The organism is Cryocola sp. 340MFSha3.1 (assembly GCF_000383315.1).
Classification (GTDB): domain Bacteria; phylum Actinomycetota; class Actinomycetes; order Actinomycetales; family Microbacteriaceae; genus Leifsonia.
Map to the genome: position 1 here is coordinate 568,781 of NZ_KB911087.1, position 113,459 is coordinate 682,239.

General features: G+C 70.1%; 105 protein-coding genes, 3 tRNA genes, 1 other RNA gene and 1 pseudogene (1 of these 110 cut by a window edge). 56 read left to right on the forward strand and 54 right to left on the reverse strand.

Annotation, left to right across the window (positions count from 1 at the left end; genetic code table 11):
* On the forward strand, nt 1-67 hold the 3' portion of the coding sequence (locus tag H284_RS0102725; RefSeq protein ID WP_020075057.1) for an MMPL family transporter. 2,852 nt of this gene lie to the left of the window's left edge; 67 of the gene's 2,919 nt are visible here — the last part of the coding sequence; its start codon lies beyond the left edge, outside the window; its stop codon occupies nt 65-67.
* Entirely contained in the window at nt 67-2,043 is a 1,977-nt protein-coding gene (locus H284_RS0102730; RefSeq protein WP_020075058.1) for a YhgE/Pip domain-containing protein, read from the forward strand. Before H284_RS0102725 ends, H284_RS0102730 begins: the two co-directional genes overlap by 1 nt.
* Nucleotides 2,044-2,122: 79 nt before the next feature.
* Here H284_RS0102730 and H284_RS0102735 read toward each other — a convergent pair whose 3' ends face one another.
* Nucleotides 2,123-3,277 carry an SLC13 family permease gene (locus H284_RS0102735; protein ID WP_018190569.1) on the reverse strand — a complete coding sequence of 385 codons (1,155 nt, stop codon included), beginning with the start codon at nt 3,275-3,277 and terminating at the stop codon, nt 2,123-2,125.
* 62 nt (nt 3,278-3,339) lie between these two features.
* Between H284_RS0102735 and H284_RS0102740 the strand changes: the two genes are divergently transcribed.
* Both H284_RS0102740 and H284_RS0102745 read left to right on the forward strand, forming a co-directional pair.
* Nucleotides 3,340-3,558, forward strand: a complete 219-nt coding sequence (locus H284_RS0102740; protein WP_018190568.1) for a hypothetical protein — start codon at nt 3,340-3,342, stop codon at nt 3,556-3,558.
* A 129-nt stretch (nt 3,559-3,687) separates the two neighbouring features.
* Nucleotides 3,688-4,149, forward strand: coding sequence for a hypothetical protein (locus tag H284_RS0102745; RefSeq protein ID WP_018190567.1), 462 nt, complete (start codon nt 3,688-3,690; stop codon nt 4,147-4,149).
* Between the two features lie 58 nt (nt 4,150-4,207).
* On the opposite strand, the gene H284_RS0102750 is transcribed toward H284_RS0102745, so the two are convergent.
* Nucleotides 4,208-5,584: a glucose-6-phosphate dehydrogenase gene (locus H284_RS0102750; RefSeq protein WP_196802423.1), complete on the reverse strand. Its 1,377-nt coding sequence runs from the start codon at nt 5,582-5,584 to the stop codon at nt 4,208-4,210.
* A 29-nt stretch (nt 5,585-5,613) separates the two neighbouring features.
* Here H284_RS0102750 and H284_RS0102755 point away from each other — a divergent pair, with 29 nt between their 5' ends.
* Genes H284_RS0102755 through H284_RS0102765 form a run of 3 tightly spaced genes read left to right on the forward strand, consistent with a single transcriptional unit; the run spans nt 5,614 to nt 8,191 of the window.
* Nucleotides 5,614-7,389: a glycoside hydrolase family 15 protein gene (locus tag H284_RS0102755; RefSeq protein ID WP_020075059.1), complete on the forward strand. Its 1,776-nt coding sequence runs from the start codon at nt 5,614-5,616 to the stop codon at nt 7,387-7,389.
* On the forward strand, nt 7,386-7,688 hold the full coding sequence (gene clpS / locus H284_RS0102760; RefSeq protein ID WP_018190564.1) for an ATP-dependent Clp protease adapter ClpS: 303 nt from the start codon (nt 7,386-7,388) through the stop codon (nt 7,686-7,688). The genes H284_RS0102755 and clpS overlap by 4 nt, the downstream gene beginning before the upstream one ends.
* Nucleotides 7,685-8,191 carry a DUF2017 domain-containing protein gene (locus H284_RS0102765; RefSeq protein ID WP_020075060.1) on the forward strand — a complete coding sequence of 169 codons (507 nt, stop codon included), beginning with the start codon at nt 7,685-7,687 and terminating at the stop codon, nt 8,189-8,191. Before clpS ends, H284_RS0102765 begins: the two co-directional genes overlap by 4 nt.
* Nucleotides 8,192-8,427: 236 nt before the next feature.
* Here H284_RS0102765 and H284_RS0102770 read toward each other — a convergent pair whose 3' ends face one another.
* Nucleotides 8,428-9,549, reverse strand: a complete 1,122-nt coding sequence (locus tag H284_RS0102770) for a baeRF11 domain-containing protein (RefSeq protein ID WP_020075061.1) — start codon at nt 9,547-9,549, stop codon at nt 8,428-8,430.
* A gap of 185 nt (nt 9,550-9,734) precedes the next feature.
* Between H284_RS0102770 and H284_RS0102775 the strand changes: the two genes are divergently transcribed.
* The 10 genes from H284_RS0102775 to H284_RS0102820 all read left to right on the forward strand — a co-directional run bounded on the left by H284_RS0102775 (nt 9,735) and on the right by H284_RS0102820 (nt 22,296).
* Complete coding sequence (locus tag H284_RS0102775; protein WP_020075062.1) at nt 9,735-11,822, forward strand: hypothetical protein; 2,088 nt, start codon at nt 9,735-9,737, stop codon at nt 11,820-11,822.
* A gap of 7 nt (nt 11,823-11,829) precedes the next feature.
* Complete coding sequence (locus H284_RS0102780; RefSeq protein ID WP_020075063.1) at nt 11,830-12,852, forward strand: LacI family DNA-binding transcriptional regulator; 1,023 nt, start codon at nt 11,830-11,832, stop codon at nt 12,850-12,852.
* A gap of 37 nt (nt 12,853-12,889) precedes the next feature.
* Complete coding sequence (locus tag H284_RS0102785) at nt 12,890-14,182, forward strand: ABC transporter substrate-binding protein (protein WP_018190559.1); 1,293 nt, start codon at nt 12,890-12,892, stop codon at nt 14,180-14,182.
* A 2-nt stretch (nt 14,183-14,184) separates the two neighbouring features.
* Nucleotides 14,185-15,162 (forward strand): carbohydrate ABC transporter permease, encoded by a 978-nt coding sequence (locus H284_RS0102790; protein ID WP_020075064.1) that lies wholly within the window; start codon nt 14,185-14,187, stop codon nt 15,160-15,162.
* The gene (locus H284_RS0102795; RefSeq protein ID WP_020075065.1) at nt 15,159-16,070 is read left to right on the forward strand and encodes a carbohydrate ABC transporter permease; all 912 of its coding nucleotides are present in this window, start codon (nt 15,159-15,161) and stop codon (nt 16,068-16,070) included. The genes H284_RS0102790 and H284_RS0102795 overlap by 4 nt, the downstream gene beginning before the upstream one ends.
* Before the next feature lie 39 nt (nt 16,071-16,109).
* Nucleotides 16,110-17,135, forward strand: a complete 1,026-nt coding sequence (locus tag H284_RS0102800) for a glycoside hydrolase family 130 protein (RefSeq protein ID WP_020075066.1) — start codon at nt 16,110-16,112, stop codon at nt 17,133-17,135.
* Entirely contained in the window at nt 17,132-18,190 is a 1,059-nt protein-coding gene (locus H284_RS0102805; protein WP_020075067.1) for a glycoside hydrolase family 130 protein, read from the forward strand. Before H284_RS0102800 ends, H284_RS0102805 begins: the two co-directional genes overlap by 4 nt.
* Nucleotides 18,191-18,296: 106 nt before the next feature.
* Nucleotides 18,297-20,387: an acyltransferase family protein gene (locus H284_RS0102810; RefSeq protein WP_020075068.1), complete on the forward strand. Its 2,091-nt coding sequence runs from the start codon at nt 18,297-18,299 to the stop codon at nt 20,385-20,387.
* On the forward strand, nt 20,388-21,035 hold the full coding sequence (locus H284_RS0102815) for an SGNH/GDSL hydrolase family protein (protein ID WP_020075069.1): 648 nt from the start codon (nt 20,388-20,390) through the stop codon (nt 21,033-21,035).
* Nucleotides 21,036-21,150: 115 nt separating this feature from the next.
* Nucleotides 21,151-22,296: a hypothetical protein gene (locus tag H284_RS0102820; protein ID WP_020075070.1), complete on the forward strand. Its 1,146-nt coding sequence runs from the start codon at nt 21,151-21,153 to the stop codon at nt 22,294-22,296.
* Here the strand turns inward: H284_RS0102820 and H284_RS0102825 are convergent.
* Nucleotides 22,205-24,097, reverse strand: a complete 1,893-nt coding sequence (locus H284_RS0102825) for a glycoside hydrolase family 15 protein (protein ID WP_020075071.1) — start codon at nt 24,095-24,097, stop codon at nt 22,205-22,207. The two genes, H284_RS0102820 and H284_RS0102825, sit on opposite strands and share 92 nt — an antisense overlap.
* A gap of 172 nt (nt 24,098-24,269) precedes the next feature.
* Between H284_RS0102825 and H284_RS0102830 the strand changes: the two genes are divergently transcribed.
* The 8 genes and pseudogenes from H284_RS0102830 to H284_RS0102865 all read left to right on the forward strand — a co-directional run bounded on the left by H284_RS0102830 (nt 24,270) and on the right by H284_RS0102865 (nt 31,926).
* Nucleotides 24,270-25,667, forward strand: coding sequence for an MFS transporter (locus H284_RS0102830; RefSeq protein ID WP_020075072.1), 1,398 nt, complete (start codon nt 24,270-24,272; stop codon nt 25,665-25,667).
* A gap of 114 nt (nt 25,668-25,781) precedes the next feature.
* Nucleotides 25,782-26,123 carry a YciI family protein gene (locus H284_RS0102835; RefSeq protein WP_020075073.1) on the forward strand — a complete coding sequence of 114 codons (342 nt, stop codon included), beginning with the start codon at nt 25,782-25,784 and terminating at the stop codon, nt 26,121-26,123.
* Between the two features lie 14 nt (nt 26,124-26,137).
* Complete coding sequence (locus H284_RS0102840) at nt 26,138-27,418, forward strand: RNA polymerase sigma factor (protein WP_020075074.1); 1,281 nt, start codon at nt 26,138-26,140, stop codon at nt 27,416-27,418.
* 44 nt (nt 27,419-27,462) lie between these two features.
* Nucleotides 27,463-28,305: an NAD(P)-dependent oxidoreductase gene (locus tag H284_RS0102845; RefSeq protein ID WP_020075075.1), complete on the forward strand. Its 843-nt coding sequence runs from the start codon at nt 27,463-27,465 to the stop codon at nt 28,303-28,305.
* A 26-nt stretch (nt 28,306-28,331) separates the two neighbouring features.
* A complete protein-coding gene (locus H284_RS0102850) occupies nt 28,332-29,441 on the forward strand; it encodes an acyltransferase family protein (protein ID WP_020075076.1) in 1,110 nt (369 codons plus the stop codon).
* Nucleotides 29,438-29,890: pseudogene (locus H284_RS21305) on the forward strand (WapI family immunity protein); the annotation flags it as partial. The gene H284_RS0102850 and the pseudogene H284_RS21305, both read left to right, overlap by 4 nt.
* Nucleotides 29,891-30,247: 357 nt before the next feature.
* A complete protein-coding gene (locus H284_RS0102860) occupies nt 30,248-31,369 on the forward strand; it encodes a fatty acid desaturase family protein (RefSeq protein WP_020075078.1) in 1,122 nt (373 codons plus the stop codon).
* A gap of 101 nt (nt 31,370-31,470) precedes the next feature.
* Nucleotides 31,471-31,926: a hypothetical protein gene (locus H284_RS0102865; RefSeq protein WP_020075079.1), complete on the forward strand. Its 456-nt coding sequence runs from the start codon at nt 31,471-31,473 to the stop codon at nt 31,924-31,926.
* Here H284_RS0102865 and H284_RS0102870 read toward each other — a convergent pair.
* The 4 genes from H284_RS0102870 to H284_RS20830 all read right to left on the reverse strand — a co-directional run bounded on the left by H284_RS0102870 (nt 31,920) and on the right by H284_RS20830 (nt 34,976).
* A complete protein-coding gene (locus tag H284_RS0102870) occupies nt 31,920-32,561 on the reverse strand; it encodes a hypothetical protein (RefSeq protein ID WP_155885439.1) in 642 nt (213 codons plus the stop codon). The two genes, H284_RS0102865 and H284_RS0102870, sit on opposite strands and share 7 nt — an antisense overlap.
* 82 nt (nt 32,562-32,643) lie before the next feature.
* Nucleotides 32,644-33,030 carry a DUF5063 domain-containing protein gene (locus H284_RS0102875; protein ID WP_020075081.1) on the reverse strand — a complete coding sequence of 129 codons (387 nt, stop codon included), beginning with the start codon at nt 33,028-33,030 and terminating at the stop codon, nt 32,644-32,646.
* Between the two features lie 272 nt (nt 33,031-33,302).
* Entirely contained in the window at nt 33,303-34,373 is a 1,071-nt protein-coding gene (locus H284_RS20640; protein ID WP_196802818.1) for a pentapeptide repeat-containing protein, read from the reverse strand.
* Nucleotides 34,374-34,808: 435 nt separating this feature from the next.
* Nucleotides 34,809-34,976, reverse strand: coding sequence for a hypothetical protein (locus H284_RS20830; RefSeq protein ID WP_020075082.1), 168 nt, complete (start codon nt 34,974-34,976; stop codon nt 34,809-34,811).
* 846 nt (nt 34,977-35,822) lie between these two features.
* Between H284_RS20830 and H284_RS21290 the strand changes: the two genes are divergently transcribed.
* Entirely contained in the window at nt 35,823-36,209 is a 387-nt protein-coding gene (locus H284_RS21290; RefSeq protein WP_020075083.1) for a tyrosine-type recombinase/integrase, read from the forward strand.
* A gap of 69 nt (nt 36,210-36,278) precedes the next feature.
* Here H284_RS21290 and H284_RS0102890 read toward each other — a convergent pair.
* The 3 genes from H284_RS0102890 to H284_RS0102900 form a co-directional block, all read right to left on the reverse strand.
* Nucleotides 36,279-36,354, reverse strand: a tRNA-Lys gene (locus H284_RS0102890).
* Nucleotides 36,355-36,431: 77 nt separating this feature from the next.
* On the reverse strand, nt 36,432-37,535 hold the full coding sequence (locus H284_RS0102895) for an AI-2E family transporter (protein ID WP_018190541.1): 1,104 nt from the start codon (nt 37,533-37,535) through the stop codon (nt 36,432-36,434).
* 106 nt (nt 37,536-37,641) lie between these two features.
* Complete coding sequence (locus tag H284_RS0102900; protein WP_020075084.1) at nt 37,642-37,989, reverse strand: hypothetical protein; 348 nt, start codon at nt 37,987-37,989, stop codon at nt 37,642-37,644.
* A 59-nt stretch (nt 37,990-38,048) separates the two neighbouring features.
* On the opposite strand from H284_RS0102900, the gene H284_RS0102905 reads away from it, so the two are divergent.
* The 4 genes from H284_RS0102905 to H284_RS0102920 are packed head-to-tail and all read left to right on the forward strand — an operon-like array spanning nt 38,049 to nt 42,049.
* Nucleotides 38,049-38,864, forward strand: a complete 816-nt coding sequence (locus H284_RS0102905; protein ID WP_018190539.1) for an inositol monophosphatase family protein — start codon at nt 38,049-38,051, stop codon at nt 38,862-38,864.
* 10 nt (nt 38,865-38,874) lie between these two features.
* Complete coding sequence (locus H284_RS0102910; RefSeq protein WP_020075085.1) at nt 38,875-39,810, forward strand: ABC transporter ATP-binding protein; 936 nt, start codon at nt 38,875-38,877, stop codon at nt 39,808-39,810.
* 2 nt (nt 39,811-39,812) lie between these two features.
* On the forward strand, nt 39,813-41,069 hold the full coding sequence (locus tag H284_RS0102915; protein WP_020075086.1) for an ABC transporter permease: 1,257 nt from the start codon (nt 39,813-39,815) through the stop codon (nt 41,067-41,069).
* On the forward strand, nt 41,069-42,049 hold the full coding sequence (locus H284_RS0102920; RefSeq protein ID WP_020075087.1) for an NAD(P)H-quinone oxidoreductase: 981 nt from the start codon (nt 41,069-41,071) through the stop codon (nt 42,047-42,049). Before H284_RS0102915 ends, H284_RS0102920 begins: the two co-directional genes overlap by 1 nt.
* Here the strand turns inward: H284_RS0102920 and H284_RS20650 are convergent.
* Nucleotides 41,952-42,398: a ribosomal maturation YjgA family protein gene (locus H284_RS20650; RefSeq protein ID WP_081630366.1), complete on the reverse strand. Its 447-nt coding sequence runs from the start codon at nt 42,396-42,398 to the stop codon at nt 41,952-41,954. The genes H284_RS0102920 and H284_RS20650 overlap by 98 nt on opposite strands.
* A gap of 80 nt (nt 42,399-42,478) precedes the next feature.
* Here H284_RS20650 and H284_RS0102925 point away from each other — a divergent pair, with 80 nt between their 5' ends.
* The 5 genes from H284_RS0102925 to H284_RS0102945 all read left to right on the forward strand — a co-directional run bounded on the left by H284_RS0102925 (nt 42,479) and on the right by H284_RS0102945 (nt 46,526).
* Nucleotides 42,479-43,495, forward strand: a complete 1,017-nt coding sequence (locus tag H284_RS0102925) for an adenosine deaminase (protein WP_020075088.1) — start codon at nt 42,479-42,481, stop codon at nt 43,493-43,495.
* On the forward strand, nt 43,492-44,322 hold the full coding sequence (locus H284_RS0102930) for an alpha/beta fold hydrolase (protein WP_020075089.1): 831 nt from the start codon (nt 43,492-43,494) through the stop codon (nt 44,320-44,322). Before H284_RS0102925 ends, H284_RS0102930 begins: the two co-directional genes overlap by 4 nt.
* A gap of 79 nt (nt 44,323-44,401) precedes the next feature.
* Nucleotides 44,402-45,010 carry a hypothetical protein gene (locus H284_RS0102935; protein WP_231371054.1) on the forward strand — a complete coding sequence of 203 codons (609 nt, stop codon included), beginning with the start codon at nt 44,402-44,404 and terminating at the stop codon, nt 45,008-45,010.
* 102 nt (nt 45,011-45,112) lie between these two features.
* Nucleotides 45,113-45,847, forward strand: a complete 735-nt coding sequence (locus tag H284_RS0102940; protein ID WP_020075091.1) for a YcnI family copper-binding membrane protein — start codon at nt 45,113-45,115, stop codon at nt 45,845-45,847.
* A gap of 4 nt (nt 45,848-45,851) precedes the next feature.
* Nucleotides 45,852-46,526, forward strand: coding sequence for a copper resistance CopC family protein (locus H284_RS0102945; protein ID WP_231371055.1), 675 nt, complete (start codon nt 45,852-45,854; stop codon nt 46,524-46,526).
* A 57-nt stretch (nt 46,527-46,583) separates the two neighbouring features.
* On the opposite strand, the gene H284_RS0102950 is transcribed toward H284_RS0102945, so the two are convergent.
* From H284_RS0102950 to ssrA, 5 genes are all read right to left on the reverse strand, one after another.
* Entirely contained in the window at nt 46,584-48,950 is a 2,367-nt protein-coding gene (locus tag H284_RS0102950; RefSeq protein ID WP_020075093.1) for an arylsulfatase, read from the reverse strand.
* A 9-nt stretch (nt 48,951-48,959) separates the two neighbouring features.
* Entirely contained in the window at nt 48,960-49,115 is a 156-nt protein-coding gene (locus tag H284_RS20995) for a hypothetical protein (protein WP_020075094.1), read from the reverse strand.
* A gap of 1 nt (nt 49,116) precedes the next feature.
* Nucleotides 49,117-49,590: a DUF6325 family protein gene (locus H284_RS0102960; RefSeq protein WP_018190528.1), complete on the reverse strand. Its 474-nt coding sequence runs from the start codon at nt 49,588-49,590 to the stop codon at nt 49,117-49,119.
* 167 nt (nt 49,591-49,757) lie between these two features.
* Nucleotides 49,758-50,801, reverse strand: a complete 1,044-nt coding sequence (locus H284_RS20655) for an SLAC1 family transporter (RefSeq protein WP_020075095.1) — start codon at nt 50,799-50,801, stop codon at nt 49,758-49,760.
* 76 nt (nt 50,802-50,877) lie between these two features.
* Nucleotides 50,878-51,272: a transfer-messenger RNA gene (gene ssrA, locus H284_RS20660) on the reverse strand.
* 128 nt (nt 51,273-51,400) lie between these two features.
* Here ssrA and H284_RS0102970 point away from each other — a divergent pair.
* A complete protein-coding gene (locus H284_RS0102970; protein ID WP_020075096.1) occupies nt 51,401-52,069 on the forward strand; it encodes an SIMPL domain-containing protein in 669 nt (222 codons plus the stop codon).
* A 19-nt stretch (nt 52,070-52,088) separates the two neighbouring features.
* On the opposite strand, the gene H284_RS0102975 is transcribed toward H284_RS0102970, so the two are convergent.
* The 6 genes from H284_RS0102975 to prfB form a co-directional block, all read right to left on the reverse strand.
* Complete coding sequence (locus tag H284_RS0102975) at nt 52,089-52,766, reverse strand: DUF5666 domain-containing protein (protein WP_231371056.1); 678 nt, start codon at nt 52,764-52,766, stop codon at nt 52,089-52,091.
* 122 nt (nt 52,767-52,888) lie between these two features.
* Entirely contained in the window at nt 52,889-53,629 is a 741-nt protein-coding gene (locus H284_RS0102980) for a tyrosine-protein phosphatase (protein ID WP_020075098.1), read from the reverse strand.
* 29 nt (nt 53,630-53,658) lie between these two features.
* A complete protein-coding gene (smpB, locus tag H284_RS0102985; protein ID WP_018190524.1) occupies nt 53,659-54,135 on the reverse strand; it encodes an SsrA-binding protein SmpB in 477 nt (158 codons plus the stop codon).
* Between the two features lie 91 nt (nt 54,136-54,226).
* Nucleotides 54,227-55,132, reverse strand: coding sequence for a permease-like cell division protein FtsX (gene ftsX / locus H284_RS0102990; RefSeq protein WP_018190523.1), 906 nt, complete (start codon nt 55,130-55,132; stop codon nt 54,227-54,229).
* Nucleotides 55,129-56,292, reverse strand: a complete 1,164-nt coding sequence (gene ftsE / locus H284_RS0102995) for a cell division ATP-binding protein FtsE (RefSeq protein ID WP_020075099.1) — start codon at nt 56,290-56,292, stop codon at nt 55,129-55,131. The genes ftsX and ftsE overlap by 4 nt, the downstream gene beginning before the upstream one ends.
* Before the next feature lie 87 nt (nt 56,293-56,379).
* Complete coding sequence (gene prfB / locus H284_RS0103000) at nt 56,380-57,492, reverse strand: peptide chain release factor 2 (protein WP_020075100.1); 1,113 nt, start codon at nt 57,490-57,492, stop codon at nt 56,380-56,382.
* A gap of 90 nt (nt 57,493-57,582) precedes the next feature.
* Between prfB and H284_RS0103005 the strand changes: the two genes are divergently transcribed.
* The 4 genes from H284_RS0103005 (at nt 57,583) to H284_RS0103020 (ending at nt 60,892) form a co-directional block, all read left to right on the forward strand.
* The gene (locus H284_RS0103005) at nt 57,583-58,848 is read left to right on the forward strand and encodes an MFS transporter (protein ID WP_020075101.1); all 1,266 of its coding nucleotides are present in this window, start codon (nt 57,583-57,585) and stop codon (nt 58,846-58,848) included.
* 64 nt (nt 58,849-58,912) lie between these two features.
* Nucleotides 58,913-59,950 (forward strand): LLM class flavin-dependent oxidoreductase, encoded by a 1,038-nt coding sequence (locus tag H284_RS0103010; RefSeq protein ID WP_020075102.1) that lies wholly within the window; start codon nt 58,913-58,915, stop codon nt 59,948-59,950.
* Between the two features lie 16 nt (nt 59,951-59,966).
* Nucleotides 59,967-60,046, forward strand: a tRNA-Leu gene (locus H284_RS0103015).
* A 69-nt stretch (nt 60,047-60,115) separates the two neighbouring features.
* Nucleotides 60,116-60,892 carry a DedA family protein gene (locus tag H284_RS0103020; protein WP_231371057.1) on the forward strand — a complete coding sequence of 259 codons (777 nt, stop codon included), beginning with the start codon at nt 60,116-60,118 and terminating at the stop codon, nt 60,890-60,892.
* A gap of 49 nt (nt 60,893-60,941) precedes the next feature.
* On the opposite strand, the gene H284_RS0103025 is transcribed toward H284_RS0103020, so the two are convergent.
* The 4 genes from H284_RS0103025 to murI all read right to left on the reverse strand — a co-directional run bounded on the left by H284_RS0103025 (nt 60,942) and on the right by murI (nt 64,135).
* Nucleotides 60,942-61,844 (reverse strand): cation diffusion facilitator family transporter, encoded by a 903-nt coding sequence (locus tag H284_RS0103025; protein ID WP_020075103.1) that lies wholly within the window; start codon nt 61,842-61,844, stop codon nt 60,942-60,944.
* 72 nt (nt 61,845-61,916) lie between these two features.
* Complete coding sequence (gene rdgB / locus H284_RS0103030; protein ID WP_020075104.1) at nt 61,917-62,510, reverse strand: RdgB/HAM1 family non-canonical purine NTP pyrophosphatase; 594 nt, start codon at nt 62,508-62,510, stop codon at nt 61,917-61,919.
* Nucleotides 62,511-62,512: 2 nt separating this feature from the next.
* Nucleotides 62,513-63,268, reverse strand: a complete 756-nt coding sequence (gene rph / locus H284_RS0103035; protein ID WP_020075105.1) for a ribonuclease PH — start codon at nt 63,266-63,268, stop codon at nt 62,513-62,515.
* Between the two features lie 48 nt (nt 63,269-63,316).
* Nucleotides 63,317-64,135 (reverse strand): glutamate racemase, encoded by an 819-nt coding sequence (murI, locus tag H284_RS0103040; protein WP_018190514.1) that lies wholly within the window; start codon nt 64,133-64,135, stop codon nt 63,317-63,319.
* 72 nt (nt 64,136-64,207) lie between these two features.
* Here murI and H284_RS0103045 point away from each other — a divergent pair, with 72 nt between their 5' ends.
* Complete coding sequence (locus H284_RS0103045; RefSeq protein ID WP_020075106.1) at nt 64,208-65,524, forward strand: nicotinate phosphoribosyltransferase; 1,317 nt, start codon at nt 64,208-64,210, stop codon at nt 65,522-65,524.
* Between the two features lie 27 nt (nt 65,525-65,551).
* Here the strand turns inward: H284_RS0103045 and H284_RS0103050 are convergent, their stop codons facing one another.
* The 3 genes from H284_RS0103050 to H284_RS0103060 are packed head-to-tail and all read right to left on the reverse strand — an operon-like array spanning nt 65,552 to nt 68,440.
* On the reverse strand, nt 65,552-65,830 hold the full coding sequence (locus H284_RS0103050) for a DUF3039 domain-containing protein (RefSeq protein WP_018190512.1): 279 nt from the start codon (nt 65,828-65,830) through the stop codon (nt 65,552-65,554).
* 58 nt (nt 65,831-65,888) lie between these two features.
* Complete coding sequence (locus tag H284_RS0103055) at nt 65,889-67,466, reverse strand: hypothetical protein (RefSeq protein ID WP_231371058.1); 1,578 nt, start codon at nt 67,464-67,466, stop codon at nt 65,889-65,891.
* Nucleotides 67,442-68,440: an ABC transporter ATP-binding protein gene (locus tag H284_RS0103060; RefSeq protein ID WP_020075108.1), complete on the reverse strand. Its 999-nt coding sequence runs from the start codon at nt 68,438-68,440 to the stop codon at nt 67,442-67,444. The genes H284_RS0103055 and H284_RS0103060 overlap by 25 nt, the downstream gene beginning before the upstream one ends.
* 381 nt (nt 68,441-68,821) lie before the next feature.
* On the opposite strand from H284_RS0103060, the gene H284_RS0103065 reads away from it, so the two are divergent.
* The 6 genes from H284_RS0103065 to H284_RS0103090 all read left to right on the forward strand — a co-directional run bounded on the left by H284_RS0103065 (nt 68,822) and on the right by H284_RS0103090 (nt 73,121).
* On the forward strand, nt 68,822-69,514 hold the full coding sequence (locus H284_RS0103065) for a phosphocholine cytidylyltransferase family protein (RefSeq protein WP_029042798.1): 693 nt from the start codon (nt 68,822-68,824) through the stop codon (nt 69,512-69,514).
* A 73-nt stretch (nt 69,515-69,587) separates the two neighbouring features.
* On the forward strand, nt 69,588-70,451 hold the full coding sequence (locus tag H284_RS0103070; RefSeq protein WP_018190508.1) for an ABC transporter permease: 864 nt from the start codon (nt 69,588-69,590) through the stop codon (nt 70,449-70,451).
* Complete coding sequence (locus H284_RS0103075) at nt 70,452-71,186, forward strand: ABC transporter ATP-binding protein (protein WP_018190507.1); 735 nt, start codon at nt 70,452-70,454, stop codon at nt 71,184-71,186.
* 126 nt (nt 71,187-71,312) lie between these two features.
* Nucleotides 71,313-71,630 carry a hypothetical protein gene (locus H284_RS20835; protein WP_155885440.1) on the forward strand — a complete coding sequence of 106 codons (318 nt, stop codon included), beginning with the start codon at nt 71,313-71,315 and terminating at the stop codon, nt 71,628-71,630.
* A 150-nt stretch (nt 71,631-71,780) separates the two neighbouring features.
* Nucleotides 71,781-72,089: a helix-turn-helix domain-containing protein gene (locus tag H284_RS0103085; protein ID WP_020075110.1), complete on the forward strand. Its 309-nt coding sequence runs from the start codon at nt 71,781-71,783 to the stop codon at nt 72,087-72,089.
* A gap of 27 nt (nt 72,090-72,116) precedes the next feature.
* Complete coding sequence (locus H284_RS0103090; protein ID WP_020075111.1) at nt 72,117-73,121, forward strand: hypothetical protein; 1,005 nt, start codon at nt 72,117-72,119, stop codon at nt 73,119-73,121.
* Nucleotides 73,122-73,148: 27 nt separating this feature from the next.
* Here H284_RS0103090 and H284_RS0103095 read toward each other — a convergent pair whose 3' ends face one another.
* From H284_RS0103095 to H284_RS0103110, 4 genes are all read right to left on the reverse strand, one after another.
* Nucleotides 73,149-74,033, reverse strand: coding sequence for a glycosyltransferase family 2 protein (locus H284_RS0103095; RefSeq protein WP_020075112.1), 885 nt, complete (start codon nt 74,031-74,033; stop codon nt 73,149-73,151).
* Nucleotides 74,026-74,844: a CDP-alcohol phosphatidyltransferase family protein gene (locus H284_RS0103100; protein ID WP_018190502.1), complete on the reverse strand. Its 819-nt coding sequence runs from the start codon at nt 74,842-74,844 to the stop codon at nt 74,026-74,028. Before H284_RS0103100 ends, H284_RS0103095 begins: the two co-directional genes overlap by 8 nt.
* A 2-nt stretch (nt 74,845-74,846) precedes the next feature.
* Entirely contained in the window at nt 74,847-75,890 is a 1,044-nt protein-coding gene (locus H284_RS0103105) for a glycosyltransferase family 2 protein (protein ID WP_018190501.1), read from the reverse strand.
* Nucleotides 75,891-76,014: 124 nt separating this feature from the next.
* The gene (locus tag H284_RS0103110; protein ID WP_020075113.1) at nt 76,015-77,808 is read right to left on the reverse strand and encodes a S1C family serine protease; all 1,794 of its coding nucleotides are present in this window, start codon (nt 77,806-77,808) and stop codon (nt 76,015-76,017) included.
* 145 nt (nt 77,809-77,953) lie between these two features.
* On the opposite strand from H284_RS0103110, the gene H284_RS0103115 reads away from it, so the two are divergent.
* Nucleotides 77,954-79,150, forward strand: coding sequence for a pyridoxal phosphate-dependent aminotransferase (locus H284_RS0103115; protein WP_020075114.1), 1,197 nt, complete (start codon nt 77,954-77,956; stop codon nt 79,148-79,150).
* Nucleotides 79,151-79,184: 34 nt separating this feature from the next.
* Here H284_RS0103115 and H284_RS0103120 read toward each other — a convergent pair whose 3' ends face one another.
* Genes H284_RS0103120 through H284_RS0103155 form a run of 8 tightly spaced genes read right to left on the reverse strand, consistent with a single transcriptional unit; the run spans nt 79,185 to nt 85,608 of the window.
* Nucleotides 79,185-79,565 carry a hypothetical protein gene (locus tag H284_RS0103120; RefSeq protein WP_020075115.1) on the reverse strand — a complete coding sequence of 127 codons (381 nt, stop codon included), beginning with the start codon at nt 79,563-79,565 and terminating at the stop codon, nt 79,185-79,187.
* Nucleotides 79,565-80,401: a carbon-nitrogen hydrolase family protein gene (locus H284_RS0103125; protein ID WP_020075116.1), complete on the reverse strand. Its 837-nt coding sequence runs from the start codon at nt 80,399-80,401 to the stop codon at nt 79,565-79,567. Before H284_RS0103125 ends, H284_RS0103120 begins: the two co-directional genes overlap by 1 nt.
* A complete protein-coding gene (locus H284_RS0103130) occupies nt 80,398-82,176 on the reverse strand; it encodes a sensor histidine kinase (RefSeq protein WP_020075117.1) in 1,779 nt (592 codons plus the stop codon). The genes H284_RS0103125 and H284_RS0103130 overlap by 4 nt, the downstream gene beginning before the upstream one ends.
* Complete coding sequence (locus tag H284_RS0103135) at nt 82,173-82,562, reverse strand: response regulator (RefSeq protein ID WP_020075118.1); 390 nt, start codon at nt 82,560-82,562, stop codon at nt 82,173-82,175. Before H284_RS0103135 ends, H284_RS0103130 begins: the two co-directional genes overlap by 4 nt.
* Complete coding sequence (locus H284_RS0103140; protein ID WP_020075119.1) at nt 82,555-82,749, reverse strand: hypothetical protein; 195 nt, start codon at nt 82,747-82,749, stop codon at nt 82,555-82,557. Before H284_RS0103140 ends, H284_RS0103135 begins: the two co-directional genes overlap by 8 nt.
* The gene (locus tag H284_RS0103145; RefSeq protein ID WP_020075120.1) at nt 82,746-83,519 is read right to left on the reverse strand and encodes a PHP domain-containing protein; all 774 of its coding nucleotides are present in this window, start codon (nt 83,517-83,519) and stop codon (nt 82,746-82,748) included. The genes H284_RS0103140 and H284_RS0103145 overlap by 4 nt, the downstream gene beginning before the upstream one ends.
* Nucleotides 83,516-84,529: an ATP-grasp domain-containing protein gene (locus H284_RS0103150; RefSeq protein ID WP_020075121.1), complete on the reverse strand. Its 1,014-nt coding sequence runs from the start codon at nt 84,527-84,529 to the stop codon at nt 83,516-83,518. Before H284_RS0103150 ends, H284_RS0103145 begins: the two co-directional genes overlap by 4 nt.
* Nucleotides 84,526-85,608, reverse strand: a complete 1,083-nt coding sequence (locus H284_RS0103155) for a response regulator (protein WP_020075122.1) — start codon at nt 85,606-85,608, stop codon at nt 84,526-84,528. The genes H284_RS0103150 and H284_RS0103155 overlap by 4 nt, the downstream gene beginning before the upstream one ends.
* A gap of 119 nt (nt 85,609-85,727) precedes the next feature.
* Between H284_RS0103155 and H284_RS0103160 the strand changes: the two genes are divergently transcribed.
* Nucleotides 85,728-85,801: transfer RNA gene (locus H284_RS0103160), tRNA-Met, on the forward strand.
* Between the two features lie 32 nt (nt 85,802-85,833).
* Here the strand turns inward: H284_RS0103160 and H284_RS0103165 are convergent.
* Nucleotides 85,834-88,140 (reverse strand): phospholipase C/P1 nuclease family protein, encoded by a 2,307-nt coding sequence (locus H284_RS0103165; protein ID WP_020075123.1) that lies wholly within the window; start codon nt 88,138-88,140, stop codon nt 85,834-85,836.
* A 127-nt stretch (nt 88,141-88,267) separates the two neighbouring features.
* Between H284_RS0103165 and H284_RS0103170 the strand changes: the two genes are divergently transcribed.
* Nucleotides 88,268-89,407 (forward strand): ROK family transcriptional regulator, encoded by a 1,140-nt coding sequence (locus H284_RS0103170; RefSeq protein WP_020075124.1) that lies wholly within the window; start codon nt 88,268-88,270, stop codon nt 89,405-89,407.
* A gap of 28 nt (nt 89,408-89,435) precedes the next feature.
* Here the strand turns inward: H284_RS0103170 and H284_RS0103175 are convergent, their stop codons facing one another.
* The 4 genes from H284_RS0103175 to H284_RS0103190 all read right to left on the reverse strand — a co-directional run bounded on the left by H284_RS0103175 (nt 89,436) and on the right by H284_RS0103190 (nt 95,413).
* On the reverse strand, nt 89,436-89,912 hold the full coding sequence (locus H284_RS0103175) for a hypothetical protein (protein ID WP_020075125.1): 477 nt from the start codon (nt 89,910-89,912) through the stop codon (nt 89,436-89,438).
* Nucleotides 89,912-91,105 (reverse strand): ROK family transcriptional regulator, encoded by a 1,194-nt coding sequence (locus H284_RS0103180; protein WP_018190487.1) that lies wholly within the window; start codon nt 91,103-91,105, stop codon nt 89,912-89,914. Before H284_RS0103180 ends, H284_RS0103175 begins: the two co-directional genes overlap by 1 nt.
* A 145-nt stretch (nt 91,106-91,250) precedes the next feature.
* Entirely contained in the window at nt 91,251-94,187 is a 2,937-nt protein-coding gene (locus tag H284_RS0103185; protein WP_029042799.1) for a UPF0182 family membrane protein, read from the reverse strand.
* Between the two features lie 86 nt (nt 94,188-94,273).
* On the reverse strand, nt 94,274-95,413 hold the full coding sequence (locus H284_RS0103190) for a YlbL family protein (RefSeq protein WP_018190485.1): 1,140 nt from the start codon (nt 95,411-95,413) through the stop codon (nt 94,274-94,276).
* A 176-nt stretch (nt 95,414-95,589) separates the two neighbouring features.
* Between H284_RS0103190 and H284_RS0103195 the strand changes: the two genes are divergently transcribed.
* Nucleotides 95,590-96,939, forward strand: coding sequence for a zinc-dependent metalloprotease (locus H284_RS0103195; RefSeq protein ID WP_020075127.1), 1,350 nt, complete (start codon nt 95,590-95,592; stop codon nt 96,937-96,939).
* Between the two features lie 78 nt (nt 96,940-97,017).
* Nucleotides 97,018-97,899 carry a hypothetical protein gene (locus tag H284_RS0103200; RefSeq protein ID WP_020075128.1) on the forward strand — a complete coding sequence of 294 codons (882 nt, stop codon included), beginning with the start codon at nt 97,018-97,020 and terminating at the stop codon, nt 97,897-97,899.
* Here H284_RS0103200 and H284_RS0103205 read toward each other — a convergent pair.
* Together H284_RS0103205 and nudC are read right to left on the reverse strand one after the other, a co-directional pair.
* Complete coding sequence (locus H284_RS0103205; RefSeq protein WP_020075129.1) at nt 97,844-99,607, reverse strand: ATP-dependent helicase; 1,764 nt, start codon at nt 99,605-99,607, stop codon at nt 97,844-97,846. The two genes, H284_RS0103200 and H284_RS0103205, sit on opposite strands and share 56 nt — an antisense overlap.
* Nucleotides 99,604-100,623, reverse strand: coding sequence for an NAD(+) diphosphatase (nudC, locus tag H284_RS0103210; RefSeq protein ID WP_020075130.1), 1,020 nt, complete (start codon nt 100,621-100,623; stop codon nt 99,604-99,606). The genes H284_RS0103205 and nudC overlap by 4 nt, the downstream gene beginning before the upstream one ends.
* 60 nt (nt 100,624-100,683) lie before the next feature.
* Between nudC and H284_RS0103215 the strand changes: the two genes are divergently transcribed.
* Entirely contained in the window at nt 100,684-101,763 is a 1,080-nt protein-coding gene (locus tag H284_RS0103215) for a phosphotransferase (RefSeq protein WP_020075131.1), read from the forward strand.
* On the opposite strand, the gene H284_RS0103220 is transcribed toward H284_RS0103215, so the two are convergent.
* Complete coding sequence (locus tag H284_RS0103220; protein WP_020075132.1) at nt 101,694-105,056, reverse strand: ATP-dependent helicase; 3,363 nt, start codon at nt 105,054-105,056, stop codon at nt 101,694-101,696. The two genes, H284_RS0103215 and H284_RS0103220, sit on opposite strands and share 70 nt — an antisense overlap.
* A complete protein-coding gene (locus H284_RS0103225) occupies nt 105,053-108,241 on the reverse strand; it encodes an ATP-dependent helicase (protein ID WP_029042800.1) in 3,189 nt (1,062 codons plus the stop codon). The genes H284_RS0103220 and H284_RS0103225 overlap by 4 nt, the downstream gene beginning before the upstream one ends.
* Before the next feature lie 107 nt (nt 108,242-108,348).
* Here H284_RS0103225 and H284_RS0103230 point away from each other — a divergent pair, with 107 nt between their 5' ends.
* Nucleotides 108,349-108,573 carry a DUF3107 domain-containing protein gene (locus H284_RS0103230; RefSeq protein WP_018190477.1) on the forward strand — a complete coding sequence of 75 codons (225 nt, stop codon included), beginning with the start codon at nt 108,349-108,351 and terminating at the stop codon, nt 108,571-108,573.
* A gap of 10 nt (nt 108,574-108,583) precedes the next feature.
* Nucleotides 108,584-108,886 (forward strand): hypothetical protein, encoded by a 303-nt coding sequence (locus H284_RS0103235; protein ID WP_020075134.1) that lies wholly within the window; start codon nt 108,584-108,586, stop codon nt 108,884-108,886.
* 67 nt (nt 108,887-108,953) lie between these two features.
* On the opposite strand, the gene H284_RS0103240 is transcribed toward H284_RS0103235, so the two are convergent.
* Nucleotides 108,954-109,670, reverse strand: coding sequence for a ferritin-like fold-containing protein (locus tag H284_RS0103240; protein WP_020075135.1), 717 nt, complete (start codon nt 109,668-109,670; stop codon nt 108,954-108,956).
* 125 nt (nt 109,671-109,795) lie between these two features.
* On the opposite strand from H284_RS0103240, the gene H284_RS0103245 reads away from it, so the two are divergent.
* Nucleotides 109,796-111,271, forward strand: coding sequence for a DEAD/DEAH box helicase (locus H284_RS0103245; RefSeq protein WP_018190474.1), 1,476 nt, complete (start codon nt 109,796-109,798; stop codon nt 111,269-111,271).
* Between the two features lie 97 nt (nt 111,272-111,368).
* On the opposite strand, the gene H284_RS0103250 is transcribed toward H284_RS0103245, so the two are convergent.
* Complete coding sequence (locus H284_RS0103250) at nt 111,369-112,496, reverse strand: aggregation-promoting factor C-terminal-like domain-containing protein (RefSeq protein ID WP_018190473.1); 1,128 nt, start codon at nt 112,494-112,496, stop codon at nt 111,369-111,371.
* A 63-nt stretch (nt 112,497-112,559) separates the two neighbouring features.
* Nucleotides 112,560-113,432, reverse strand: a complete 873-nt coding sequence (locus tag H284_RS0103255) for a PHP domain-containing protein (RefSeq protein ID WP_020075136.1) — start codon at nt 113,430-113,432, stop codon at nt 112,560-112,562.
* Nucleotides 113,433-113,459 lie beyond the last annotated feature (27 nt).

Genomic DNA, 113,459 nt, shown 5'->3' on the forward strand with positions numbered 1-113,459 from the left:
GGCTCCCGACCTCACCGACCCCGACCGCGCCGAGCACGGCGCCCACCTCGAGAAGACGAACGCCTGATGACCACCCCCTCCTCCCGCCTCCGCCGCCCGCGCTCGCTGTTCTCGCTGGAGCGCATGCGCTCCGACAAGCGCGTCACCTGGCTGACGATCGTCGGCCTCCTGCTCGTCCCCATCACCATCGGCGGGCTGCTCGTCTGGGCGCTGTGGAACCCGACCGAGCGCCTGCACGACGTCAAGGCGGCCGTGGTGAACCTCGACCAGCCCGTCAAGGTGAACGGGCAGACGGTGCCGCTCGGGCGTCAGCTCTCCGCCGGCCTCCTCGACTCCAAGAACGACAACTTCACCTGGGTGCTGACGGACAAGAAGGATGCCGACAAGGGCATCGACAGCGGCGAGTACGTGTCGGTGGTCACCATCCCGGAGAACTTCTCGAAGGCGGCGACCTCGACGGCGGGAGCCGCGGCCGACGCCACGCAGGCCACCATCGACGTCCGCACCAGCCCGGACTCGAAGCTGGTCGACCCGGCCATCAGCCAGGCGGTCACGACGACGGCGACCTCCGTGCTCAACAAGCAGCTGACCTCCACGTACATCGAGAACGTCTACGTCGGCTTCAACACCCTCGGCGAGCAGCTCGGCAAAGCGGCGACGGGCGCCGACCAGCTCGCCGGCGGGCTGACGCAGCTGGCGAGCGGCACGCACCAGCTCGCGGACGGCGCAGCGCAGCTCTCGACAGGCGCGTCGTCGCTCGCCGACGGAATCTCGCAGCTGTCCGACGGAACATCGGGGCTCGCCGACGGGCTGCAGCAGCTGTCCGGCGGCGCGTCCTCTCTCGCCGGAGGGCTGACCACGCTCCAGCAGAGCACGGAAGGCTTACCGACGCAGACCCAACAGCTCGCCGCGGGCGCCGCCGGGGTCTCCTCCGGTGTCCAGAAGACCGCCGACGGACTCGGCGGCCTCTACACCCAATGCGTCGCTGCCCACACTGCACTGGATGCCACCTGCCAGGGCATCGCCCAGGCACGCGCCGGTTTGACCACACCTCAGGGCGGCAACCCGAGCCTGACCGGCCTCGCCTCGACAATCGCGGGTGGCACGGCGAGCCTGGCATCCGGCATGCCCGCCCTCACGAACGGCATCGCCCAGTCCGCGTCAGGCGCGCAGCAGCTCTCCGGCGGGGTATCGCAGTCGGCGTCCGGCGCGCAGCAGCTGGCGAGCGGCGCATCCCAGTCTGCCGACGGCGCGCAGCAGTTCGCGACCGGCGTGAAGCAGCTCAGCGACGGCATCCCGGCCCTCGCCTCCGGCGCCGACCAGTCCGCCTCCGGCGCGTCGTCGCTCGCCTCCGGTCTGCACACGGCGGTCAAGCAGCTCCCGAGCTACGACAGCGGAGAGCGGACCAGCCTCGCGAAGGTCGCGGCCGAGCCGGTCACGCAGAAGGCCTCCGGCGAGACCGCGTTCGGCACGGCGAGCATCCCGCTGTTCGTCTCCGTCGCACTGTGGCTCGGTGCGCTCGCCACATTCCTCGTGCTCCAGGCGCTCTCGCGCCGCGCGCTGCTGACCTCGCGTGCGGCCGGACGCATCGCGCTCGACGGATTCGTCCCCGCCGCAGCACTCGGCGTCGTGCAGGGCGTGCTGGTCGCTGCCGTGCTGGCACCGGCGCTCGCGGTCGACGCGGGCCACTGGTTCGGCTTCGCCGGACTCGCGGCCGCCGCCGGCATCGCGTTCGCCGCGGTCAACCACGGCCTGGTCGCCCTCCTCGGCGGTGTCGGACGGTTCCTGTCGATGCTGGTCGTCGTGGTGACCCTCGCCTCGGGCATCGTGTCGACCGCTCCCGGTTTCTTCGACGCCGCTCTTCCGTGGCTTCCGACCGCGCCGGCCATCACCGCGCTGCAGGGGGCGATCGACGGCTCGGCGGACGCCTGGCGTGGCCTGGGCGGGCTCCTGCTGTGGGCCGCATTCGGGTTCGCCCTCGCGCTGATCGCCGTCGCCCGACGCCGGGTCGTGCGCGCCGCGCAGCTGCTGCCGGCCGAGTAGCCGCATCCGTGGGGCGCGACACGCCGTTATCGCGGGGCGATAACGGCGTGTTGCGGCCCACAGACCGTCGGGGCCGGGGCTAGACGGTCAGCGAGAGCGCCAGGGTCGCGAGGACGACCGTGACCGGCGCAACGATCAGGCCGAGGAGCATGTACCGGCTCCAGCGGATCTCCACGTCGAACGACGTCAGCCGCTGGTGCCAGAGCAGGGTCGCGAGCGACGCCCACGGCGTGATCAGCGGACCGGCGTTGACGCCGATCAGCAGCGCCGCCAGCCGCGCAGGGGTGTCGGCCACCGGCTCCAGCGCCAGGTACGCGGGCAGGTTGTCGATGGCGTTCGCGCCGACCAGCCCGGTCAGCGACAGGCGCAGCAGGGCCAGCGGCGACTCCCCCGTGCCCGAGACCGTCGCCATGAGCGTGGCGAGGCCGGCCGCGTGGAGCGCCTCGATGAACAGGAAGAGGCCGGAGGCGAGCAGCACCAGCTGCCACGGCACCAGGCCGAACCGCAGCACGCTGCGGCGCCGGACCAGGAACACCACCGCGAGGACGACAGCGGCGATGCTCGTCGGCAGCCACACCGGCAGACCCGAGACGAGAAGCGGGACGAGCGCGACGACCACGGCGCCGGAGATCCAGAACAGCACCGGGTCCTCGATGCCGTCCTCCTCGCCCGTCTCGTAACGGACCAGCAGCGACTTCCGCGCGATCACGAACACGACGACCATCGGCACGATCATCGCCACCAGCGCGGGGGCCAGCATGAGGGCCGCGAAGGCCGCAGGGGTGGGGTCGCCCATGGCGTGCTGGGCCAGCAGGTTGGTGAGGTTGGAGACCGGGAGCAGCAGGGATCCGGCGTTCGCCATCCACACGGTCGTCAACGCGAACGGCAGCGGGTTGAGCCCGGCGTGCCGCGCCATGACGATGACCACGGGCGTGAGCAGCACCGCGGTGGTGTCGAGCGACAGGAAGATCGTGCTGAGCGCGGCGACCACGACGACCAGCAGCCAGAGCACCCAGGCCCGTCCCCGCCCCCAGCGCGCCGTCTGCTGCGCGAGGACGGTGAAGACGCCGGCTTCCGCCGCGAGTTCCGTCACGACCGTGATGGCGACGACGAACAGCAGGATGGGCCACACGCGGTCCCACAGTTCGACGGCCTCGGGGACGGGCAGCAGCCCGGTGGCCACGGCGATTCCGCCGAGCACGAGGAGCACGGCGCCCACGATCGCGGTGCGCATCCTCCTCCTCCCGGTCCCGACTTTGGAAGCGTACGCTACGGGACGACCCCGAAAGGACCGGCATGCGCAAGTACCTCTTCAACGGAGCCGTGATCAGTGCGGCGATCGGCCTGTGGACCACCATCCAGTCGTCCAAGAGCGGACCGCGCGACTGGCGCATCCCGCTGATGTGGATCAACGCGGCGATCTCGCTGACGCTGGCGATCGGAGCGGTGCTGCAGGAGTCGAAGGAGGCGTCCGAGCGCGAATCCACCCCCCTCGGTTCGCGAAAAGGGCGTTGACCCGCTGATTTCCGCCGAAATCCCCGGCGTGTTGCGCCGTGTCGCAACACATGTGTCCAGGACACTTGTATACAACGGTGAACCTGGAAGGGGTGCGCGATGTTTGGTCGGAGGCGACACGCTGCGGCAGTGCCGGCGGCTCCTGTTCCGCAGCTGACGGACGCCCAGATCCTCGAGCTCGTGCACACCAAGGTGGCGGAGCTCATCGGCGAGAAGGGCGAGTGGACCGTGGTCCGCCGCGCTCACGACGACACCGACACCATCTTCCACTCGATCCTCGCCCAGTCGGTCTCGGTCGGCATCGCCGCCGCGATCGCAGAGGCCCGTCGTCGTCTCGAGGCCGGTGAGAGCCTGACCGAGCCGCAGCACCTGGCAGCGGCCGTCGCCGACGAGCCCGTCGTCGTCACGGCCGAGGTCGTCGAGACCGCGCCCGCCGCACCTGTCGTCGAAGCCGCAGCTGCGGAGGGTGCGACGCCGGAGGCCGAGCCCGCCGCCTTCGGCTGGGAGCCCGCGCCGATCACGCAGTGGACGGACCTCCGCAAGCCGGTCACCGGCGAGTTCCCGGTCGTCTCGCACCGCTCCGCGGCCTGAGCCGGCCGGCTCAGCCCACTCCCGGATCCGCCCACTCCCGGCTCAGCCCACTCCCGGATCAACCCAGCGGCGCCCAGTCCTCCGGACCCTCGGACCCCGCCGGATACTCCTCGAGCGGCACGCGATCGTCGTGCCACGCGGTCAGCACCGGCTCCACGATCCGCCAGCACTCCACGGCCGTATCCGCGCGCACCGACAGCGACGGGTCCCCGTCGAGGATGCCCTCCAGCACCTCGCCGTAGGCCAGCAGCGCGCCGGGACCGAAGTCGGCGGTCAGACTGGCACGTTCCAGCTCGTACGGGTTGTCGGTGCCGTTGATGTTGATGTCGAGCGACATCGAGTCCGGGGCGAACATCAGCCGCAGCTGGGCCGGCTCGGTCGCGCCCTTCAGCCCGGTCGGCACGTGCTGGGCCGGCACGAAGGTGATGACCATCTCGCGTCGGCGGCTGCCGAGGGCCTTACCCGACCGGAGGGTGAACGGCACGCCCTTCCACCGCCACGTGTCCACCTGCAGCGTGACCTCGGCCAGGGTCTCCGTCTCCCGCTTGGGGTCGACGCCGCTCTCGTCGGCGTAGGCCGGCAGGGTCTTGCCGTCGATCTCCCCCGCCGCGTAGCGGGCGCGCCTGCTCGCTGTGACCGGGTCGCCGCCCCACACCTTCGTCGCACGCAGCACCAGCTGCTTGGCGTCGCGCAGGTCCGCCTCGCCCAGCGTCGACGGCGGCTCCATGGCCAGGACCGCCATGACCTGCAGCAGGTGGCTCTGGATCATGTCGATGAGGGCGCCGGCACCGTCGTAGTAGCGCGCGCGTCCCTCCAGGGCCAGCGTCTCGTCGTAGACGACGTCGACGCGCTCGATGTGCAGACCGTCCCAGAGCGGCTCCAGGATGCTGTTCGCGAACCGCACGCCGAGGATGTTGAGCACGCTGGAACGCCCGAGGAAATGGTCGACGCGGTGGATCTGGTCCTCCGGGACGAGCTTCGCGAGCTGCGCGTTCAGGCGGATGGCGCTCTCGCGGTCCGTGCCGAACGGCTTCTCGAGCGCCAGCGTGAGACCCTTGGGCAGGTCGAACATGCCGAGCGCGTCGCACGCCTTCGCCGTCACGGCCGGCGGAAGGGCGAAGTACAGCGCCGGGACGCCGTCCACACTCGCGAGAAGCGACTTCAGGTCGTCCGCGCTTGTGGCGTCGCCCTTCACATAGCGGGTGCCGGCGAGCAGGCGTTCCACCGCATCCCCCTTCGCGTCGACCGTCGCGAACGACGTCGTGACGATCTTCCGCCACGCGTCGTCGTCGAGGTCGTCACTGCTCGAACCCACCAGGGCGAACGCGCGATCCGGCTGATCGGTGAGCAACTGTCCGATGGCGGGGAGCAGGAGCCGTGACGTGAGGTCGCCGGATGCTCCGAGAATCACAAGAGTGTCCACGGACTGCGTCATGCCGTTCACAGTACGTCCATACTGGGAATATGTCGCTCCCCATCGAGGATTACGCCCTGATCAGTGACTGCTTCACCGGGGCCCTTGTCGGGAAAGACGGAAGCATCGACTGGCTGTGCCTCCCCCGCTACGACTCGCAGTCCATGTTCGGCGCCCTCCTCGGCACCGAGGACCACGGCCGCTGGCTCGTCGCGCCGGAGGACGCCGCGGCAACCAGCACGCGTCAGTACGAGAAGGACACGATGATCCTCGTCACGCGGTGGCGCACCGCGGACGGCGAGGTCGAGGTCGTTGATGCGATGCCGATGGGCGATCACCGCGCCGACATCATCCGCCGCGTCCGCGGCGTCAGCGGTACGGTGCGTATGCGCCAGGACCTGCGCATCCGGTTCGGGTATGCGACGGCCATCCCCTGGGTCCGCCAGGACAAGTCCGAGCGGCCGCACGCCCTCATCGCGGTCGCCGGGCCTGACGCGATCGTCGTGCGCGGCTCCGAGCTGCACGCGGCGAACCACTCGCATGAAGGGTCGTTCACGGTTCGCGCCGGCCAGACCGTCGACCTCGTGCTCACCTGGTTCCCCTCGCACCGCGACGCCCCGCCCGCGCTCGACGTCGAGAAGGCGCTGCAGCACACCCGAGAGTGGTGGACGGACTGGGCCAGCGGCTGCGCGCACGATGGGCCGTACCGCGACGAGGTCGTGCGGTCGCTGCTCCTCCTCCGCGCGCTCTCGCACCTGGAGACCGGCGGCATCGTCGCCGCTGCCACGACATCCCTCCCCGAGGCGTTCGGCGGTCAGCGCAACTGGGACTACCGCTACGTGTGGCTGCGGGACGCCTCGCTCACCATCGGCGTGCTCCTCGATCACGGCTACAACGACTACGTCGACCACTGGCGCGACTGGCTGCTCCGCGCGATCGCCGGCGACCCGGGCGATGTGCAGATCATGTACGGGCTCGCCGGGGAGCGCGACCTCGCCGAGCGGATCATCGACAGCCTGCCCGGATACCAGGGCGCGCATCCCGTGCGGATCGGCAACGGCGCATCCACTCAGTTCCAGGCGGACGTGATCGGCGAGGTGATGCTCGGCCTCGACCGCGGCCGCCGCGCGGGGAACGCCGAGACCCGCTTCTCGTGGGCACTCCAGCGCGCGCTGATGGGCTACCTGGAGCAGCACTGGCGCGATCCGGACCACGGGATCTGGGAGATCCGCGACAAGCCGCAGCAGTTCACGCACTCGCGCGCGCTCGTCTGGGCGGCGTTCGACTGCGCCATCCGCGGCGTCGAGGAGTACGGCCTCGACGGCCCGGTCGAACGCTGGAAGCGCGAGCGCGACGCCATCCGCGCCGACATCGAGGCGAACGGCTGGGATCCGCACCGCGGCACCTACGTGCAGCACTACGGCACGACCGCCGTGGACGCCTCCCTGCTGCAGCTGGCTCAGGTCGGCTACGTCGACGCGGACGACCCGCGGATGCTCGGCACCGTGCGAGCACTCGAGGAGGATCTGCTGCGCGACGGCCTGCTGCTGCGTTACCGCACGGAATCCGGAGTGGATGGGCTGCCGCCCGGGGAGCATCCCTTCTTGGCCTGCTCGTTCTGGCTGGTCGAGCAGTACGCCCGCTCCGGCCGTGTTCAGGACGCGACTCGGCTCATGGACCGGCTGGTCGGCCTGGCGAACGACGTCGGTATGCTCTCCGAGGAATACGACGTCGACGGCCGCTCCCACGCGGGCAACACGCCGCAGGCACTGACCCACCTGGCGCTGGTGCGGGCGGCGGACGCGATCGCGGAGGCGACCGGATGACGGACGCCGGCACGCTGGAGCAGACCGGAACGCGGGAGCAGACGGATGAGCTTCTCGAACTGGGCTCACCGTGGGTGACGATCGTCTGGAACGACCCCGTCAACCTGATGAGTTACGTGACCTACGTGTTCCAGACCTACTTCGGCTTCCCCAAGGCAGAGGCCGAGCGGCGCATGATGCTGGTGCACACGGAGGGCCGCGCGGTCGTCGCGACGGGCACCCGCGAGGAGATGGAACGGCACGTGGAGGCCATGCACGAGTACGGCCTGTGGGCGACGCTGCAGAAGGCGGACGCGTGATCCCGTTCCACCGGAGGCGGCGCGACGGTCGGGTGGTCGCCTCCTTCACCGCAGACGAAGCGCGGCTGCTGCTGTCGCTCGCCGACGAGGCGGCCGGGCTGGCGCGTGCCGCCGCGACCCCCGACGGACCGCAGACGGACCCCGCGCTCGGGCGCCTGCTGCCCGACGCGTATCCGGACGACCCGGAGGCGTCGGCAGAGTTCCGCCGCTTCACCGCGGAGGGGCTCGCCGACCGCAAGGAGCACAACGCGCGGCTGATGGCGCGGACGCTCGGCGAGCCGGCCGGCAGACGGACCGAGGTGGCGCTCGACGACGCCGAGGCGAGCGCGTGGCTGCGGACGATCACCGACCTCCGGCTGGTCCTCGCGGCGCGGCTCGGCATCCACGAGGACGGCGACGAGGGCGACATCCACGACGAGGAGTCGGCGATGCAGCGCGCGGTCTACGACTGGCTGGCCGCGGTGCAGGAGTTCCTCGTGCTGGCGGTCCGCCCCCGTCGCTGACGCGCGCCGCCGGAAACGGAGGAGGATGCGGGCGAAACCCGGTGCGGGGGCCTCCGTTTCCCTCCTCGCGCCGGCGCGTCGTCTCCCTTCTCCTCCCTTTCCGACGCCGTCGGAAACGGAGGAGAAACGCCCGGCCGATCGGTGTTTTCGCCGGGAACGGAGGGGATGCGGGCGGAGCACGGCCCGATGACCTCCGTTTCCGACGGCGTCGGAAAGGGAGGTGACACGGAGCGACGTCAGACCGGGAAGCGGACCGCGGCAGCGGCAGCGCCGCCGCCCGGCACGTCCTCCGCCCGGAGCGCATAGACCTTCGCCTTCGAGGCGAGCGCGCGGCGGAGGATCTCGTCCACCACGCCGTACTCGCCCGGGGTGTCGTCATCGCCGAACGTGATCGCGCCGGTCTCGTCGTCGACGGTGCCCGGCACCCGGCGGTCGATGTCGATGACGAGCGACTCGACCGCGCCGAAGGTCGCGGCGCGCGCGATGTCGCTGAGATCGACGAGAGCCGTCCCGGCGGCGATGCGCGCCTCGTACGTCTCGCGGAGCGCGGCGACCTTGCTCGCGTACAGCCGGTCGAGCACGCCGCGTGCCGCCGCGGCGAGCTCCTCGTCGGTCTTGTCCTCCGGATTGCCGCCGATCACCTCGGAGACGAGGTGCGGGTGCTCCCCCGCCCCCTTGAAGATGCCCAGCAGCGGCTCCGCGGCGGCGAGGATGAGCGGCTCCGTCGAGTTGGCGAGCAGCGGGTGCAGGGCGCGCTCGATCGCCTGCACGTACTCCAGCATCCGCACCTTGTGCCCTTCGGAGCCCTGGATGCGCCCGTCGGCCTGCCGTCCACTGATCGACGGAAGCCCGACGGCCGAGGCCGCATCCGTCGGCATCCCCGGCACGTCGACCCGCTCGGGCGACTGGTCGGGCGTGATCCGCAGCAGGCGCACCGAGTTGCCTGCGAGGGCGAGGATGAGCGCGGTCTGCGGGAACGTGAGCGCACGCAGCAGCGGCTTCACGTAGAAGCGGTCCGCGATCTCGCACGCGGTGGTCAGCCGGTTCGGGAGGCGGAAGGTCTCGGCCAGCTCCCCGTCGAGGAACACCGCGAGGGACCGGGACTGGTAGCGCCAGAAGTCGCGGTCGTCGAGGATCCGCTCCCCCTCGGCCTGGATGCTCTGCATGCGCGACCGCGGCACCTCGAGCTTCTCGAGTGCCCGCTGGGCCGACGCCAGGTGGTTCTTCAGCTCGATGCGGGCACGGTCGGCCTCGGCCGGGGTCGTCCCGGTCGGCAGGTAGACGCTGACGCAGCCGGGTTGCCGGAAGCCGGCTATCCGTTCGACGTCGGCCTGGGTCGGGATGTCCTTGTACTCCACGGAAGTCCTCCTGCCCCGCCGTCATGGCGTGGTCGATCGCGGTACGGTGCGGCCAGTCTCGTCGCGCGACGGGGGCCTTCACAAGACTCACGTTGACTTTTGCCGTCAGCGCGCCTACCGTCCTTTAAACCGGTTTAGATGATGACCCCCGCCCGGGGGTCGCTCCACCATGAGGGGTCGCGACGATGCGTAACCGAGAACTGAAGACACCGCGGGCTGCGCTCGCTCTCGCGCTCGGCGCGACGCTGGCGGTGACCGCCGTCGCCCTGCCCGCGCAGGCCGCGACCACCGCTCCGGCGACCGTCCCCAGCGCCTCCGCCACCGCGGACGCCGCACCGCCGAAGCTCACCAATCTGGCCCACCTCGACTTCCTGCTCGACGATGTCCCGCTCCTCGCGGGCGTCGCCGGCCACACCACGTACCGTGCCGCGGAGGAGCCGGTCGCCCGCGCCCCCTGGGTGTACGCCGACCGGCAGTCCGACGGCACCTTCCACCGCGTCGGCGGCGGCCCGATCACCGATGCCGCGCGCGGCTGGTACGCCCAGGGCGCGTACGACGCCGACGACATCTCGCGCGCCGCGGTCGTCTACCTCCGCGATTGGAAGCAGAACGGCACGGCATCCAGCCGCACGTCGGCCTACGAACTGCTCCGATCGCTCACCTACCTGCAGACGACGGACGGCCCGAACGCCGGCAACGTGGTGCTCTGGCAGCAGCACGACGGCACGCTCAACCCGTCCGCCATCCCGAAGGAGCTGCCCGACCCGTCCGACTCGGCCGAGTCGTTCTGGCTCGCCCGCACCGTCTGGGCGCTCGGCGAGGGGTACGCGGGCTTCCGCGACGCCGACCCCGCCTTCGCGTCGTTCCTCGGCGACCGGATGCAGCTGGCGCTCGGCGCCCTCGGCCGCCAGTCGCTCGCCCAGTACCCGCAGACGCAGATCGCCAACGGCGTCACCGTCCCCGGCTGGCTGATCGTCGGCAGCGCCGGGGCGACGGCGGAGGCCGTGCTCGGCCTGAGCGCGTACGTCTCGGCCCGTCCGGCGGACACCGCTGCGCGCACCGCCCTCGCCCACTACTCGGAGGGGATCGCGAAGCTGCAGAGCGGCGGCATCGGCCAGTGGCCGTTCGGCGCCCTCCTGCCCGAGGCGAACTCCCCCACCTTCTGGCATGCCTGGGCCGGGATGCAGCCCGCCGCCCTCACCGCGGCGTCCGCGACCCTCGGCGACGCCTCCCTGCAGCGCAGTGCGACCACCGACCTCGCCCAGTTCACCGCCCAGCTGCTCGCGACCGGCGGACCGGACAACGGCTGGACGCCGACGCCCGCCGACCGCACCCAGATCGCCTACGGCGTCGACTCGCGACTCGAGGGCCTCGTCGCCGCGGCCGACGCGACCGGCGCCGGCGGGCTCGCCGCCCTGGCCGGAGCGCAGGCCGCCTGGTACTTCGGGGCCAACCGCGCCGGTGTCCCGGCCTACGATCCGGCGACCGGTGTCTGCGTCGACGGCATCGCGGCCGACGGCACCGTGAACCGCAACTGCGGAGCCGAGTCGGTCATCCACACCCAGCTGAGCATGCTCGCGCTGGATGCGCATCCCGCCATCGCCCGCACCGCCACCGCCCTCACCCGCACGACCGCGACCCAGGGCCTGACGGTGGTCGAGGCGGAGTCCGGCACGACGACCGGCACCGTCACCACCGTCACGCCGCCGTCAGCCTGGACGGGCTCGGCCAACTGGTCGGGCGGCGCCTACCTGCAGGCCTCCGACCGCTCCACCGTCACCGTCACGCTTCCCGCGGGCCACCCGGCGGCGCGCATCCTGCCGATCGCCGACCTCGGTCCGGGCGGAGCGGGCACGACCTCCTGGACCGCCTCCGTCGGCCGCCTGACGCTGCCTCTCGGCCGGACCGACAACGTCCGCTCCGGTGATCAGGGCATCGCGCCCAGCCCGGTGTTCCTGCTGCCGCAGACCCTGCCCATCCCCGTTCCCGCCCAGACCACGACGGTGACCGCGCGCGTCTCCGGGACCGCCCGGCTGGATGCCCTGCTCGTCCAGCCCGTCGTGTCGCACCTCGGACTCGCGGGCAGCAGCAGCCTCGACGTCTACGTCAACGCGACGAAGCTGCCGGTGCCGCAGAAGCTGGATGCGACGGGCCCGGTCGCCGCGACCAGCTACGACTCCTCCGGCCGCCAGGTCGGCCGCACGCAGACCGTCGGAGCCCACGGCATCATCGTGGTCCTCCCCGGCGGCTTCACCACGGTGACCCCGAAGTGAGCCCCGCATGACCCCGGCCAACGTCACGATCAACGACGTCGCCCGCGCCGCGGGCGTCAGCAAGTCGCTCGTGTCGCTGACCCTGAACGCGCGCCCGGGGGTCGCGAGCGAGACGCGGGAGCGCATCCTGCAGACCGCCCGCGACCTCGGCTGGACACCGCATCCCGGGGCCCGCGGTCTGAGCACCCGGCGCGCGTACGCCCTCGGGCTGGTGCTGCGGCGCGAACCCCGGACGATCGAGGTGGACCCGTTCTTCGCCTCGTTCATCGCCGGAGTGGAGACCGTGCTGGCCGAACGCGGCAACGTGCTCGTGCTGACCGTCGTGCCCGACCGCGCCGCCGAGGAGCGTGCGTATGAGCGGCTCATCGCCGACAAGCGCGTCGACGGGTTCCTGCTCACCGACCTCCTCGCCGCGGACGAGCGCATCCCGCTGATCTCGCGGCTCGGCTCCTACGCCGTGTCGCTCGGCGAACCGCCCGGTGGCAGCCCCTTCCCCGTCATCACCCGCGACTACGACTCCGGCATCGACGAGCTCGTCCGGCACCTCGTTCAGCTCGGGCACCGCCGCATCGCCCACGTCTCGGGCGACGAGCGGATGCTGCACGGGCTCCGCAGGCGTGAGCGCTTCGAGCTCGCCGCGGCGGCGGCCGGGATCTCCCCCGTCGTCGTCACCACAGACTTCTCTCCCGAGCAGGGCGCCGAGGCCACGAAGGCCCTGCTCGAGACAGAGGACCGCCCGACCGCGATCGTCTACGGGAACGACCCCATGGCGATCGCCGGGATGGGCGTCGCACATGAGCGAGGGCTCGACCTCCCGGCCGAGCTCTCCATCACCGGACTGGACGGCTCGCACATCGGGTCGTTCGTCTACCCCTCCCTCACCACCCTCGACAACGACCCGGCCGGCTGGGGAACCGCCGCCGCCACCGCGCTGCTGCGGCTGGTGGAGGACGGCGAACCCGGCGACGTCGCGCTGCCGCCCGCCCGGCTGGTGGTGCGCGCATCCACCGCCCCGCCGTCGGCCGGCTGATCGACCCTACCCCCACACCCACCGAAAGGCAGAGACAATGCGAAAGCGTAGGATCGCCATCTCCCTCATCACCGCCGGCATCGTCGCCGGCACCCTGGCCGCGTGCGGCTCGAGCGGAGGCGGCAGCACGGACGCCATGAAGGCGCACGGCCCGATCACCATCTGGTACTCCAACAACACCCAGGAGGTGCAGTGGGGCAAGGCGATGGTCTCGGCCTGGAACTCCGCGCACCCGAAGGAGAAGATCAAGGCGCAGGAGGTGCCTGCCGGCAAGAGCACCGAGGAGGTCATCGGCGCCGCCATCACCGCGGGAACCACGCCGTGCCTGGTGTTCAACAACCTCCCGGCGGCCACCGGCCAGTGGCAGAAGCAGGGCGGCCTCGTCGACCTGTCGAAGTTCCCGGACGGGAACAAGTACATCGAGGCCCGCAGCGGTGACGCCGCGGCCCAGTACAAGTCGGCCGACGGCGACTATTACCAGATGCCGTGGAAGCAGAACCCCGTCATGATCTTCTACAACAAGGCCATCTTCCAGAAGGCCGGCCTCGACCCCGAGAAGCCCGACCTGTCGACCTACGACAAGTTCCTGGCCGCCGCGCAGAAGATCAAGTCGTCCGGCGCAGCTCCGTACGCGATCTACCCGGCCCCGACGAGCGAGTTCTTCCAGGTGAACTTCGACTACCTGCCGCTGCTCGCCGCCCAGACCGGTGGCAAGACCTTCATCGAGGACGGCAAGGCCACCATCGCCGACCAGGACTCGCTGGATGTCGCCAACTTCTGGAAGACCATCTACAGCGATGGGCTCGCCGGCAAGGAGCAGTACCAGGGCGACGCGTTCCAGGACGGCAAGTCCGCCATGGCCATCGTCGGCCCGTGGGCGATCGCGTACTACGGCGACAAGGTCCAGTGGGGCTCCGTCCCCGTCCCGACCAAGGACGGCACGTCGGCCGACGAGACCTACACCTTCCCGGACGCGAAGAACATCGGTATGTACACCTCGTGCAAGAACCAGGGAACGGCCTGGGATGTGCTGAAGTTCGCGACCAGCCAGGAGCAGGACGGCAAGCTGCTCGACGTCAGCGGCCAGATGCCGATCCGCAAGGACCTCGCCACCACCTACGCGTCGTACTTCGATTCGCACCCCGCGTACAAGGAGTTCGGTGCGCAGAGCGCTCGCACGGTGGACGACCCGACCGGGACGAACACGATCGCGCAGATGCAGGCTCTTCGTGACGCCTACACGAAGGCGGTCGTGAACGGCAGCGGATCGGTGGAGGACGTCTTCAAGGCGGCAGCCGACAAGATCGACAAGCTCCAGGCCCAGAAGTAGCCATGAGCACCTCCGTCCGCGGTTCTGACACCGCACGGCCGGCGGCGGGCGCCTCGCCCGCCACCGGGTCGGGGCGCACGCACCGGCCGCCGCTCGTGCAGCGCATCCTGGGCACCAATCCGCTCGGCTGGCTGTTCAGCGCGCCGTATCTCGTCTTCGTGCTCGCGATCTTCGCGTTCCCGCTGTGCTTCGCGGTGTACATGTCGTTCTTCGACTATTTCTTCGCGGCGCCCGGGGCGAATGTGGATCGCCCGTTCGTCGGGTTCGACAATTACATCCAGGCGTTCACCGACCCCCAGGTGCTGCAGTCGTTCGTCAACGTCGGCATCTTCCTGATCATCAACGTGCCGCTCACCGTCATCCTGTCGCTGCTTCTCGCCTCCGGGCTGAACAGCATCGTCCGGTTCCGCACCTTCCTGCGGGTGAGCTACTACGTGCCGTACGTGACAGCGAGTGTGGCGACCATCGCCGTCTGGCTGTTCCTATTCGGCCAGAACGGACTCGTCAACCAGATCCTCGGTCCGCTGGCGCCGAGCCCGAGCTGGCTCTCGAACCCGGCGCTCGCCATGCCGTCCATCGCGATCTACGTCACGTGGAAGGGTCTCGGCTTCTACATCCTGCTGTACCTCGCGGCGCTGCAGAACGTGCCGACCGAGCTGTACGAGTCGGCCGCCACCGACGGCGCGGGCAAGATCCGGCAGTTCATGTCGGTCACCGTTCCGGGCGTGCGTCCGGCGACCGTGCTGGTCCTGCTGCTCGCGACGATCACCGGCGCGAACCTGTTCACCGAGCCCTACCTGCTCACCGGAGGCGGCGGGCCGGAGGGCCGATCCGCCTCGCCGGTGCTGCTGATCTATCAGCAGGGCATCCAGCAGGGCCACCCGGGATACGCCTCCGCGATCGGGGTCATCCTCGTCATCGGGGTGCTCATCATCGGCTGGCTGCAGAACCGCTTCGTCGGAGGGAGGAACGAGTCATGACCACGGAGACCACCCCGCCTGCCGTCGCACCGGCGCGGACCAAGCGCAGGAGGGACCTGGGCACCCCGCGGCGGCTGAGCCGCGGGCAGGCGATCCTGCAGGGCATCGTGCTGACGCTCGGCGCCATCGCGTTCCTGTTCCCCTTCTACTACATGCTGGTCGGGTCGCTTCAGACGGCCCCCGACACGACGATCGCGGGCGCCTTCCCGAACCCGGGCAACCTGACGCTGCAGAACTACGCCGAGATCAACTCGCGCATCAACCTGGTGACCGGCCTCGTCAACTCGGGGATCTTCACCGGCGGCGTGCTCCTGGGCACGGTCGTGTTCGGCGTGCTCGCCGGGTACTCGCTCGCGGTGCTGCAGTGGCGCGGACGCGGGGTCACCTTCGCCCTCGCTCTGCTGGTGCAGACCATCCCGTTCCAGCTGCTGATGATCCCGCTGTACGTGCTCATCGCACGCAACTACGGGCTCGCCGACAACTACCTCGGGATGATCCTGCCGTTCGCGATCAACTCGGCGGCCGTGCTCATCTTCCGGCAGTACTTCCTGCAGCTCCCCAAGGAGCTGTTCGACGCCGCGCGCGTCGACGGGGCCGGCGAGTTCCGGCTGTTGTGGCGGATCGCGCTGCCCCTGGTGCGTCCGGCCCTGGTCACGGTGCTGCTGCTCACCTTCATCGGCCCGTGGAACGAGTTCCTCTGGCCGTTCCTGATCACCAAGGAGGCGAGCCTGCAGCCGCTGGCCGTGTCGCTGGCGAACTACATCTCGACGGTCGCGGGGTCCACCGCGAACCCGTACGGCGCGATCCTCTCCGGAGCCGTCGTGCTGGCCGCGCCCGTCGTCGTGCTGTTCATCGTTTTCCAGCGCTACTTCACCTCCACCGACCTGGGTTCGTCCGTCAAGGGCTGACCCACCCCGTCCATCCACAGAAACGAACCACGGGAGACCATGGACACCGTCCACACCGCTCCGGCGGAGCACGACGCCCTGCTGGCGAGCTACCGCGAGGCGCTCGCGCACACCAACGCCCTCACCGACCGCATCTCGACCGACCAGTTCTCGGCGCACTACCCGGTGCGCCCGGACTGGGCGATCGGACCGTTCGTCCGTGACGACGCGCTGACCTTCCGCCCGGAGGGCCAGTGGGACGACCCCACCGGGGTGGGATGGACGAGCGACTCGGTCTTCAACCCGACCGTCATCCAGCGGGGCGACGACGTGCACCTGTTCTACCGGGCATCGCCTCGCAAGGAGTCGACCGCCAGCCGGATCGGTCACGCGGTCCGGCGGGACGGCGTGTGGCACGACTCCCCCGCCAACCCGATCCTGTATCCGACGCTCGCGAACGAGACGCTCGGCGTCGAGGACCCGAAGGTCTACGCCCTCGACACCGGCTACGTGCTCTTCTACAACGCGATCTGGCGACGGGATGACGGATCCGTCGCCGTCGACATCATGAGCGCGGTCTCGGACGACCTCGAGCACTGGACGAAGCGGGGCCTCGTCGTCCCCTACGAGGTGTCGGAGTACTGGGCGAAGGGAGCGGTGATCCCGCGCGACGAGCATGGCCGGGCGGTGCGGATCGGCGGCGAGTACCTCATGTTCCTGTCCGAGGGATGCGGCGGCCGGCCCACGGTCGGACGCTCGACCGACGGCCTCGAGTGGCGCTTCGATGTGCAGCCCTACCTCGACCTGTCGCCGCTCCCCGGCTCGCTGTTCGAGGTCGCCTGCGCCGTCGTCGACGGCGACCACCTGGTGCTCGACTTCTTCTACGCCGACGCCGACGGCGACTTCGCCGCAGCGCAAGCGCTGTACCGGCTCGACGACCCGTTCACGCAACTGGAGCTGAACCGCGGCGGCTCGCTCGCCTGGGGCGGCCTCCAGAAGCTCGACGGCCGCTGGTCGTTCGCGCAGGGGTGGGATGCTCCGCCCGGGGTCCGCGAACTGTACTTCTACAAGGAGGTGGACGCATGAGCGCGTTCCCGTACCGGCTCTCGCGGGCGGGCGTCGTGATGACACCTGTCGCGGGCGACCCGCTCGAGGCGGAGGGGGTCCTCAACCCCGCGTCCGGCCACGGCCCCGACGGCGACCTGTACCTGCTGCCGCGCCTGGTCGCCGAGGGCAACGTCTCGCGCGTCGGGCTCGCCCGCGTGATCACGGAGGACGGCGTCCCGGTCGCCGTCGAACGCCAGGGCGTCGTCCTCGAACCGGACCGCCCCTTCGAGCGCGGCCGTTCGAACGCAGGCGTAGAGGATCCGCGTATCACGTTCATCCCGTCGCTCGGGCTGCACGTGATGACGTACGTCGCCTACGGACCGCTCGGCCCGCACACGGCGGTCGCCGTCTCGGACGACCTGCGCGCCTGGCGGCGGCTCGGCCCGGTGTCGTTCGAGTACGACGACGAGCTGGGGATCGACTTGTCGCTCTTCCACAACAAGGACACCGTGTTCTTCCCCGAACCGGTCACCGCGCCGGACGGCACCCCCAGCCTCGCGGTGCTCCACCGGCCGGTGTGGGACCTGGGCGAGATCCGCCCGGGCGAGGGCGAGCATCCCCCCGCGGGCGAGAGCCGGCCCAGCATCTGGATCGCGTTCATCCCCGTCGAGGCCGTGCAGCGCGACCTGCGTGAGCTCGCCCGCTGGCGGCAGAACCGGTTCCTCGCGGGTCCCGAGTTCCCGTTCGAGGAGCTCAAGATCGGTGCGGGCCCGGCGCCGCGCCGCGTCCCCGAGGGCTGGCTGCTCATCCACCACGGTGTCACCGGCCGGCTGGAGTCGGGGGTCGCGCAGCAGAAGAACGTCAACTACGCCGCCGGCGCGATGATCCTCGACGGCGACGAGCCGTGGCGGGTGCTCGACCGCACCACCGAACCGCTGCTCTCGGCCGAGACGGAGGACGAGCGGAGCGGCATCGTGCCGAACGTCGTGTTCCCGACGGCCATCGAGTCGGTGGACGGCCGCGACTGGGTGTTCTACGGCATGGCGGACTCGAAGATCGGGGTCGCGCTGCTGGAGCGGGGGGAGACCGTCTGAAGCCGCTCAGGGCACTGGGCGGCGCGATTTGCGAGGATTATGCATATTGCACATGTAAAACGTATAATTCGCGATCAGCCGCCGGAGTGCTCTACTCTTGGAACTCGTGAACGAACCCCGGGACCGGTCCGCCGCCCCAGCGACCGCGGACAAGCCAGGAACGGGGTTCCGGCCTGAGATCCAGGGCCTCCGTGCTGTCGCCGTCCTGGCGGTGGTGCTTTACCACCTCTGGCCCGAACGCCTCACCGGAGGGTACGTCGGCGTCGATGTCTTCTTCGTCATCTCCGGCTATCTCATCACGGCGCACCTCTTCCGCGACTTCAGCCGCACCGGGCGTGTTCCGCTGACCACGTTCTGGGGGCGGCGCATCCGGCGGCTGCTCCCCGCATCCCTGCTGGTGCTCGCGGTGTCGTGCGTCGCCGTCTACCTCTGGGCGCCCGCGACGACATGGGATGCGTCGGCCCGGCAGCTGATCGCCAGCGCGCTCTATGTCCAGAACTGGCTGCTGGCCGCCAACGCCGTCGACTACTCAGCGATGAGCGAGAGCGCGACGGTGGCCCAGCATTTCTGGTCCCTCTCCGTCGAGGAGCAGTTCTATGCGGTGTGGCCGCTCATCCTGATCGGCCTTTTCTGGATCGCCGGGCGACGTGTGAAGTCGACGTCTCGGACCTCTGGTCGCACCGTCTTCATCATCGGCCTGGCCGTCATCTCCGTCCTGTCGCTCGCCTTCTCCATCTATTACACCGCCGTGAACTCCGCCGGGGCGTACTTCGTCACGCCGACCCGTGTCTGGGAGTTCGGGGCCGGCGGTCTCGCGGCGCTTCTGGCGGCCGACCGGCGGTTCAGCGGCCCGGCAGCCACCCTTACCGCCTGGGCCGCGGTCTGCGCCCTCGCCTTCGCGGCCACCACCTACACGGCCGCGACGCCGTTCCCGGGGTTCACCGCCATCGTGCCGGTCGGCGCGACCGTCGCGCTGATCCTCTGCTGCGGCAACCCTCATCCCTACGGTCCCGGATGGTGGTTGTCACGACGGCCGGCCACGTTCCTGGGAGACGTCTCGTACTCCCTGTACCTCTGGCACTGGCCGGCGATTGTCATCCTCCCGTTCATCCTGGGGCATCCACTGGGCTGGAAGACGAAGATCGCCATCCTGATCGGAGCGACAGCGCTGGCCTGGGTGACGAAGGTCGCCGTCGAGGATCCCGTCCGGCGCGGACGTCTGCTCCGCAGCGGGTGGCGCCCCTACGGGTTCGCGCTCGCCGGTGGCGCCGCGGTGGTGGCGCTCAGCGCGGTGCTCGTCATCGTTCCCACCGTCGGCACCCCGGTGGCGGCAGCCCCGCGCTCGGGCGCCTGCCAGGGGCCGGCCGCCCTCACCCACGAAGCCGCCTGCTCACCGGTCACCGGAACCGTCGACGTCAGCCGGGTCGCGGTCGCGGTGTCGAAGGAGCAGCCGCTGTGCCTGCCCGGATTCGAGGGCTCGGAGCTCGTGACCTGCTCGTACGGCGCTCCGGCGTCGAAGGCGACGAAGAAGGTGGCGATCGTCGGGGACTCGCACGCGTCCGCCTGGATCCCCGCCCTCGACGCCGTCGGCAAGAAGCGCGGCTGGCAGGTCGTCTCCTACGTCAAGACCTCGTGCCCGGCAACGCTGGCGCTGCGCGTCCTCCCCAACGAGACGACCGACGCCAATCAGGCGGCGTGCCATCAGTGGGTGAAGAACCTGAACGCCCGCCTCGCCTCCGACTCCACGGTCAGCGCCGTGTTCACCGCATCCTTCTCGTCCGCGTACACGTTCGCGTCCCCGCCCGACCACCCGCTCGCCGATCCCGCCATCGACGGATTCCTCGACGAGTGGGAGGGATGGCGCGCCTCCGGCAAGCGGGTCTACGTCTTCGAGGATGTCCCGCGCACGATCGGGACATCCGTCCCGACCTGCCTCGCCGGCCACGCGAGCGATCCGATGTCCTGCGCCGTGCCGCGAGCCTCCGCCCTGCCGCCGTCCATGGTGATCACCCAGGCCGCGACACAAGCCGAGCAGCAGCACCACGTCACCCGCATCGCCCTGCGCGACCGGTTCTGCGACGAGCAGTGGTGTTACCCTCAGGTCGGTTCGGTCATCGTCTATCGCGACTTCTCGCATCTCAGCAGGGAGTACGCCACGGCTCTGGCCCCCTACATCGACCGACAACTCGGAGGATGAATGAACGGGCGACGCGGCTGGGCTCGCCTCGCCCGGTCGTCGGCCGCCCTTCTCCTCGTCCCGCTGCTGATCGCCTCCTGCACCTCGGTGCCACAGACCGATCGAATCCGCTTCGGTGCGATCGGCGACTCCATCACCGCCTCCACCGACCGCTTCGGCCTGCCGACGCACTGGACGTGGGTCGCCACCGCCGCCACGGGCGACGTCGCCGACGTGGGCGGCTACCGGCATTACGGTGACACCACCGCCGACATCCACCGCCACGTGACCCCTCTTCCCGACGCGCAGGTGGTGGTCGTCATGGCGGGCACGAATGATGCACCGGTCGGCGACCGCCCGAACCCGCGGACGCTGACGAACATCACCGCGATCTTCGAGAAGACCGGCGTTCCGCTCCGCATCCTCTCGGCGGTCGCGCCGCGGAACGACGACCGGGCGGCCGTGACACTCGAGCTCAACAGGGAACTCCGCGACCTCGCCCGACGCTCCGGCTGGACGTGGGTCGATCCGTGGACGGCGGTGAGGACTGACGACGGTCGATGGCGCCCTCACACCTCCGTCGACGGCATCCACCCGACTCCAGCCAGCGGCCGCATGGCCGGCGAGGTGCTCCGCGCGACGATCGTGGAGACGGTGACCGGCGGCTGACTCCCGCGGGACCCCGCGGCGGCCGCGCGGTCGGCCCGGCGGCGGGAACGCTGCCTGGTGCCTGCGCTCCGCATGGCGGTACAGTGAGCGCGTTCCCGGCCGGCGAGGTGGTGACATGGGCGACACCGTTGGGCAGATGCGGCGCACTCCGCTGCTCAAGGCGGAGGGGGCCGCCATCGTCGCGGGCGCCGCTGCGTTCGTCCTCGCGGGCATCGTCGCCCTCCCGCTGTTCTGGGGTCGCGACCTGCCGATCGCCGGCCCGGATTCCGTCGGCCAGTTCGTCGCGTATGCGGGCGGGATCGTCGCCGTGCTGGCGTACGTGGTCGGGAGGCTGTGGATGCGCGACGGCCTCACCCCGTTCGCCACCCCCGGCGAGCGGCGACGGCCGGGCGTCTCCCCGGTCGACGTGTTCGACACCATCGCCATCGCCGTCGCGCACGGCGTCATCGCGCTCCTCGGCTGGCTGGTGCTCGGAACGGTGCTCGCTGACGGGTTCCAGGACGCGACGGTGTACTTCCTCTCCGCGTCCGTTCTCGCGGCGACCGCAGCGGCCGTCACCGGGTACGCCGTGTTCCTGTCGGCGGTGAACATGAGCCTGATGCGGCTGTCCACCGTGCTCGCCGCCTTCGTCATCGTCGGCATCCTCGCGGCGATGCTGAGCGCGCCGGACCCGCACTGGTGGATGCTGCACCTGAGCGCCCTCGGCATGACCCAGTCGATCTCCTCGCTCTCCTTCAACCTGACCCTGATCATCGCCGGCGTGATCGTCACGGCGATGGCGCGCTACGCGACGGACACGCGCTTCCTGGCCCCGGCGTCGGAGGGCGATCCGGTCGCCGACCGTCAGCGTGCCGCGCTCATCCGGGTCCGCGTCGGACTCATCCTCATCGGGGTGCTTCTCGCGGGGGTCGGGCTGTTCCCGCTGAACGTCTCGCAGGTCCTGCACAACGTGTCGGCGGTCGGGATGGTGCTGGTGTTCTCGCTCGTCGTCTTCTGGGTGCGGGCGGCGCTGCCCGAGGCTCCCGTCGCGTTCTTCGTGCTCGGCTACGTGTTCTTCGCGACGATCGTGGCCGTCCTGCTGTTCTTCGTCGTCGGCTACTACGTGCTGACCGCGACCGAACTCGTCGCCGGCGTCGTCGTGTTCGCCTGGCTGATCGTCTACCTGCGCGTCAGCGGCGCGGTCGGCGGGAGGTCGTCCGCGACCCGCCGGCAGGGGCCGCCTCTCGCTTCTGCTGCCGGTCGAGCGCAGCGTCCAGAGTGATCGCCGCGCGGATCAGCGCGAGATGAGTGAACGCCTGCGGGAAGTTGCCCAGCTGCAGCCCCGCCGGGTCGATCTCCTCGGCGAACAGCCCCAGGTGGTTGCCGTAGGTCAGCATCTTCTCGAAGGCGTACTGCGCCTCCTCGATGCGCCCGGCGTCCGCGAGCGCGTTCACGTAGAAGAAGGAGCACAGCGAGAACGTGCCCTCCGCGCCGGGCAGGCCGTCCGGCGACGCGGCCGGGTTGTAGCGGTACACCAGGCTATCGGTCACCAGCTCCTCGGTGATCGCGTCGAGCGTCGACAGCCACATGGGGTCCTGCGGCGAGATCATGCCCACCAGCGGCATGAGCAGGGTGATCGCATCCACCACGTCGGTGCCCGGGTACTGCACGAACGCCTGCCGGTCCGGGTTCCAGCACCGGGTGAACACCTGCTCGTAGACGGCGTCGCGCGCCTCGATCCACGACTCGAGAGGAGCGGGGAGGCCGCGGTCGCGCGCGATGGCGATGGCCCGGTCGAAGGCGACCCAGCACATGATGCGCCCGTAGGTGAAGTCCTTGCGGCCGCCGCGCGTCTCCCAGACGCCCTCATCCGGCTGGTCCCAGTTCGCCACCAGCCAGTCCAGGATGCGGCACAGCTTGCTCCAGCCGGGGTGCCCGATCGGCCGGTAGCCCTCGGTGGCGTACAGCGCGTCCATCGCCTCGCCGTAGATGTCGAGCTGCAGCTGGTCGGCGGCGCCGTTGCCGATGTTCACGGGACGCGACCCCGCGTAGCCCTCGAAGTCCTCCAGCTCGCGCTCCTCCAGGTCGGAGGAGCCGTCGATCCGGTACATGATCTTCAGCGGGCCGGAGCTCTCGCCGGCCTGCTCGGCGACCCGGTCGGAGACCCACAGCGCGAACGAGATCGCCTCCTCGGTGTAGCCGAGCGCGAGGAGCGAGAAGACCGAGAACGAGCCGTCCCGGATCCAGGTGTAGCGGTAGTCCCAGTTGCGCACTCCCCCGAGCTGCTCGGGCAGCGCGGCCGTCGGTGCGGCGACCAGTCCGCCGCTCGGCGCGTACTGCAGCAGCTTCAGCACCATCGCCGAACGCTCCACCGACTCGCGCCAGCGGCCCGAGTAGGTGCTGCGCTGCAGCCAGTCCCGCCAGAACGCCACGGTCTCGCGGAACGCCGCCTGCCCGGCGTCCGCGGTGAGCGGCTCGGCTCCGGACTCCGGCGCGGTCTGGAACACGAAGAGCCGGAGCTCTCCCGCCGCGACCGTGACCGTCGCATCCACATCGCCGCCGGAGAGGTCCAGTGCAGCGAGCTCGTCGGCCGTCAGCCCGGTGAGGGATGCGCGAACCGCGTCGCCCTCGAACACCACGCCGCCGTCGGCCGCGCTCGCCGTGTGGTGACGGCGGCCGAAGTCGAATCGCGGGCGGCACTCGATATAGAAGTCGAGTTCGCCACGGACGACCCGGATGCCGCGCAGCACCACGCGGTTGTCGCTCGGGATGGTGGGCTCGTCGGCAACGGGCATGAAGTCGATCACCTCGCCGACCCCGGAGGGAGACATGAACCGGGTGATGAGGACGGCCGTCTGCGGGAAGTACATCTGCTTGATCCGCATCCCGTCGTCCTCCGCCCGGATGCGGAAGAACCCGCCCTTCTCGCGGTCGAGCAGCGACGAGAAGACCGCGGGCGAGTCGAAGCGGGGTGAGCAGAACCAGTCGATCGATCCCTCGGTGGACACCAGGGCCACGGACTGCAGGTCGCCGATCAGGCCGTGGTCGGCGATATCCGGGAAGGCGTGCTCGTCTGCGGCCATGATGGTGTCCCTCCAGTCGATGGCCGGATGGTAACCCCGCGACCCTCCGACCGGCGAGAGAGATGTTCCGGGCCGGACGGATTGCCGTCTACCCGGGGTCGCACCCGCGGAGCTACCATCCGGGCGGAGTCCGCCCTCCCGATCGGAGGTCCCCTCCCGATCGGAGGTCACCATGACCGCAGCAGCCGTCGGCGTCTCGCACGCATCGGTCCGGCGCCTGATCGCGCCGCTCGCGCTCGCGCAGTTCATCTGCAGCTTCGCGGGCTCGAACATGAACGTGATGATCAACGACATGTCGCGCGATCTCGACACGACCGTCCAGGGCATCCAGGTCAGCATCACGCTGTTCCTGCTGACCATGGCCGCCCTGATGATCCCGGCGGGCAAGCTGACCGACAAGATCGGCCGGAAGCGCTGCTTCACCCTCGGGCTCATCGTCTACGGGATCGGCGCGATCATCAGCGCGCTCTCCCCGGGGCTGTGGGCTCTCATCCTCGGTAACAGCATCCTCGAGGGGATCGGGACGGCGCTGCTGATCCCACCGGTCTACATCCTGACCACCCTCTACCTGCCCGACATCGCGACGCGTGCCTGGGCGTTCGGGATCATCAGCGCGCTCGGCGGCATCGGCGCCGCCGCCGGTCCGCTGATCGGTGGCCTGATCACCAGCGCGATCAGCTGGCGCGCCGCGTTCCTGTTCCAGGCGCTCATCATCGTGATCATCCTGCTGCTCAGCCGCCGTCTGACCGACCCGGTGCCGGCCGACCCCGACCGGCCGTTCGACGTCGTCGGCGCCGTGCTCTCCGCCCTCGGACTCTTCGTGCTGGTGCTCGGCATCCTCGCGGCCGATACCAGCGTCCCGCTGATGATCGGGCTCGTCCTCGCCGGGATCGTGATCCTCTTCCTCTTCTTCTGGTGGGTGCGCAGCCGTGAGCGCGCGGGCAAGGAGGTGCTACTGTCGACCTCCCTGTTCAAGAACCGGGTGTCGAACATCGCGCTGATCACTCAGAACCTGCAGTGGGTGCTCCTGATGGGCACCTCGTTCACGGTGTCGGCCTACTTGCAGGTGGTTCGCGGCCACAACGCCATCGAGACCGGCGTCATCTTCACCGCGGCGACGGTCGGACTGCTCCTGACATCACTGGTCGCCGGGAGGCTGGCGAAGCGCTTCTCGCAGCGGGGCCTCATCCTGACCGGGTTCGTGCTCTGCATCCCCGGTGTCGTGCTGCTGATCTGGCTGGTGGCGGTGAGCACGACGGAGTGGTCGTTCGTGCCCGGGCTGTTCCTGATCGGCGCCGGGCTCGGGCTGATGCTCACGCCGTCGGTGAACGTCGTGCAGTCGGCGTTCCCCGAGAAGGCGCAGGGAGAGATCTCCGGGCTGTCGCGGAGCGTGTCCAACCTGGGCTCGACGCTCGGCACGGCGATCGCCGGCACCATCCTCGTCGCCAACATCGACGCGGGCGGTGCGGCGTACGGCACCGCGATGGCCGTGCTGGCGATCCTCGGCGTCGGCGGGCTCATCGCCGCGCTGTTCCTGCCGGAGGACCGTCACCGTCGCGCGCTCGCTTGAACCGGTGGAGGCAGACTCCGGCGGATTCCGCCGCCGCTGTCGAGAATGCGGCAGGGTGTTCGTGTAGACGGTGAGAGCGCCCTCCCCAGCGGCGCTCCGGAGAGGAACACGACAATGACCCAGTACCTGCTCAGCGTCTACCAGCCGGATGGAGCAGCTCCGCCGCCCGAGGTGCTCGCCGCCATCGGGCGCGATCTCGACGCCCTGAACGCCGACATCCGTGCGGCCGGCGCCTGGGTGTTCTCCAACGGCCTGCTCCCGGTGTCGGCCTCCACCGTGCTGCGCCCGCAGGATGGCGAAGTCCTCGTCACCGACGGCCCCTTCGCCGAAGGCAAGGAGCATCTCGGCGGCTTCACGATCGTCGAGGCGCCGGACCTGGATGCGGCGCTCGAGTGGGGCAGGCGACTCGCGCTGGCCGCCACTCTGCCGATCGAGGTGCGGCCCTTCGCGGAGTGACGGGAGCACCCGGCATGGAGAACGGTGCGGCGGTTCCGCTGCCGGACGCCGCCGCGATCGCGGCGGCGTTCCGCGAGCAGTACGGCCGCGCCGTCTCCGTGCTGTACCGCGTCTTCGGCGACCTCGACCGTGCAGAGGACGCGGTGCAGGACGCCTTCGCCGTCGCCGCCGAGCGCTGGCCGCGCGACGGCATCCCGCCCGCACCGGCCGGCTGGATCATCACGACCGCCCGCCGCCGAGCGATCGACCGGCTGCGGCGGGATGCGGTCGGGCGCGAGAAGGAAGCCGAGGCGATGCTGCTGCGGCAGCTGACCGGCGACGGCCGTGCGGATTCTGCAGATGCCGCCGACGCCGCCGCCGACGCCATCGCCGACGACAGGCTCCGCCTCGTCTTCACCTGCTGCCATCCCGCCCTGTCGCCGGAGGCACGCGTCGCGCTGACCCTCCGCCTGCTCGGCGGGCTGACCACCGCCGAGATCGCCCGGGCGTTCCTCGTACCCGAGGCGACGATGGCGCAGCGCATCTCGCGCGCCAAGGCGAAGGTCCGCGACGCGCGCATCCCGTACCGCATCCCCTCCGCCGACGACCTCCCCGCCCGGCTGCGCTCCGTGCTGGCCGTGGTGTACCTCGTGTTCAGCGAGGGGTACGCAGCGAGCGCCGGTGACCGGCTCGTGCGGGAGGAGCTGTGCACGGAGGCGATCCGGCTGGCACGCGAACTGCGTTCCCTGCTTCCGGACGAGGAGGAGGTGCTCGGCCTCCTCGCCCTGCTGCTGCTGGTGGATGCGCGCCGCGCGGCCCGGGTCGACGCGGCGGGCGCTCTCATCCCGCTCCCCGAGCAGGACCGGTCCCGCTGGAACGCGGAGCAGATCGCCGAGGGCCACGAGCTGGTGCGCCTGTGCCTGGCGCGCGGGCGGCCGGGTCCGTACCAGCTGCAGGCGGCTATCCAAGCGGTGCATGACGACGCCCCGACGGCCGCGGACACGGACTGGCCGCAGATCGTCGCTCTCTACGACCAACTGCTGCGCGCCTCGCCCACGCCCGTGGTCGCGCTGAACCGTTCGGTCGCCGTGGCGGAGGTGGAGGGAGAGGACGCGGGCCTGGCCGCGCTGGAGCCGCTGCGCGAACCGCTCGCCGGCTTCTACCTGCTACACGGCGTGCGGGCCGGGCTCCTGCTGCGTGCCGGGCGGACGGCCGAGGCGGCGGACGAGTACGCCGTCGCCGCCTCGCTGTGCGGCGGTGACGCCGAGCGCGCGTTCCTGCTCGCGCGACGGGATGCGCTCACCCGGCGGAGTTGACCCGCCCCTTCCCTGCGCGCTGCCGCAGGCGCACAGTGGATGACATGCACATCGCCTTCCTCGGGCTCGGCCGCATGGGCCGCGAGCTGGTCACCCACCTCATCGACGCCGGTCACCACGTCACGGCGTGGAACCGGTCCCCCGAACCGGCCGAAGCGGTCGGACGCCGGGGCGCGCACATCGCGTCCTCTGCCGCCGAGGCGGTCGAGGGGGCAGACGCGGTCATCACCGTCCTGTTCGGCCCGGAGGCCGTTCGCGAGACCGTGATCGAGCCGTCCCTGCCGATCCCGGAGGGGGCACTGTGGATCGACGTCACGACCGTCGCGCCCTCCGACGCGGCCGACTTCGCGGCGTGGGCCGAGGATGCGGGCGTGCGGTACATCCACTCGCCGGTGGTCGGCTCGCTCGCCCCGGCACGTGCCGGGAGCCTCGCGGTGCTGATCGGCGGGAAGCACGACGCCACCCGCGATGCCCGCAACATCGTGGCGATGTGGGCGGACTCGGACAAGATCCGCACCTTCGATCGCCCCGAGAAGGCGGCCGCCGCGAAGCTGGTCGCCAACCTGGCGCTGGCCATCTCGATGGAGGCGCTGAGCGAATCCCTCCGGCTGGGCACCGCCGGCGGCCTGTCCACCGATGAGGTGCTCTCGATGCTGCCGCTGACCACCATCGCCCCGATCGCCGGCATGAAAGGCCCCGTCGTCGCGTCGGGCGACTTCGACGACACCCAGTTCTCCGCCTCCCTGCTCGCCAAGGACCTCCGCCTGATGATCGCCACCGCCGACGCCCCGCTCCCGGCGGCGGCCCTCATCGCCGCCGAGCTGCAACGTGCCGTGAATGCGGGGCTCGGCGACAAGGACTTCTCGGTGATCGCGCGCGACCGCTGAGCCGACGTGACCTAGACTCTCTGCCTGTGCAGAGAATCAAGGGACTCGACGGGATCCGGTGCTTCGCCGTCCTCGCGGTGATCGCAGCGCACGCCCATGTCTCGTGGATGCACGGCGGCGGATTCGGCGTCGACGTCTTCTTCGTCCTGAGCGGCTATCTCATCACGACGCTGCTGCTCCGGGAGCACGAGAAGCTGGGTCGCATCGACCTGTTGCGCTTCTGGGGCCGCCGCATCCTCCGCCTGGTCCCCGCGCTCCTGCTGCTCGTGCTGGTCGTCGACACCATCGCGCTGTTCCTCCCCGGTCGGTTCGGGACGCTGGCCCCGGCGACGCTGTCGTCCACGCCGGGCGTGCTGTTCTATTTCTCCAACTGGCTCATCGTCATCACCAACAGCGGAGCGCTCGGCGCTTTCGGACCGCTCTGGTCGCTCTCCGTCGAGGAGCAGTTCTACATCCTCTGGCCGCTGCTGGTCATCCTGGCGCTGCGCTTCCGCCGGCCGCTGCGCGCCCTCACCATCCTCATCGGCGTGCTGGTGCTCGCGGTGGTGGTCTCGCGCTTCCTCGTCTTCGACCCGAGCAACCTGTACCAGACGTTCGCGACGACCTTCCGCGTCGACATGCTGCTGATGGGCGCTCTGCTGGCGGTCGCGTTCCACGCGGGCGCCGGGAACATCCTCCGCCGCGTCTCCGCGTGGGCGGTCGGCCCGGCACTCGTCTACCTCGCCGCGGTCGCGGTGCTCGTCCCCGAGTTCAACGTCGCCGGCGCCGAGAAGAAGGTCTACCTGTACTACACGATCGGTCTCCCGGCCGTCGGCATCGCGACCTGCGCGCTCATCGCCTTCCTCGTGACGCACCAGAGCTCACTACTCACCCGGATCTTCTCGCTGCCGCCGTTCGACTACCTGGGCCGGATCTCCTACGGCATGTACCTGTGGCACTATCCGATCATCCTGCTGCTCCAGGTGCGCTTCGCCCCGGACCCGAACATCACCCTCCTGCTGGCGCTCCCCCTCACCGTGGCGGCGGCGACGGTCTCGTGGTTCGCGCTGGAGCGCCCACTGGCGCGGCGCTTCCACCACCGCCTCGTCGCGCGTCAGCGGGTGGCGGGCCCGGCGACGGTCACCGGCCGAGTGTGAGGTTCGAGGGCGACGGCCGGTTCGTGGAACTGACGATCGACGATCGCCAGTTTCCGGATCTGCTCCCGGGCTCAGGCGACGGCATCGGCGACGGCGACTGGTTGGTGATCCGCGGGCACGGCGGCGTCGATGGACGAGAGTGGCGGTTCACGGACCCGTGCCTGACGATCCAGGAGGCACGGGCGCTGGAGAAGTGGCTGGCGGCTGCCGGGGACGGCGGCCTCGACGAGAGCGATCCGTCGCACGCCGATTCCCTGGACTTCATCGAGCCGGCGCTGCGCTTCGAACGGAGTGAGGTGGATACCGACGGCGCAACGATCACCATTGTCTTCGCCCACGAAGGCGCGCCGCCCTGGGCAACGGAGGAGGTTCGGTTCGAGGACGGCCATCCGGTGTCATTCCGTCTCACGCACCGTCATCTGCGGTCGCTCGCCGCCCACTGGGCGGCCGAGCTGTCGGCTCTCTGGGAGGGCATGAGCCAGCCTTCCCCCGCGGAGACGGGTTACTTCCTGCCTCCCGTGGAGTACGGTCGGAGCATGCTCATCCTGGTCATCGTCCTCATCGTGCTCTGGGTGATCCTCGCGATCGTCGGCTTCGCCATCAAGGGGCTGTTGTGGCTGGGGATCATCGGCATCGTGCTGGTGATCGCGACCCTGGTGATCGGCCTGGTGCGGCGCTCGACGCTGGCCAAGCGCAACCGCACCTGAGAGGTCGCCGCCATACCGCCACGATCGTGATGGGCGGCGTAGAATCGGCGACACAGCGTCCCGGACCCAGGCGCGACTCGCAACGATTCGGGGCCCGCAATGTCGCAACTGTCTCCACGCTCGACGGGCCTCCAGCCCACGGGCGTACGCTCGTCCGCCACACGTTCGACCGGACGCGACGGGGGCTACTCCGAGCTCGCGACGATGGTCCGCGAGGCCGGTCTCCTGCACCGTCGCTACGGCTACTACTGGACCAAACTCATACTGGTCCCCGTCGTCACCGCGACCATGATCGCGGCGTTCCTCATCATCGGCAACAGCTGGTGGCAGCTCGTCACCGCCGTGGTGTTCGCGTTCGTCTTCACGCAGATCGCCTTCCTCGGCCACGACGCCGCCCACCGGCAGATCTTCCGGTCCGGCCGCTGGAACGACTGGATCTGCCTCATCGTCGGCGACCTGTTCGTCGGGATGAGCTACGGCTGGTGGCAGCACAAGCACACGCGGCACCACGCCAATCCCAACCAGGAGGGCGCCGATCCCGACATCGAGCTGCCGGTGATGTCCTTCACGCCGGCTCAAGTGGAGGCGAAACGCTCCCGGCCGGTGCGCTGGCTGATCGGACACCAGGGCTGGTTCTTCTTCCCCATCCTGCTTCTCGAAGGTCTGTCGCTGCACGCTTCGAGCGTTCGGCGGGTGTTCGCGCGCGGTGAGCTGCGGCGCCGGGCCGTGGAGGTGTCGTTCCTCGCGGTCCGCATCCTCGGTTACTTGGCCCTCGTGCTCCTGGTCCTCCCGCCGGGAAAGGCGGCCGCGTTCCTCGGCGTTCAGCTGGGACTGTTCGGCTTCTACATGGGGATGTCGTTCGCGCCGAACCACAAGGGGATGCCGCTGGTGCCGCACGACATGAAGCTCGACTTCCTCCGCCGACAGGTGCTGATGAGTCGCAACATCCGGGGCGGACGCACCATCGACTTCCTGATGGGCGGGCTCAACTACCAGATCGAGCACCACCTGTTCCCCTCGATGCCGCGCCCGCACCTGCGCCGGGCCGCACCGATGATCCGCGCCTTCTGCGACGCTAACGGCACCCGCTACACCGAGACGGGCCTCCTGCAGTCGTACGCGATCGTCACGCGCCACATCAACCAGGTCGGCCTCGGAGACAAGGACCCGTTCAGCTGCCCGCTCCTGGAGCTGCGGCAGGTCGCGTCGAAGACGGAGTGACGGCCGCGTTGCGACATCACGTCACCAGTCGATACGCGGAGCAACGACTGACGAGTCGGCGGCGCTGGCGGGTGCGACGGCGGCTCGATCAGGGTCGGTGCGTGGCATCGACGGCGGACGCGGACGCATGGCCCGATCGCGCCACGCCCGAGACGTTCGCACGGTTGGAGGCGGCCGCGCGACGAATCGTCGGGTCCCGCGCTCGGGTCATCGCCGAGCAGCCGGACGGCATCCCAGTGATCCGCGTCCTCCCGCACCGGCAGGGCGCTCGCTCCGTGACCCTTATCGCCGACCAGTGGATCGTGCTGGAAGTCGAGAGCGGAGGCGGCGGTCGGTGGGAGCTCACCTACGACGAATCCGGCATCAGCTTCGCGGAGAAGGCCATCGAGGCCGTCGCCGCCGGTCGCATACGGGAATGGGTCGGCCCCGGGCGATCGCGCGTGGAGCTGACATTCGACGACGGCTCCGTTCACGTCGAGACCGGACGTCGGGGAATTCGGGGCGTGCTTCCCGGGCGTCTCAGATCGACCGATTCGGAGGACCTTCGACGCTACTGACGTCTCGGTGACGCCGGCCGCACTCGGACCGCCTCCAGCGCCGCCAGGGTTTCACCCGACGCCCGGTACCCCTGCGGGAGCAGGCCGCCCGACCACGCCGAACTCAAGCTCAGTTGCAGCGCCACCACGCCACCCCCTGTGTCGACTTTCGAGCGGAGGACGTATCGCGGCAGGGCGCTCTCCGTCGCCGAGCGCTCCAGCGGACCCAGTTCGCTCCACGGGAGCAAGGCCAGCATGCGGGGAGCCTCGCCGGGATCGCCGCCCGCCCAGGCCGAGATGCCGCTCTCATCCACGACGACGCCGACGAAGTACGGGATGTCCTGGTACCGGATGCCGAGCGCGTCGACGTCGACGAGGTCGCGGAAGTCATCCCGCCGCGCCGTCAACACCTCCGCATCCGGATACCGGCGATGCAGTGCGGCCCGGCACCGAAAGTTCTGCAAGCCCCACACGCCGGTCACCACGACGGTTGCGAGCAGTCCCCCACCGAGAATGACGGCCCCGAGCGTCAGCCCCGCCGATGATCCGAGCGACGACGTACCCACACGATTCACGGCGGCGACCACCGCAGAGACGAGGCCCACGAGCACGAGAGCCCCATACGCCGACCACGCGGTCACGACTCGACGACGCACGCTCTTCCTCCCCGCTGCATCCCTGCCGAACCCTACCGAGTCGCGACCTCTGCCCACCACTCGACACGAAGTGCGCAACGACTCACAGTTCGGCGACGGGATGGGACTCCTCCGACGCGAGGACTCTCTGGTGCAGTGCGCGAAGGGCTTCGACGGCGTGGAGTCCCCAGTGGGTTCGCAAGTCGAACCGCCATTCCCAGAGGACGTCCTCCCTCGGGTTTCCTGATTCGAGGGCATCCAGCCCGCTCCGAAGTTCCCGCCAGATGTCAGCCAGCGCATCAGCCAGCGAGAGGTTCACGGGAGCCTCCTTGACGATGCTCGTCGTGGTCCAGTAGTCGTCCCAGTCGCCAAGTACAGCCTGCACGGCCTTCATCGTGGAGAGCCAGACCTCGTGCGGGATGCCATCAGGTTCCGGCGCGTCGTGCGCTCTCACAGGAATCGGCGGAATCCGATAGGCCAGCGTGACCACGCCCTAAGGTCCAGACTTCCGGCAGGTCAAGCGAACCCTTGAGTTCAGCTAGTGCCCAGTCCCACCCGCGCCTGTCAACGGACGCCGCGAATGCGTCGGCTTCTGACCTTTCTGGGAAGGAAAGCCCCCGCATGTGGCCGGTCTGGTCGCGGGCTTGCACTCTCCATGAAGTTGTCTTGCCGGAACGACTGACTCGTGGAGTTACGCTTGCCATGCCTCACCATCTCTGGCCCTTACGGGGCCTGCGCAGAGTTGGCGAGCCGCGGCGAGCGTTATACAAGCGGAAGCTCGTTGTTTGTCGCCGAGTCCGTCAGGGCTCCGTTGAAGTTGCAGTTGTCGAAGATACACCCGCCGAACCGAGCACCCGTCAGATCCGCTTGTTCAAAGCTGGCCCGGAAAAAGCTTGTAGAGCCGCCTGCTTCCCGCAGGTTTGCCCCTTGGAAGTCGCCCCCAACGCTTGTTTCGTTGAAGCTGGCACCAAGGAAATCGGCGCCGACAAACTCTCCGGTCAGGCTAGAGGAATTGAAGTGAGCGTACGTGAAATCGGCTGAGGCCGCTGACACCTCGGTGAGTTGGGCGACGTGAAAGGTACATCGCACCCACCGTGATCCTGCAAGTTTTGCTTCCTGCATCTGGGTGCCGGTCGTCCTTGCGGATTTCAACTCGCCGGACACTCCAGCATCAGTGTTAGACAAGTCGGCTGCGCGCAATATTGTGAGGTTGAGGATCGACCCGCTCAGTTTGGCCCCGCTTAGATCGGCGCCTGTCAAATCCGCCCTGAACAGGGTGCAACCTTGCAGATTCGCGTTCGCTAGCTGAGCGTTTGGGATATACACCCCACTCAGATCGGTTCCGGCTAAATCAGCGGGCGGGTAGCCGTCCGCGACCGATCCGCGGCGAGCGATCACTCTAACAGCGGCATCAAGGTCAATTGGCAGCGGCGCGAAGGTCTGCTGGTCCTCGTCATAACGCTGTACTGCACGCGCTCGCACAAAGGCGCAAAGCACGTCGCTGATGGCCGCACGGTCGCGATTCGACTCGCGCATGATCCTTTCCAGCGCGTAGACACCGCCCGTTCGAACTTCCGCGTACTCCGAGCCAAGGTTGACGATCGCCGCCGAGTAGCGATCAGTCCGATTCGAGTCTTCATTGAGGGCATGACGCCGAGCCGTGTAGTAGAGCGAGATGACGGCGATTAGACCGCCCAGCACCAGGAGCACGCTTCGCCGTTCTTCCGACACTGCGCCAGCCCACTGCTCAGCGCTCAATCCCGTATTGACGGTCCAAGCGACAATCCAGGACGGCAGGGGGCCGATCGCGCCGAGCAGAGCGACGACTAACAAGCCCCCTACGGCCCATCTCGCCCATGCAGACCGAGGAAGAAGCAAACGCATGGCAGAAAACCTATCTGACCTCGGCTGCGACGCACCGCAAATGGACCCTCTATATCCCCTGATACCCGCTGTCGACATCGCCGTTCATTCGAACATATGTTCTAATGCTCGTGTGACGCGCCCGAAGCCTATCCGCTGCGACAGGGACACCTGGCTAGTGATGCGCGATGATCCGGCGGTGCCCAAAGCGGCGATTCGCCGCTACACCGACAAGCGCGGCACCGACCAATAGTTGGTGATCCGCTGGGACCCGGACCCAGCAGAGCGTCGCCTCATGGCCATCTGCGAATCGCTTGACCGCGCTGACGATTTAGAGAGATACGACAACAACGTTCCCCACGGATACTGGGACGGGGCACCCAATCCGAATCCGGGCGGATGAGATTATGCGCGGCCCGCGTCGATGTCGGCCAGAAGACGGCGCATGCCTTCGATAGCAGCTTCGCGTGTTGGCTCGACCCAGGACAGATACGGCTGGCCTTCTGCAAGCGCGACGTACTCCCCCGTGTCCTTATCTCGGATAACGGTGATCCGCTCATCGAGAGTTAGCATCAGCTCTTACCTCCGTCCCTCAGTATCGCTCTTATCCACTGCCTTCAACACCTGTTTTACCTGATAGTTCTTAGCTTTTCCCTTATCGGACTGAATATTGACCCTCGGCTCTCCCTCCCAGGGGGTCTTGAATACCGCGTGAGAGGTTCCGCTTTGGGTCGGCTTACCGAAGTAGTGCTGACACACCTTGTAGAGGTCGCTGTAAGCGGTGTTGTTCGGAGCGCGACGCATCCGAGCGATTAGGTCTGCGACGCTTGCTCCCACGCCGCCGATGCTATCCCACCCTCAAACAGTGCCATGTGGAGTGTTCTAGCCGGACGCGACGAGATAGGTAGGCGCGGCGCACGCTTCGCCGCCCCAAATGACACGGTGTGTGGCCGCCAGAATCGTAATGTTCACGTCGTCCGTAGCCCCGTTGATCGAGTAGCGGAACGAAACGCTAGTGCCCGTTAGTGAGGCAGGGGCGCGGAAGCTCGCAGACGCCCCCGATTGGGTCAGCGTCGTGGTTGGTCCGCTCACCTGAGTCCAAACAGGTGTGCCGCCAGCGTCGCCGCCAGACCCGGTGAGCTGCACCAACGCGCCCGGTTCGACGTTGAGCAGATCCGTACCCGCTGATACAGGAGTGGCGGAGCGGACCTCCAACCGCGCAAGCTGCCCGTTGTGTGGGATCGCATAGGGGATGCGGCGCGGTGAGATCCTCGGGCTCCTAGGGCGGACGTGAATCTCGAACGCGGCACCATTACCGTGCGTCACAATCGAACGAACGCCGGGACTGCTCTCGTGGTGAACGCGCCTATGGCGAACGCCGGCCGACGCACCGTGAGCTAGGACGAAACCGTGGGCCGGGTGCTGCTGGAATGGCGGCTTAGGGAGCGCGCTGAGGCTGACACGCTGGGCAGCAAATGGCAGGACACGGGCTACGTCTTCACTTATGAAGACGGCCGACCCCTTTTACCGCAGTACGTGAGTAGAACGTTCGACAAGTTGCGGGAGCAGGCGGGGCTTCCTCCCATGACCTTCCACGGATTGCGTCACGAGAGCGCTTCGCTCCTACTCGCGAATGGGGCGGACATCGCTTTGGTGCCGAAAATGCTGGGCCATGCTTCCGTCGCAATCACGTCCGACCTGTACACACACCTCATCGGCAGGGCAGATCGCGAAGCTTCGGCGAAAGCGGCCGCATCCATCCCCCGAGGGGCCGTTGCACACAGAGTGCACACAGGACAGGCCTAAATCGCCCAGGAACGGGTTAAATGCAGAAAGCCCCGGTCAGACTATTTTCGTCTGACCGGGGCTTTCCTTTGGTGCGCCCCCAGGGACTTGAACCCTGAACCCATTGATTAAGAGTCAATTGCTCTGCCGATTGAGCTAGAGGCGCATCCGATCCGGTTACCCGAACCGAGGCTCAACATTAGCATCCGTTTCGCGGTTCTCGCCAATCGAGGATCGCTCGGGTCAGCGGAGCTCCTTCCGGGGCATCACGACCTCTTTGATGATGAGGATGATGCCCGCCGAGATCGGGATGGCGACGAGCGCACCGGGCAGACCGAACAGCGTGGAGCCGGCGAGCGCCGAGATCAGGACGACCGATCCGGGCACCTGCACCGCCTTTCCCATCACCCGCGGCGTGAGGATGTACGCCTCCACCTGCATATAGACGAGCATCAGCACGAGCACCACCACGCCGCTGACGGGCGAGTGGATGAACGCGAGCACCGACATGACAGCGGTCGTCAGCACCGTCCCGATGAGCGGGATGAGCGTGATGAAGAACGCGGCGAGCGCGATGAGGAACGCACCGGGGACGCCGGTGGCGAGAAGCAGGATGAGGCTGAAGACCGAATTGCAGAACGCCAGCACGACCATCCCGCTCAGGTACTTGCCGAAGTTCTGCAGGATGCGCTCGGCGTAGCTCTCGAACCGGTCGCGGTGCGAGCGGCGCACCAGCCGGTACGCGGCCTGCTTGGTGGAGTCGTAGGAGGCGATGAAGTAGATCGTGAGGATGGCGATGAAGAAGCCGGTCGTGACCGCGTTCAGCACAGACAGGCCGAATCCGACGAGCCCGTTGCCGATGGTCGCCCAGGTCTGCGGGTCCTGCACCTGCTGCGAGATCCAGGAGACGACCTGGCCGACGACCCCGTTGCTCGCCTCGTTGACGGTGTCGAACCAGCCCTCCGCCCGCAGCTTCGTGATCTCCTGCGGGACGGCCGTGGCCAGGAAGGAGACCTGCTGGACGATGAGCGGCACCACCACCCAGATGATCGCGACCAGCACGGCGACGATGATGAGGATGACGGTGGTGATCGCCCAGCCGCGCCGCATCCCGCGCCGCTGGAACCAGCGGATCAGCGGGTCGAGCCCGACGGTCGCGAACATCGCGAGGAAGACCGAGAAGATGATCGAGCGCAGGCCGTACAGCATGAAACCGGTCGCGACCGCGCCGATCGCACCGAGCGCGATCAGGTAGCCGAACAGGAACGGGCTTCGGCGCATCAGTGGCTCGGGAGCAGCGGCGGCGGCACGCTCCCGCGCGCTCACGGGTCGCCGGATGAAACGCATGGTGCCTCCGCTCCGCCCCGCAGGGCTACCGCGAGCGTATTGGAGGCGGTGCCGGGCAACAAGCGCCGGCGTGGGATGGCGACGCCGGCGACGTGCCGAGCGGGTGTCAGAGCATGTCGTCGAACGGGCGGTTGTCCCGTTCCTCGGTCGAACCGTCCGCCACTTCGGCCGCCGGCTTCCGCGGCGCCAGCTGCGCGGTCATCTCCCGCAGCCGCGCGACCAGCTCCTCGTCTTCGATCTCGACCCCCACGAGCTCCACCGGTTCGCTCACGATCTGGCTCGCGGGCCCGACGAGCAGCTCCACCTTGTCGGTCTCCCCCTGCATGGTGCGGCCCGGCACGAAGACCGTGTCGGCGATGCCGTGCCGTGCGAGAGCCCGCGCGTAGTCCATCAGCGCTTCCGCGAGCGCATCCCCGGTGTAGAACGTTGAGCCTGCGTACACGATCTTTCGCATGTTTCCACAGGTACCCTCGGCCACGTCCCCTGCCAAGGCCGCGACGCTAGGCTCGGATCGTGCCCGACACCACATCCACCGCCCTCGCCGCCGACCTCGACCTCGCCCTCCGGCTCGCAGAGGAGGCCGACCGCATCTCGCTGGAGCACTTCCTCGACCGCGACCTGCACGTCGAGACGAAGCCCGACCGCTCACCGGTGACCGAGGCGGACCTCGCCGTCGAGCGCGCCATCCGCGAGACGATCGCCGCCGAGCGGCCGGAGGACGGCATCCTCGGCGAGGAGTACGGCACGGAAGGCGACACGACCCGTCAGTGGATCGTCGACCCGATCGACGGCACCGCCAACTATCTGCGGGGCGTGCCGGTCTGGGGCACGCTGATCGCCCTCGCCGTCGACGGCGTCCCACGCGTCGGCGTGGTCAGCTCCCCCGCGCTGGGCCGGCGCTGGTGGGCAGTGACCGGTGGCGGCGCATGGACGACGGATGCGCCCGGCGCCGAGCCACGCCGCATCCGTGTCTCCGGGGTCGCCGACCTGGAACACGCGTCGCTGAGCTTCCAGAGCATCGCCCAGTGGGACGAAGCCGGCTACCTCGACCGCCTCATCGCCCTGACCCGCCGCATCTGGCGCGACCGCGCGTACGGCGACATGTGGTCGTACATGCTGCTGGCCGAGGGTCTGGTGGATGCGGTGGCCGAGTTCGGCGTGAAGACGTACGACCTCGCCGCGCTCATCCCGATCGTGGAGGAGGCCGGCGGAACGTTCACGTCAGTCGACGGCACGCCCGGCCCGGGCAACGGGTCGTCGCTCGCCTCGAACGGACTGCTGCACCCGGCCCTGCTGGAATCGCTCGCCGACGCCGGGCCGCTCGCCTAGGCTGACCACGATGAGCGCACAGACACCCACGACGACGGAGCCACTGGTCCACATCGCGAACTTCCGGATGGACTTCGGGCGCACGACGGTGATCCGCGATCTGTCGTTCGACATCAATCGCGGCGAGACGTTCGGCTTCCTCGGCAGCAACGGCTCGGGCAAGACCACGACCATCCGGGCACTCCTCGGCATCTACCAGCCGACGGCGGGTGTGCTGCACATCGACGGCAAGCCGTTCAGCCCGGAGGCCGGCGAGCGCCTCGGCTACCTGCCGGAGGAGCGTGGGCTCTACAAGAAGGAGTCCGTGATCGACGTGATGGTCTACTTCGGCCGGCTCAAGGGCCTCGGCGCCGAGCAGGCCAGGCGGTGGTCCCGCTCCTACCTCGAACGCGTGGGGATCGGCGACAAGGAGAAGGTGCGGCTCGACAAGCTCTCCGGCGGCCAGCAGCAGAAGGTACAGCTGGGCGTGACGATCATGAACGATCCGGAGCTGCTCATCCTCGACGAGCCGACCAAGGGCTTCGACCCCGTCAACCGCCGCCTGCTGATGGACATCATCGACGACCAGAAGCGCGCAGGCTCCACCGTCATGATGGTGACCCACCAGATGGAGGAGGTCGAGCGTCTCTGCGACCGCGTCATCCTGCTGAAGGACGGCGGCGCGCGCGCCTACGGCACGGTCGAGGAAGTGCAGGACCAGTTCGGCGGCACGATCGTCCAGATGGACCACAACGCCGACCGCCTGCCCGAGTCCTCCGCGTACCGCATCCTGTCCGACGAGAGCGGCCATGCCGAATTGGAGGCCGTCGACGGTGTCGACCCGGCCGCCATCCTACGGGGGCTTGTGGATGCGGGCGTTCCCGTCTCCCGCTTCTCCCCCACCCGGAAGTCGCTCGACGACATCTTCGTCGAGGTCTACGGCGCCGAGAGCCGCGAGGAGGACTGAGCATGGCCCGCCACAATCTGAGCACCGTCATCTCGTTCGAGTTCCGCCGCACCATCACGAAGCGGCGGTTCTGGGCGATCACGCTCATCATCCCGATCCTCGTCTTCGGCCTCGGCGGCCTGATCATCGCCTCGAACGTGTCGACCGCGAACACCGCCGACCAGCAGAAGAACTCGCGCTTCGAGTTCCTGTACACCGACGACTCCGGTCTCATCGACGCGACCATCGCCAAGGAGTACGGCGGCACCCAGATCGCCTCCGAGGCAGAGGGGGTCGAGGAGGTGCAGATCGGCGGGACTCCCGCCTACTTCGCATACCCCGCCGATCCCGCGAAGCAGACCGTGCGCGTCTACGGCGAGGACTCCGGCGTCTTCCAGAACAGCAAGTACTCGGCCGTCGCCGAGTCGCTCCTCTCGGCGAGCGTCGAGCAGAAACTGGACAGCCCGACCGATGTCGCCGTGCTCCGCGGGGATGTGAAGACCTCCACCACCACGTTCGCGGACGGCAAGCGGGCACCCGGCTTCGAGGCGATCCTCCCGGCCCTCGTGTTCCTGGCCGCCTTCTTCATCGTCATCGTGTTCCTCGGCAACCAGATGCTCAACTCGACGCTGGAAGAGAAGGAGAATCGCGTCACGGAGATGATCCTGACGACGATCAACCCGACGAACCTGCTTCTCGGCAAGGTCATCTCGCTCTTCGCGATCGGCATCATCCAGCTGGCGGTGTTCGCGCTGCCCATGCTCATCGGGTACCTGTTCTTCCGAGACCAGCTGCAACTGCCGAACTTCGACCTCAGCGGGCTCGTGTTCGATCCGCAGAAGATGATCGTCGGCGCGCTCATCCTGATCGGCGGGTTCGCCCTGTTCACCGGAACGCTGGTGGCCGTCGGCGCCGTCATGCCGACGGCGAAGGATGCGGCCCCGGTGTTCTCGGTGGTGATCTTCGCCGTCGTCATCCCGCTGTACGCGTCCGGCTTCGCGATCAGCTCCCCGAACTCGCCGATCGTGCAGTTGCTCGCCTACTTCCCGTACACGGCCCCCATCACGGCGCTGATCCTGAACGCGTTCGGGTCGCTGCCGCTGTGGCAGGCGATCATCATCATCGTCGAGCTGTTCGTGCTCTCCGTGATCGTGCTGCGCATCGCCGTGAGGCTGTTCCGGTACGGATCGATCGAGTACTCGAGCAAGGTGCGGATCCGGGATGTGCTGGGCCGCCGCACAGACCGCGTCGAGACGACCCAGCCTGCGAGAGGCGCCTGATGCGCGCCGTCGTCGTGCCGGAGCCGGGCGAGGCCGACGCGCTGACCATCGCCGAGCGGACCGATCCGGTCCCCGCGGCCGGCGAGGTCCGGATCCGCGTCACGGCCGCCGGGCTCAACGGCGCCGATTTGAGCCAGCGGCGCGGGTACTATCCCTCACCGCCCGGCGCTCCCGACTGGCCGGGGCTCGAAGTCTCGGGCGTCGTGGATGCGGTCGGCGACGGCGTCGACGCCTGGCAGGTCGGCGACCGCGTCTGCGCCCTGCTCCCGGGCGGCGGCTACGCCGAACTGGTGACTGTCGACGCCGGCCTGGTCCTTCCCGTGCCCGACACGGTCGACCTGGTCGAGGCGGCCGGACTGCCCGAGGTCGCCGCAACCGTCTGGTCGAACGTCTTCGCGCTCGGAAAGCTCGCTGCCGGAGAGGCCCTGCTCGTCCACGGCGGGTCGAGCGGCATCGGGACCATGGCGATCCAGCTGGGCCGCGCACTCGGCGCTGATGTCATCGCTACAGCGGGCAGCGAGGAGAAGGCGGCGTTCTGCCGGGAGGTGGGTGCGCACGCCGCAGTCGACTACCGCACCCAGGACTTCGTCGAGGCCGCTCGGGCCTTCACCGACGGCCGCGGGGTGGATGTGGTGCTCGACATCGTCGGCGGCGCGTACATCGCCCGCGACCTGGACGCTCTCGCGACGGGTGGCCGCATCCTGTCCATCGCCGTCCGCGATCGAACTCCCGCCGCCGTCGACATGGGGCTGCTCATGCGGAAGCGCGCGAGCATCCACGGCACCACGCTGCGCGCCCGGCCGCTCGCCGAGCGCGTCGCGATCATCGCCGCCGTGCGTGCGAACGTGTGGCCGCTGCTGGCCGACGGCCGCGTGCGCCCGGTCATCGACTCGGTGTTCCCGCTGGAGGATGCGTCGGCCGCGCACCGGCGGATGGAGTCGTCGGCCCACCGCGGGAAGATCCTGCTGCGCGTCGGCTGACCGCATCCACCGCTCCCGCCAGCATCGCGCCGATCGCGTAGGCCACCAGGTCCGTCCACTGGAAGGTCGTTCCGAGCACCAGCGCGACGGCCGGAACGGTGTCCGCCAGAGCTGCGGGCACCCCGGTCAGCTGGAACAGCTCGACGGCTGCGCACACGGCGAAGGCGGCAACGGCCACAGCCACTGCGGACGCACGTGGAGCGAGGACCGCGATCACGACCACGATGAGTGCGCCGTAGAGCGCGTCGCCGACGAAGGCCGCGACCGCTCCGTCCATCCCGCGCGCCACGGTGAGTCCGACGACGACAAGCGCGACGCCGACGCAGGCAAGCGCGATACGACGTCTCATGACGCGAGGCTAACGGGACCTGCGCTCCCGCCGCGTCATCCGTGCGGCGCAACCCCGTCCGTCGGTGGGAGGATCGGAGCATGACCGACGACGCCCTCACCGACGACGCCCTCAATTCCCTCCCGAAGGCCGAACTGCACCTCCACATCGAGGGGACGCTGGAGCCGGAGCTCGCGTTCGAGCTCGCCGCCCGCAACGGCATCGACCTCCCCTACGCGACGGTCGAGGAGCTGTCGGCGCAGTACGACTTCGACGACCTGCAGTCGTTCCTCAACCTCTACTACGCGACGATGGCCGTACTCCGCACCCGCGAGGACTTCGCGGAGCTGACGCGTCGCTACCTCCGCCGCGCGCACGCGCAGGGAGTCCGCCACGCCGAACTGTTCTTCGACCCGCAGGCGCACACGTCGCGCGGTGTCGCGTTCGACGACGTCGTGGACGGCATCGGCGACGCCCTGGATGAGGCCGAGCGCGATCTCGGGATGTCCGGGGGCCTCATCCTGTGCTTCCTGCGCGATCAGCCGGTCGACTCCGCCGAGGAGGCTTTGACCGCCGGGCTCCGCCGCACGGACCGCATCGTCGGTGTCGGACTCGACTCCGCCGAGGTCGGCTACCCGCCGTCGCTGTTCGAGAGCGTTTACGCCCGCGCCCGCGCCGCCGGCCTGCACGCGGTCGCCCACGCCGGCGAGGAGGGCCCGCCCGCGTACGTGCGGGAGGCGCTCGACCTGCTGCATGCCGAGCGCATCGACCACGGCATCCGCTCGATCGAGGATCCGGAGCTCGTCGCGCGGCTGGCCGAGGAGCGCATCCCGCTCACCGTGTGCCCCCTCTCGAACGTTCGCCTGCAGGCGACGCCGGACCTCCGCGACCACCCCCTGCACCGGCTGGATGCGGCGGGCGTCCGCGTCACCGTGAACTCCGACGACCCCGCGTACTTCGGCGGCTACGTCGGGCAGAACTTCGCCGCGGTCCGGGATGCGCTGGGCCTCTCCGCGGATCAGGCCCGCCGGTTCGCCCGCACCTCGATCGAGGCGTCATTCGCGTCGGACTCCCGCAAGGCGGAGCTCCTCGCCGAGCTGGACGGCTGGAACGCGTGACCCGCCAGGATGTGCGCACGGCCGACGGCCGAGCCCTCCGCTTCTTCGACACGGGCGGTGCGCCGGACGCCCCGGTGCTCGTCTGGCACCATGGCACGCCGCAGACGGGTGCTGTGATCGCCCCGGTGGCCGCTGCCGCCGAGGCGCGCGGGATGCGCGTGCTCTCCGTCACGCGGCCCGGCTATCCCGGCTCGGACGTCCGCCCTGGGCGTTCGATCGCGGATGCGGCGCTCGACATCCTCGCCGTGGCCGACCTCCTCGGCGTGGAGCGGTTCGTCACCGTCGGCGCGTCCGGGGGCGGCCCGCATGCTCTCGCGCTGGGCGCCCTCGAACCGGAACGGGTGGCCGCGATCGTCACCCTCGCCGGCCTCTCCCCCTTCGACGGCTCCCCCGATTGGTTCTCCGGGATGGCGTCCCCCGACGCCCTGCGCGCCGCCCTCTCCGGCCGCGAGGCCCGGCTGGCGTACGCCGAGACCGCCGAGTTCGATCCCGAGTCCTTCACCTCGCGCGACTACGACGCGTTGAACGCCGACTGGGGTCCGCTCGGGGCCGACGCGGGCGCCGGAGCCGCGGAGGGCCCGGCGGGCGAGGCCGACGACGACATCGCCTACGTCTCGCCGTGGGGCTTCGATCTGCGTGCGGTCCGGCCCCCGGTCCTCCTCGTGCAGGGCGGCTCCGATCGCGTCGTCCCACCCCAGCACGCGGCCTCCCTCCTCGAACGCCTCCCCGACGCCGAGCTGTGGATCCGCCCGCGCGCTGGCCACATCTCGGTGCTGACGGCCCTCGGCGTGACGCTCGACTGGGCGCTGGCCCAGGCGTCGGCGTAGCCACCCACCGCGGACGGCGCCCGACCGGCCCGACCCCCTGTGGGTAGACTCGTCCTGCCCCCACCTTCGACGGAGTGACATGTCTACGCGCAGCGCACGTGTGGCTCGCGGCCTCATCGCCGCCGGCTTCGCGACTTTCGTCGCCGCGCTGTTCCACGTCGCGGGCGGAGGGCTGCCGCCGAGTGCGGTGGCGTTGACACTGAGCCTGGTGTTCTCGGGGCTCGGCTGCATCGTCCTCGCCGGCAAGCGGTCGGCGCTGTGGCGGTCGGCCTCGTCGGTCGCGCTCAGCCAGTTCCTGTTCCACGCGCTGTTCTCGTTGAGCCCATCCGCGCACTTCGCGGGAGCGACCGGCCACCTCCATCCCGGGTCGCACCTCACGATGGTGACGGACGGTGCGGCAGCGTCGCCGATGTCCGCCATGTCGCTCAGCGGATCGTGGATGTGGCTGGCCCACGCCGCCGCCGCCCTCCTCACCCTCGCAGCGCTCCGGTACGGCGAGCGCGTGTTCGTGGCCGTCTCCGAGTTCACCGCCTTCTCGCTGCGGCGGCTGCTGACCGCGGTCGCCGTCGTCGATGTGCCGGTGGCGCAGACACGCGTCGAGACGGTCCCGGTGATCCTCCCCGATCGCACGGTCGTGCTCGGGCGCCTCCGTCACCGGGGGCCTCCGGCGCTGATGGGCCCGGCCTGAGCTCTCCGCTCCCCCGCCGGGCAGAGGTCTGCCGCGTCTCGCGGTTCTCCCACCCATCTGCCTACCCGGCCGCAGCACGCGGTCGAGAATCGGACCCTTCTCATGAACACGCGTTTCCTCACGGGCGCGGCCGCCACCGTGGCCGCCGCCGCCCTCGCCCTCTCGTTCCCCCTCGCCGCCAGCGCCCACGTCCGGGTGAATCCGGAACAGGCTCAGCCGGGCAGCTACGCCACGCTGACGTTCAAGGTGCCCACCGAGTCCGCCACCGCCGGCACGGTCAAGCTCGAGGTGGATCTCCCCACCGCCACCCCGTTCACCTCCGTCTCCTACCAGCCGCTCACCGGCTGGACGACCCAGGTCGTCACCGAGAAGCTCGCGAAGCCGGTGAAGACGGATGACGGCACCATCACGGAGGCGCCGGTGAAGGTCATCTGGACGGCGAGCCCCGGCGTGCAGGTCGCACCGGGCGAGTTCCAGCAGTTCGTCATCTCGGCGGGGGCGGTCCCCGACACCGGCAGCATCCTGCTGCCCACCCAGCAGACCTACTCCGACGGCACGGTCGTGGACTGGGATGAGAAGACCCCCGCCGACGGGAAAGAGCCGGAGCACCCGGCCCCGACCCTCTACGTCACGGACGCGCCGCCCGCGGAGGACGGCGCCGCAGGTCCGCTGATGACGAGCACACCGGCCGCGCCTGCGCCGACGGCGTCGTCCGCGGCCAGCGACGCCGTCGCGATCGGTCTCGGGATCGGCGGGCTCGCGCTGGGTGCGATCGCCCTGGTCGTGGCGGTGTTCGCCCTCACGCGCCGCGGCACGGCGACGAGCCCGCGGGGCTGACACGGTGACCCGGACAGCCCGCGCCCGGATGCGGCCCTCGGCCGTGCCCGCTCTGGCCGGTGTCGCGCTGGCGTGCCTGCTGGCGGTCGTCCCCGCGGCGGCCGCCAGCGCTCACGACTATCTCGTGCAGAGCACGCCGTCGGCCGGCTCCACCCAGTCGACGCCGCTCGAGAGCGCATCCCTCACGTTCAACGACCGCGTGCTCGACCTCAGCGGCGACGGCTCGTCGTCGCTGGTGCAGGTCACCGACGCCGCGAACCGTCACTACGAGACGGGATGCCCCACCATCGCCGACCGCACGGTCACGGCTCCGGTGGCCCTCGGTGCACCGGGGGCGTACACGGTGACCTGGCAGATCGTCTCGGCGGACGGGCACACCGTGTCCGGCACCGTCCCGTTCACCTACCAGCCTCCGGCAGGGACCGCGGCAGCGCCCGGCAGCGACGGCCCGCCGGCGTGCGCGGCGGGAGCTGCAACAGCGGGTGGACGGAGCACCGGCGCCGCGACGTCGAGTCCGGCCCCGGCCGCCGCGGCGACGGCGAGTTCGGACTCCGGAAGCATCGCGCTGGTGATCGGCATCGGTGTCGGGATCGTGGTGCTCGCCCTGATCGGCGTGCTCGTGGTCGTGCTCACCGCCCGCCGACGTCCTGCTCAGCCGAAGGCGGACGACGCGTCTTGACCGCTCCGCGCCGGCGGACGACCGACCGTCGTCCGCCGGCGCGGAACCACCACCCCGTCACTGACGAGCCATCGCCACCCGCAGTCGCTCGTCGTCGTCGATGAAGTGGTCGTTGTCGTCCAGCCCGGCATCGAGCTGCACCCAGCGGATGCGCCCGGTGAACCGGCTCGTGGCGGTCGTGTAGTCGGGCGAGACAGGAGTCCCCGACTCGTAGCCCACATCGGTCGTCTCGTCGGCCGAAAAGATCATGGGCTGTGTGACCCCGATCCGCCCGGAACCGACCTCGCGGCCGTCGTAGTAGAGCGTGACATCGCCACCCTTCGCCAGGCCGCCGCCGTCGTAGGCGAACTCGGCGCGCACCTGCCGTGTCCCCGCCGGCACCGGTTCCCCGGCTTCGGTCGTGAACAGCTGGATGCCGAGGACGTTGTAGGTGAAGCGCGCGACGCCGTCGACCAGGTAGAGGGCCCATCCGCCGAACCGGCCGCCCTGCGCGACGACCACGCCCGATGCTCCGCCGTCCGGGATCTCCAGCTCGGCGGTGACCGAGAACGAGCGGTTCTTCAGGCTGATGACGCTGTTCTCTGACAGCCGGCCCATCCCCGGGTACAGGAGCTGGCTGTTTCCGTGCACGAGGACGGGGCGCCCGGCCATCTGCGGGCTGAGCCGTTCGGCCGTGCGGTCGTCGAGCGGGACCACGTTGTACTTCACCGCCTCGATCAGCCACAGCCTCTGCAGCGCGTGGAGGCGGTCCGGTTGCTCGGCGGAGAGGTCGCGCGCCTGGCTGTAGTCGACGCTCCCGTCGTACAGTTCCCACACGTCGTCGTCGAAAGCCGGGACGGTGCCTCCGACCAGGTTCCAGGGCGTGCGATGCTTCGTGACGGCGCTCCACCCCTTGAAGTAGATGCCGCGGTTGCCGAACATCTCGAAGTACTGAAGGTCGTGCCGCTCCGGCTCGTCCGCGCTGTCGAACGTATAGACCATGCTGGTGCCTTCGATCGGCGACTGCTGGACCCCGTTCACGAACGTGGGCTCCGGGAGCCCTGCGGCCTCCAGCACCGTCGGCGCGATGTCGATGCAGTGGGTGAACTGCGACCGCAGGCCGCCCTTGTCGGTGATGCGCTCCGGCCAGTGCACGATGGTGCCGTTGCGGGTGCCGCCCCAGTGAGAGGCGACCTGCTTAGTCCACTGGAACGGCGTGTCCATCGCCCAGGCCCAGCCCACCGCATAGTGGTTGTACGAGCTCGGGCTGCCGAGCTCGTCCAGCTTCGAGAGCAGGAACTCCGGCGTCTCGAGCGCGGCCATGCCGTTGAAGTTGGCCATCTCGTTGAAGGCGCCGTTCAGCGTCCCCTCGGCCGACGCCCCGTTGTCGCCGATGATGTAGTAGATCAGCGTGTTATCGAGGATGCCGAGGTCCTCGATCGTGTCGAGCACCCGGCCGACATGGTGGTCGGTGTGCTCGAGGAACCCGGCGTAGACCTCCATCTCGCGTTCCAGCACCGGCTTCAGCTCGTCGGGCATGTCGTCCCAGGCCGGGATCTCGGGGTTCCGCGGGGTCAGCTCGGCGTCCGCGGGGATCACCCCGAGCTCCTTCTGGCGCGCGAAGGTCTGCTCGCGGAGCGCATCCCACCCGCCGGCGAACTTGCCGGCGTACTTGTCGGCCCATTCCTTCGGCACGTGGTGCGGCGCATGCGTCGCGCCTGGCGCGAAGTACACGAAGAACGGCTTGTCCGGCATGAGCGCCTTCTGCGTCCGGATCCAGGTGGAGGCGTGGTCGGCGAGGTCCTCCGTCAGGTGGTACCCCTCCTCGGGTGTTGCCGGCGGCTCGACGGGGGTCGTCCCGTCATAGAGGGCCGGATCCCACTGGTTGTCCTCTCCCCCGATGAACCCGTAGAAGGTCTCGAAGCCTCCACCCGCGGACGGCCAGGCGTCGAACGGCCCCATCGGCGACGACTGCCACACCGGGACCTCATGGCATTTGCCGAACTGGGCGGTCGAATACCCGTTCAGTTTCAGGGTCATCGCAAGAGGCGCCTTGGTGTTCGGCCGCAGCGAGCTGTTTCCGGGCGCCGAGGTGGCCGTCTCGGTGATGCTGCCCATGCCCACCGAGTGGTGGTTGCGCCCGGAGAGCAGCGCCGCGCGGGTCGGGGCGCACAGCGCCGTCGTGTGGAAACGGTTGTAGGTCAGCCCGTTCGCGGCGAGACGCTCCGCGTTCGGGGTGGCGCAGGGGCCACCGAAGGCGCTGGATGCGCCGAATCCCACGTCGTCGATGAGGATCACCAGGACGTTGGGCGCACCTTCCGGTGGCCGCAGCGGGGTGATCGGCGGATACGACGTGTCCGGGTCCTTCGCGTCATACGTGGTGAGCCCGGGCGACGGTCGGTCCGGGATCGGCAGGACGCTGCGGGCTGCGCGGTCGATGGCCATGACGCCCCCTCAGATGCGCCGGCGGCGCGGGGTCACGGCGGCGCCGACGACGGCCGCCTTGGCCACGGGCGCTGGGCTCGGTGTGACGGCGCGGGTGACCACGGCCGCCTTGGCGACGGGCGCGCGGACGACGCCGACCCGTCCGACTCGTGCTGCTCTCAACATCTCAGACTCCCTGCTCTTCCTGCTCTTCTGCTGCTTCGAGTTCGGCTTCCGCCTCGAGGGCGTCGGCGATGTCCTGGCTGTGGATGCGGCCGTCGGCGATGAGCCTGCCTCCGGCCCGGCGTGCGGCGGCCGCGAACGGCGCCGCCCACAGGTTCTCGTAGACGATCGCGCCGGCGACGCTGCCCGGCTCCATCGCCTCGGACAGGGTCGCGATGTCGGCCTCCGCCAGGAAGTCGGCCAGCTGCTCCGCGAGCGTGGCGAGGGCCGACGGGCCCTCCAGCTCCGACAGCTCGACGGCCTCGACGGAGCCGTCCTCGTCCTTGACGAGGACGATCGCATCCACCAGGCGGATGATGCCCGCATCGACCAGAGCGAGGAGTTCGTCGATCACCTCCCCCGAGAAGTTCTGCTGCCCCGCCGGGAATTCGATGATCACGAAGTCGATCGGGGCGACGGATTCAACGTCATCGGTCATGGTGTACCTCCCACTGGTCCGGTCATTTCCGGCTCAGTGTCGCAGGGAGGGTCCGCTCGCGGACAGGCAGTGTTTCTGAGGCGTCGAGTTGACGCAACACGCCGTCCGGCGGTGCGGACGAACGGCGTGTCGCGTCAACTCGAACCCGCCGTGAGGGTGAACCCGGCTCAGCGGCCTTCGACGAGGTCGTCGGCGCGGCGGAGGACGTTCTCGGCCCGACGTGCGCCCCGGCGCACGCTGGTCACGAGGAGCAGGGAACGGATGGCGATCGCGACGATGACGGCCGTGACCACGACGACGAGCAGCCAGGCGACCGCCTGCCAGCCGGGGAAGCCGACAACGCTCAACCACTGGATCCCGTAACCACCGGCCGCCGCGAGCGGGAAGGTGAACGACCAGAATCCGAGCGAGAACGGGAGCACCCGATAACGCGGAAGAAGAGCCACCTGCTGCAGCGCCATGAGCACCAGCAAGCCGAGCAGGGCCATCGACACGAGGTCCGCACGCTCGCCGTTGATCGTGAACCAGGCGGTTCCCGCGACGGCGGGAGGGGCGAGCAGGATGGCGCAGGTCGGGGTGAGGGCGGCAGGCAGCGGCGGGAAGAACGCCAGGCGCGCGAGCAGAACGGTCGAGATGACGATCCAGAAGAAGATCCCGACGGCGAAGGCGCCGATCGCGAGGCCCGGGAGCCCGATGCGGAACGAGGTCGTCGCCGCGATCAGCCCGGCCGCGACCGTGGGCAGCAGGTAGCCGCCGTGGAACGCCTCCGGACTGAGGTTGCCCGCGTGCCAGAACGCCAGGATCCACCCGGCGAAGCACGCCCCGACCACGAGGGAGGCGATCACTAGGATGCTGCCGGCGACGGGGACGAAGCGGTACAGGTCCGCGCCGATCAGCATTCCGACGACGGGGACCAGGGCGGCGATGGGCCCCTGCGCCGGATGCCGCAGCTGCGCGCCGAGCGTCTCGGCACTGCGGGCGCCGCGTCGCAGGTGGGCGACGATCAGCCACAGCCATGCGACGACCACGACACCCCAGAGCAGCTGGCCGACGATGTCGGGGACACCGAGCAGCCGGCCCGCCGTCGTCCAGATACCGGCGAGGCCAGCCAGGCCGAACGCGATGGCGAGGGTGTTGAGGGGGATGCGCTGGATCGTCCGCTTCGGGGTCCCGCGCCCGGGCGGGCTTCCGGCGGTGGTCGCGTCGGTCATGCTCCGCCCTCCTGCCCGCGGTCGCATAACCAACGGCGGGCATGGCAATACTCGACAACACGTGACAGCGACCTGATGGTGGAGATGGGGGGAATCGAACCCCCGTCCACTGCTGTGGTCATGTGCCTTCTACGGGCGTAGCCAGTGAAATCGCTTTCTCGGCCCCGGAGCTTGTCGCTGGCACCTGCTCCGACGGGCCCAGTATCAGTGGAAGTCCCTCTGCACCCTGATGCTCAATGCAGAAGCAAGTCCTCTAGCTGACGCCAGGATCCGGGTAGAGGACGATTCCCGGTCTGACGGTCTCTCAAATGGCGGAGGTGAACTTACGCCGCGAGGGCGAAGTCGGCCTTGGCCGAGACAGTGCTCTTGTTATTGGCACTTATTTTTTCGCATGGATCGTTAACGAGATAACCATGCATCCTCGACCCGCTTCTCACAGTCACGCAGACAATGTCGAAACCGATCATCCCCATGCGCGGCCGAGTGGCCGGGTCGCTGTCACGCGCTGTTGAGTTGTCCAGATACTGGCGCCGCCGCCAGGGCGGGCAGCTACTCATAGTACAACATCGTCGAGCGGCCGTTTATGCCACCATCGGGGAATGGCCGACACGATCATCACTGTCCAGGGAGAGTACGAGCTGCGGCACCCGGCCGAGCGCGGAGCGGCGCGGCTCCGGGTCTCCTACGAGGGGCCGACGCGGGATGAGGTGCTCGCCCTCACCACGCAGCGCCAGCTCCAGCTCAGCAGCGAGCTGCGCGACCTCCACAACCCGCAGAGCGGACCCGTCACCCAGTGGTCCTCCGACCAGCTGCGGGTCTGGGGCGACCGACCCTGGAGCAACGACGGCCGCCGGCTCGACGTCGTGCACCATGCCGAGGTCGGGATCGACGCCCTTTTCAACGACCTGGGCGCGCTGTCCGACTGGGTCGGCGTGGTGTCGCTGCTCGACGGCGTCGCGGTGGACGGGGTGACGTGGTCGCTGACGGAGGCGCGCCGGCAGAGCCTGACGCAGGAGGCGCGGCGACGGGCGGTCGAGAACGCCGTCGCCAAGGCGACCGTGTACGCGACGAGCCTCGGGCTCACGACGGTGAAGCCGCTCGCCCTCAGCGACCCCGGCATGCTCGGCGACGGTTCGGCCCCCGGTCAGCCGCCGCAGCCGCTGTTCGCCCGGGCGGTTTCCGCCGACACTGGTGGAGCCACTCTCTCGCTCAAGCCGGAAGAGCTGACGATCGCTGTGCAGGTGCACGCGCGGTTCTCCGCCTCCTGACGAGCCGCGGTCCAGAGCCTCAGGAACCGGGAGTCTGCGGTGTCCCCGGCGTCGACGGCGGACGGGTCGGGAACGCATCCAGCTTGAGCACGCGCGTCGCGGTCACGCTGTCGTCTGCACGCTTGGCGATGACGATCACCTCGTCGCCTTTCGCGAAGTCCGACTTCGATGCCGACTGCATCGGCGTGCCGAAGACGGTCGACGACGTCACCCGCACCTCGACCGACGCACCGCTCTCGCGGTCGATCGTCCAGGTGTCCCCCGAGATGGATGCGATGGTGCCGCGGAGCAGGACGCGCCCCTTCTGGTCCTCGCCCCCACCCTGCTGACCGCCGCCCTTGCCGTTCCCGCCGCCGTCACCCGGACGCCCCGGCATACCGGGAACACCCGGCTGCTGTCCGTGGCCCTGACCGGGGAGGACGTGCGAGATCGCGCGCCCACCCAGGTGCGACACCACGCTGGCGACCGCGAAGGAGCCGGCCGTGACGAGGCCGAGCAGCACGACGATCGACAGCACGAGCGTCGAGATCGCGAACGCCAGACCGTGTCGTTTGTAGAACGGTTCACCGACGACCGGCGCTGACGTAGTCGCGGCCGGCGCTGCCGGAGCCGCCGGCGCAGCAGGACCGGGCGGCGGCGTCTGGCCCTGATAGGGCGGCAGCGGCTCGGTGGGATCGGTGGGCGGCGTGTTGCTCATGGTCACATGAAAGCATCCGACAGCGTTGTTGGCGCTGGGAGGCGGTTATGGGTCCGATGAGAATCCGGACGCCGACCTGAGAACGCCAGAGCGCGGCGTCGCAGCATCAGCATCGCAGAGCGTCAGGCCGGCTCCACCAGCACGGATCGCAGCTTGGCGAGCTCCACCTCGTCCAGCCCGGCGTCGAGCAGGTACTGCCGCACGCTCCCTGCCCGCTGCTCGATCCGGTCGATCGTGGTCTCCAGCGCCTCGCGCGGGCTTCCCCCGAGGATGATCCGGAGGTCCGGCGTGACCTCGACGCCGTAGCCGCGGACGAGCTCCAGCATCCCTTCGAGCCAGGGTCCGCGCAGGTTGTCCTCGGTGACCGCGTAGTCGGACACGACGGTCTCCCGGTCGACCCCGACCGCCAGCAGAGCGAGTGCGACGACGATGCCGGTGCGGTCCTTGCCGGCCGTGCAGTGGACGACGACGGGCTCCTCCTCCGTGTCCGCGATCTCGCGCAGCGCACGGACGATGACATCCGTGTGCTGGAAGACGATCTTGTCGTACAGGTGCACGATGGTCGCCCCGACGGTGGATGCGGACGCGCCCGATCCCTCGAACACCGGGAGGTGCAGCACCTCGACGTCGAGCCCGTCCAGGGCGTCCGGCAGCGCCGCGACCTCGAAGTCGTCGCGCAGGTCGATCACGATGCGGATGCCCAGCTCGCGCAGGGCGTCGCGGCCCGCCGGCCCGATGCGGCCGAGCGCATCGGCCCGGTACAGCTTGCCCCGCCGGGTCGTACCGCCGTCGACCGGATAGCCGCCGACATCCCGGAAGTTGTACGTGCCTTCGATCGGGATGCGCTGAGCGGTCGAGTCCATACCCTCAGTCTGTCACTCCGCCCGGGCGCTCACTCGCCCAGGTGGCCGCGCGTGGACATCGCCCGCTGCGCCTCGCGCTGGTCCTGACGCTCGCGCAGCGCCTGGCGCTTGTCGTACTCGCGCTTGCCCTTGGCGACCGCGATCTCGACCTTCGCCCGGCCGTCGTTGAAGTAGATCGACAGCGGCACGATCGTGTAGCCGCCCTGCTTGACCTTGTTCTCGATCTTCAGGATCTGCGCCTTGTGCAGCAGCAGCTTCCGCTTGCGCCGGGGGGCGTGGTTGTTCCACGTTCCGTCGGCGTACTCCGGGATGTGCACGGCGTCGAGCCAGGCCTCGCCTCCATCGACGAACGCGTAGCCGTCGACGAGGGACGCCCGCCCCATCCGCAGCGACTTCACCTCGGTCCCGGTGAGCACGAGGCCCGCCTCGAAGGTGTCCTCGATCGTGTAGTCGTGGCGCGCCCGGCGATTGGTGGCCACGACCTTCTGGCCCCGTTCCTTCGGCACAGCTCGCTCCTCACATCGGCGATGGTCGACGCCCGGCACGGTGCCGGGCAGCGGACCAGTCTATCGCCCTCCGCCGGTCTGCGGGCGGGTGTCAGACCTTCAGGTAGCGCTTGATCGCGAAGTTGGCCGACGCGGCAGCCAGCAACACGCCGATCACCACGAGGATGGGGATCACCAGCCAGGCCTGCTCCATCCCGACGAAGTTGATCGACTGGATGCGCTGGCTGAGGTAACCGCGGACGAAGAACTGCACGCCGAGCGCGATCACGACGGAGGCGAGGATCGAGCCGATCAGGGCCGCGATCACGCCCTCGATGATGAACGGCGTCTGGATGAACCGGTTGGACGCGCCGACGAGCCGCATGATCCCGATCTCCCGCCTTCGCGAGAAGGCGGAGAGCCGGATGGTCGTGGCGATCAGCAGCACAGCGGCCACGAGCATGAGCGCGGCGATGCCGATCGCGGTGTAGCTCGCAGCGTTCAGGATGCTGAAGATCTGATCCAGATAGCTCCGCTGGTCGACCACGCTCTGCACGCCGGCCGAACCGGAGAGCGTCTCGGTGAGCACCGCCGACTGGTTCGGGTCCTTCAGGTTCACCCAGAAGGTCTGCGGGATCATGTCCGGCGTGACGAAGTCGGCGATCTGGTTGCCCTTGAACTGCTCTTTGAACTGCTCGTAGCCCTGCTTCTGGTCCTGGAAGTAGAACTTCTGGATGTACGGGGCGAGCTCCGGCGACTCGAGCTGCTTCTTGACCGCCTCGATGGTCTGGTCGGTGGCCGGTCCGCTCGCGCAGTTGTCGGTCGTCGTGCACATGTACACGGCGACCTGCGCGCGGTCGTACCAGTAGGTCTTCATCTGGCCGATCTGCATCTGCAGCAGGACGGCCGTGCCGACGAACGTCAGCGAGATGAACGTGACGAGGATGACCGAGACGACCATCGACAGGTTGCGACGGAGGCCGTTGCCGACCTCCGACCAGATGAGTCCGAATCTCATTTCGTCGGCCCCACATTCTGGTCGCCGTCACGGTCGGAGTCCTCGCGCAGACCGCTGAGGTCGAGGTTCGCCGTGAAGTTCAGGTGTTCGGGGAGCTCCTCCGACGCGGGCGCCGGAGGAACGGGCGCTGTCGCGAACTGCACGGGCGCCGGGTAGGCGGCGGGCTGCGGCTGTTCGGCGGGCTGCGCGTGCTGCGGCTGATGCGCGGGCTGCGCGTGCTGCGGCTGGTGCGCGGGATGCGGCTCGTGAGCGGGTTGCTGGGGCGCCGCCTGCTGCGGCACCGCCTGCTGGGGTGCGGTCTGCTGCGGAGCGGCCTGCGGCACCGCCACCGGGGCGGTCGGCGTGGAGGTCGGCGCGTTCGGCCGGGTCATCGGGGCGGACGCCGGCGCCGACGCGGCAGCGGCTCCCGCGAAGACGGGCGTCGCGGCGGAGACCGGTTCGTCGCGCTCGAGCGGCTGCGCGATGGGGATCGCGGCCGTGAAGCCGTATCCGCCGTGGCGCTCGTCGCGCACGATCTGGCCGCCCACGAGCTCGATCACGCGGCGCTTCATCTGGTCGACGATCGCGGCCTCGTGCGTCGCCATGACGACGGTCGTGCCTCCGGCGTTGATGCGCTCGAGCACGGCCATGATGCCGGCGCTCGTCGCGGGGTCGAGGTTTCCGGTCGGCTCGTCGGCGAGGAGCACCTGCGGCTTGTTGACCACCGCTCGGGCGATCGCCACGCGCTGCTGCTCACCGCCCGAGAGCTCGTGCGGCAGGCGCTGCGCCTTGCCGTCGAGGCCGACCATCTTCAGAACGTCGGGCACGGCCTCCTGGATGAAGCCGCGCGACTTGCCGATCACCTGCAGGGTGAAGGCGACGTTCTGGAAGACGTTCTTATTCGGCAGCAGCCGGAAGTCCTGGAAGACGACACCGATGTTGCGGCGGAAGTACGGCACCTTGCGCGACGAGATCGTGCCGAGGTCCTGCCCCAGCACGTGGATCTTGCCCTTCGTGGGCTTCTCCTCTTTGAGGATGAGGCGCAGGCAGCTGGACTTGCCGGAACCGGAGGCGCCGACGAGGAAGACGAACTCTCCGCGCAGCACTTCCAGGTTGATGCCGTTGAGTGCCGGGCGCGCTGTGCCCGGGTACTGCTTGGATACGTGTTCGAACCGGATCATGACCCCTTGAGACTAAGCAGTCCCGCTCCGATCCGCAGTAGCGACATGCCCGTGCGCCACAACCGCCCGGGCTTTGCTCCCCGGGCGTTACTCCTCGGACTTGTTGCCCGCGCGCCAGCGGATGCCCGCGGCGATGAAGCCGTCGAGGTCGCCGTCGAACACGGCGCTGGGGTTGCCGGACTCGTATCCCGTGCGGAGGTCCTTCACCAGCTGCTGGCCGTAGAGGAAGTAGGAGCGCATCTGGTCGCCCCAGCTCGCCGTGATGGTGCCGGCGAGCTCCTTCTTCTTCGCGGCCTCCTCCTCCTTCTGCAACAGCAGGAGGCGGGTCTGCAGCACGCGCATGGCGGCCGCACGGTTCTGGATCTGCGACTTCTCGTTCTGCATCGAGACGACGAGGCCGGTCGGGAGGTGGGTGATGCGCACCGCGGAGTCGGTCGTGTTGACCGACTGGCCGCCGGGACCGGACGAGCGGAACACATCCACGCGGATGTCGCCCTCCGGGACCTCGACCTCGGTCGCCTCCTCCATCAGCGGGATGACCTCGACGGCCGCGAACGACGTCTGGCGCTTGTCGGCCGATCCGAACGGGCTGATGCGGGCGAGACGGTGCGTGCCGGCCTCGACCGACAGCGTTCCGAAGGCGTACGGCGCATCCACCTCGAAGGTCGCCGACTTGATGCCCGCGCCCTCTGCGTAGGAGGTGTCCATGACCTTCACCGGGTACTTGTGCTGCTCCGCCCAGCGCAGGTACATGCGCATGAGCATCTCGGCGAAGTCGGTGGCGTCGTCGCCGCCGGCGCCCGAGCGGATGGTCACGATGGCCGCACGGTTGTCGTACTCGCCGCTCAGCAGCGTCTGCACCTCGAGGTCGCCGAGCGCGGCCTGCAGCGACTGCAGCTCGGTACGGGCCTCGGCCGCCGACTCCTCGTCCTCCGCCTCGTTGGCCAGCTCGACCAGCACCTCCAGGTCGTCGAGGCGGCGCTCGATCGCGGTGATGCGCGCGAGCTCCGACTGGCGGTGGCTGAGCGCGCTTGTCACCTTCTGGGCGTTGGCGGTGTCGTCCCAGAGGTCGGGGGCTCCCGCCTTCTCGCTGAGGTCGGCGATGTCGGCGCGCAGGCGGTCGACGTCGACCACCGCGGTGATGTCGGAGAAGGTGGACCGCAGGTCGGCGATCTGGGAGGAGAGGTCGAGTTCGATCATGTCGTCCTCCAGCCTACCGGGCCGCCCCCGACGCCGAGCCTGCGCCGCCGGGCGAGCGCCCGCGAACGGAAGTTGTACGGTGTTAACGAAATGACTTCCGAAGAGCGCCCCTTCAGCTTCCGCTCCGTCGCCCTCGCCGCCTTCCTCCCGACGCTGCTGTTCTCCGTCGGAGAGGGAGCGATCATCCCGATCATCCCCATCGCCGCAGGCAACCTCGGCGCGAGCCTCGCGATGGCCGGCTTCATCGCCTCGATGGTGATGCTGGGCGAGCTCGCCGGAGACATCCCGAGTGGATGGGTGGTGTCGCGGGTCGGTGAGCGCACCTCCATGATCGGTGCGGCCGTCGTCGCGATCGTCGGCGTCGTCATCTGCCTTCTTGCGCCGAACTACTGGGTGCTGATGGCCGGCATCTTCCTCGTCGGCACCGCGACCGCCGTCTTCGCCCTCGCGCGGCACGCGTTCATGACGTCGTACGTCCCCGCCCGCTACCGCGCACGGGCACTGTCGACGCTCGGCGGCATCTTCCGCGCTGGATGGTTCATCGGCCCGCTCATCGCGTCGGCCGTCATCGCCGTGACGGGGTCGACGCAGTCCGTCTTCTGGATCTTCATCATCAGCTGCCTCGGTTCGGTCGTCGTGCTCCTGGCGCTCCCCGACCCGGAGAAGATGTTCGGGCCGTCAGCGCGGGTGACCGACGAGTCGGGCGCCCAGGTGACCACCGGCGAGGAGGAGGCCGAGGAGCGCACCCACGGGCTGTTCCGCACCATCTGGTCGTTCCGCGAGGTGCTCCTCCGGATGGGCGCCGGCGTCTCCCTCGTCGCGGCGATCCGCTCCGCCCGCACCGTCCTGATGCCTCTCTGGGCGGTGTCCATCGGGCTGAGCGAGTCGAATACGGCGCTGATCATCGGTCTCGCCGGGGCCGTCGACTTCGCGCTCTTCTACGCCAGCGGGCAGATCATGGACCGGTTCGGACGGATGTGGAGCGCCATCCCGTCGATGCTCGGCCTCGGCCTCGGCTTCCTGGTGCTCGCCTTCTCGCACGACCTGAGCTCGGCGGTCGCCTGGTACATCGGCGTCTCGCTGTTCCTCTCGGTGGCGAACGGCATCGGCTCCGGCATCGTGATGACGCTCGGCGCAGACCTGGCGCCGAAGGACCGGCCCGCACCGTTCCTCGGCGCGTGGCGGTTCTCCGCCGACGCCGGGCAGGCCGCCGCTCCCCTGTTCGTGTCGCTGCTGACGGCGCTCGTCTCGATCTCGTTCGCGAGCGGGGTCATGGGCGTGCTCGGACTGGTCGGCGCGGGGATGCTGGCCCGCTACATCCCGCGCTACGTCCCGCGCAGACCCCGCCCCGCCTGACACGGAATACCCTGGCCGACGACGCGCTTGCATATCCATGCAGACGCATGAATCGAGGGATGACATGGCCGGGAAGCTGGAACTCGGGATCGACACGTTCGGCGACGTGACGCTGGACGCCGACGGGAAGCCGCTGTCGCAGGCGCAGACCCTGCGCAACGTCGTGGCGGAGGGGGTGCAGGCCGACCGCGTCGGCCTCGACTTCTTCGGCGTCGGCGAGCACCACCGCGAGGACTTCGCCGTCTCGGCGCCCGAGGTCGTGCTCGCGGCGATCGCGGGGCACACCGAGCGCATCCACCTCGGGTCCGCCGTGACGGTGCTGAGCTCGGACGACCCGGTGCGGGTGTTCCAGCGGTTCGCGACGCTCGACGGCATCTCGGGAGGCCGCGCGGAGGTCATCCTCGGGCGCGGATCGTTCATCGAGTCCTTCCCGCTGTTCGGGTACGACCTCGCGAAGTACGAGGAGCTGTTCGAGGAGAAGCTGAACCTGTTCGCCGAGGTGCGCAAGCAGGAGCCGGTCACCTGGACGGGCGAGCTACGTCCATCCCTGGACGGGCAGTCGGTGTACCCGCACGTCGAGCACGGCCTGCTGAAGACGTGGATCGGCGTCGGCGGGAGCCCGGAGTCGGTGGTGCGTGCGGCGCACTACGGCTTCCCGCTCGTGCTCGCCATCATCGGCGGCGGCCCGATGCGGTTCCAGCCGCTCGCCGAGCTGTACCGCAAGGCGCTGGAGCAGTTCGGACAGGACACCACCCTCCCGATCGGCGTGCACTCCCCCGGCTTCATCGCCGAGACCGACCAGGAGGCCAAGGACATCCTGTGGCCGCACTACGAGGTGATGACGAACCGGATCGGCCGCGAGCGCGGCTGGCCGCCGGCCTCCCGCGCGCGCTTCGAGCACGAGGCGGGGCCGGACGGCGCGCTCGTCGTCGGCTCGCCGGAGACGGTCGCGCAGAAGATCGCCTACGCCGCGAAGGGGCTCGGGGCCTCCCGCTTCGACATCAAGATGAGCAACGGGACGCTGCCCCACGACGACCTGATGCGCTCGATCGAGCTGTACGGCACGGAGGTCGCTCCGCGCGTCCATGAGCTAATGTCGTAGCCGCGCCCAGCGCACTGCGGGAGTGGTGAAACTGGCAGACACGCAGGATTTAGGTTCCTGTGCTTCGGCGTGAGGGTTCGAGTCCCTTCTCCCGCACCGTGTACGACCCCAGGATGATCTTCCCGGGCGGATCCGAATTCGCACGCTTCGTGCAGCTTCCAGCGCATGGCCGACGCTAAACTCGGGCTCAGCTTTCCCACCGATCCCTCCTGGAGAACCGTGATCCATCACGCCGGCCTCATCCCGTGGCTCGACCCGAACACCATCATCCACTCGGCGGGTCCGTGGGCGCTCCTGGTGGTCTGCGGAATCGTCTTCGCCGAGACCGGTCTGCTGGTCGGCTTCCTCCTGCCCGGCGACACCCTGCTGATCATCTCGGGGCTGCTGACGCACACCTCGCTGGTGTTCGGGGTCGACATCTGGTGGGTCTGCCTCGCCATCGCGTTCGCCGCGTTCCTCGGCGGTGAGGCGGGGTATCTGATCGGGCACAAGGCCGGCCCACGGATCTTCGAACGCAAAGAGACCGGACTGTTCTCGATGGAGAACGTGCGGCGCACCAACCAGTTCTTCGAGCGTTTCGGGGCCCTCGCGGTCATCGTTGCCCGGTTCGTGCCGATCGTGCGCACCTTCGCGCCCGTCGCCGCGGGCGTCGGCCACATGAGCTACAAGAAGTACTCGCTGTACAACGCCCTGGGCGCACTGCTGTGGGGCGCCGGCCTGACCTTCTTCGGCTATCTGATCGGGTACATCCCGCCGGTGGCGAACTTCGTCTCGAGCTACATCGACGTCATCCTGATCGGCGCGGTCGTCATCACGCTGGTGCCGACGCTCTTCCACTACTTCCAGTCGCTGCGCAAGTCCAAGCGGAAGGCCGCCGAGAGCGCGGCCGCTCCCGCGGTCGTCGACGAGCCGGCACCCGCGCCCACGCACCCGGAGGCCTGAGCCGCCGACCGCGCCGGCGTGCGTGCGCCAGCGGGTCGGTGCCGCCGGGTCAGCGGTGGAACTCGTCCTCGTGCGCGGCGTGCTCCGCCGGCTCCAGCTGGAACGTGGAGTGCTCCACGTCGAAGTGCGTCGTCAGGCAGCCGGAGAGCTCGTCGAGCAGGGTGCCCGTCCGTCCCTCGCGGAACACCGCGGGCTCGCAGACGACGTGAGCGCTGAACACCGGGGCGCCCGACGTGATCGCCCAGACGTGCACGTCGTGCACGGCCACCACGCCCGGTGTACCGAGGATGTGATCCCGGATCTCGGCCACATCCGTGTCCGCCGGCGCCGCCTCGCTCAGCACCCGCACGACGTCGCGCAGCAGCACGAACGCGCGCGGCACGATCAGGGCGGCGATCAGCAGGGATGCGATCGCGTCGGCCGGGGTGAAGCCGGTGAGCAGGATGACGACCGCCGCAACGATGACGGTGGCCGACCCGACCAGATCGCCGAACACCTCCAGGTACGCCCCGCGCATGTTGATCGAGTGACCGGCGGAGGGCCGGAGCACCAGCAGGGCGCCGAAGTTGGCGACGAGTCCGATCGCCGCGACGACGAGCATCGGGATGCTGTGCACCTCGGTCTCGCCGCCCACCAGCCGCCCGATCGCGCCGACGGTGACCGTCACAGCGACGACGACCAGGATGAGGCCGTTGATGAGCGCGCCGAACACCTCGGCCCGACGGAAACCGAAGGTCTGTCTGTCCGTCGCCGGACGCGCGGCCACGATGGTCGCCATCAGCGCGATGATGAGCCCGGCCAGGTCGCTGAGCATGTGGCCGGCGTCCGCCAGCAGCGACAGGGAGCCGCTCACCCACGCGCCGACGACCTCGACGACGAGCACGACCGCCACGATGCCGATGGCGATCAGCAGGCGGTTGCGGTTGGCGGTGCGGCCGTGGTCGTGACTCATCTCAGCTTCTACGCTAGGGAGAAGTTCGCTCCACCGCCAGGGCCCGGACCTAGATGGGAATGAGTGCCGTTCTCAGCTCTCGCCGAGCTCCCGCAGCGCCGGGACGATCGCCGACAGCGCTCGGGCGCGGTGGCTCTCCGCGTTCTTCGCCGAGGGCTCCAGCTCCGCCGCCGTCATGTCGTGTCCGTCCGGCACGAAGATCGGGTCGTAGCCGTGCCCGTTCTCGCCGCGCGGCTCGCGTGCGATGCTTCCGGGCCAGATGCCCTGGACGACGGTGGGCTCGCCACCCGGCGTGACGAGCGCGAGGGTAGCCGTGAAGTGCGCGGCGCGGTCGGGGTCCGGGATGTCGGCCAGCTGATCGAGCAACAGCCGCAGGTTGGCGGCCGCGTCGCCGTGCGAGCCCGCCCAGCGGGCGGAGAAGATCCCCGGAGCGCCGCCCATCACATCCACGCAGATGCCCGAGTCGTCGGCGAGCGCGGGGAGCCCGGTGTGGGCGACGGCGGCGCGCGCCTTGATCAGCGCGTTCTCCTCGAAGCTGACGCCGTCCTCCACCGGCTCGGGGCCGTCGTAGGCGACGATCTCGAGGCCAGGAACCTCCCGCCCGAGGATCTGCTGGAACTCGCGCGCCTTGTGCTGGTTGTGCGTTGCGAGGACGACGCGGACCACGCTCAGGCCTCCGCGGCCGCCGCGGCCGGGGCGAGGGCCGCCGTCTGGATGCCCGCGAGCTCGGTCGTGCCGGCGAGCGCGAGGTCGAGGAGCGAGTTCAGCTCGCCACGGTCGAACGGCGCGCCCTCGGCGGTGCCCTGCACCTCCACGAAGAGGCCGCGGCCGGTCACGACGACGTTCATGTCGGTCTCGGCCCGCACATCCTCGACGTAGGCGAGGTCGAGCATCGGAGTCCCGTCGATGACGCCGACGGAGACGGCGGATACCGAATCGATCAGGGGCGTCGCCTTCTGGCCGATGAAGCGGTGCTCGCGGCCCCACTCGAGCGCCTCCGCGAGGGCGACGTACGCGCCGGTGATCGCGGCGGTGCGTGTGCCGCCGTCGGCCTGCAGCACGTCGCAGTCGAGGACGATCGTGTTCTCGCCGAGCGCCTTCATGTCGACGACGGCCCGCAGGCTGCGCCCGACCAGACGACTGATCTCGTGCGTGCGGCCGCCGACGCGTCCCTTGACCGACTCCCGGTCCATGCGCTCGTTCGTCGAGCGCGGAAGCATGGCGTACTCGGCCGTGACCCAGCCGCGGCCCTTGCCCGACATCCAGCGCGGAACGCCGTTGGTGAAGGAGGCGGTGCAGAGCACCCGGGTGTTGCCGAAGGAGATGAGTGCGGAGCCCTCCGCCTGGCGGCTCCAGCCCCGCTCGATGGTCACGGGACGCAGCTGGTCCGGGGTGCGCCCGTCGGCGCGGGTGATGTCGGTCACTCAGGTCTCCTCGGTGGGATCAATGGCTCGTGGGCGTGGATGGGATGGTCAGAGCGGGAGGTCGATGACGCCGGTGTGCACCAGGTCGACCTGCGAGACCTCGGGGCCGATGAACCGGTGGGCCAGACGCAGAAAGGTGTCGGCGTCCGAGCCGGTGGCTTCGTAGTGGATGGTCGGCGGCAGCGGCGAGCGGCGCTCGAGCCCCTGGCCGACGAGGGTGCGGTAGACGTCCTTGGCGGTCTCGGTGTCGCTGGAGACGAGCGAGACGCCCTCCCCCATCACGTACGAGATCGCGCCCTTCAGGAACGGGTAGTGCGTGCAGCCGAGCACTAGCGTGTCGACGTCGGCGTCGCGGAGCGGCTGCAGGTACTCGGCGGTGACCCGCAGCACCTCCTCGCCGCTGGTGACCCCCGCCTCCACGAACTCGACGAACCGCGGGCACGCCTGCGTGAACAGCTGGAGGGTGGGTGCGGCGGCGAAAGCGTCCTCGTAGGCGCGGGAGGCGATGGTGCCGACCGTGCCGATCACCCCGACCCGGCCGGTGCGCGTCGCGGAGACGGCACGCCGGACAGCCGGCTGGATGACCTCGATCACCGGCACGTCGTAGCGCTCGCGCGCATCCCGCAGCATCGCGGAGGACGCGGTGTTGCACGCGATGACGAGCATCTTGACGCCCTGGTCGACGAGGAAGTCGAGCACTTCGAGCGAGTAGCGGCGTACATCGGCGATCGACTTCGGCCCGTACGGGGAGTGCGCGGTGTCGCCGACGTAGAGGATGGACTCGTTGGGCAGCTGATCGCGGATCGCCCGGGCGACGGTCAGCCCGCCCACACCCGAGTCGAAGATCCCAATCGGCGCATCCGTCACAGCACTCCAGCCTACCGGTCCGGTGGCTCACGGAGGCGTGAGCAGGCCGGGTGGCGTGAGTAGGCTGGCGACGTGACCGAGAGAGCCGCGTCCTCCGCGCTACTGACCGACCGCTACGAGCTCACGATGCTCGACGCCGCGCTGCTCGCCGGCACTCACGACCGCGAGTGCGTGTTCGAGGCGTTCACGCGCCGGCTTCCCGATGGACGCCGTTACGGCGTGCTGGCCGGCACCGGACGGCTCCTGGAGCTGATCGAGCAGTTCCGGTTCCAGGATGCCGAGCTGCAGTTCCTGCGCGACAACAACGTGGTGCGCGACGAGACCATCGACTGGCTCGCAGACTACCGCTTCTCCGGCACGATCCGCGGCTACCGCGAGGGCGAGTTGTTCTTCCCCGGATCGCCGTTCTTCATCGTGGACGCCCCCTTCGCCGAGGGCGTCATCCTCGAGACCCTCCTGCTGAGCGTCTTCAATTACGACTCCGCCGTGGCCTCGGCCGCCGCGCGCATGGTGGCCGCGTCGGCCGGTCGCCCGCTGGCCGAGATGGGCTCACGCCGTGCGAACGAGCGCTCGGCGGTCGCTGCCGCCCGCGCCGCCTTCATCGCCGGGTTCTCGGCGACGTCGAACCTCGAGGCCGGGCGCACGTGGGGCGTGCCGACGATGGGGACCGCGGCCCACGCCTTCACCCTCCTGCACGACTCCGAGGAGGACGCCTTCCGGGCCCAGGTGGATGCGCTCGGCCCCGGCACCACGCTCCTGGTCGACACCTTCGACGTCGAGAAGGCGATCGAGACGGCCGTGAAGGTGGCCGGTCCGGAGCTCGGCGCGGTGCGGCTCGACTCGGGCGACCTGCCCAAGCTGGTCAAGCAGGTGCGCCAGCAGCTCGACTCCCTCGGCGCCACGAAGACCCGCATCACCGTCACCAACGACCTCGACGAGTTCACGATCGCGGCCCTCGCCGCCTCCCCCGTCGACTCCTACGGGGTCGGCACCTCCGTCGTGACCGGCTCCGGGCATCCCGCCTCCGGCATGGTCTACAAGCTCGTCGCCCACCGCAGCGGCGACGGCGGAGAGTGGATCTCGGTCGCCAAGAAGTCTGACGGCAAGGCCAGCATCGGCGGCCGCAAGCACCCGATCCGCCGACTCGACGCGCGCGGGACGGCGGTGGCCGAGGTGGTGCACATCGTCGAGAAGGGCGACACGCCGGACGACAGCGGGCGCGACCTCCTGGTGCCGCTGATCACGGACGGCGAGGTGCACCGCGAGCACCTGGGCGTCGAGGGGACGCGCCGGGCGCGCGAGCACCGCGCGCTCGCCATGGCGGAGCTGCCGGACGAGGCATTCCGTCTGGGCCGCGGCGACCCCGTGCTGCCCACGCTCTTCGGCTGAGCCCGGCCGGGCGACGTGGCCCGAGGGCTACTCGCCCTGCAGGCCCTCGTAGATCTCGCGGCAGGTCGGGCACACCGGGAACTTCTCTGGGTCGCGGTTCGGCGTCCACATCTTGCCGCACAGCGCCTTCACCGGCTTGCCCGTGAGAGCCGACTCGAGGATCTGCTCCTTCTTGACGTAGTGCGAGAAGCGCTCGTGGTCGCCCGGCTCCTGGTTCTGCAGGAGCTCCTCGAGCTCGCGGTCGAGCGTCGTCGCCCCGCCGCCGCTCGGCTGGCCGCCCGGCTCGGAGATGCTCGCTTCGTTCATGCCACCAGTTTAGACGCCGTACGGGTGGATGCGTCGGGGATGCCCGACAAGCGCTCGCTCAGTCGTTGCGGTTCGCGAAGGCCATGATCTCGGGCCCGCGGCGGTCGAACACCCGGCCGCCCAGCCAGATCCCGAAGAACAGGGTGGCGAAGCCGATCAGCACCGCCGCCACCGGCGCGATCGCCAGCCAGAACACGTTGACGGTGATCCCGAGAATGAGGAACACCAGCACGGGGGAGGCGAGGATCAGGATGGCGAAGAAGCTCAGCGACTGGACCAGCGCCGCGGAGGCGCCCGAGGTCTGCGGCTGCGTGAACGCGCTGTCGCCCGGTTTCGTCGCCGGGTACGGGAACAGCGCGGACGAAATACTGGAGAGGCCCAGGCCGATGACCAGGATCGCCCCGCTCAGCGCCGCGACGGACGGCAGCACGGCCCAGTCGCCGAAGACGATCGTCGTGGCGATGGAGCCGACCACGAGCACCGGAATGCCCACCACGACCGGCGGGAACATCCGCCCGGCGCGGTCCGCCATGCCGCGCGTGCCCGACACGAGGTGCAGCCAGATCGCGGTGCTGTCGTAGGCCAGGTCGTTGTGGATGCTCCAGCCGAGGAACAGGCACACCAGCGGCAGCGGCACGAGGGCGATGAAGTGCCACGGGAGCCCGGCGAGGGCGAGGGCGACCACCACCGCGACCGGGATCACCGGGATGAGGACGATCGACACCCAGTAGCGCGCATCCCTGCCCCAGTAGGTCATCGAGCGCGCGGCGATCGCGGCGGTCGGGCCGCCGGGCAGCCGGTCGAACCAGCCGAGGCCGTGGTAGTCCTTCGACCGCTGCTCGCGTTCTGGCGACGCGACGACGTAGGCGACGAGCGCCGTCCAGCCGAGCCAGAGCAGGCCGAGTGTGACGAGCGCGATGATCAGCTGCAGCACGGCAGCGCCCCAGTCGCCCTGCGCGGCCGCGCCGGGCGCCGACCACATGGCGCCGAGCGGCGTCCACGCGAGCCAGCCGGCCGCGCCGCCGAGGGCTCCGAGACCGTCGCGGCCCCAGTCGACCGTGACGAGCAGGAGCAGCACAGGGCCGATGAGCACGAGCAGCAGGATGCCGATGACGCCGCCCGCCTCGCGGGAGCGGCGCGTCGAGAGCATCGAGTGGGCGATTGCGGTCGTGACGCGTGAGGCCAGCACACAGGTGAGCACCACCACGACCGCGCAGATCAGGGCGACCAGCACCGTTCCGGGGTTCTGCGACCAGGTGACGACCGTGGTCGCCGCGCAGATGATGAGCACGAGCGACGGGATGCCGAGCAGGCCGGCCAGCAGCAGGCCGGTGGCGAGCGATCGATTCGGGATGCCGAAGAGCGCGAACTCCCGCGGGTCGAGCGTGTCGTCGACGCCGAAGAGCAGCGGGAGCAGGGCGAACCCGGCGAGCACCACCGACCCGATGACGACGAGGACGCTGTGCGTCGCCGCGATATCGGGGACGAGCCGTGCGGCGACCAGCGAGCCGACGACGAGGACGGTGATGAAGCCTCCGTAGAGCAGCCCGATCACCAGGCCGAAGATCTGCCACGGGCTCCGCCGGAAGGCGTTGCCCATGATCCGCAGCTTCAGTCCGAGAAACTGTGCAACCACTCCATGCCTTCCGCTGCCTTGCGACCGCCGGCCAGGTCGACGAAGCGCTCTTCGAGCGTCTGCTCGCCGCGCACCTCGTCGATGGTCCCGGAGGCCAGCACCTGCCCGCGGACGATGATGGCGACGCTGTCGCACACGCGCTGGATCATGTCCATGCCGTGACTCGAGACGACGACCGTTCCGCCCGCCGCGGTGTAGCGCTGCAGGATGTCGATGATGTTCGCCGCCGACACCGGGTCGACCGACTCGAACGGCTCGTCGAGCACGAGGAGCCGCGGCGAGTGGATCATGGCGGCGGCCAACGCGATCTTCTTGGTCATGCCGGCGGAGTAGTCGGCGACGAGGCGGTCGAGGGCGTCCTCGATCCCGAACGCGGCGGCGAGGTCGCCTGTCCGAGCCCGCACGGTCTTGGCGCTCAGCCCGCGCAGAGTGCCCGCGTAACGGAGGAACTGGGCGCCGGTGAGGCGGTCGAACAGCCGGAGCTTGTCCGGCAGCACGCCGATGATGTGCTTCGCACGGACCGGCTCCGCCCAGACATCGACGCCGTGGACGACGACGCGGCCGGCGTCCGGCCGGAGCAGCCCGGTGACGATCGAGAGCGTCGTCGTCTTACCTGCGCCGTTCGGTCCGACGATCCCGTAGAAGGACCCTTCCGCGATGTCGAGGGTCACCCCGTCGACGGCGACCGTGTCGCCGTAGCGCTTCTGCACGCCGCTGATGGTCAGCACCGTCGGCCGGGTCTCCACCGGTTTCGGCGCCTCCAGCACGACGGTCGGGGCGGCGCCCGCCGCGGCCGTCTCGGTCTTCGTGCGTGTGCTCTGCCGCGGCTTCGCCGCGGTCGTTCTCGTCCGCGGAGCGCGCGTGCTCGTGCCGGCGGCGGCCGCAGCCGTCTTCGCCGGGGCACGCTTCGCCCGTGGTGCCGGGCCGGTGTCGGCCCCGCCCTGCGCGGTCGTCGGCTCTGCAGCCTCCGCCATGGTGTCCCCCCTCTGTGATCCCCGTTTCGCCGTCTCCGCCGCTTCCGTCGCCCGACCCTCCTCGGGCTCGGTGCTCTGGGGACGCGCGTGCTCGGAACTCACCCCGCTAACGTACCAATACCCACGCGCCTGCGTACCCCCCGCACGAGCGTGACGCGATCGGTCTGCTCCGAATGTCCTGTGAGGAACATAACGACCCAACAACGACATCCGTCAACCCCTGCCCCCCGTGTATGCCCCCCGGTAGTCTGTGGGAGGCATGAAGGGGTGTCTAAACGCGTAAGCGCGGATGAATTCCTGGGTGAGCCTCTCCCGGGCGAGGCCGGCGGCGACGAAGGAAGTCGCTGCACAGGCCGGGCCGCGTAGGACAAGGAGATGATTGTGACGACCCAGGTAGTGATTCTCGCGGCCGGCATGGGAAGCCGACTCGGACGGAGCCTTCCGAAGCCGCTGACCGAACTGAACGACGGCCGCACCATCATGCAGCAGCAGTTCGACAACATCCACGCGGCGTTCGGCAAGGACGCCCAGGTGACGATCGTCGTCGGCTACAAGCTGGAGCACATCATCGAGGCGTTCCCGGACGCCCAGTTCGTCTACAACGAGCAGTACGACCAGACCAACACCTCCAAGAGCCTCATGCGCGCCCTGCAGGCGTCGGGCCCCGGCGGCGTGCTCTGGATGAACGGCGACGTGGTCTTCGACCCGGCCGTCCTCGTGCGCGGTGCCGCCATGGTGGCCCGCGACCAGACCTTCGTCACCGTGAACACCTCGTCCGTCGCGGACGAGGAGGTCAAGTACACGACCGGCCCGGAGGGCTACATCCAGGAGCTGTCCAAGACCGTCAAGGGCGGTCTCGGCGAGGCGGTCGGCATCAACTACATCTCCTCCGGCGACAAGGCCGCCCTGCTGCGTCAGCTGCAGCGCGTCGGCGACCAGGACTACTTCGAGCGCGGCATCGAGCTGGCGATCGAGCAGGACCGCATGCTGGTCGAGCCGGTGGACATCTCGGACCTGTACGCCGTCGAGGTCGACTTCCAGGAGGACCTGGAGCGCGCGAATCTTTTCGTATAGTCGGATGTCGGCGTGAGCTTTCACGCGGCTTCGATCAATACGATGGGTTCTCGTGACCAGTATCCCGACTGAAGTGCGCCCTGCGCAGCGTTCGCGCTTCTCGCGCTACCGGCACTCGCTCTGGCTGCTGACCAAGCGCGACCTCCGCGTCCGCTACTCGACCAGTGTCCTCGGCTACCTGTGGTCGATCCTCGATCCGCTCGTGATGAGCGCGATCTACTGGTTCGTGTTCACGGTCATCTTCAAGCGCGATGTCGGTGAGAACCCCTACATCGTCTTCCTGCTCGCCGCGCTGCTGCCGTGGATGTGGTTCAACGGCGCCGTCTCGGACAGCACGCGGGCGTTCATCCGCGAGGCGAAGCTGATCCGTTCGACGATGATCCCGCGGACCATCTGGGTGAACCGGATCGTGGCGTCTAAGGGCATCGAGTTCCTGCTGTCCTTGCCGGTGCTGGCGTTCTTCGCCGTGCTCACGGGCGCGCGCCTCAACGTCGACGTGCTGCTGTTCCCTGTCGCGATCCTCATCCAGACGGTGCTGACCATCGGCGTCGGGCTGATCGTGGCGCCGCTCGTCGTGTTCTTCCGCGACCTGGAGCGCGCCGTGAAGCTGGCACTCCGCTTCCTCTTCTACGCCTCCCCCATCATCTACAGCGCCCGCGACCTGCCCGGCGGCTGCGGGGCAGGCATCGCCGCGCGGCATTGTGCCGCCTACCTCACCGCCCATCCCGGCGCGCAGACGGACGTGCTGTTCTCGCTGCACTTCTGGTCTGCGTTCAACCCGCTCACCGGCATCTTCAGCCTCTACCGCTCGGCGTTCTTCGCCGAGGAGCTGGACTGGTTCCTGGTCGGCGTCAGCGCGGCGATGTCACTGGTGCTGCTGGGGATCGGCTGGCTCGTCTTCAAGCACTTCGAGCGTGACGTCCTGAAGGAGATCTGAGTGCCCCCCGTCATCGCCGTCGACGGTCTCGGCGTGCGCTTCCGCCGCAATCGCGGAGCCCGCCGCTCGTTCAAGGACCTCTTCTCCACCCGCGAGCGCCGGGTGCGCCCGGACGACTTCTGGGCGCTCCGCAACGTCAGCTTCGACGTGCAGCCGGGTGAGGCGATCGGCGTGGTCGGGCGCAACGGCCAGGGCAAGTCGACGCTGCTGAAGCTCGTCGCCGGCGTCATGCTCCCGGACGAGGGAACCGTGACCGTGCGCGACGGCGTCGCCCCGCTGATCGAGATCACGGGTGGATTCGTCGACGACCTCACGGTGCGCGACAACGTCTACCTGACGGCCGGCCTGCACGGCATGACCCGCTCCCAGATCGACGAGCGGTTCGGCGAGATCATCGACTTCGCCGAGATCGGCGACTTCGTCGACACCCCGTATAAGCACCTGTCGAGCGGCATGAAGGTGCGCATCGCGTTCTCCGTCATCTCGCAGCTGGAGGAGCCGGTGCTGCTCGTCGACGAGGTGCTGGCCGTCGGCGACCGCGGCTTCCGGGAGAAGTGCTACCGGCGCATCGAGGAGCTCCTCGCGGGCGGGAGGACGCTGTTCTTCGTCTCGCACAACGAGAAGGATCTGCGGCGCTTCTGCGAACGCGGGCTCTACCTCGACAAGGGCGCGCTCGTGCTCGACGGACCGATCGGGGATGTCCTGGAGCTGTACAACGCCGACTACGGCACCTGAGTTCGCGCGTTCTCCCCAGGGCGTGAAACCGTCCCCAGAAAAGATTTCGGCGGGTTCTCCCCGGAAGTGGTGTTCGTGCCCGATTTCGGGGCGTCGAGCGTCGGAGGGGCTGGTTAGCGTCGTCGCATGAATCGTCTCCGGTTTCTTCGCAGCCCCTCTCCCGCCCCTCGTCCGCGCCGCCTGGCGTACCCCGTCCCGTGGCGGGTCGACCGCTCCGCGGCACCCCACTACCGCCTGGTCAATGCGGGGAAGGAGACGCTCAACGGGGTGACCCTGAGCGTCTCCGGAAGCGCGCGGCTGCGGGTCAGCGCGCCCACCTCGGTGCCACCGGGCGAGGCGGTCCGGGCGAGCCTGTCCGGCCCGGAGCCGGCCCGCGACACCGTGCTGGTCGTGCGGTGGTTCCCGCCGGACGGCCGCGAGTACCTCTGGCAGATCAGCTTCTGACGAGAGCTCTCCGGGTCGCACGCGCGGCCCGGAGGGCTCCCGCGGAATACGGGTATCACCGGCATTTTCTGTGACCAACGCGTGAGGTTCGATGTTCGGGGTGCTCGTGCTCTGGAGCAGAAGGGGCGTTCGGCTCTTCACTGATGAACTATGAAGAACCCCGCAGGGACCGCCGCCCTCCTGCTCGGCGAACGCATCCGTCGTGCCCGTGTCCGCCTGGGCCTCAGCCAGGAGGCGATCGCGAGTCTCGCCGCCATGCACGTGACCAACTTCGGCAAGATCGAACGCGGAGGGGCGAACCCCAGCCTGCTGACGATGATGCGCATCGCGGCGGTGCTCGGGACCGACGTGTCGACGCTCACGCAGGACATCTCGACCGAACACCTGCCGAGCGACGTCCGCGTACTGTCGGCTCGCGAGTACCTGAGCGCACGGGAACGGCGTCGCCGGTCGTCTTGATCGGGAACCGGCCTACACTCTGAGGAGATGGCTAAGAAGCAGCAACCGATCATCTCCGTCACCGGAGGACCGTCGCGCGGCGGAGACACTCCACGCGCGGTGAACACGACCCTGGACCGCTTTCTCGGCATCCAACGGCCGGTCGTGGTGGCCCACCTGCGCAGCATCCGCCGCCGTCACCCGGACGCGTCCGCGGACGAACTGGCCCGTATCCTCGAACGCCGGTACCTCGCCGCCGTGACGAGTGGTGGGGCCGCGGTCGGAGCCACCGCCGTCATCCCGGCGATCGGCACCGGCATCACCCTGGCCCTCTCCGGGCTGGAGACGGCCGGTTTCCTGGAGGCGACCGCCCTGTACGCGCAGTCGATGAGCGAGCTGCACGGCATCGCCGTCGACGACCCCGAGCGCGCCAGGGCCCTGGTACTTACGATGATGCTCGGCAAAGAGGGATCCGACCTGGTGCGTCAGCTGGCCGGCCAGTTCGGCGGGGGCGGCGTGACCCGCACTGCCTACTGGGGCGAGCTCGTCACCTCGACGCTTCCGAGCATGGTCGTCGGTCCGCTGGTCGACCGGCTGAAGAACGCGTTCATCCGCCAGTTCGCGGTGCGCGGCGGGGCGAGCATCCTCGCCCGCGCCATCCCGTTCGGCGTCGGCGCCGTGATCGGCGGCACGGGCAACAACATCCTCGGGCGACGCGTCGTGCAGAACGCGCGTCTCGCGTTCGGCCCGCCACCGCTCGTCATCCCCGAGGTCCTCACCCCGAACGAAGGCCCGGGAGCGGTGCGCCGTCTCGGTACGGCGACCGGCACGCGCGTGGTCCGGGTGGGCACCGTGCTCCGGGGCGCACTCCCCCGCCGCGGGCGGCGGAAGGATGCGCCGACGGAGGCCATCGAGTCCGAACTGCCGCGGGGTCCGTACGTCATCGAGTCCGGCCCCTCCGGCGCTCCGGCCGACGCGCCCACAGGCGGTGGGACCGCCGCTGAGGGCTCCGCAGACGACGGCGAGGCGGGAAGCCGGCGCCAGGCCGGCTGACCGCATCCACGGGGCGCCACCGGGTGTTCAGACGATCGGTGGCCGACCTGCTGCCGTCATCCGCGCCACGGTCCTCCACCGCAGCGGGCGTCGCTCGCCCGGGTCGGTGCGCCAGCCCTCGGCCCAGCCGCCGAACCACGCACGCAGGACGGCGGGCTTGCGGAACCAGCGCAGCAGCTGGATGCCGGTCCACGATCCGACATAGAGCGGGATGAGCAGGGCCGGGAGGTTGCGGCGGGCCAGCCAGACGCGGTTCCGCGCGTTGAGCCGGTAGTAGTAGGAGTGGCGGGTCGGCGACACGGACGGATGCTCCGCCACGAGGTCGCCCGCGTACCAGACGCGCTTGCCCTGGTCCCAGACCTTCCAGGCGAGGTCGATACCCTCGTGCGCATAGAAGAACGGATCGGCCCAGCCGCCGGTCTGCTCGAAGACGGCACGCGGGAGGACCACGGCGGCCTCGAGCACGGCGAACACATTGCTCGAGCGCTCCGGGTCGCCCTTGCGGATGCGCGGGATCCAGCGCCGGGGCGCCGGCGCGCCGTCAGGCACGCGAAGCCGGGGCTGCAGCATCCCGATGCCGGGGTCGTCCCGGAGCTTGGCGACGGCGTCCGCCAAGAACGTGTGCGACGGGATGTCCGCATCGTCGTCGAGGAAGAACAGCCACTCGCCGCGCACCAACGGCACCCCGGCGTTGCGTCCGGCGGGGATGCCCACGTTCTCGGGCAGGGCGAGCACGTGCACGCCTGCGGGAAGCGCCGGGTCTGCGGTGGCCGGGTCCCACCCGTTGCCGACCACGACGACGTCGGTGGTCACGCCCTCCTGGGCGAGCACCGACTCCACGCCGCGGCGCAGCTCGACCGGCCGGGCGCCCTGCGTGAGCACCACGACCGCGACCGCGGGCAGCTCAGCCACGGACCCGCCGCGACGCCATGATGGTCACGAAGTGCCCGATCAGCGCCAGGATCGACAGCGGGACGAGCGCACAGAGCAGGATGCGGTCGGCGAGCGTCGCGCCGATGAACAGGCCGACGATCGAGAAGACGAAGATCAGGATGGTGAGCTCCACCGAGTGGTACAGCCGGTGGAACGGAAGGAACTTCGCGGCACGCCGCAGCGTCGCGATGAGCCCGTGCGTCGGCGCGTACTCCGACTGCGTGTCGGCGAGCTTTGGCAGTCCGGCGTTGGCGCGCGCCACGCGCACCATGTCGTTGAGCGCCTTGTTGAGCACGATCACCAGGGCGAGCAGGGTGCCGAGGTTCGTCCAGAGGAAATCCTCCGGCGTCTCCAGCGGATAGCCCGCCGCGCGGATGCCGAGGACGATCGCGATCAGCGTCTCTGTCGAGTAGTGGCCGACATTGTCGAGGAAGATGCCCGCGGGCGACGACGTGCGGCGCCAGCGCGCCACCTCGCCGTCGCAGCAGTCCACCAGCATCTGCAGCTGGCCGAGCACCAGTGCGAGAGCCGCGCCGGCGATGCCCGGGATGAGCAGGGCCGCGGCGGTCGCCCATCCCGTCAGAATCATCAGGCCGGTCACGCCGTTCGCCGAGATCGAGGTCTTGAGCAGCACCCACGTCAGATACGGCGACAGGTTGCGGAGGTACAGCGAGGCCGTCCAGTGCTCCGCGTTGCGGCGTCCGCGCACCTCTGGGGGCTGCGCGACGGCCTTCAGCTCGGCGATCGAGGACGGACGGGCGCCGTGCGCCGCAGGTCCGGGTGCGGTCATGCCTACCTTCCCGTGTGGGCCGTGATGTTGCGGGTGAGCGACAGGTATCCGAGGACGAAGCCGATCCCCCAGCTGAAGTGGATGCACGGCAAGACTACGAGAAACCACAGGAACGGGCGAAAACCGTCGCGTCGCCCCCAGAGCAGCGCGGAGATCACGACGATCACCACGTAGAGAGCCGGGATGGCGAAGCCCCAGAGCAGCCACGGCGCGGCGCCGAGGAGGGCCTGGATGATGCCGACGATGCCGAGCACTGTGCCGACCGCGACGCCCACCACCATCACGGGCGGTGCGAAGTAGCGCAGGCCATTGGATGCCGGGAAGCGCCGCGCGAGCTCGCCCCGCCAGATGCCGGTGGAGAAGAACTGCCGGGCGAGCCGGTACAGGTTCGGCCGGGGGCGGTAGGTGACCTTGAGCCGCGGCGTGAACCAGACCGTGCCCCCCGTGGTGCGGAGGCGCCGGTTGAGCTCCCAGTCCTGGCCGCGCTTGATCTCCTCGTCGAAGAGGCCGACCTCGATCAGGCGATCGCGGCGGAACACGCCGAGGTAGACCGTCTCGGCCGGACCGGCCTCGCCGCCGACATGCAGCTTCGTGCCGCCCAGGCCCACGCGGCTCCCGTATGCGCGCGCGACGGCGCGCTCGAAGTCGGTGGTGCCCTGCGCATCCATCAGTCCGCCGACGTTGTCTGCGCCCGTCTCCAGGATGGTCTCCACGGCGACGCGCGCGTAGTCCGGCGGAAGGACGCTGTGCGCGTCCACCCGGATCACGATCGGGTACTGCGACTCGCGGATGGCGAGGTTCAGACCGGCGGGCGTCGAGCCCACGACGTTGTCGACGACCCGGATGCGGCTGTCGACGGCCGCGAGCTCCTCGACCAGCTGGGTCGTCCCGTCCATGCTCGGACCGAGGGCGATGGTCACCTCGAACGGCCCGGCGTAGTCCTGCGCCAGAAGGCTGTCGACGGCGGCCCGCACGTGGGTGACCTCGTTGAGCACGGGCATCACGTACGAGACACCGGGGAGGGTGTTCACGATGTCGTCCGGCATCTGGTCCTTCGCTGTAGCGGGTCGGCGTCGAGCCTATCAGCCGGGTCTGCGGCGCAGCCGGGAACGGGGAAGGGCCGCCCCGCGCCTGCGGGACGGCCCTTCTCGGTGTGCTCGGTCGGCGCGATCACTCGGCCGGGAGGGACCCCAGCGTCACGGTCGCGGTCTTGGTCTGACCGTCGCGGATGTAAGTGACGTCGACCTTCGAGCCGGCCGCCTGCGCCCGGACCTGTGCGGTCAGGTCGGTGGCGTCGGTGATCGGGGTGTCGTCGAGGTTCACCACGATGTCGCCGGCCTTGAGGCCCGCACCGGCCGCGGCGCCGCCGCTGGTGACGCTCTTGATCAGTGCGCCGACCGTGGTGGCCTTGCTGTCGGTGCTCGCGTCGGCGACCGACGCGCCCAGCAGGCCGTGCGTGGCGGAGCCGCTCTTGATGATCTCGTCGGAGACGCGCTTGGCCAGGTTCGACGGGATGGCGAAGCCGACGCCGATGCTGCCGGACTGCGAGCCGTCGGAGCTGGAGCCGCCCGCGCTGGCGATGGCCACGTTGACGCCGATCAGCTCGCCCTTGCTGTTGAGCAGCGCACCACCGGAGTTGCCGGGGTTGATGGACGCGTCGGTCTGGATGACCGGGAGCGAGATCGTTCCGGCGCTCTGCTGCTGTTGCTGCTGCTGCTGCTGACCACCCTGGTCGGGGAAGTCGAAGTTGAACGGGTTCTGGCTGCCGCCGTCGCTGTTCGAGTCGTCCTTCGGAGCGGCCGAGGAGGCGATGCTGATGCTGCGGTTGAGCGCGCTGACGATGCCGTCGGTGACCGTGCCGGAGAGGCCGAGCGGCGCACCGATGGCGACCGTGGTGTTGCCCACGTTGAGCTTGCTCGAGTCGCCCCAGCTGATCGGGGTCAGCCCGGACGCCTTGTCCAGCTTGATGACGGCGAGGTCGGTGGTCGGGTCGGTTCCGACGATCTTGGCCGTGTAGATCTTGCCGTCGTTGTCGGTGACCGTCACGTTGACGTTGGCCGCCTGGCCGTCGAGCGTCACGACGTGCGTGTTGGTGAGCACGTAGCCGTCGGAGGTCAGGATGATGCCGGAGCCGGTGCCGCCGGAGCTCGACGCGCTCACCGAGATGGTGACGACGCTCGGGGACGCCTTGGCGGCGACCGCGGTGATGGTGCTCGCGTCGTTGGAGTCGTTCACCGTGATGTTCTGCGGGCCGGAGACGGTCTTGATCGTCGCGTTGCCGCCGTCGGTGGCGGCGTAGATGCCGACACCGGCTCCGGCGCCGGCGATGCCGCCGACGAGCGCGCCGATGGCGAGCGTCGCGATGATGAGGCCGGTGCTGCGGTTCTTGGCGGGCTTCGCCGGAGCCGTGGCGGTCGCGGCGCCCGGTGCGCCGGCGTAGCCCTGCTGGTGGGCGTTGGGGGCGTAGGGCTGCTGCTGCGGCTGCTGGCCGTACCCGGCGGGCTGGCCGAAGGCGCCGTTGCCGTAGTGCGGCTGCTGGGGCTGCTGCGGCTGCTGCTGCTGGCCGTACGGCTGCCCGTAGGTCTGCGGCTGCGGCTGGTGCTGCTGCGCCTGGTACGGCGCGCCGGTGGGCTGCGGAACCGTCGGCTGCGCGGCGGTGGGCTGCGGCTGGGTCGGCTGTGCGGCGGTTGGCTGCTGCTGCGTCGGCTGTGCGGCGGTGTCGCCGGTGCTCTGCGCGGCCGGGGCGGTCCATCCGGCTCCGGCTGCGGGAGCCTGCTCGGCCGGGGTCTCGGCCGCGGGGGTCTGCGCCGCCGGAGCGGCGGAGGTCTCGGACGGCGCTGCGGGGGTCGCGGCGCCGATGTGCTCGATGCTGGTGCGCTCAGTGCCGGCAGCATCCACGACCGCGTCGGTGTCGGCGTCGTGCTGGGGCTTCGCGGGCTCCGGGGTGTTCGGGGTGTCGGTCATGGTGTTGCTCCTTCCAAGCACAGACAGCTTGGGATGCGAACCTGGGCGTTCTATTTGCCGTTGCTGTGGGCGACCTTCTGCGTGTCGATGACTCTCCCCAACGTACCCAATGGGTTGGATGCGAGTAAGGCCGTAGCGTTGTCCTATGACGATCACGGGAGGCTGGCGGCGCGCCGCCACGGGTGCAGGACTGCTCGGAGCCGACGGCTCCGTGCGGCCGACGATCTTCGCCGAGATGAGCGCGCTGGCGTCGAGGACGGGCGCGATCAACCTCGGCCAGGGGTTCCCGGACGAGGACGGACCCGCCGCAGTGCTGGAGGCGGCCGTGGCGGCCATCCGCGACGGGGAGAACCAGTACCCGCCCGGGATGGGCATCCCCGACCTCCGCCTGGCCGTCGTCGAGCACCAGAAGCGGTTCTACGGCATAGAGCTCGACCCGGACCGGGAGGTGCTCATCACCGCCGGCGCGACCGAGGCGATCGCGGCGACGCTGCTCGCGCTGCTCGAACCGGGCGACGAGGTGGTCACATTCGAGCCGTACTACGACGAGTACGGCGCCGTGATCGCACTGGCGGGCGGCGTGCACCGCACCGTGCCGCTGGAGCAGCCGGCCTTCCGCCCCGACCTCGACCGGCTGCGCGAGACGGTGACCGACCGCACACGCGCCATCCTCGTGAACACACCGCACAATCCCACCGGCAGCGTGCTCGACCGGGAGACGCTCACCGCGATCGTAGAGCTGGCCGAGCGGCACGACGCCGTGATCGTCACCGACTCCGTCTACGAGCACCTGACGTTCGGGCCGGAGCACATCCCGATCGAGACGCTGCCGGGTGCCCGGGAGCGCACGATCGCGATCTCGTCCGGTGGCAAGACCTTCAACACGACGGGCTGGAAGGTCGGCTGGTTGACGGCCCCTCCGGAGCTCGTCACCGCGGTGCTCGCCGTGAAGCAGTTCCTCACCTACGTGAACGGCGCGCCGTTCCAGCCGGCGATCGCCGCAGGGCTGCGGCTCCCGGACGCCTACTTCGCCGGCATCGCCGAGGCTCTGGCCCGCAAGCGGGATGTGCTCTCCGCCGGGCTCGCCGCCGCCGGCTTCGGCGTCTTTCCTTCGGACGGGACCTACTTCGTGGTCGCCGACGCAGCCCCGCTCGGCTTCCCGGAGGGCGTCGAGCTGTGCCGTCGGCTGCCGGAGCTGGCCGGAGTCGTCGCGGTGCCGCTCGGCGCGTTCAGCCGGGGCGAGTATGCGGCGCGGACCGCATCCCTGGTCCGGTTCGCGTTCTGCAAGCGCATCGACGTGCTCGAGGAGGCGGCACGGCGACTCGCCGCGCTGCCCCGCTGAGCGATCGACACCGGCAGCGGCATCGACCGATCCGTCACTGGCGGAGTTCGCCGGCGAAGAGCTGCGCCGCCCGAAGCCGGCCGCCGATGTCGGCGACGCACTGTTCGAACACGGCCTTGGCCTTGGTGGCGCCGATCGCCCCGCCGCTCACCGCCGCGCCCACATGGTCGCGCGACAGCCGGGCGACCAGGCGTCCCTCCTGATCGACCTGGAACCGCAGCAGGAAGGTGATCCGCAGCTGCGATCCGGCGAGGCCGCCGAAAAGCACCGTCATGGCGGTGCTTCCCCGCTGCACCGTGAACGCGCCGTTCGGCGCCGGCGTCACCGCGAAGCCCTGCCCGCGCAGGGCGTCGAGGACGATCCCGCGGCCCTGCTCGTGGTCGCCGGCGAGGAAGAAGTCGTGCGTCGTCGCCATCAGAGCGGACTCACCCGGTAGCGGCGCAGGGCCAAAGCGGGATTGCGCTCCCGCACCTCGCGCACCCGCGCGACGGATACGTCGGCGACGGCGACGCCGGTCGTGTCGGCGAGTCCGGCCAGCGTGACCCCCATCGGATCGAGGATCGCGCTCGCGCCGACCCCGATCGACGGCGGGTGGTCGGCCGCGGCGACGTAGAGGGTGTTCTCGATGGCGCGCGCCGCGAGCAGCGTCGACCAGTGGAACTCCTTCAGCGGGCCGCGCACCCATTCGGCGGGCACCGCCACCAGCAGCGCGCCGGCGTCGGCGAGGCGACGCGTCACCTCCGGGAAGCGCAGGTCGTAGCAGGTCTGGAGGCCGACGGTCACGCCGTCCACCTCGAAGGTCTGCGGCTCGTCCAGGTCGCCCGGGACGACCCACTCGGACTCCTTCGCCCCGAACGCGTCGTAGAGGTGCTGCTTGCGGTACGTCGCGAGCACGTCGCCCGACGGCCCCACCGCGACGAGGGTGTTCGAGAACCGGTGCGCCTGATCGGTGCGCTCCACGAGGCCGGCCACCACGAACAGCCCGTGCTCGCGGGCGGCGGCGGAGAGGGAGCCGACGAAGTCGCCGTCGAGCGGCTCGGCGTTCCGGGCGAACGACGGCCCGAGCGGATCGGTGAAGTAGGAGGCGTACTCGGGCAGGATCACGAGGCGGGCGCCGCGGGATGCCGCGACCGCGATGAGGCCGGCGACCACATCCCGGTTGTGCACCCGATCGTCGCCCGGCGCGAACTGGGCGACCGCGACCACGATGGTGCGGTCGTCGACGGTGAGCTCTGCGGGTCGGTCGGTCATGGCGCCACCTCCACGTGCGGGATCGCCTCGGTCACGGGCCGCGGCGTCTCCACCGGCAGGACGATGCTGATGGACGTTCCGACCCCCTCCTCGCTGGCGATGTCGAGGCGGCCGCCGTGGGCCGTCACGATGGCCTTCGTGATGGTGAGGCCGAGTCCGACGCCCGGAACCGCGTTGCGGGTGGCAGTGGAGGCACGGAAGAAGCGCTGCGACAGCTGGCTCAGCTCCACGGCGGGGATGCCGATGCCGGTGTCCCTCACGGCGATGACCGCTTCGCCGCCCTCCTGGCGCAGTGCCACGGTGACGGTGCCGCCGGACGGCGTGAACTTGAGCGCGTTCGACACCAGGTTGTCGACCGCCTGGCCGAGCCGGAGCGTATCGCCCCGGACATCGACGGTGTGGTCGGGGACTTCGGCGACCAGGGTCACGCCCGCGTTCGCGGCGACCGGGCGGGCGGACTCCACGGAGGCGGAGACCACGGCGTTCAGCTCGACGTCCTTGATGTCGAGCGGGAACCGCCCCGACTCCACCTGTGCGGTGAAGAGCAGGTCGCCGACCAGACGGAGCAGCCGGTGCGCGTTGCGCTCGGCGACCGCCAGATACTGCAGCTGCTCCTCCGACAGCGGATCCTCGTCATCGTCGCGCAGCAGCTCCAGGTAGCCCAGGATCGAGCTCAGCGGCGTCCGCAGCTCGTGCGAGATGAGCCCGACGAACTCGTCCTTGAGCCGGGCGAATTCGCGCGCCTCCGTCATGTCGGTCGCCACGAAGATGAAGCCGACCCGGTGGCCGTTCTCGTCGAGGCGCGGTGTCGCCGCCACCTGGACGACGACGCGCTTGCCGTCCGGCCGCACGTACGTCCAGTCGCGCACATCCGCCGATCCGGCACGGACGGTGTCGACCAGGGCCGAGAAGTCGTCGGTGCTGGAGACGGTCGTGAACCGCGCATCCATATCCTGCAGCCGCTCCGCGAGCTCGGACGACAGGTGGAAGTCGATGATGTGGTACTTGCCGTCGAGCACCTGCTTCTCGGTCAAGCCGAGCATCTTCTCCGCGCCGGGGTTCCATACGTCGATGAGTCCGTCGAGGTCGGTGCCGATGACGGACTGCTCCGTCACGGCGTTCCAGATGCTCTGGATGAGGCGGTTCGCCGTCTTCAGCCTCGCCTCGTTGAGCACCAGCTCGTCCTGCGCCTGCACGGCCTGGGCGAGCAGGGTCTCCTGTCGGTCCCCGGCCTCCCGCGCCGCGGCCAGCTGCACCCGCATCCTGTGCGCGATCTCGTTGATCACGATCGCGACGATCAGGTAGATGACCGGCGAGAAGAACGCGCGGACGACGTCGCCCGCCGACCGGGTGGCCCCGTCCACCACGAGCGGCGCCAAGAGCACGACGAACGTCGTAAGCGAGGCGATGAGGATGTTGATCCGGCCCGCCTCGGAGGCGATCCAGACGAACGGCAGCAGTGTCAGCACGACGAACGGCGAGGCCGATGAGCCCGTCCCGAGCCGCAGCAGCCCGACCGCGAGCAGCGACAGAACCGGGATGACGACCGCCCACTCCGGATGCAGATGCCGCCACGGGATGATGAGCGAGAACACGGTCGCGACGACCACCAGGGCGATGCCGGCCAGGAACAGCGGACCGTTCGTGATGGGCACGCCGTTCGGCAGAGCGGCGATGAGCGCGGCGATCGCGAAGCCGACGATCGTCGGGACCTGCTTCATGAACGCCGAGGGCGAATCCAGCGGGAGGCGGCTGAGCCACCGGTCGAGGGTCATGCGGGCTCCCCCAGTTCGAGCATCTCGCGGATGCGGGTCGACAACACGCGCGGGCTGAACGGTTTGACGATGAAGCTGTCCGACCGGTCGGCCACGACACCGTGGTCCGTGAGCAGCTGGACCGACGCCGACACCATGAGGATGAGGGTCGAGCGGGTGCCGTCGTCCGCGCGGATCGCCTCGGCCACCTCCACGCCGTTGAGTCCGGGCATCGAGATGTCGAGGACGGCCAGGTCGATCCCGCCCGCCTGGACGGCGGCGAGGGCGGCGGAGCCGTTGTCGACGGCTGCGACGATCTCCACCCCCGCGCGGTTCGCAGCGATGGTCATCAGCCCGCGGATGTCGTCGTCATCGTCCGCGATGACGACCCGCTTACGCTCAGGCATGGAGGAACACCGTCCGGACGACGACGATCGCGGCGCAGATCAGCAGCGCGATCCCGCCGTAGAGCGGGAGGCGGAACTCCCAGCGGCGGTCGCGATCCAGCTCGGCCTGGATGCGCTCGCGGAGGTCGCCGGAGGGTTCGGCGGCGTCCCCTGCGGGCGGTCCGGACGAGTGTCGGGCTGGGCTCACCGTGCGTCCTCCTTCTCCGCGCCAACCCGGGCGGCGGCTTCGTCCAGCAGAACGGGTACGCGGTCGTAACGGCCCACGTCGGCGGCTACATGGCTGTCCGTGGAGGCGACGATACGCGCTCCGGCGTCCAGCAGCGCCGCGATGGCGTCCGGGCCGGGGCAGTTCCACTTCTCGTTGACCTCGACGATGGTCCCGGTCGCCGCGGCGGCCTGGGCCCAGGCCGCGAGCCGCTCCGTCCCGAGCTGCGTCTCGTCGAGGCCGACCTTCGGCAGGATCGAGAACCAGTGCGCCAGCTGCGCGTGCGGAGTGCGCTCCATCGCGCGGATGCTGCCCTCGATGAGCAGGTCGAGCGCGTCGTCGTCCGACAGGCCGGCGTCGAGCCGCGCGCGCGTAGCCGTGGGCGACCAGGGGCCGTCCGTGCCGGGGAACTGGTGGTCGCCGATGACGACGGCATCCACCCCACCGGAGCCGACGACCAGGCCGGGTGGGATGTCGACGGCGCCCGACGCATCCAGCAGCTTCGCCTCCACCCCGGTGAGCACCGTCAGACTGTCCGGGACGCGCTCCCCCGCGACCGCGGAAAGGAACTCGGGGACCCAGGTCGTCGACGCGCGCACGTGGTCGGTGAGGCGGATCGTCCGCAGGCCGACGGCAGACGCCGCGGCGATGTTCTCCGCCAGGGTGCTCCGCGCGTCGTCCGAGAACGTCGAGTGGACGTGGAAGTCGCCGTGCAGCAGCGCGGGCAGCCGGCCGGCCTCCGTCGCGCTCACTCCTCCGGACCCTCCGCGTGCGCCGCGTTCTCGGAGACGAGCACGTCGCCGGGAGCGAGGAAGACGTCCTCCAGGAACCGCACGTTGGCGAGCTCCTCGAAGTCGACGGCCGACGGCACGGGCCGGCCGAGGACCAGGTCGAGCAGGAGGGACGGCATGTCGACCCCGGCCGCGATGGTCAGCGGCATGGCGCCGGGGAAGCGCGGGTTCACCTCGAGCAGCGCCGGGATGCCGTCGGTGCTGTACCGCAGCTGCACGTTCGCGACGCCCGTGAGGCCGATCGCGCGGGCGACCGCCGCGGCGGTGTCGGAGAGCTCGGCCCGCCGCACCGTTCGTCCGGCGATCGAGACGCCCGAGTCCACGCGCTCCCGCGATCGCGGGACGGCCGCGATGACGTTGCCGTCGAGCCCCGCGAGGACGTCGACGGAGAACTCCTCGCCGGGCAGGTTCTCCTGGATGATGATGCTCTCGTCGGTGCCGAGGGCCTCCAGAGTGCCGCGATCCGCGATGAGGCGGACGCCCCGTGATCCGGCGCCGCTGCGCGGCTTGATGATGACCGGGAAGGTCCAGTCGGCGCCGACGCCCTCCCCGTTCAGCAGCCGCGTGACCGGCACGCGCGCCTGGTCGCCGACGCGCTGGACGAGGGCGAGCTTGTCGAGGCAGGTCACCAGGGTGTCGTGCGAGGGCGCGGCCAGCTTCGTGCCGACCGCCTCGAGCTCGTCGCGGCGCGCGGCGAGCCCCGGGAGCTCGACGTCGACCGTCGAGAACAGCACGTCGATGCCGTCCTCCCGGCTCATGCCGATGAGCGCATCGACGAAGCCGTCCGAGCGCCCGGGCGGCACGATCCGCCTACGCCCCTCCTCCACCAGGTACAGGCCGCTGGCCCATCCGTCCATGTCGGCCGCGTAGACCTCGATATCGTCGCGGGCCAGCAGCGAGCGGATCACCGCGACGCCGGCAGGGCCGCCGGCTCCCGTCACCAGGACACGGGTACGGGTGGAATCGGTCATTCAGCGGTCCTGTTCAGTCGGTTTCCCGCGACGCGCGCGTCGGAGTGGATGGCGGAGGCGGGCACCGAGATGTCGGCGGTGTCGCGCATGACCTCCAGCGGTTCGCAGTTCTTGCCGCCGCCGAAGCGCGACCAGTAGCGCGCCGTCGCGAGCACGAAGTCCGGCTCGAGGTATCCGCGCAGCTCGGTCTGCGAGCGGAAGCAGTCGATCAACTGCAGCTTGGTCTCGGTGAACCCGTCGATCGGGACGAAGCGGGTGGGACGGAAGTCGATGGTGGCGGACGGGCTCTGGTAGCAGCAGACGGTCCGCACCGACCGGGTGGCGACGTTCGTCGCGGCGTGCACCGCGCGGTGGTCCTGATGGCGGTCGTGCGACGAGTGCGTGTAGACGATGTCCGGCTGGATCTCGGCGACGACCCGCTCGATGATGCCGACCGTCGGATCCGCCGCCGAGATGTGGGTGTCCTCCAGGTCTTCGAGGAACAGCCGGGCGCCGAGCAGCTCGGCCGACGCGAGGGACTCGTGCTGCCGGTCGTCGGCGTCGCCGCCGCGAGCGCCGCGCGACAGCGTGAGGATCACGACGTCATTGCCCGCGTCACGGTGCGCCGCGAGGATGCCGCCGACGCCGATCTCGACGTCGTCGGGGTGAGCACCGATCGCGAGCACCACCTGGCGGCGCGCAGCTGCTCGCTTCACGCGCCCTTCTGCGGCGAGACGGTTGACGATCGCGACCAGCTCAGCCGAGGCGACCGGTTTGCTCAGGAACTCGTCCGCCTGGGCCCGAAGCGCCGAGACCGCGTAGTCGACCGAGACGTGCGCGGTCATCACCACGACCGGCATGCCCGGATACTGGGCGCGCAGCTCCTTGAGCAGATCGAGGCCGGTGATGCCGGGCATCTCGATGTCGGTGATGACGAGGTCCGGCTCGAACTCGGCGATCGTCGCCAAAGCGATGGAGGGATCGGTGACCGCGATGGCGACGGCATCCGCGCGCTTCTCCAGCACGGTCTTCATGAAGAAGGCCACATCCGGGTCGTCCTCGACCACGACCACCCGGTACTTCGTCACGACACTCGCCATCGCATCCCCTATCTGGGAACGACTCTAGTAGGACGCCCGGTCCACACGAGAGGACGCGCCCGGGCGGGTGTTCGCGATTTCACACCCCTCGGATCCCGTGCTAGAGTTTCTTCTTGTGCCGCGGGGTGGAGCAGCTCGGTAGCTCGCTGGGCTCATAACCCAGAGGTCGTAGGTTCAAATCCTGCCCCCGCAACCGATAAGTCCCCCTGATCAGGGATTCTCTGATCAGGGGGCCTTCTTCTTATTGCGCGTCGAGCCCTTCTCGAGGGTCGGGCCGATCTGGTCGAGCGTGAGCGATGGCACGAAGGCAGGGTCCTCGTAGAGCCGCTGGAGCGCCGCCGTGTCGACCGCCCTCAGACCCGTGGCCGAAAACGCCGACTCGCCCGAAGCCGCCTTCCAGGCGCTCTGCCAGATCATCGCGAGCGTGAGCGCGCCGTCCACGAGCAGACCGATCGTCTGCTCGCCGAAGGCGCCCCACAGCGCGTCCGTCACCCGGACGCTCGAGTCGCCCGGCTTCGACGCGACGGCCGCGTACGCCGTGACGAGGGAACGTGGATCGATGGCCTTCGCCGAGCGGTCCATCAACCGCACGATCGCGACGGCGGCTTCCTGCGCGGACGCGACTCCCGGAGGGACCGTCGCCGTCGACAGCGCCGCCGTGATCCCGCTCACGATCTCGACGTCGTGCCGGTCGATCATGGTGGACTCGTACGCCGAGTGCACCCCCTTCCCGGTGCCGTCCTCCAGTCCGTCCGCCAGGAACGATCCGTGCAGCGGCTGGCAGGCGTCGCCGACATAGTGGGCGACGAGCCCGGCCGCCGCGACGTATCGCGCGACGTCCTTCGCCCGGACCGCGGCCACGAGCTCGTCATAGAACTGCCAGACCCGGAACGGGAGGAGTCCGCGTTTGTCGGGCTCGGTGTGGCCGAGGCGCGTGTAGTAGTCCTGCCACACCGCCACGGAGACGTCGGCCGGATCGGCGACGCAGCGCGCCCGCAGCGTCTCGCCGTCGAGCAGCTGGTCGATGTCGGCGAAGTGCGTGGGATGCTCCGGGCCGGTGCGGAACGCCGTGTCCCGACCACCTTTCACCGCGCTCGGCAGGTTCTTCCAGATCAGATCGGGCACGTCGGCGAGCGGAACGAAGCCGCCGTTCTTCTTGGCGAGGACGGTCGTCGTGTCGATCGCGCCATGGCCGAGGCCAGCGAGGCTGAAGCTGATGCGGTCCGTGTTGGCCGCGAGCAGCCTGCGGAGCTTCGCGCCTGTCACCTTCTCGCAGGCGAAGGTGGCGATCGTGTAGTGGCCCGTCTTCCCCCAGTAGGGCTGCGGGCCCGTGTTGTAGTCGACGACCAGTTCGACGTCCAGCAGGCGCAGGATGCTGCTGAGGCTGGTGGCGAGCGAGAAGTCGAAGGCCGCCCCGGAGGAGCCCAGGAAGCTCTGACCGCCCCACTGGACGGCGATCGGGCGCAGCGGAGCATCGCCGGCCTGCACCAGATACCAGACGGTGCCCGAGTCGCCGGGCCGTGACTGCGCGGCGACCGGCACGGCGTCGCCATCCTGTCGCGCTTCCGGGTCCGGCGCGATCAGGAAGTCCGTCACATCGTCGAACCCTCCCCTGCTCCGGTAGCGGTAGAACAGCGCGGCGATGCGCCCGCGCAACTCGCCAGAAGCCGCCCCGAACGCCCGGACCCGCGCGCCGATCAAGCGCACGCCGATGTTGAGCTCGTTGAGGTCGGCGAGCTCTCCGGCGGCGGGAAGGCCGTAGCCCTGCGACGTCCACTCGGTGACGTCGTCCACCTCCACCAGGCCGACATCGAGGGTGGCGAAGCTGCGGCGTCCCGAGAACTGCGGGTAGACATCGGAGAACGGCTTGCGGCTGAGGTGGCGCGAGCTCGCGCGGCCGACCTCCGCGAGGGTGCCGCCGAGGAAGCTCGAGACCGGGCTGCCCGCCGGCCCGGTGACGTGTCGGCTCGTCAGCGCGAAGACGGTGTGACCGTCGGTCACCAGCGTTCCGACGCTGCCCAGGTTCTGCACACCCTGGCTCTCGCTGACGAGCGGGAAGCCGCCACCGATCCGCGAGGTCGGCCAGGTGCGTGGCGGGAGAACCGACGCATCCGGTGCCGACTCCGTCACCCGGACGACGCACACCGGCACCGTGCGACCGTCCGGGAGGTAGAGGGTGCGGGGCACCAGTTCCTCTGGAGACTCCTGGTCCGCTCCTGCGCCGAACCGGTCGGCGGGGATCCACTGGTCGACCAGAACGAGGATGCACGGCCAGGAGTAGTCGCGCACTTCGGAGTTGTCGAAGGTCCGCTCGCCGCGGGCGGCAGTGCGGGCCGCCGTGCGGGCCACGCCCCCGGAGTCGGTGTGCTCGCCGGCCGGCCAGGGATCGCTCTTCCGGATCAGGTACAGGCCCACCGCGGTGCCGACCACGTTCTTCTTGTTGAGCAGATGCCAGTGGTACTGGTCGCGCGCCTCGAGCAGGTCCGCCGTGGAGAGGCTGGCGAAGCTGCGGTCGGTGCCCAGAACATCCATGCGGTCCCCCATCCCGTCGCCGGCGCCGAGGTTCGCCCCGCCGGCGCGGCCAGGATAGTCCCGACGGGTGAACGTGAGGAGTCCGGATTCGCTAGTGTCGTGACGCAACGAGACGGGCGGGAGAACAGTGGCAGAGGAGCACGGCAAGGCGACGCAAGCCGCCGTCCGCGAGCGCAATCTCACGACCGCGCTGCAGCTCGTGCTGTCGGGGAACGGAACGGCGACGCGCGCGGCGATCGCCCGCCGCACCGGCCTCACCAGCGCGACCGTCTCCTCCCTGCTCGCCGGGCTCATCGCCGACGGGCTCGTCATCGAGGGTCAGCTGGCCGAGAGCACCGGCGGGAAGCGCGCCACGACCCTCCGCGTCGCCGCCGAGAACCACGTGCTGCTCGCACTGCTGGTGCAACCGGGACTCGTCCGCGGCGCGGTCGTCGACCTGCTGGGCGACGAGCTCGCCACCGTGACGCAGCGCGCCGCGACACCGGGCTCCCTCGAAGACGTGCGCTCGGTCGCACGACGGCTGGTCGCCTCCACCTCGGCACGGATCGTCGCGGTCGGCGTGCAGGTGCCGGGCATCGCCGACGGCCCCCTGATCCGCGAATCGGTGCAGCTGGGATGGACGGACGTGGACCTGGCGCGCGAGCTGTCCGGGATCGTGGACGCGCCCATCCACCTGATCAACGACGCGGACGCGGAGGCCATCGCCGACTCGATCACGTCCGACGACTTCGGGGCCAACCAGCTCTTCGTCTCTCTGAGCACGGGTGTCGGGGCGGCCGTCATCATCGACGGGGAGGTCGTCGCCGGCGCCGCGCATCGCGCCGGCGAGATCGGGCACGTCCCGGTGCTGTTCGGGCCGGACGCGCCGCTGTGCGCCTGCGGCAACCGCGGCTGCCTCGAAGAGATCGTCTCGGTGACGAGCCTGCTGGGCCTCCCCCACGGCACCGATCTCGAGGCGCTCGATCTCGCGGCCCTCGCTGCCGCGCCGGACTCGCGCGAGCGCATCGCTGACGGCGCTCGCGTGCTCGCCCGCGCGCTGCTGCTCGTCGCCGCCGCCCTCGACGTGCCGAACATCGTGATCGGCGGGGCGGCTCCTCGGCTCGGGCCCGAGTTCATCGGACACCTGCGTGCCGAGGCGGCGCGGCATCCGGTCAAGGCGGCCATGCCGCTGAACTTCCGGTACGCCCGCGTGGGCCAGGAGCACCCCTACCGCGGGGCGGCGCAGTACGCGCTGAAGTCGGCGCTCGGCGTCACCTGGGCGCACTGACCCTGCGAGCGGCGCAGTGAGCGGCCGGTCAGGTCCCGGTCAGCAATCCGAGCAGCGCAGCGCCGTGGCGGCGGTCGTGGCCGTAGGTCGCGATGTCGGCGTACGACGGATCCGGGCGCTCCCCCATGTCGACGACCAGCACCGAACGGCAGGTGGCCCGTACCGCATCCACCACCTGGCGGGTCCACCGGGACGCCGCGTTGTCGGCGCCGACCACGACGACGGGCGTCGCGGTCGCGAGCACGAGCTCCGGATCGTCCGACGGCCCGACGGCGACGACCGGATTGCCCGACCAGGATGCAGCGGCATCGCTCCCCGGCTCGGCCCACGCCTCCTGCAGCGTGTACCAGCGCGGGACGCCCAGCACGTCGTTGTCGAGCGTCGCCAGCCGGACGACCGTGCACCGGCCGCGGAACGCCGTCAATGCCTCGCGCACGCCCGGAGCGAACCGGAACCCGCGCGAGGCGTCCAGATCGAGGTCGACCGCATCGGCGAGCAGGGTCATCACGACACCCCCAGCTGCGCGGAGAGCACCATCACGACGCAGCCGCGGAGCACGATGTCGCGGCCCTGGCTCGTCATCCGGACCGTGACGCCGGAGTGGAACCCGGCCATCGTCCGGTTGCGGAGGGTCTCGCGTACGGCATCCAGCAGCACGCCGTCGAGAAGCTCCTCCGGACCGGCGAGGACGACCTCCGACAGGTTCAGCGCGCCGACGATCGGCGCGAGCGCGACACCGAGCCGCTGCCCGGCCTCCCGCAGCACCGGCTCGGCCGACGCCCCTGCGGCCTCGGCGGCCGCCACGCGCGACTCCAGCCGCGGGACGGCCAGCCAGGCCTCCAGGCACCGTTCGCGGTCGTACGGGGCCTCGGGACCGGCATCCGTGCCGACCATCACCTGACCGATCTCGCCGGCGGCGAAGCGGCTTCCGAAGACCAGCGCACCGGCGACCAGCAGGCCGGAGCCGACACCGTGGCCCACCTTGACGAGCATCATGTCGCCCTGCGCGTCGGCGAAGCCGTGCTCCGCCAGAACCGCGACGTTCGCATCATTGGCGACGAAGACGGGCAGCCCGGTGCGTTCTGCGATGCGCTGCTGCAGCGGCTCATCGACCCAGCCGAGATTCGGGGCGGTGGCGACAACGCCATCCGCCTCGACGATGCCGGGCGACCCGATGCCGATGCCCAGCACCGGCGCGGAGGTGAGCTCCACCAGGCGGTCGACGAGCGCGAGCACCTTGGCGGTGGCCTCCTCGCCGCGGCTCCCGGCGAGTTCGACCTCCGCGGTCTGCAGGATGCGGCCGTCCATGTCGAGGACGGCTCCGCGGAACACCGCGTGCTCGCTGAGGTCGACTCCGACGATCTGCGTCGCGCCGCGGTTGACGTCGAGGAGCACCGCGGGCTTGCCCGGGCGGGCGTCGTCGCGTTGGCCGAGCTCGACGACCAGGCCTTCGGCGATCAGCTCCCCCACGAGGTCCGAGATCGTGACGCGAGTCAGTCCCGTCGTCCGGGCGAGATCCGCCCGACTGGCGCGGCCGGAGCGGTACAGGGACTGCAGCACGAGCGAGCGGTTGTGGCCGCGTGCATGCTCGGGCAGCACCTTCGTCCGGGGCCGGAGCGCCCGGCCCGGGACGAGCCCGTGGTCGGACGGCGCACCCCGATCGGAGGCGGTGGTGCGCTTGGCCAGGTCGATCGACATGTTTGTTAGTAAAGCTGACAATCAAAGTCGGCGCAAGAGTTTTCCGCGTTCGTCTTGTCGGATTCCGCACTTCGCACGGCGGCCGAGCATACGAAACGGCCCGCGCGAGAACGCGCGGGCCGTTTCAGCCGATCGAGGCGGCGGACTACTTGGCGGCGGGCTGCCCCTCCGCCGCGACGGCGTCGGAGATCGCCTGCTGCAGGCGCTTCTGAGCCTCGCCGTACGCGGTCCAGTCGCCGGACTTCAGAGCGGCCTGGCTGTCGCTGAGCGCCTGGTTGGCACGCTGCAGGGCCTCCTGGAGGGCCGTGTTACCCGCGGCAGAGCCGCCGGTCCCTCCGCCGGTCTGCTCGCCGCCGCCGGAGCCGCCGCCGGTCTGACCGCCGGTGCCACCACCCTCGGTCGGCACGTTGTTGTCACCGGCGGACGCGCCCGAGTCGCCGCCGAACAGGGCATCGAGCGCCTGGTCGAGAGTGTCCTCGAACTCGATCTTGTCGCCAAAGGCCACCAGCACCTTCTGCAGCAGCGGGTAGCTCGTCTCACCCGAGGAGCGGACGTAGACCGGCTGCACGTAGAGCAGACCACCGCCGACCGGCAGGGTCAGCAGGTTGCCGTTGATGACCTCCGATTTACCCTGTCGCAGCAGGTTCAGCTGCTGCGAGACGGTCGGATCCGAGTCGAACTGGTTCTGCATCTGGCCGGGGCCCGGGATGGTGTCGCTCGAGGGCAGTTGCAGCAGCCTGAGCTTGCCGTAGCCGGACGCGACCTTGCCCTTGGTGTCGCCGGCATCCGCATCCACCGCCAGGTAGCCCTTCAGCACCGACCGGCTCGACTCGCTCGTGCCCGCCGGGATGAAGGTCGAGTAGAGCGAGAACGCGGGGGCGTCCTGGCCCGGCATCTTCATCGTCAGATAGTACGGCGGCTGCAGGGCCGGGTTGCTCGACGGCGAGGTCGGGTCGTTCGGCGTGGTCCAGGCGTCCTCACGGGAGTAGAACGAGCCGGCGTCGTCGACGTGGTACTGGCCGAGCACCGCCCGCTGCACCTTGAACAGGTCGGACGGGTAGCGCACGTGGCTCATCAGCTGGGCGCTCATGTCGCTCACCGGCTTGACGGTGGCCGGGAAGACCTTCTCCCACGTCTTGAGCACCGGGTCGCTGGTGTCCCACGCGTACAGGGTCACCGAGCCGTCGTACGCGTCGACGGTGGCCTTCACCGAGTTGCGGATGTAGTTGATGTCGTCGAACGCGTAGGCGGGCTTCGGCGTGTCCTTGTCTGCCGTCGCATCACTCAGGCTGCCGACGTGCGAGTACGGGAACTGGTCGCTCGTCGTGTAGCCGTCGACGATCCACTTGACGCGCCCGTCCACGACCGCCGGGTACGCCTGCGAGTCGACGGTGAGGTAGGGCGCGACCTTCTGCACGCGCTTGATCGGGTCGCGGTCGTAGAGGATCTGCGAGTTGCTGTTGACCGCGTCCGAGAGGACGATCTGCTCGTCCTGGAACTTCAACGCGTAGACCAGCCGCTTGAAGATGTTGTCGAGCTTCGGGCCGCCGTTCCCGTCGAACGTCGTGTACGTCTGCTGCGCGCCGTCCGAGCCGCCCGGGTAGTCGAGCTCGACCTGCTTGGAGCCCTTCGGGGCGCCGACGATCGAGTACGTCGGCGACTGCTCGCCGAAGTAGATGCGCGGCTGGTACGTGCCGAGCGTCCCGGTGGTGGGGATGCCCGACTCCATGAACACCGGCTGGCCGTCGGGAGAGCGCTGGTTGCCGTAGGCGGCGACCAGACCGTAGCCGTGCGTGTAGACGACGGTGTCGTTGAACCAGTTGCGGGTGCCGCCGAGGCCGGACTGCTGCAGCTCGCGGACCGCGACCACCGCATCCTGCTGCGTGCCGTTGACCTCGTAGCGGTCGACGTTCAGCTTCTCGGGGAACGCGTAGTACTGCCGGAACTGCTGCAGCTGGCGGAACGACGGGCTGACCACGGCGGGGTCGAGGATGCGGATCTGCGCGGTCGTCTGCGCGTCCTGCCGCAGGGCGCCCTGCTCGGCCGTCGTCTTCGCGTTGTACGGGATCGTCTCGATGTCGCTGAGCCCGTACGCCTCCCGGGTGTAGTCGATCCCCTTCTGCACGTAGGGCGACTCCAGCGTCTTCTGGCTCGGGTCGACCTGGAACCGCTGGACGACCCACGGCACGATCGCGCCGACCACCAGTGCGGCGACGATGAGCAGCGCCGTGCCGACCATCGGGAAACGCCAGCGACCGATGAAGGCCGTCAGCACGAACAGGATGGCGACGAACACCGCGGCGCCCGCCAGGATCGCGCGGCCCGGGATGGTCGCGTTGACGTCCGTGTAGGCGGCGCCGTTGATCATGTCGTTGACGTTGGAGTCGGTGACCGTGGCGTAGCGGTCGAGCCAGATGCTGATGCCCTGCAGGAGGAGGTACAGCGCGGCGATCACGGAGATCTGGACGCGCGCGGCGCGCGAGATGCGCACCTCGCGACCGCTGACCCGGATCGAGCCGTACAGGTAGGTGGTGGCCAGCGTCGCGAGCAGCGAGATGAGCACGACCGCCGACGCGAACCCGACAGCGCTGCGGTAGAACGGCAGCGCGAAGAGGTAGAAGCCGATGTCCAGGTGGAAGAGTGGGTCGGTCTTGCCGTAGGCGGTGCCGTTCAGCCAGAGCGCCGCGGTCTGCCAGCGGCTCGCGGTCGAGACGCCGGCGAAGATGCCGAAGACGATCGGGATGCCGTACATCGCGAGGCGCCGCAGCGGCTCGATGACCTGCTGGTAGCGGTCGAGCTGCGAGTTCAGCTTGGCGTAGACCGGGCGCAGCCGGTACGCGAGCTGGATGGACAGCCAGAGCGGCAACGCCATCCCGAAGAAGCCGATGAAGAACATGGCGATGCCTGCGAACCACTGCGTGGTGAGCACCTGGAGGTAGCCGAGCTGGTCGTACCAGAGGATGTCGGCGTACAGCCCTGCGAAGACGAAGAACAGGATGACCACCGCGACGATCACCCCGAGAGTGATCCAGATGGCCGCGCGCCGGCGGCCTGCGGGTCGAGCTGCTGCTGTTGAACTCACGTATGGCCTTCTTGGTCTCGCGTGGCGGGGATGTGAACCATCCTAGGCAAGGGACGCTTGGAGAACGCTGCTACGCGACCGTGCGCTCACCGGGCGGGGCAGGTGGCGAGGCCGGAGGTGCTCGATCCGTCCTCCACCGCCTTCAGGACTTTGAGGGAGTCGTCCAGCGTCTTCACGGCGAACACGCGGAGACCGGCGGGGATGTGGCCGGTCACCTCGTCGCAGTTCGAGGCGGGCGCGAGGAAGTAGTCGGCCTTGCCGTCGTCGCGCGCGGCGTACATCTTCTGCCGGATGCCGCCGATCGGGCCGATCTGCCCCGTGTTGTCGATCGTGCCCGTCCCGGCGATGCGCTTGCCGCCGTTCAGGGATCCGGGCGTCAGCTTGTCGATGATCCCGAGCGCGAACATCTGGCCGGCGCTCGGGCCGCCCACGTCGTTGAGCTGGATCTTCACGTCGAAGGGAAACGTGTAGTCCATCCCGGCGCCGATGCCGAGGACGACCTGCCCCTGCGACTCGGTCGGGGTGATCGAGACGGTCGTCGGCGCGCCGTCCCGCACGATCCCGAGCTCGGCCGCCTTGCCGGTGCCGTTCTCCTTCACCGCGCTCCGGAGCTCGTCGACACTCGCGATCTTCGTGCCGTTGACGGAAGTGATCTCGTCGCCCACCTTCAGCACATCGGCGGCCGGCGTGCCCTTGATCAGCTGCTTCACGGCCACGTTCTCGGGGAAGGTGTAGCCGAGCTCGTTGAGGGCGGCGGCGATCGCATCCTGCTGGGAGTCGACCATCAGGGCGGCGTTCTCGGCGTTCGACTGCTCGGTGGTGGTGCCGGGCGGGAACACCGACTCGAGCGGCAGGACCGCCTTGCTCGGCTGGAACCACGCGCCCGCGATCTCCATCCACGACGGGCGCTGCTCCGGATTGCCCACCACCGAGACGGTGAGCAGGTCGAGCGACCCGGACGTCGGATAGGTCTTCTGGCCGGAGATGCTGATGAGCTCCTTGGCGTCCCCGCCCTCCGTCGCGCCGACCTGCTGGTCGGTGCCGAGGGTGTTGTAGACGGGGCCCGGCTGCTCGATCACGAACGGAGCGGGGACCAGCGCGAGCACCAGGCCGAGGACGACGGCGAGGCCGATGGCGACCCATCCGATGATCACGCGCCGCGGCGGCGCGATGCGCGTGCGCTCCTGGGTGCGCAGCGTCGGGTCCTCGTCGCCGAACAGCGTCACGGGGGCGTCCTCTCGTCAGGGTCGTGTTCGCCACAGGCGCACGGTCCGGAAGCGAGCATAGGGCAATTCCCACCCGGCATCCCGGCGCCAGCGGCTAGCGTAGATGACAAGCCTGAAGCCGAGCCCGACGGCTGCTCACCGGACGGCCGGCTCACTTCGAGGAGTAGGGAACGACGATGGCCGACGACCAGAACGAGGAGCGGGACGACGACGAGTTCCGCGACATGCTGAACCAGTTCCTGTCGGGGAACGGCGCATCGATCGACCCGAGCCGTCTCGCCGGCGCCGCGGGCCTCCCCAACGATCCCGCCAGCATCCAGGCGCTGCTCGGACAGCTCCAGAACGCGCTGATGAACCCGGGCGGCGGCATCAACTGGGACATCGCCGAGCAGCAGGCGCGCCAGCTGGCCGCCGACGGCGCCCATGCGGTCACGCCGGCCGAGCGCGCCTCGCTCGACCAGGCCTTCCACGTGGCCGCACTCTGGCTCGACCAGGCGACCGGCGTCGCCGGTCTGAGTTCCACGCCCGAGCTGATCGGCCGTGCCGAGTGGGCCCGGCAGACGATGCCGCTGTGGACGCAGCTGGCCGAGCCGGTTGCGCTCAGCATCTCCGACGCGCTCACCCGCGTCCTCGCCGAGCAGGCTCCGGAGGAGATGCAGGCCATGCTGCAGAACGCCGGCCAGGTCATGCGCTCCATCGGCGGCGCCCTGTTCGCGATGCAGCTCGGCCAGGTGGTCGGGCAGCTCTCCAAGGAGGTCGTGTCCGGTGGGGACATCGGCATCCCGCTGCTGCCGGACGGCACCGCTGCGCTGCTTCCGCAGAACATCGCGGAGTTCGGCGACGGTCTCGACATCCCCGACGACCAGATCCAGCTGTACCTCGCGGTGCGCGAGCTCGCACACGCGCGCCTGTTCCGCCACGCGAAGTGGCTGCGCCTCCAGCTGATCACGCAGATCACGGCCTTCGCCAAGGGCATCACCATCGACACCGATGCCCTGGAGTCGCTGGCCGAGAACTTCGACCCGTCCAACCCCGACGAGCTGCGCGAGGCGATGGTGAGCGGGCGGCTGATCCCGCCGCGCACCGAGGAGCAGCAGGAGGCGCTCGCGCGTCTCGAGACCGTCCTCGCGCTGGTCGAGGGCTGGGTGGACGTGGTGACCGCCAACGCCACCCGCCTGCTCCCCCGGGCCGACGCGATCGCCGAGACGGTCCGTCGCCGGCGTGCGTCGGGCGGTCCGGCGGAGTCCGCGTTCGCGACCCTCGTCGGGCTCGAGCTGCGACCGCGCCGGCTGCGCGACGCCGCCGCGATGTGGCAGGCCGTGACGGAAGCGGTCGGCATGGATGCGCGCGACGACCTGTGGTCGCACCCGGACCTGCTGCCGCAGTCGTCGGACCTCGACGATCCGTCGGCGCTGGTCGCACGCCTCACCGCCACCGCGACCGGTCAGCAGCCCGAGCAGGATGCGCTCGACCAGGCCATCGAGGACCTCCTCCGCGACGACCGGGACCGGCCGACCGAAGCCTGACCTGTGGATGACCGGGGTGCGTGGTCAGCGGCTGTGGACAACCGCTGACCGGGCCCCGGCGTCCGGCAGGATGCGGGGATGGCCCTCGCACTCGACCCCCGCATCCAACGTGTCTGGCGCACTCCGGACTGCCTGCAGTTCGGTGTGGAGCAACCGCTGCTCGTGCTCGACGACGTCAGCGCGGCCGACGAGCGGATGCTCGCCGCGCTGGCGTGCGGCGTGACCCGCGAGGGACTGCAGCTGCTCGCGGAGCGGGCCGGCGCGCCGCCGGGCGCGGCCGCGGCGCTGCTGAAGCGCGTCGCGCCCGTTTTGACGCGCGATGACGGATCGGAGGGCCAGGACGAGCGACCGCCCGGCCGGCCGCCGCTCGTCGTGCTCGACGCGGCGGGACCGACGGCGTCGCAGCTCGCCGTGATGCTAACCGATGCCGGCGCGGAGGTTCGCGGCGGACTCGCGTGGGACGACCCGGCGCTCGACCGGGCAGAGGCGGCGGTCATCGTCGGCTCGTACGCGATCGAGCCGCAGCGCTCCGCCCGCTGGCTGCGGCGCGACATCCCTCACCTTGCGGTCGTGTTCGGGGATGCCGGGGTCACGGTCGGGCCGTGGGTGCGACCCGGAGCGGCGCCCTGCCTCCGGTGCGTCGACCTTCACCGCACGACCGCCGATCCGGCATGGCCGGTGATGGCCACCCAGCTGCACACGCTGCCACCGCCGGGTGAGGACGCGATCACGTCCACCATCGTCGCCGCCCGCGCCGCCGCGCTGGTGCTCGCGGGCGTCGGCGCTGCCCGCGGACGGCCGGCACTTCCGCCCCCGGTCGGGGTGAGTTGGCGGCTGGTCCGCGACCGGACGGACAAGGGCAGCGCGGACGGGAGCGACGCGCGATGGGGCGGCGCCGACTGGGTCAGCGCTGCCTGGGAGCCGCACCCGGAGTGCGGGTGCCTCGGCCTTCCGCCGTGACCGTCGGCCGCAGCTCCGCCAGGAAGCGGGACGGCTGCCGGAGTTGCGGCCTGCCGGGCTGGTTGCCGCGTGCCGCCCAGCTGAGGTGGAGGCTGCGGCGTGCGCGGGTGATGCCGACGTACAGCAGGCGGCGCTCTTCGTCGATCTGCTCGAAGGTGCTCGCATAGCTGATCGGGACGAGTCCCTCGCTGAGGCCGATCAGGTAGACCGAGGGCCATTCCAGTCCCTTGGCCGCGTGGAGGGTCGCGAGGGTCACCGCCGACATCGTCGGCTCGTGCTGACCGGCCTGCCGGGCGAGCAGTTCGTCGGTGAAGCCGCGGAGCGTCTGACCGGGAGGCTGCTCGTCCACCAGGCCCATGATGGCGTTCAGCGACTCCCAGCGCTCGCGGACGGCGCCGCGGGCCTCGGGCGGCTGCACCGACCATCCCAGCGAGCGCAGCACGTCGCTGACCGACTTGAACAACGGGTCCTCGGTGGCCGCGAGGCTGGCCGCCCGTAGCGACATGACGGCCTGGCGCACCTCCGGCAGGTCGAAGAAGCGCTTCGAACCGCGGATCTGGTAGCTGATCCCGAGGTCGCCGAGCGCCTGCTCGAGTGCCGCGGCCTGGACGTTGACGCGGTACAGCACCGCGATGTGCTCCGGCCGTGCGCCCGCGGCCAGCTCGGCGGCGATGCGTCCGGCGACGGCGCGGGCCTCGGCCCGATCGTCCTCGAAGGTCGCGGGCTCGGTGACGGGGTCACCGTGCGGTGTCCCACCGGCGATCTCGGCCGGGCGCAGGGTCAGCGCGCCGGACCGTCCGCGCATCAGCCGGTTCGCCGTGTCGATCACGGCCGGCGTCGAGCGGTAGTTCTGCTCCAGTCGCACCACGGTCGCGCCGGGATGCTCGTGCTCGAACCCGAGCAGGTACTCGCTGCGGGCTCCGGCGAAGGAGTAGATCGTCTGGCTGGCGTCGCCGACGACGCACAGGTCGCGGCGGGTGCCCAGCCACAGGCTGAGCAGCTGGTGCTGGAGCGGCGAGACGTCCTGATACTCGTCCACGACGAAGAAGCGGTACTGCTCGCGCACCTGCAGGGCGACCGCCGGCTCGGACTCGATCATCCCGGCGCAGGCGAGCAGCACATCCTCGAAGTCGATCTGCTTGCGTTCGTCCTTGAGGTCCTCGTACGACTGCAGCAGGTCGGCGACCTGCGTCGCGGTCAGCGAGCCGGGGGTCGGCCGGTCGGCGGCCGTGTACTGCTCGATGCTCAGGCCAGAGACCTTGCGCCACTCGATCTCTGCGGCGACGTCGCGCAGGGTGGCCGTGTCCACTTTCACCTTGAGCCGCTCGGCGGCATGCCCCAGGATGCGGCCCTTGCCGTCGAGCACGGAGGGCAGCTGCCCGCCGACGACCTGCGGCCAGAAGTAGTTCAGCTGCGCGAGAGCGGCGGAGTGGAAGGTCCGCGCCGACACTCCCCCGGCGCCCAGCTGACGGAGCCGCCCACGCAGCTCGGCAGCGGCGCGCGCGGTGAACGTCAGCGCCATCACACGCCCGGGCGCATAGGCGCCGGAGGCGACGCCGTACGCGATGCGGTGCGTGATCGCGCGCGTCTTGCCCGTGCCTGCACCGGCGAGGATGCACACCGGGCCGAACAGCGCCTCCGCCGCGACCCGCTGCTGCGCGTCCAGCCCGGCCAGCAGGGCGTCCGGGCCGGAGAGCGCGGTGCTCACGGCGCCGGCGGCTCGTCGAGCGGGCCGCCGTACCAGTCCTCGATCAGGGCGCGCGCGATGGAGGAGCGGCCCGGGAGGATGATCTGCTCGCGCGCCGCCCACAGCTCGTCGCGGGTGAACCAGCGCACGTCGAGGATCTCCTCGCCGTCCGGATCGAGCGCGCTCGCGGCCTGATCGTCGGCCAGTCGCGCCGTCATGCCGACCATCACCGATGCCGGGAACGGCCACGGCTGCGAGCCCTTGTAGCGGGCGTCGACGACGCGGATGCCCGCCTCCTCGAACATCTCGCGCTCCACCGCCGCCTCGAACGACTCTCCCGGCTCGACGAAACCGGCGAGCAGAGAATAGCGGGAGTTCTCCCACATCGCGTTGGAGCCGAGCAGGAGCCGGTCGTCCGCATCCAGCACCGTCACGATGACCGCGGGGTCCGTTCGCGGGAACACCTCGGAGCCGTCCTCGAGGCAGCGCCGCACCCAGCCCGCCTGCTCGACCACCGTCGGCGATCCGCAGCGGGGGCAGTGCGTGTGCGTCGCGTGCCAGTTCGCCATCGCGAGCGCCTCGGTGAAGAGGCCCGCGTCGCGGTCGCTCAGCGCGGTGGCGACCGTACGCAGGTTGCCCCAGCGCGCCTCATCCGGCTCCAGCTCCTGCGCGGCGGCGTCGGTCAGCACCTGCAGCACCACGGCGGTGCCCGCGGGCTCGGTCGCCGAGGCGACCGTGGTGCGGCCGAGGTACACGCGGATCAGCGCGGAGGTGACCCGGTCCACCGAAAGCAGCTCCAGCTCGGCCGGTCCGGCATCCGGGGCCGACCAGCCGTCGGCTGCGGGGGTCGCGGCCGCGACGCTCTCCGCGGTCAGCAGCGCCCGTCCCTTCCACAGCGCGAGCACGCGCGTGGTCGGCTCCTCCCAGAGCTCGTCGAACAGGGCAGGCCGCGATCGCGCCGCATGGTCGCGATCGGTCGCGTGCCGCGAGAGCGGAAGAGCGGCGAGGGGAAGGGCGGGAGTCGGGGCGGACGACATCGAGGTCCTTTCGGGGCGTGGCGGACGGCCGTCGCAGGGAGGTCCAATTAGCCTAGGTGCATGGCCAGATCCCACTTCACTCTAGCCGCGCTGGCCACCTCGGCCGTTCCCGACCTCGACGTCTCCGGCGCCCGCAGCTACACCAGGAGCGGCGCAGGCGAGTTCGACTCGGCGCTGCTGTCGACGAGGGACGGCTCCACCGTCATCGTGCGCGTGCCGACGAACCAGATCGCGGAGACCGAGCAGAGCGCCGACCTGGTCGCGCTGCGCGCACTCACCACCGGCATCCGCAGCCGTCTCCCGTTCGAGGTGCCCCGCTACCTCGGCCAGGCGCCGGTCGCGGGAACGCGCGCCGTCGTCTACGACTTCCTCCCCGGCGAGCACATCGCGGTGGAGGACGTGCCGCCGGGCGATGGCCTGGCCGGGTCGATCGGACACGCCATCGCGGCCATCCACGCGCTCCCCACCGCCTTCGTCGGCGAGGCCGGCCTGCCGGTGATGTCGTCGGCCGAGTGCCTCACGGCGGCGAACTCGGTCATCGAATCGGCCGCATCCACCGGTCTCCTGCCCGTCGCGCTGCGCGACCGGTGGCGGGATGCGGCGGCCGACCACTCGATCTGGCAGTTCCAGCCGACCGTCATCAACGGCTCCCTCACCTCGGACTCTTTCCTCGTCGAGGACGATGTCGTCACGGCCGTGCTCGGCTGGTCGGCGCTCCGCGTCGGCGACCCGGCGCGCGACCTGCACTGGCTGCTCGCCATGAACCCGGAGGCGACCGACGGCGCCCTGGGCGCCTACGCCTCCACGCGGCAGGTCGCCACCGACCGCCAGTTCAGCCAGCGCGCCATGCTGTACGCCGAGCTCGAGGTGGCCCGGTGGCTGCTCCACGGCCGCGAGGTGCGCGACCAGACGATCGTGGATGACGCGGTCGAGATGCTCGACGGCCTGGTGGACCGCGTCCGCAGCAACTCGATGAACCCGCTCTCGACGGCGACCGGCCCGATCATGGCCGTCGGCGATGTGGAGGCCATGCTCGACCGGACTCCGGGAGACCGCACGGACGCCGGAGGCTACGGGCGCTCGGGCGGGATGAAGCCGGTCGCCGACGACCAGAGCGACGTCAGCTCCTCCTCCGCGTAGAGGCGCTCCGGCCGCACGACGGCGTCGTCGGCCACGAAGTAGAAGACCGCGTCGATCCGCTCCGGGTCGATCCCTGCGTAGCGCGCGAACGCCAGGCGGTAGAGCGCGAGCTGCAGCTGCTTGCGCTCCAGGTCGTCCGCGTCCCGCGGCGCCTTGCCGGTCTTCCAGTCGACGATCTGGTAGTCGTGGACGCCGTCCTCCGCCCGGTAGACGGCGTCGAGCTTGCAGACGACCACCTGCCCGGCGAGGGTGATGTGGATCTCCAGCTCCACCTCCTCCGGACGCCGCCCGGCCCACTGGCTGCGCTCGAAGGTGGCACGGAGCTCCTCGAAGCGCTCAGCCTCGAGCACATCGCCCGCGAGGTCGTCCAGTTCGGCGACGTGGGCGTCGAGCACGTCGGTCGCGCCCGCGACCGTGCCGAAGCGCTCCTCCACCCAGCGGTGGAACAGGGTCCCCAGCCTCGTCTGGCGGTACGGGCGCTCGGGCATCGGCCGGCGCAGGGTCGCCGCCACCGATGCCGGGTCGGTCACGTAGTCCTTGAACCGCGAGGCCGGGATGCGCGCGGGCAGCTCGACGAGACCGGCCTCCTCTGCGCGTCGGGCGCGTTCGGCCAGCAGCAGATCGAGGTCGCGCGCGTAGACACCGCCGTCGCCAGCCCCGCGCTCCCGTGCGCGGCGGACCGCCTCGGCCGCCGCCTCGACGCGCGTGCGGCGGGCGCCGAGCGGCTCAAGCGGCCAGGTCACGGTGGATGCGGTCAGCGCTAGGGGGTTCTCCTCCGGCTCGTCGCAGTCCGGGAACGCGTCCGGCGGCAGCAGACCCGCCTCCTGCAGTTCCAGCAGGTACGAGCCGGGGCCGCGCGGCTTGGTCTGGGTCGACCAGTACGAACCGGACAGCAGCAGCCGCTGCCGGGCCCGGGTGACGGCGACGTAGATCAGCCGGCGCTGCTCGTCGAGGTGCCGGGCGAGGTTGTCCTCCTCGAACGCCGCGATCGAGTCGTTGACGTCCTTCTGGGTCTCGGCGGTGCGCCAGGCGATCACCGGAAGCTCGGCAGAGTCTCCGCGGAACTCGTTCGGCAGCTGCCCGAAGGCCAGCCAGCCCTTGCGGCTCTGCGGCGGCCCGGGGAGCTCCCCCTCGACGAGGCGCGGGACGGCCACGACATCCCACTCCAGGCCCTTCGCGCCGTGGATGGTGAGGATCTGCACGGTGCCCGGCTCCGGCTCTTCGCTGCGCGGGGCCAGGTTGTCGCGCTGCTCCGCCTCCGCGAGCCACGACAGGAAGGAGCCGAGGGTCGCCTGGTCGTCCGCCGCGAGGTACGAGGCGACCTGCTCCGCGAACGCGTCGAGGCTCGCCTGACCGAGCTGCGCGGTCTCGTTCGCCGCGACCTCGATGTCGAGCAGAAGCTCCTGCTGCACCAGCGTGACGAGGTCGAGCAGGTCGAGCCCGACCCGTGACCGCAGGTGGTCGAGCCGTCGGCCGGCGTCGCGCATCCGCGCCAGCCCCTCCGGGCTGAATCCCGCCAACCGTCCGTGGTCGTCCGGTGCCTCGACGACGAAGTCGAGCGCATCCACCAGGGATGCCGACTCCTCCCCCGCGACCGATCGCCGCAGCCGGTCGCGCAGTTCGGGATCGAGCCGCTGGTACCGGTGGTCGCGCTCGGCGAGCCACGACGCGACATCGCGCAGCGCGGCGATGTCCTTCGGCCCGACGCGCCACTTCGCGCCTGTGAGCAACCGGATCAGCTCGGAGCCGGCGGTCGGGTCGTGCATCACCCGCAGAGCGCTGACGAGGTCGGCGATGACGGGCTGCTCCAGCAGGCCGCCCAGCCCGAGCACGTGATACGGGATGCCGTGGCGGGCGAGGGCGGACGTGAACACGTCGATCTTCTTCAGCGACCGGCAGAGCATCGCAGCACTCGGCGGGACGCCGTCGTCGTCGCGCTCGCCGAGCCGTGCGCCGAGCCAGCGCGCCGCCGTCTCGGCCTCGTCGGCGACCGTCTGCTCGAACACCGCCGTCAGCTCCCCCGCGACAGCGCCGGGGCGCGGCTGCAGGCGCTCGACGTGCACCGGCGAGGCAGCCGTCAGCGGCTCCACGAGCGCGTTCGCCGCATCCAGGACGCGCGTCGGGTTGCGCCAGCTGGTGCTCAGCGCGTATTCGGCCGCTCCGCCCTCCGCTCCAGCGCGCTGACCGGTGAAGTCGGCGGAGAACCGGCCGAGGTTGGCCGCGCTGGCGCCGCGCCAGCCGTAGATGGACTGGTGCGGATCGCCGACCGCCATCACCGGCTGCCCGGCGAACAGCGTCGAGAGCAGGCGGGTCTGCACGACCGAGGTGTCCTGATACTCGTCGAGCAGCACGACGCGGTAGCGCCGGCGGTAGTCGGCGACCACCGCGGGGAGGCGCTCGCTCACATCCAGCGCGAGGGCCACCTGGTCGGAGTACTCGACGAATCCGCGACGGCGCTTCTCGTCGGCGAAGGCGCGGGCGAGATCGAGCAGCGGAGGAAGCGACCCGACCGCGTCGACGGCCGAGCGCACGGAGGCGTAGAGCTCCTTCACGCGCCCGTTGCCCGTCGGCAGCTCGGCGATGCGCCCGAACTGCTCCACCATCCGCTCGACGTCGTCCGGGTCGGCGACGTTCTCGCTGAGCGCCCGGCTCAGCGTCACGACCGCGGTCGTGACCGCCTCGACGCCCCGGTCGAGCTCGACCAGGCGGTCGTCGGTACTGGTCACGACGAGACGGCGGGCGAGCTGCCACGCCGACGCCTCGCTGAGCACCGCCGACTCCGGCTCGCGGCCGATCAGCAACGCGTTCTCGCGGAAGATCGCGTTCGCGAACGAGTTGTAGGTGGCGACCGCCGGGGCGTCGAACGGGTCGAACTCCACCTCGGTAACGCCGGACGCGACCAGCTGCTCGATCCGGGTGCGGATGCGGCCTGCCAGCTCGCCCGCCGCCTTGCGGGTGAACGTCAGGCCGAGGATCTCGGGAACCCGAACGTGGCCGTTCGCGAGCAGCCAGACCACCCGGTTCGCCATCGTCTCGGTTTTGCCGCTGCCGGCTCCCGCGACCACGATCGCCGGTCGGAGCGGCGCCTCGATGACCGCCTGCTGCTGGGCGGTCGGGATGGGCAGCCGGAGCGCCTCGGCGATGTCCGCCGCGCTCAGCGCGCGCGACGGGCGCGGCCGCTCCTCCTCCGTCTCGGCCAGCGAGAAGGCCTGCTCGACCAGGTCGAGCTCCGCCTGCTCCGTCGCCCACTCCAGGAGGCTCTCGTCGTCGACGTGCGTCGCTTCGTCCGTCATGCTCCTCCTCCCGCGCTCACCGCAGGCACCAGGTGGATGCGGTACTCGTACTTCCCGTGCGGGTCGCGTTCGCCCAGGTCGACGACCCCGGCGAAGGTCGCGCCCGCCATGCCGTCGGCCGCTCGCGCGACGCGCTCTCGCAGCCGGTCGAGCCCTTCGTCGTCGACGCGGTCCTGAGCGACCTCGCGGTAGCCCTTCCCGCGGACGCCCTTGGCGACGAAGAGCAGCTTCGCCCCGCCGGATGGCAGGTCGGCGGCCTGCTCCACGGCCCCGTGCTCCAGGGCGAGCTGATAGGCGCCCAGCTGCGCGTGCTCGGCCGCTTCCGCCGCCGAGGGCGTGCGGTTGCCCGTCTTGAGGTCGACGATGACGACCGTGCCGTCCGGTGTGCGCTCCACCCGGTCGATCGTCCCGCGCACGAGCGCCCGGCCGAGGCGCAGCTCGAAGGCGCCCTCGGAGCCGAGCAGCACACCGCCGGCGCGCTCGAAGTCGCGGAGGTACTCCGAGACCCCGGCCGTGAGGGTCCGGGTGCGCCGCCGCTCCTTCTCCTCCAGCCACGGCGACTCGAACGCGAGCTCGCCCCACCGGCGCTCGATGCCCTGCCACAGCCGCTCGACGCTGAGGTCGCGGTCGTCGCTCGTGCTCGCCTCCTCCATGACGGCGTGCACGACGGTGCCGATGCCCGCGGCGAGACCGCTCGGCGAGGCGGCCATCGTGTCCACGAACCACGCCAGCGGCGACTTCTCGAACGTCTCCAGCCGCGACGGAGAAACCCGGACCACGGCCTCCGGGTCGTCGAGGTCGACCAGCGGCTCGGTCGTCGACGGCTCCAGCAGGCCGTACCAGGTGGCGGGATCGGCGCCCTCCACGTCCGCGTCCGCCAGCCGGGCGAGCGCTTCGGCCGCATCGGGTGCGCCCGTCGTGGCGAGGCGGCGACGCAACCGGCCGACCATGCCACGGAGGGAGAGCGGATGGGTGCCGTCGTCGGCGTCGTCGACGGCCAGGTCGGCCGCGAGGCGCAGGAACGGGGAGGGCTGCTCGTCATCGTTCGCCGTGGCCGTGAGGATCACCTGGCCGCGGGCGCGCGAGACCGCCAGCGCGAACATCCGGAGCTCGTCGCCGAGCACCTCCGCCCGCTCGTCCTCGGTCTCGGTGGTGCGGCCCTCCACCGCGTCCGCGAGCTCCTGCGGGTGCAGCAGCGAACCGCGCAGGCGCAGGTTGGGCCAGACGCTCTCCTGGAGCCCGGCGACGACGACGACCTCGAACTCGCGCCCGATGGTGGCGCTCGGGGTGCAGACCAGCACGGCATCGCCGGCCGTGCGGGCGGCCAGGGTGTCCTCCGGGACCTCCGCGCCGAGGAGTTCGACGACGAAGTCGGAGGCCGGACGCTCCGGGTAGCGCTCGACGAAGCGGCGGGCGGCGGTGAACAGCGCGACGACGCCGTCGAGGTGCCGGTTCGCCTCGTCGGCGACGATGCCCGTCCGCTCCGAGTGCTCCAGCCAGCGGGCGGCGAGGCCGCTGCGCTCCCAGACGTGCCAGAGCAGCTCCTCGATCGAGGCGCCGTCCTCCGCCTTCTCGCGGCCGGATCGCAGCGTCTCGGCCAGGCGCGCCGCCCGGCGGGCCGGGCTCGCGTCGATGGTGGCCAGGTGCGCGGGATGCTGCAGCGCCTCCACGAGCAGCTCATCGCCCGGGCGGTTGCCGTCGCCCGCGAGCTCCTCCTGGCGGAGGGCGAGGCGCAGCCGTCGCAGGCTGACGCTGTCGAGCCCGCCGAACGGCCCGAGCAGCAGTTCGGTGGCGACCACGGGCGTCAGCTCGATCGCCCCCAGCTGCACGCCGGCGATCGTGATCAGCTGGCGGGCGGCGAAATCGTCGCGCAGCGGACGCCCGGCGATGCTCGTCGTCGTCGGGACCTCCGCGACCGCGAGGGCGCGCGAGAGGGCGGGCACATGGGCGCCCGAACGGACCACGACGGCCATCGAGCTCCAGGGGACGCCGTCGAGCAGGTGACGTTCGCGCAGCTTGCGCGCCAGCCGCGACGCCTCGGCGGGGGCGGACACCGCGACGAGCCGCACGATCTCGGGGCGGCGCTCGGCCGCATCCACATCGTCAGCATCCACCTGCGCCGCATCCGGCTGCTCCGGTTCCGGGCGCCCGGCCGCGGCCAGCCGCTGGACGCCGGCTGCGGCCGTGCCGATGCGTTCGGTCACCCGGGCGGTCAGCTCGCGCAGCGCGGGCGTCTGGCGGTGCGCCGTGGTCAGCACGAAGCGGGTCACCGGCACGCCGAGGCGACCCTCGAGCTGCCCCAGGGCCGTGGTCTGGGCCCCGCGGAAGGTGGTGGATGCGACATCCGGGTCGCCGAATGCGACGACCGCGACGCCGCGCGCCGCCAGCGCCCGCAGCAGCGCCAGCGTCGCGACCGTCGCCTCCTGCAGGTCGTCCACGAAGACGGCGCGCAGGCCGTCGAGCGAGCTGCCCTCGGCGATGACCGTGACCGCCGACGCGATGAGCTCGGCCGAATCGACGAAGCCGCCGCGGTAGCTGTCGACCACGAGCTGGTACTCGGCGATGAAGCGGGCGGCGGCGCGCCACTCGTCGTGGCCGGTGATCGCGCCGAGCTCGGACAGCCGGGAGGGGGTGACGCCGCGCTCGGCGCAGCGGGCCATCAGCTCGCGCAGCTCGGTGCGGAATCCGCGCAGCGTCCGCACCTCCTCGACGAGCGGCTCTGGCCAGACCGGACCGGTTCCGTCCTCCAGGTGGCCGCTGATCAGCTCGGCGATGATCTGGTCCTGCTCGCCTCCGGTGAGGAGGCGCGGGGGCTCTGCTCCGATGCGTCGCGCCCGCTCGCCGACGAGCTGGAACGCGAGCGATGTCGCCGTGCGCGCCAGAGGCCCCTGCGTGGGAACGCCGAGGCGCAGGGCGATGCGGTCGCGGAGCGCCGTGGCCGCGGTGCGCGAGGCGCTCAGCGCCAGCACCTCGTCCGGCCGGTAGCCGCGGTCGAGCACGCGCTCGGCCAGGGCCTCCACCAGCGTCGTGGTCTTGCCCGTGCCGGGCGCTCCGAGCACGGCGGCGCAGGTGCCGTCCGGCAGCAGGAGCACCTCCGACTGCGAGCCGTCGAGCGCCGGGCCGCCCGCTGTGGGAGCGGATGCGAGGGTGCCGGCGGCGTGCATCCGGAAGCCTCGAGCGATCATGTCCTTCACGGTATCGGCGTCCGCCGACAGAGAACGCGAGCGGGGGCCGCGAGCCGCGTGCCGTAGTCTGAACTCACACCCGCCGGTCAGACTCGAAAGGCACCTCAGTGGAGATCCGCATCGGAATCGTCAACGCCCCCCGCGAGCTCAACTTCGAGTCGTCGCAGTCGGCCGAAGAGCTCGCCGGGCAGGTGCAGACCGCTCTCGCCAGCGGCACCGGTGTCCTGCAGCTGACCGACGACAAGGGCCGGCTCTACGTCGTCCCGACCGCCGGTATCGCGTACGTCGAGATCGGAACCGAGGAGTCGCGCCGCATCGGCTTCGTCGGCTAGCCTCCCACTCGTGGAACTGCTCTTCGTCGTCCTCGGAGGGGCCATCATCGGCCTGGCCGGACGCTATCTGCTGCCGAACCGTCACACGCACGGCTCCGTGCTCATCCCGGCCGTCGGCGTCGTCTCGTCGGCCGTGCTCTGGGTGGCGCTCACCTGGGCCGGTCTGAAGTGGGACGGCGGCTGGATCTGGTGGATCACGCTCCTCGGCACCGCGCTCATCGTCGCGGTCGCCGACCTGCTGATCGGACGCGTCCGCTCCACGAACGACGACCGCATGCTGCACGCGCTGGCGAAGGGCGCCGTCGCCCGCTGAGCGCACATTCCTGCCGAATGTGCGTTATCGCCCACGCTGAGCGCACATTCGGCACGAATGCCGCGGGCTAGGCGGTCAGCCCGAGCGCGTCCATCCGGCGCGTGTGCGCCGCGATCAGCTCCGTGAAGATCGGCTCGATGCGCGCATCGTCGGCGATCCTGTTACCCGAGAGGTGGAGCGCGGAGCGCGCGACGAGCAGCGTGTCGCCGACCAGCCTCCTGCCCCACATCGCGAGCCGAGACGCGAGCAGCGGATCGCCCGCGATCTGCGCGCGCAGCACCTCCAGCACGCCCTCCTGGCCGGACTCCGAGCCGAGCAGGTGCGCGAGGCGCGGTCCGACGTCGCCAGGAAGGCCGGCGGCGAGGCGGATGAAGAAGTCGTCGAGCAGGCCGCCCGTCACGAGGGCGGAGAGCAGCGTCTCGCGCCAGTCCGCGCCGACGATGAGCGCGCTGAAGCCCTCGATCTCATCCGCGAACGGCTTCATGGCGTCCGCCGGGTCGTCCCCTCGGCGCCGGATCTCGGCCACTATCCCCTGATGCTTCGACAGGGCGTGACCGGCGGCCGCCGAGATGAGACCCTTCGCGTGAAGGTCCTCCGCCTCGGCCGCGACGCGCGACAGCGTCTCGAACTGCTCCAGCTGGAGGTACGCCGACTGGCCGAGATACGGCAGCAGATCCGGCATCACCTCGTGCAGGTCCACGCGGACGGTCGGGAGCGTGCGCGCCCGCGGGGTCAGGCGCGGGAGCTCGACGGAAGGCCGTCGCCGGGTGAACCAAGTCGACACGCTCAGCAGTGTATCGGGACCGTCCAGTAGGCTGGAGACGCCGTCGGCGCAGGATCGACGGCCCTACGCCTGCGACAGAGAAACAGGGCGTGGACACTCCAATCGAATCGACAGGCAATTCACCAGTGACTTTCTCAGAACTCAACATCGACCAGGACATGGTGGATCAGCTCGCCGCCAAGGGCATCATCGAGCCGTTCCCCATCCAGACGCAGACCATCCCCCTCGCGCTCACCGGCCAGGACATCATCGGCCAGGCGAAGACGGGAACCGGCAAGACCCTCGGCTTCGGCCTCCCCCTGATCCAGCGCCTCGGCCCGAACCCCGAGCCCGGCGTGAAGGCACTCGTCGTCGTGCCCACCCGCGAGCTGGCCATCCAGGTCTACGAAGACCTCGAGACGGCCGCCGCCGGACGCCCGACCTCCATCGCCAGCATCTACGGCGGCAAGGCCTACGAAGGCCAGATCGCCCAGCTGAAGGGCGGCGCGCAGATCGTCGTCGGCACCCCTGGGCGCCTCCTCGACCTCGCCGGTCAGCGCCTGCTGAACCTCGGCAGCGTCCAGGAGATGGTGCTCGACGAGGCCGACAAGATGCTCGACCTCGGCTTCCTCGCCGACATCGAGAAGCTGTTCGCGCAGACGCCGGCCACGCGCCACACCATGCTCTTCTCGGCGACCATGCCGGGCCCGATCGTCGCGCTGGCGCGCCGGTTCATGACCCGACCGGTCCACATCCGCGCGACCGACCCCGACGAGGGCCAGATCCAGGCGAACATCAAGCACCTGATCTACCGGGCGCACTCGCTCGACAAGGACGAGGTCATCGCCCGCATCCTGCAGGCCGAGGGCCGCGGCAAGACCGTGATCTTCACCCGCACCAAGCGAGCGGCCGCCAAGCTGGTCGAGGAGCTCAACGACCGCGGCTTCAACGCCGCCGCCGTGCACGGCGACCTCAACCAGGAGCAGCGCGAGCGCGCCATGGCCGCGTTCAAGGCGGGTAAGAAGGACATCCTCATCGCCACCGACGTCGCCGCTCGCGGCATCGACGTGGACGACGTGACGCACGTCATCAACCACACCATCCCGGACGACGAGAAGACCTACCTGCACCGCGCCGGCCGCACCGGCCGCGCGGGCAAGACCGGCATCGCCGTGACGTTCGTCGACTGGGAGGACCTGCACAAGTGGGCCCTCATCAACAAGGCGCTCGAGTTCGGTCAGCCGGAGCCGACGGAGACCTACTCGTCGTCGCCGCACCTCTACACCGACCTCGACATCCCGCAGGGCGTCAAGGGCCGGCTCAAGCCCACCCCGGCCGTCAAGGCGACCGAGTCGCCGCGCGGCGGCCACACCGACTCCACCGGCCCGGAGAGCGGGGAGCGTTCGAGCAGCAGCCGCCGTCGCCGCACGCGCGGCTCCGGTCAGGGCGCATCGCAGGGCTCGACGGCTCCTGAGGGATCCGCATCGGAGGGCGGCGAGGCCAAGGTCCCGGCCGCCGGCACGCACGACGGCGGCGGATCGCAGCACCGCGACGGCAACAGCGCTCCGCGTCGTCGCCGTCGTCGCTCGCGCGGCGGCTCCGCCACCACCCCCGCCAGCTGACCCACCTCCCACGCGAACAGCTCCTGAGTTTTTCGCCCGATTCGTCAGGATCGGAGCGAAAAACTCAGGAGCTGTTTGCGTGGGACGGAGGACGCGCTCAGTACCAGTTGGGGTCGTGGCTCATCTCGAAGGTCCACGCGGCGCATGGCGAGCCGTAGGCGCGGTTGATGTAGTCGAGGCCCCAGTTGACCTGCGTGTTCTGGTTGGTCAGCCAGTCCGGGCCGGCCGACGCCATCTTGCTGGCGGGCCAGGCCTGCGGGATGCCGTACGCGCCACTCGACGTGTTGTAGGCGTCCGCCCGCCAGTCGGACTCATGGTTCCACAGCTTGATCAGGCAGCTCATCTGCTCGCCGCCCCAGCCGAAGGCCGGGAGGCGGCTCGCCGCGTACGCCTGGGCGCCCGCCGGGTCGACCACCATGCCGGGAGGCGGGGCGAACCCGTCGGACCCGCCGCCCGGGTTGGCGGCGGCCGCGGCAGCCGCGGCCGCCGCCTGCCCCTCGGCGTACGACTTCTCGACAGACGCCTCGGTGTTCTTCAGGGTCGCCAGCTGGGCGTACAGCGTGTCGGCGTGCTTCTTCTGGTCGGCGAGCTGGGCGTCGGCCGCCTGCTTCGCCGCGGTCGCGACGTCGAGGGCCTTCTTCGCATCCACCGCGAGCTGGTCGCGCACCTTCTGGGCGCTGGTCGCCTGCTCGCTGAGCGACGCGGCGAGGTTCTTCTGGGCGTTCGCCCTGGCGTACAGCGAGCTTGCCTGGTCGGCGAGCTTCGACACCGCGCCGAGCTGGTACAGCAGGGAGTCGGAGCGCGTCGCGTTCGGGCTGAGGAACAACCGGAGCGACACGGATGAGGTGCCCGCGCGGGTGAGCTGCTCGGCGAGCTTGCCGCTCTGTGCCTTGAGCGCATCCGCCTGGGCCGATGCCTCTTGCGCCTTCTCGGCCAGACCCTGCGCCTTGGCGGTCGCGGTCTGCAGGGCGGCCTCGGCGGTTCCGTACTCCCCCAGCCGCTTGACGGCGAGGTCGCCCGCTGCGTTCGCGGCGGTCTGCAGACCCGTCAGCAGACCGTTGATCCGGTCGACCTCGGCCTGGGCCGCGCTCGCGTTGTTCTTCGCGGCCTGCACGTCGTCCCACGACGGGTAGCTGTCGGCGTTCGCGGGCGTGACGCCCGCAACGACGACGAGGACGGCCGTCAGGGCGGCAGCGGCCGCCGATCCTCGCCAGAACCGTCTCACTCGCGCACCTCGCATCCTTCTCGCCCCGACGTCATGTCCGGGGTCCAGGCTACGTGCTGGTGGTCACGGAGCGTAGAAGGGCGCCGCGCCTGTCGCTTCTTCGATCATCGCGTCGACCACGGCCGGATCGGTGGTGTTCTCCCCCAGCCGGTTGGGCTTGCCCGCGCCGTGGTAGTCGCTCGATCCGGTGATGCGGAGGCCGTATCGGGCCGCGAGCTCCCGCAGCCGCTCGACACCGTCCGCCGTGTTCTCGCGGTGGTCGAGCTCCAGTCCGAAGAGCCCGGCGTCGACCAGGCGCCGCAGCCGGTCCTCCGGGATCACGCGGCCCCGGCCGCCGGTCGCGGGATGCGCCAGCACCGGCAGACCGCCCGCCCCGCGGATGAGGCGGACGCCGGTCAGCGGCTCCGGGGCGTAGTGCGGCTGGAAGTAGCCGCTCCGCCAGTGCAGGATCCCGGCGAACGCGGCGCTGCGGTCCGAGGCGAGCCCGCGCGCGACGAGCGCGTCAGCGATGTGCGGGCGCCCGACGGTCGCGCCCTCCGTCGCCTGCGCGAGGACGTCGTCCCACGTGATGTCGTAATCCTCGGAGATGCGCCGCACCATGTCCTCGGCTCGCCGCATCCGGCCGTCGCGGATGCGGCGGGTCTCGGCGACGAGCGCTTCGTTCGTCGGATCGAAGAGGTAGCCGAGCATGTGGACGCTGGCGAACTCGATGCGGGTCGACAGCTCCATCCCCGGGATGACCGTGATGCCGACGCGTGCGGCCTCGGCTGCGGCGTCCGCCCACCCGGCCGTGGAGTCGTGATCGGTGAGCGCGACGGTGCCCAGCCCTGCGTCGGCAGCGGCGCGGATGAGCTCGGCCGGGGTCTCCGTCCCGTCGGACACGCTGGAGTGCGTGTGCAGGTCGACGGGACCTCGGAACCGCCGCGCATCAGCCATGGTGACCATCCTAGGAGGGCGCTGACC

Coding starts and splice junctions, on each gene's coding strand:
- H284_RS0103135 (WP_020075118.1), bottom strand. CDS start 82,562: ATGCCTGAGCGTAAGCGGGTCGTCATCGCGGACGATGACGACGACATC.
- H284_RS0103175 (WP_020075125.1), bottom strand. CDS start 89,912: ATGACCCTGCTCGCCGATGCGGTCGACCTCGATCTGGACGCCTCGCGC.
- H284_RS0102800 (WP_020075066.1), top strand. CDS start 16,110: ATGGACACCGTCCACACCGCTCCGGCGGAGCACGACGCCCTGCTGGCG.
- H284_RS0102750 (WP_196802423.1), bottom strand. CDS start 5,584: ATGACGCAGTCCGTGGACACTCTTGTGATTCTCGGAGCATCCGGCGAC.
- H284_RS0103200 (WP_020075128.1), top strand. CDS start 97,018: ATGGCCCTCGCACTCGACCCCCGCATCCAACGTGTCTGGCGCACTCCG.
- H284_RS0102980 (WP_020075098.1), bottom strand. CDS start 53,629: ATGGACTCGACCGCTCAGCGCATCCCGATCGAAGGCACGTACAACTTC.
- H284_RS0103100 (WP_018190502.1), bottom strand. CDS start 74,844: ATGACCGCACCCGGACCTGCGGCGCACGGCGCCCGTCCGTCCTCGATC.
- H284_RS0102845 (WP_020075075.1), top strand. CDS start 27,463: ATGCACATCGCCTTCCTCGGGCTCGGCCGCATGGGCCGCGAGCTGGTC.
- H284_RS0102735 (WP_018190569.1), bottom strand. CDS start 3,277: ATGCGCACCGCGATCGTGGGCGCCGTGCTCCTCGTGCTCGGCGGAATC.
- H284_RS0102730 (WP_020075058.1), top strand. CDS start 67: ATGACCACCCCCTCCTCCCGCCTCCGCCGCCCGCGCTCGCTGTTCTCG.
- H284_RS20830 (WP_020075082.1), bottom strand. CDS start 34,976: ATGCTAACTCTCGATGAGCGGATCACCGTTATCCGAGATAAGGACACG.
- H284_RS0103010 (WP_020075102.1), top strand. CDS start 58,913: ATGGCCGGGAAGCTGGAACTCGGGATCGACACGTTCGGCGACGTGACG.
- H284_RS0103130 (WP_020075117.1), bottom strand. CDS start 82,176: ATGACCCTCGACCGGTGGCTCAGCCGCCTCCCGCTGGATTCGCCCTCG.
- H284_RS0103215 (WP_020075131.1), top strand. CDS start 100,684: ATGGCCAGATCCCACTTCACTCTAGCCGCGCTGGCCACCTCGGCCGTT.
- H284_RS0102970 (WP_020075096.1), top strand. CDS start 51,401: ATGGCCGACACGATCATCACTGTCCAGGGAGAGTACGAGCTGCGGCAC.
- H284_RS0103125 (WP_020075116.1), bottom strand. CDS start 80,401: ATGACCGACCGACCCGCAGAGCTCACCGTCGACGACCGCACCATCGTG.
- H284_RS20995 (WP_020075094.1), bottom strand. CDS start 49,115: ATGTTGAGAGCAGCACGAGTCGGACGGGTCGGCGTCGTCCGCGCGCCC.
- H284_RS20835 (WP_155885440.1), top strand. CDS start 71,313: ATGAATCGTCTCCGGTTTCTTCGCAGCCCCTCTCCCGCCCCTCGTCCG.
- ftsE (WP_020075099.1), bottom strand. CDS start 56,292: ATGATCCGGTTCGAACACGTATCCAAGCAGTACCCGGGCACAGCGCGC.
- H284_RS0103225 (WP_029042800.1), bottom strand. CDS start 108,241: ATGATCGCTCGAGGCTTCCGGATGCACGCCGCCGGCACCCTCGCATCC.
- H284_RS0103180 (WP_018190487.1), bottom strand. CDS start 91,105: ATGTCGATCGACCTGGCCAAGCGCACCACCGCCTCCGATCGGGGTGCG.
- H284_RS0103105 (WP_018190501.1), bottom strand. CDS start 75,890: ATGCCGGACGACATCGTGAACACCCTCCCCGGTGTCTCGTACGTGATG.
- H284_RS0103195 (WP_020075127.1), top strand. CDS start 95,590: ATGGCCGACGACCAGAACGAGGAGCGGGACGACGACGAGTTCCGCGAC.
- H284_RS0102975 (WP_231371056.1), bottom strand. CDS start 52,766: ATGAGCAACACGCCGCCCACCGATCCCACCGAGCCGCTGCCGCCCTAT.
- H284_RS0102925 (WP_020075088.1), top strand. CDS start 42,479: ATGACCGACGACGCCCTCACCGACGACGCCCTCAATTCCCTCCCGAAG.
- H284_RS0102830 (WP_020075072.1), top strand. CDS start 24,270: ATGACCGCAGCAGCCGTCGGCGTCTCGCACGCATCGGTCCGGCGCCTG.
- H284_RS0102755 (WP_020075059.1), top strand. CDS start 5,614: ATGTCGCTCCCCATCGAGGATTACGCCCTGATCAGTGACTGCTTCACC.
- H284_RS0103025 (WP_020075103.1), bottom strand. CDS start 61,844: ATGAGTCACGACCACGGCCGCACCGCCAACCGCAACCGCCTGCTGATC.
- nudC (WP_020075130.1), bottom strand. CDS start 100,623: ATGTCGTCCGCCCCGACTCCCGCCCTTCCCCTCGCCGCTCTTCCGCTC.
- H284_RS0102840 (WP_020075074.1), top strand. CDS start 26,138: ATGGAGAACGGTGCGGCGGTTCCGCTGCCGGACGCCGCCGCGATCGCG.
- H284_RS0103150 (WP_020075121.1), bottom strand. CDS start 84,529: ATGACCGATTCCACCCGTACCCGTGTCCTGGTGACGGGAGCCGGCGGC.
- H284_RS0102940 (WP_020075091.1), top strand. CDS start 45,113: ATGAACACGCGTTTCCTCACGGGCGCGGCCGCCACCGTGGCCGCCGCC.
- H284_RS0102815 (WP_020075069.1), top strand. CDS start 20,388: ATGAACGGGCGACGCGGCTGGGCTCGCCTCGCCCGGTCGTCGGCCGCC.
- H284_RS0102960 (WP_018190528.1), bottom strand. CDS start 49,590: ATGACCGATGACGTTGAATCCGTCGCCCCGATCGACTTCGTGATCATC.
- prfB (WP_020075100.1), bottom strand. CDS start 57,492: ATGATCGAACTCGACCTCTCCTCCCAGATCGCCGACCTGCGGTCCACC.
- H284_RS0103090 (WP_020075111.1), top strand. CDS start 72,117: ATGGCTAAGAAGCAGCAACCGATCATCTCCGTCACCGGAGGACCGTCG.
- H284_RS0102795 (WP_020075065.1), top strand. CDS start 15,159: ATGACCACGGAGACCACCCCGCCTGCCGTCGCACCGGCGCGGACCAAG.
- H284_RS0102740 (WP_018190568.1), top strand. CDS start 3,340: ATGCGCAAGTACCTCTTCAACGGAGCCGTGATCAGTGCGGCGATCGGC.
- H284_RS0103085 (WP_020075110.1), top strand. CDS start 71,781: ATGAAGAACCCCGCAGGGACCGCCGCCCTCCTGCTCGGCGAACGCATC.
- H284_RS0102860 (WP_020075078.1), top strand. CDS start 30,248: ATGTCGCAACTGTCTCCACGCTCGACGGGCCTCCAGCCCACGGGCGTA.
- H284_RS0102820 (WP_020075070.1), top strand. CDS start 21,151: ATGGGCGACACCGTTGGGCAGATGCGGCGCACTCCGCTGCTCAAGGCG.
- H284_RS0103110 (WP_020075113.1), bottom strand. CDS start 77,808: ATGACCGACACCCCGAACACCCCGGAGCCCGCGAAGCCCCAGCACGAC.
- H284_RS20650 (WP_081630366.1), bottom strand. CDS start 42,398: ATGAGACGTCGTATCGCGCTTGCCTGCGTCGGCGTCGCGCTTGTCGTC.
- ftsX (WP_018190523.1), bottom strand. CDS start 55,132: ATGAGATTCGGACTCATCTGGTCGGAGGTCGGCAACGGCCTCCGTCGC.
- H284_RS0102775 (WP_020075062.1), top strand. CDS start 9,735: ATGCGTAACCGAGAACTGAAGACACCGCGGGCTGCGCTCGCTCTCGCG.
- H284_RS0103120 (WP_020075115.1), bottom strand. CDS start 79,565: ATGGCGACGACGCACGACTTCTTCCTCGCCGGCGACCACGAGCAGGGC.
- H284_RS0102895 (WP_018190541.1), bottom strand. CDS start 37,535: ATGCGTTTCATCCGGCGACCCGTGAGCGCGCGGGAGCGTGCCGCCGCC.
- H284_RS0102950 (WP_020075093.1), bottom strand. CDS start 48,950: ATGGCCATCGACCGCGCAGCCCGCAGCGTCCTGCCGATCCCGGACCGA.
- H284_RS0102780 (WP_020075063.1), top strand. CDS start 11,830: ATGACCCCGGCCAACGTCACGATCAACGACGTCGCCCGCGCCGCGGGC.
- H284_RS0103220 (WP_020075132.1), bottom strand. CDS start 105,056: ATGACGGACGAAGCGACGCACGTCGACGACGAGAGCCTCCTGGAGTGG.
- H284_RS0102835 (WP_020075073.1), top strand. CDS start 25,782: ATGACCCAGTACCTGCTCAGCGTCTACCAGCCGGATGGAGCAGCTCCG.
- H284_RS0102920 (WP_020075087.1), top strand. CDS start 41,069: ATGCGCGCCGTCGTCGTGCCGGAGCCGGGCGAGGCCGACGCGCTGACC.
- H284_RS20655 (WP_020075095.1), bottom strand. CDS start 50,801: ATGACCGACGCGACCACCGCCGGAAGCCCGCCCGGGCGCGGGACCCCG.
- H284_RS0103005 (WP_020075101.1), top strand. CDS start 57,583: ATGACTTCCGAAGAGCGCCCCTTCAGCTTCCGCTCCGTCGCCCTCGCC.
- H284_RS0103020 (WP_231371057.1), top strand. CDS start 60,116: ATGGCCGACGCTAAACTCGGGCTCAGCTTTCCCACCGATCCCTCCTGG.
- H284_RS0103165 (WP_020075123.1), bottom strand. CDS start 88,140: ATGGATGTTCTGGGCACCGACCGCAGCTTCGCCAGCCTCTCCACGGCG.
- H284_RS0102910 (WP_020075085.1), top strand. CDS start 38,875: ATGAGCGCACAGACACCCACGACGACGGAGCCACTGGTCCACATCGCG.
- H284_RS0103060 (WP_020075108.1), bottom strand. CDS start 68,440: ATGGCGGAGGCTGCAGAGCCGACGACCGCGCAGGGCGGGGCCGACACC.
- H284_RS0102805 (WP_020075067.1), top strand. CDS start 17,132: ATGAGCGCGTTCCCGTACCGGCTCTCGCGGGCGGGCGTCGTGATGACA.
- H284_RS0103255 (WP_020075136.1), bottom strand. CDS start 113,432: ATGGCTGATGCGCGGCGGTTCCGAGGTCCCGTCGACCTGCACACGCAC.
- H284_RS0102915 (WP_020075086.1), top strand. CDS start 39,813: ATGGCCCGCCACAATCTGAGCACCGTCATCTCGTTCGAGTTCCGCCGC.
- H284_RS0102785 (WP_018190559.1), top strand. CDS start 12,890: ATGCGAAAGCGTAGGATCGCCATCTCCCTCATCACCGCCGGCATCGTC.
- H284_RS0102825 (WP_020075071.1), bottom strand. CDS start 24,097: ATGGCCGCAGACGAGCACGCCTTCCCGGATATCGCCGACCACGGCCTG.
- H284_RS0102790 (WP_020075064.1), top strand. CDS start 14,185: ATGAGCACCTCCGTCCGCGGTTCTGACACCGCACGGCCGGCGGCGGGC.
- H284_RS0102935 (WP_231371054.1), top strand. CDS start 44,402: ATGTCTACGCGCAGCGCACGTGTGGCTCGCGGCCTCATCGCCGCCGGC.
- H284_RS0103050 (WP_018190512.1), bottom strand. CDS start 65,830: ATGAACGAAGCGAGCATCTCCGAGCCGGGCGGCCAGCCGAGCGGCGGC.
- H284_RS0102900 (WP_020075084.1), bottom strand. CDS start 37,989: ATGCGAAAGATCGTGTACGCAGGCTCAACGTTCTACACCGGGGATGCG.
- clpS (WP_018190564.1), top strand. CDS start 7,386: ATGACGGACGCCGGCACGCTGGAGCAGACCGGAACGCGGGAGCAGACG.
- H284_RS0103115 (WP_020075114.1), top strand. CDS start 77,954: ATGACGATCACGGGAGGCTGGCGGCGCGCCGCCACGGGTGCAGGACTG.
- H284_RS0103155 (WP_020075122.1), bottom strand. CDS start 85,608: ATGGCGAGTGTCGTGACGAAGTACCGGGTGGTCGTGGTCGAGGACGAC.